The organism is Bradyrhizobium sp. AZCC 1578, from assembly GCF_036924675.1.
Classification (GTDB): domain Bacteria; phylum Pseudomonadota; class Alphaproteobacteria; order Rhizobiales; family Xanthobacteraceae; genus Bradyrhizobium.
Window position 1 is genome coordinate 618,640 of sequence record NZ_JAZHRZ010000001.1, and the last position, 113,681, is coordinate 732,320.

General features: G+C 62.9%; 109 protein-coding genes, 4 tRNA genes and 3 pseudogenes (1 of these 116 running past the window's edge). 37 read left to right on the plus strand and 79 right to left on the minus strand.

Features of this window, described 5'->3' with window-relative positions; all coding sequences use genetic code 11:
• Positions 1-80: 80 nt before the first annotated feature.
• The 23 genes from V1290_RS03170 to V1290_RS03280 form a co-directional block, all read right to left on the minus strand.
• Positions 81-563: a hypothetical protein gene (locus V1290_RS03170; RefSeq protein WP_334362974.1), complete on the minus strand. Its 483-nt coding sequence runs from the start codon at positions 561-563 to the stop codon at positions 81-83.
• 247 nt (positions 564-810) lie between these two features.
• Positions 811-2,121, minus strand: a complete 1,311-nt coding sequence (mtnK, locus tag V1290_RS03175) for an S-methyl-5-thioribose kinase (protein WP_334362975.1) — start codon at positions 2,119-2,121, stop codon at positions 811-813.
• A gap of 126 nt (positions 2,122-2,247) precedes the next feature.
• Positions 2,248-2,523 carry a DUF1467 family protein gene (locus V1290_RS03180; protein WP_028345796.1) on the minus strand — a complete coding sequence of 92 codons (276 nt, stop codon included), beginning with the start codon at positions 2,521-2,523 and terminating at the stop codon, positions 2,248-2,250.
• 6 nt (positions 2,524-2,529) lie between these two features.
• Complete coding sequence (mce, locus tag V1290_RS03185; protein ID WP_334362976.1) at positions 2,530-2,934, minus strand: methylmalonyl-CoA epimerase; 405 nt, start codon at positions 2,932-2,934, stop codon at positions 2,530-2,532.
• A 67-nt stretch (positions 2,935-3,001) separates the two neighbouring features.
• On the minus strand, positions 3,002-4,672 hold the full coding sequence (locus V1290_RS03190) for a ribonuclease J (protein WP_334362977.1): 1,671 nt from the start codon (positions 4,670-4,672) through the stop codon (positions 3,002-3,004).
• Complete coding sequence (locus V1290_RS03195; protein WP_334362978.1) at positions 4,672-5,484, minus strand: biotin--[acetyl-CoA-carboxylase] ligase; 813 nt, start codon at positions 5,482-5,484, stop codon at positions 4,672-4,674. The genes V1290_RS03190 and V1290_RS03195 overlap by 1 nt, the downstream gene beginning before the upstream one ends.
• Before the next feature lie 61 nt (positions 5,485-5,545).
• A complete protein-coding gene (gene nuoN / locus V1290_RS03200; RefSeq protein ID WP_334362980.1) occupies positions 5,546-6,982 on the minus strand; it encodes an NADH-quinone oxidoreductase subunit NuoN in 1,437 nt (478 codons plus the stop codon).
• Between the two features lie 66 nt (positions 6,983-7,048).
• Positions 7,049-8,560 carry an NADH-quinone oxidoreductase subunit M gene (locus V1290_RS03205; protein WP_334362981.1) on the minus strand — a complete coding sequence of 504 codons (1,512 nt, stop codon included), beginning with the start codon at positions 8,558-8,560 and terminating at the stop codon, positions 7,049-7,051.
• Positions 8,560-10,632: an NADH-quinone oxidoreductase subunit L gene (gene nuoL, locus V1290_RS03210; protein WP_334362982.1), complete on the minus strand. Its 2,073-nt coding sequence runs from the start codon at positions 10,630-10,632 to the stop codon at positions 8,560-8,562. Before nuoL ends, V1290_RS03205 begins: the two co-directional genes overlap by 1 nt.
• A gap of 9 nt (positions 10,633-10,641) precedes the next feature.
• Entirely contained in the window at positions 10,642-10,950 is a 309-nt protein-coding gene (gene nuoK, locus V1290_RS03215) for an NADH-quinone oxidoreductase subunit NuoK (protein WP_028345789.1), read from the minus strand.
• The gene (locus tag V1290_RS03220) at positions 10,947-11,585 is read right to left on the minus strand and encodes an NADH-quinone oxidoreductase subunit J (RefSeq protein ID WP_334362983.1); all 639 of its coding nucleotides are present in this window, start codon (positions 11,583-11,585) and stop codon (positions 10,947-10,949) included. The genes nuoK and V1290_RS03220 overlap by 4 nt, the downstream gene beginning before the upstream one ends.
• 9 nt (positions 11,586-11,594) lie before the next feature.
• Complete coding sequence (gene nuoI, locus V1290_RS03225; RefSeq protein ID WP_028345787.1) at positions 11,595-12,089, minus strand: NADH-quinone oxidoreductase subunit NuoI; 495 nt, start codon at positions 12,087-12,089, stop codon at positions 11,595-11,597.
• Positions 12,090-12,096: 7 nt separating this feature from the next.
• Complete coding sequence (nuoH, locus tag V1290_RS03230; protein ID WP_334362985.1) at positions 12,097-13,167, minus strand: NADH-quinone oxidoreductase subunit NuoH; 1,071 nt, start codon at positions 13,165-13,167, stop codon at positions 12,097-12,099.
• 10 nt (positions 13,168-13,177) lie between these two features.
• Positions 13,178-15,256 carry an NADH-quinone oxidoreductase subunit NuoG gene (gene nuoG / locus V1290_RS03235; RefSeq protein WP_334362986.1) on the minus strand — a complete coding sequence of 693 codons (2,079 nt, stop codon included), beginning with the start codon at positions 15,254-15,256 and terminating at the stop codon, positions 13,178-13,180.
• Positions 15,257-15,263: 7 nt separating this feature from the next.
• Positions 15,264-15,752 (minus strand): hypothetical protein, encoded by a 489-nt coding sequence (locus V1290_RS03240; RefSeq protein ID WP_334362987.1) that lies wholly within the window; start codon positions 15,750-15,752, stop codon positions 15,264-15,266.
• 5 nt (positions 15,753-15,757) lie between these two features.
• On the minus strand, positions 15,758-17,083 hold the full coding sequence (gene nuoF, locus V1290_RS03245) for an NADH-quinone oxidoreductase subunit NuoF (RefSeq protein WP_334362988.1): 1,326 nt from the start codon (positions 17,081-17,083) through the stop codon (positions 15,758-15,760).
• Between the two features lie 118 nt (positions 17,084-17,201).
• Positions 17,202-17,813, minus strand: a complete 612-nt coding sequence (nuoE, locus tag V1290_RS03250) for an NADH-quinone oxidoreductase subunit NuoE (RefSeq protein ID WP_334362989.1) — start codon at positions 17,811-17,813, stop codon at positions 17,202-17,204.
• Between the two features lie 11 nt (positions 17,814-17,824).
• Positions 17,825-18,784 carry an FkbM family methyltransferase gene (locus V1290_RS03255; RefSeq protein WP_028345782.1) on the minus strand — a complete coding sequence of 320 codons (960 nt, stop codon included), beginning with the start codon at positions 18,782-18,784 and terminating at the stop codon, positions 17,825-17,827.
• Positions 18,784-19,977 carry an NADH-quinone oxidoreductase subunit D gene (locus V1290_RS03260; RefSeq protein ID WP_334362990.1) on the minus strand — a complete coding sequence of 398 codons (1,194 nt, stop codon included), beginning with the start codon at positions 19,975-19,977 and terminating at the stop codon, positions 18,784-18,786. The genes V1290_RS03255 and V1290_RS03260 overlap by 1 nt, the downstream gene beginning before the upstream one ends.
• Positions 19,978-19,979: 2 nt before the next feature.
• Entirely contained in the window at positions 19,980-20,591 is a 612-nt protein-coding gene (locus tag V1290_RS03265; protein ID WP_334362992.1) for an NADH-quinone oxidoreductase subunit C, read from the minus strand.
• An 11-nt stretch (positions 20,592-20,602) separates the two neighbouring features.
• Positions 20,603-21,193: a NuoB/complex I 20 kDa subunit family protein gene (locus V1290_RS03270; protein ID WP_334362993.1), complete on the minus strand. Its 591-nt coding sequence runs from the start codon at positions 21,191-21,193 to the stop codon at positions 20,603-20,605.
• Positions 21,184-21,549 carry an NADH-quinone oxidoreductase subunit A gene (locus tag V1290_RS03275; protein WP_028345777.1) on the minus strand — a complete coding sequence of 122 codons (366 nt, stop codon included), beginning with the start codon at positions 21,547-21,549 and terminating at the stop codon, positions 21,184-21,186. Before V1290_RS03275 ends, V1290_RS03270 begins: the two co-directional genes overlap by 10 nt.
• A gap of 198 nt (positions 21,550-21,747) precedes the next feature.
• Complete coding sequence (locus V1290_RS03280; RefSeq protein WP_334362995.1) at positions 21,748-22,263, minus strand: MarR family winged helix-turn-helix transcriptional regulator; 516 nt, start codon at positions 22,261-22,263, stop codon at positions 21,748-21,750.
• 186 nt (positions 22,264-22,449) lie between these two features.
• On the opposite strand from V1290_RS03280, the gene V1290_RS03285 reads away from it, so the two are divergent.
• The 3 genes and pseudogenes from V1290_RS03285 to V1290_RS03295 all read left to right on the plus strand — a co-directional run bounded on the left by V1290_RS03285 (position 22,450) and on the right by V1290_RS03295 (position 25,248).
• Entirely contained in the window at positions 22,450-23,640 is a 1,191-nt protein-coding gene (locus tag V1290_RS03285) for an aromatic ring-hydroxylating dioxygenase subunit alpha (protein WP_334362996.1), read from the plus strand.
• Positions 23,641-23,678: 38 nt separating this feature from the next.
• A pseudogene (locus V1290_RS03290) lies at positions 23,679-24,813 on the plus strand (spinster family MFS transporter).
• Between the two features lie 240 nt (positions 24,814-25,053).
• Positions 25,054-25,248 carry a hypothetical protein gene (locus V1290_RS03295; RefSeq protein ID WP_028345774.1) on the plus strand — a complete coding sequence of 65 codons (195 nt, stop codon included), beginning with the start codon at positions 25,054-25,056 and terminating at the stop codon, positions 25,246-25,248.
• A gap of 94 nt (positions 25,249-25,342) precedes the next feature.
• Here the strand turns inward: V1290_RS03295 and V1290_RS03300 are convergent.
• Positions 25,343-25,419: transfer RNA gene (locus V1290_RS03300), tRNA-Asp, on the minus strand.
• Positions 25,420-25,741: 322 nt separating this feature from the next.
• Between V1290_RS03300 and V1290_RS03305 the strand changes: the two genes are divergently transcribed.
• Together V1290_RS03305 and pepT are read left to right on the plus strand one after the other, a co-directional pair.
• Complete coding sequence (locus tag V1290_RS03305; RefSeq protein WP_057844275.1) at positions 25,742-26,041, plus strand: HU family DNA-binding protein; 300 nt, start codon at positions 25,742-25,744, stop codon at positions 26,039-26,041.
• 108 nt (positions 26,042-26,149) lie between these two features.
• The gene (gene pepT, locus V1290_RS03310) at positions 26,150-27,406 is read left to right on the plus strand and encodes a peptidase T (RefSeq protein WP_334362997.1); all 1,257 of its coding nucleotides are present in this window, start codon (positions 26,150-26,152) and stop codon (positions 27,404-27,406) included.
• A 130-nt stretch (positions 27,407-27,536) separates the two neighbouring features.
• Here pepT and V1290_RS03315 read toward each other — a convergent pair whose 3' ends face one another.
• The gene (locus V1290_RS03315; RefSeq protein WP_334362998.1) at positions 27,537-28,397 is read right to left on the minus strand and encodes a class I SAM-dependent methyltransferase; all 861 of its coding nucleotides are present in this window, start codon (positions 28,395-28,397) and stop codon (positions 27,537-27,539) included.
• An 861-nt stretch (positions 28,398-29,258) separates the two neighbouring features.
• Here V1290_RS03315 and V1290_RS03320 point away from each other — a divergent pair.
• Complete coding sequence (locus V1290_RS03320) at positions 29,259-29,912, plus strand: hypothetical protein (RefSeq protein ID WP_334363000.1); 654 nt, start codon at positions 29,259-29,261, stop codon at positions 29,910-29,912.
• 275 nt (positions 29,913-30,187) lie between these two features.
• Here the strand turns inward: V1290_RS03320 and V1290_RS03325 are convergent.
• From V1290_RS03325 to V1290_RS03355, 7 genes are all read right to left on the minus strand, one after another.
• A tRNA-Val gene (locus V1290_RS03325) sits at positions 30,188-30,264 on the minus strand.
• Between the two features lie 65 nt (positions 30,265-30,329).
• Complete coding sequence (locus tag V1290_RS03330; RefSeq protein WP_334363002.1) at positions 30,330-30,731, minus strand: GFA family protein; 402 nt, start codon at positions 30,729-30,731, stop codon at positions 30,330-30,332.
• Between the two features lie 124 nt (positions 30,732-30,855).
• The gene (lon, locus tag V1290_RS03335) at positions 30,856-33,282 is read right to left on the minus strand and encodes an endopeptidase La (RefSeq protein WP_334363003.1); all 2,427 of its coding nucleotides are present in this window, start codon (positions 33,280-33,282) and stop codon (positions 30,856-30,858) included.
• 313 nt (positions 33,283-33,595) lie between these two features.
• Positions 33,596-34,870: an ATP-dependent Clp protease ATP-binding subunit ClpX gene (gene clpX / locus V1290_RS03340; protein WP_028345767.1), complete on the minus strand. Its 1,275-nt coding sequence runs from the start codon at positions 34,868-34,870 to the stop codon at positions 33,596-33,598.
• 428 nt (positions 34,871-35,298) lie between these two features.
• Positions 35,299-35,934 (minus strand): ATP-dependent Clp protease proteolytic subunit, encoded by a 636-nt coding sequence (locus tag V1290_RS03345; RefSeq protein WP_057844270.1) that lies wholly within the window; start codon positions 35,932-35,934, stop codon positions 35,299-35,301.
• Positions 35,935-36,201: 267 nt separating this feature from the next.
• Positions 36,202-37,566 carry a trigger factor gene (gene tig / locus V1290_RS03350; protein ID WP_334363005.1) on the minus strand — a complete coding sequence of 455 codons (1,365 nt, stop codon included), beginning with the start codon at positions 37,564-37,566 and terminating at the stop codon, positions 36,202-36,204.
• A 170-nt stretch (positions 37,567-37,736) separates the two neighbouring features.
• Positions 37,737-37,821 (minus strand) — tRNA-Leu (locus V1290_RS03355).
• A 137-nt stretch (positions 37,822-37,958) separates the two neighbouring features.
• Here V1290_RS03355 and V1290_RS03360 point away from each other — a divergent pair.
• A complete protein-coding gene (locus V1290_RS03360) occupies positions 37,959-39,287 on the plus strand; it encodes a multicopper oxidase family protein (protein WP_334363006.1) in 1,329 nt (442 codons plus the stop codon).
• A 10-nt stretch (positions 39,288-39,297) separates the two neighbouring features.
• Entirely contained in the window at positions 39,298-40,383 is a 1,086-nt protein-coding gene (locus V1290_RS03365; protein WP_334363007.1) for an enolase C-terminal domain-like protein, read from the plus strand.
• Positions 40,384-40,393: 10 nt separating this feature from the next.
• On the opposite strand, the gene V1290_RS03370 is transcribed toward V1290_RS03365, so the two are convergent.
• The 3 genes from V1290_RS03370 to V1290_RS03380 all read right to left on the minus strand — a co-directional run bounded on the left by V1290_RS03370 (position 40,394) and on the right by V1290_RS03380 (position 42,615).
• Positions 40,394-40,804: a GNAT family N-acetyltransferase gene (locus V1290_RS03370; RefSeq protein ID WP_334368918.1), complete on the minus strand. Its 411-nt coding sequence runs from the start codon at positions 40,802-40,804 to the stop codon at positions 40,394-40,396.
• A 19-nt stretch (positions 40,805-40,823) separates the two neighbouring features.
• Entirely contained in the window at positions 40,824-42,323 is a 1,500-nt protein-coding gene (locus tag V1290_RS03375) for an NAD(P)H-hydrate dehydratase (protein WP_334363008.1), read from the minus strand.
• Between the two features lie 115 nt (positions 42,324-42,438).
• Entirely contained in the window at positions 42,439-42,615 is a 177-nt protein-coding gene (locus V1290_RS03380) for a hypothetical protein (protein WP_334363009.1), read from the minus strand.
• A 119-nt stretch (positions 42,616-42,734) separates the two neighbouring features.
• Here V1290_RS03380 and V1290_RS03385 point away from each other — a divergent pair, with 119 nt between their 5' ends.
• Together V1290_RS03385 and glnA are read left to right on the plus strand one after the other, a co-directional pair.
• The gene (locus V1290_RS03385) at positions 42,735-43,073 is read left to right on the plus strand and encodes a P-II family nitrogen regulator (RefSeq protein ID WP_027537227.1); all 339 of its coding nucleotides are present in this window, start codon (positions 42,735-42,737) and stop codon (positions 43,071-43,073) included.
• A 134-nt stretch (positions 43,074-43,207) separates the two neighbouring features.
• Entirely contained in the window at positions 43,208-44,617 is a 1,410-nt protein-coding gene (glnA, locus tag V1290_RS03390; protein ID WP_028345760.1) for a type I glutamate--ammonia ligase, read from the plus strand.
• A 115-nt stretch (positions 44,618-44,732) separates the two neighbouring features.
• Here glnA and V1290_RS03395 read toward each other — a convergent pair whose 3' ends face one another.
• Entirely contained in the window at positions 44,733-45,398 is a 666-nt protein-coding gene (locus V1290_RS03395) for a class I SAM-dependent methyltransferase (protein WP_334363010.1), read from the minus strand.
• A 125-nt stretch (positions 45,399-45,523) separates the two neighbouring features.
• Between V1290_RS03395 and V1290_RS36425 the strand changes: the two are divergent.
• The 3 genes and pseudogenes from V1290_RS36425 to V1290_RS03410 form a co-directional block, all read left to right on the plus strand.
• Positions 45,524-45,640, plus strand: a pseudogene (locus tag V1290_RS36425) (hypothetical protein); the annotation flags it as partial.
• 255 nt (positions 45,641-45,895) lie between these two features.
• Positions 45,896-46,429 carry a DUF992 domain-containing protein gene (locus V1290_RS03405; RefSeq protein WP_334363012.1) on the plus strand — a complete coding sequence of 178 codons (534 nt, stop codon included), beginning with the start codon at positions 45,896-45,898 and terminating at the stop codon, positions 46,427-46,429.
• A 223-nt stretch (positions 46,430-46,652) separates the two neighbouring features.
• Complete coding sequence (locus tag V1290_RS03410) at positions 46,653-47,429, plus strand: hypothetical protein (RefSeq protein WP_334363013.1); 777 nt, start codon at positions 46,653-46,655, stop codon at positions 47,427-47,429.
• Positions 47,430-47,644: 215 nt separating this feature from the next.
• Here V1290_RS03410 and V1290_RS03415 read toward each other — a convergent pair whose 3' ends face one another.
• Entirely contained in the window at positions 47,645-48,868 is a 1,224-nt protein-coding gene (locus V1290_RS03415; RefSeq protein ID WP_334363015.1) for a glycosyltransferase family 87 protein, read from the minus strand.
• Positions 48,869-49,815: 947 nt separating this feature from the next.
• Here V1290_RS03415 and V1290_RS03420 point away from each other — a divergent pair.
• Positions 49,816-50,766, plus strand: a complete 951-nt coding sequence (locus V1290_RS03420; protein WP_334362844.1) for an IS110 family transposase — start codon at positions 49,816-49,818, stop codon at positions 50,764-50,766.
• Between the two features lie 214 nt (positions 50,767-50,980).
• Here the strand turns inward: V1290_RS03420 and V1290_RS03425 are convergent, their stop codons facing one another.
• From V1290_RS03425 to V1290_RS03435, 3 genes are all read right to left on the minus strand, one after another.
• Positions 50,981-52,873: a hybrid sensor histidine kinase/response regulator gene (locus tag V1290_RS03425; protein ID WP_334363016.1), complete on the minus strand. Its 1,893-nt coding sequence runs from the start codon at positions 52,871-52,873 to the stop codon at positions 50,981-50,983.
• Between the two features lie 117 nt (positions 52,874-52,990).
• A complete protein-coding gene (locus V1290_RS03430) occupies positions 52,991-53,761 on the minus strand; it encodes a gamma-glutamyl-gamma-aminobutyrate hydrolase family protein (protein WP_334363017.1) in 771 nt (256 codons plus the stop codon).
• Positions 53,762-53,884: 123 nt separating this feature from the next.
• Positions 53,885-54,580 (minus strand): hypothetical protein, encoded by a 696-nt coding sequence (locus V1290_RS03435; RefSeq protein ID WP_334363018.1) that lies wholly within the window; start codon positions 54,578-54,580, stop codon positions 53,885-53,887.
• Positions 54,581-54,726: 146 nt separating this feature from the next.
• Between V1290_RS03435 and V1290_RS03440 the strand changes: the two genes are divergently transcribed.
• Positions 54,727-55,854: an AI-2E family transporter gene (locus V1290_RS03440; RefSeq protein ID WP_334363019.1), complete on the plus strand. Its 1,128-nt coding sequence runs from the start codon at positions 54,727-54,729 to the stop codon at positions 55,852-55,854.
• Between the two features lie 5 nt (positions 55,855-55,859).
• On the opposite strand, the gene V1290_RS03445 is transcribed toward V1290_RS03440, so the two are convergent.
• Positions 55,860-56,162: an antibiotic biosynthesis monooxygenase family protein gene (locus V1290_RS03445; RefSeq protein WP_057839131.1), complete on the minus strand. Its 303-nt coding sequence runs from the start codon at positions 56,160-56,162 to the stop codon at positions 55,860-55,862.
• Between the two features lie 214 nt (positions 56,163-56,376).
• On the opposite strand from V1290_RS03445, the gene V1290_RS03450 reads away from it, so the two are divergent.
• Positions 56,377-58,530, plus strand: coding sequence for a carboxypeptidase regulatory-like domain-containing protein (locus tag V1290_RS03450; protein WP_334363021.1), 2,154 nt, complete (start codon positions 56,377-56,379; stop codon positions 58,528-58,530).
• Between the two features lie 10 nt (positions 58,531-58,540).
• Here V1290_RS03450 and V1290_RS03455 read toward each other — a convergent pair whose 3' ends face one another.
• The 7 genes from V1290_RS03455 to V1290_RS03485 form a co-directional block, all read right to left on the minus strand.
• The gene (locus V1290_RS03455) at positions 58,541-58,777 is read right to left on the minus strand and encodes a hypothetical protein (protein WP_334363022.1); all 237 of its coding nucleotides are present in this window, start codon (positions 58,775-58,777) and stop codon (positions 58,541-58,543) included.
• A 138-nt stretch (positions 58,778-58,915) separates the two neighbouring features.
• A complete protein-coding gene (locus V1290_RS03460) occupies positions 58,916-59,887 on the minus strand; it encodes a Bug family tripartite tricarboxylate transporter substrate binding protein (protein ID WP_334363023.1) in 972 nt (323 codons plus the stop codon).
• A gap of 60 nt (positions 59,888-59,947) precedes the next feature.
• Complete coding sequence (locus tag V1290_RS03465) at positions 59,948-61,078, minus strand: iron-containing alcohol dehydrogenase (protein ID WP_334363024.1); 1,131 nt, start codon at positions 61,076-61,078, stop codon at positions 59,948-59,950.
• Between the two features lie 13 nt (positions 61,079-61,091).
• Positions 61,092-62,129, minus strand: a complete 1,038-nt coding sequence (gene pdxA, locus V1290_RS03470; protein WP_334363025.1) for a 4-hydroxythreonine-4-phosphate dehydrogenase PdxA — start codon at positions 62,127-62,129, stop codon at positions 61,092-61,094.
• The gene (locus tag V1290_RS03475) at positions 62,126-63,238 is read right to left on the minus strand and encodes a four-carbon acid sugar kinase family protein (RefSeq protein ID WP_334368919.1); all 1,113 of its coding nucleotides are present in this window, start codon (positions 63,236-63,238) and stop codon (positions 62,126-62,128) included. Before V1290_RS03475 ends, pdxA begins: the two co-directional genes overlap by 4 nt.
• 2 nt (positions 63,239-63,240) lie before the next feature.
• Complete coding sequence (locus tag V1290_RS03480) at positions 63,241-64,704, minus strand: FAD-binding oxidoreductase (protein ID WP_334363026.1); 1,464 nt, start codon at positions 64,702-64,704, stop codon at positions 63,241-63,243.
• 25 nt (positions 64,705-64,729) lie between these two features.
• Positions 64,730-65,653 carry a dihydrodipicolinate synthase family protein gene (locus V1290_RS03485; RefSeq protein ID WP_334363027.1) on the minus strand — a complete coding sequence of 308 codons (924 nt, stop codon included), beginning with the start codon at positions 65,651-65,653 and terminating at the stop codon, positions 64,730-64,732.
• Between the two features lie 133 nt (positions 65,654-65,786).
• On the opposite strand from V1290_RS03485, the gene V1290_RS03490 reads away from it, so the two are divergent.
• The gene (locus V1290_RS03490) at positions 65,787-66,608 is read left to right on the plus strand and encodes an IclR family transcriptional regulator (RefSeq protein ID WP_334363029.1); all 822 of its coding nucleotides are present in this window, start codon (positions 65,787-65,789) and stop codon (positions 66,606-66,608) included.
• Positions 66,609-66,642: 34 nt separating this feature from the next.
• Here V1290_RS03490 and V1290_RS03495 read toward each other — a convergent pair whose 3' ends face one another.
• The 4 genes from V1290_RS03495 to V1290_RS03510 form a co-directional block, all read right to left on the minus strand.
• Positions 66,643-67,857 (minus strand): GGDEF domain-containing protein, encoded by a 1,215-nt coding sequence (locus V1290_RS03495; protein WP_334363030.1) that lies wholly within the window; start codon positions 67,855-67,857, stop codon positions 66,643-66,645.
• A 238-nt stretch (positions 67,858-68,095) separates the two neighbouring features.
• Positions 68,096-68,572, minus strand: coding sequence for a 30S ribosomal protein S9 (rpsI, locus tag V1290_RS03500; protein ID WP_283034519.1), 477 nt, complete (start codon positions 68,570-68,572; stop codon positions 68,096-68,098).
• Position 68,573: 1 nt separating this feature from the next.
• Positions 68,574-69,038: a 50S ribosomal protein L13 gene (gene rplM, locus V1290_RS03505; protein WP_028345742.1), complete on the minus strand. Its 465-nt coding sequence runs from the start codon at positions 69,036-69,038 to the stop codon at positions 68,574-68,576.
• Between the two features lie 154 nt (positions 69,039-69,192).
• Positions 69,193-69,621 carry a PaaI family thioesterase gene (locus tag V1290_RS03510; RefSeq protein ID WP_334363031.1) on the minus strand — a complete coding sequence of 143 codons (429 nt, stop codon included), beginning with the start codon at positions 69,619-69,621 and terminating at the stop codon, positions 69,193-69,195.
• 87 nt (positions 69,622-69,708) lie between these two features.
• On the opposite strand from V1290_RS03510, the gene V1290_RS03515 reads away from it, so the two are divergent.
• The 8 genes from V1290_RS03515 to nadC all read left to right on the plus strand — a co-directional run bounded on the left by V1290_RS03515 (position 69,709) and on the right by nadC (position 77,830).
• Entirely contained in the window at positions 69,709-70,533 is an 825-nt protein-coding gene (locus V1290_RS03515; RefSeq protein WP_334363032.1) for an enoyl-CoA hydratase, read from the plus strand.
• A 135-nt stretch (positions 70,534-70,668) separates the two neighbouring features.
• On the plus strand, positions 70,669-71,253 hold the full coding sequence (locus tag V1290_RS03520) for a CoA-binding protein (RefSeq protein WP_334363033.1): 585 nt from the start codon (positions 70,669-70,671) through the stop codon (positions 71,251-71,253).
• Positions 71,254-71,407: 154 nt separating this feature from the next.
• Positions 71,408-72,688, plus strand: coding sequence for an O-acetylhomoserine aminocarboxypropyltransferase (locus V1290_RS03525; protein ID WP_334363035.1), 1,281 nt, complete (start codon positions 71,408-71,410; stop codon positions 72,686-72,688).
• Between the two features lie 270 nt (positions 72,689-72,958).
• Complete coding sequence (locus V1290_RS03530) at positions 72,959-73,384, plus strand: hypothetical protein (RefSeq protein ID WP_334363036.1); 426 nt, start codon at positions 72,959-72,961, stop codon at positions 73,382-73,384.
• A gap of 44 nt (positions 73,385-73,428) precedes the next feature.
• Positions 73,429-74,373: an NUDIX hydrolase gene (locus V1290_RS03535; protein WP_442894962.1), complete on the plus strand. Its 945-nt coding sequence runs from the start codon at positions 73,429-73,431 to the stop codon at positions 74,371-74,373.
• A 54-nt stretch (positions 74,374-74,427) separates the two neighbouring features.
• Positions 74,428-75,414 carry a quinolinate synthase NadA gene (gene nadA / locus V1290_RS03540; RefSeq protein ID WP_334363038.1) on the plus strand — a complete coding sequence of 329 codons (987 nt, stop codon included), beginning with the start codon at positions 74,428-74,430 and terminating at the stop codon, positions 75,412-75,414.
• Positions 75,411-76,964 (plus strand): L-aspartate oxidase, encoded by a 1,554-nt coding sequence (locus tag V1290_RS03545; RefSeq protein WP_334363040.1) that lies wholly within the window; start codon positions 75,411-75,413, stop codon positions 76,962-76,964. The genes nadA and V1290_RS03545 overlap by 4 nt, the downstream gene beginning before the upstream one ends.
• Positions 76,961-77,830, plus strand: coding sequence for a carboxylating nicotinate-nucleotide diphosphorylase (gene nadC, locus V1290_RS03550; protein ID WP_334363042.1), 870 nt, complete (start codon positions 76,961-76,963; stop codon positions 77,828-77,830). The genes V1290_RS03545 and nadC overlap by 4 nt, the downstream gene beginning before the upstream one ends.
• Before the next feature lie 11 nt (positions 77,831-77,841).
• Here nadC and V1290_RS03555 read toward each other — a convergent pair.
• Positions 77,842-78,654, minus strand: a pseudogene (locus tag V1290_RS03555) (FTR1 family iron permease); the annotation flags it as partial.
• A 150-nt stretch (positions 78,655-78,804) separates the two neighbouring features.
• Positions 78,805-79,896, minus strand: coding sequence for a COX15/CtaA family protein (locus V1290_RS03560; protein ID WP_334363044.1), 1,092 nt, complete (start codon positions 79,894-79,896; stop codon positions 78,805-78,807).
• A gap of 121 nt (positions 79,897-80,017) precedes the next feature.
• Here V1290_RS03560 and V1290_RS03565 point away from each other — a divergent pair, with 121 nt between their 5' ends.
• Positions 80,018-80,230: a DUF2842 domain-containing protein gene (locus V1290_RS03565; protein ID WP_057844248.1), complete on the plus strand. Its 213-nt coding sequence runs from the start codon at positions 80,018-80,020 to the stop codon at positions 80,228-80,230.
• Between the two features lie 62 nt (positions 80,231-80,292).
• On the opposite strand, the gene V1290_RS03570 is transcribed toward V1290_RS03565, so the two are convergent.
• On the minus strand, positions 80,293-81,345 hold the full coding sequence (locus V1290_RS03570; protein WP_334368920.1) for a polysaccharide deacetylase family protein: 1,053 nt from the start codon (positions 81,343-81,345) through the stop codon (positions 80,293-80,295).
• A 131-nt stretch (positions 81,346-81,476) separates the two neighbouring features.
• On the opposite strand from V1290_RS03570, the gene V1290_RS03575 reads away from it, so the two are divergent.
• Positions 81,477-82,667: a GNAT family N-acetyltransferase gene (locus tag V1290_RS03575; protein ID WP_334363046.1), complete on the plus strand. Its 1,191-nt coding sequence runs from the start codon at positions 81,477-81,479 to the stop codon at positions 82,665-82,667.
• 120 nt (positions 82,668-82,787) lie between these two features.
• On the opposite strand, the gene V1290_RS03580 is transcribed toward V1290_RS03575, so the two are convergent.
• Positions 82,788-85,082 (minus strand): GumC family protein, encoded by a 2,295-nt coding sequence (locus tag V1290_RS03580; RefSeq protein ID WP_334363047.1) that lies wholly within the window; start codon positions 85,080-85,082, stop codon positions 82,788-82,790.
• Between the two features lie 285 nt (positions 85,083-85,367).
• Here V1290_RS03580 and V1290_RS03585 point away from each other — a divergent pair, with 285 nt between their 5' ends.
• The 3 genes from V1290_RS03585 to V1290_RS03595 all read left to right on the plus strand — a co-directional run bounded on the left by V1290_RS03585 (position 85,368) and on the right by V1290_RS03595 (position 89,513).
• Positions 85,368-86,501 (plus strand): glycosyltransferase family 4 protein, encoded by a 1,134-nt coding sequence (locus V1290_RS03585; RefSeq protein WP_334363048.1) that lies wholly within the window; start codon positions 85,368-85,370, stop codon positions 86,499-86,501.
• 139 nt (positions 86,502-86,640) lie between these two features.
• Positions 86,641-88,155 (plus strand): undecaprenyl-phosphate glucose phosphotransferase, encoded by a 1,515-nt coding sequence (locus V1290_RS03590; protein WP_334368921.1) that lies wholly within the window; start codon positions 86,641-86,643, stop codon positions 88,153-88,155.
• A gap of 110 nt (positions 88,156-88,265) precedes the next feature.
• The gene (locus V1290_RS03595; protein WP_334363049.1) at positions 88,266-89,513 is read left to right on the plus strand and encodes an O-antigen ligase family protein; all 1,248 of its coding nucleotides are present in this window, start codon (positions 88,266-88,268) and stop codon (positions 89,511-89,513) included.
• Between the two features lie 31 nt (positions 89,514-89,544).
• On the opposite strand, the gene V1290_RS03600 is transcribed toward V1290_RS03595, so the two are convergent.
• The 3 genes from V1290_RS03600 to V1290_RS03610 form a co-directional block, all read right to left on the minus strand.
• On the minus strand, positions 89,545-90,720 hold the full coding sequence (locus V1290_RS03600; RefSeq protein ID WP_334363050.1) for a saccharopine dehydrogenase family protein: 1,176 nt from the start codon (positions 90,718-90,720) through the stop codon (positions 89,545-89,547).
• Positions 90,721-90,855: 135 nt separating this feature from the next.
• Positions 90,856-91,638 (minus strand): DUF169 domain-containing protein, encoded by a 783-nt coding sequence (locus V1290_RS03605; protein ID WP_334363051.1) that lies wholly within the window; start codon positions 91,636-91,638, stop codon positions 90,856-90,858.
• A 72-nt stretch (positions 91,639-91,710) separates the two neighbouring features.
• A complete protein-coding gene (locus V1290_RS03610) occupies positions 91,711-92,511 on the minus strand; it encodes a YdcF family protein (RefSeq protein ID WP_334363052.1) in 801 nt (266 codons plus the stop codon).
• Between the two features lie 156 nt (positions 92,512-92,667).
• On the opposite strand from V1290_RS03610, the gene V1290_RS03615 reads away from it, so the two are divergent.
• On the plus strand, positions 92,668-93,609 hold the full coding sequence (locus V1290_RS03615) for an acetamidase/formamidase family protein (RefSeq protein WP_334363053.1): 942 nt from the start codon (positions 92,668-92,670) through the stop codon (positions 93,607-93,609).
• Positions 93,610-93,628: 19 nt separating this feature from the next.
• Here the strand turns inward: V1290_RS03615 and V1290_RS03620 are convergent, their stop codons facing one another.
• On the minus strand, positions 93,629-94,006 hold the full coding sequence (locus V1290_RS03620) for a GrlR family regulatory protein (RefSeq protein ID WP_334363055.1): 378 nt from the start codon (positions 94,004-94,006) through the stop codon (positions 93,629-93,631).
• 260 nt (positions 94,007-94,266) lie between these two features.
• Between V1290_RS03620 and V1290_RS03625 the strand changes: the two genes are divergently transcribed.
• Positions 94,267-94,467, plus strand: a complete 201-nt coding sequence (locus tag V1290_RS03625) for a hypothetical protein (protein ID WP_057845825.1) — start codon at positions 94,267-94,269, stop codon at positions 94,465-94,467.
• 43 nt (positions 94,468-94,510) lie between these two features.
• The gene (locus V1290_RS03630; protein WP_334363056.1) at positions 94,511-94,981 is read left to right on the plus strand and encodes a GcrA family cell cycle regulator; all 471 of its coding nucleotides are present in this window, start codon (positions 94,511-94,513) and stop codon (positions 94,979-94,981) included.
• A gap of 67 nt (positions 94,982-95,048) precedes the next feature.
• Here V1290_RS03630 and V1290_RS03635 read toward each other — a convergent pair whose 3' ends face one another.
• The 4 genes from V1290_RS03635 to V1290_RS03650 all read right to left on the minus strand — a co-directional run bounded on the left by V1290_RS03635 (position 95,049) and on the right by V1290_RS03650 (position 98,655).
• The gene (locus tag V1290_RS03635) at positions 95,049-96,017 is read right to left on the minus strand and encodes an SDR family oxidoreductase (protein ID WP_334363058.1); all 969 of its coding nucleotides are present in this window, start codon (positions 96,015-96,017) and stop codon (positions 95,049-95,051) included.
• A gap of 151 nt (positions 96,018-96,168) precedes the next feature.
• Positions 96,169-97,074, minus strand: coding sequence for a dihydrodipicolinate synthase family protein (locus V1290_RS03640; RefSeq protein WP_334363059.1), 906 nt, complete (start codon positions 97,072-97,074; stop codon positions 96,169-96,171).
• A gap of 316 nt (positions 97,075-97,390) precedes the next feature.
• Positions 97,391-98,056, minus strand: a complete 666-nt coding sequence (locus V1290_RS03645; protein ID WP_334363060.1) for a hypothetical protein — start codon at positions 98,054-98,056, stop codon at positions 97,391-97,393.
• 17 nt (positions 98,057-98,073) lie between these two features.
• Positions 98,074-98,655, minus strand: coding sequence for a hypothetical protein (locus V1290_RS03650; RefSeq protein WP_334363061.1), 582 nt, complete (start codon positions 98,653-98,655; stop codon positions 98,074-98,076).
• A gap of 293 nt (positions 98,656-98,948) precedes the next feature.
• On the opposite strand from V1290_RS03650, the gene V1290_RS03655 reads away from it, so the two are divergent.
• Positions 98,949-99,077: a hypothetical protein gene (locus tag V1290_RS03655; RefSeq protein WP_334363062.1), complete on the plus strand. Its 129-nt coding sequence runs from the start codon at positions 98,949-98,951 to the stop codon at positions 99,075-99,077.
• A 31-nt stretch (positions 99,078-99,108) separates the two neighbouring features.
• On the opposite strand, the gene V1290_RS03660 is transcribed toward V1290_RS03655, so the two are convergent.
• The 7 genes from V1290_RS03660 to V1290_RS03690 form a co-directional block, all read right to left on the minus strand.
• A tRNA-Pro gene (locus V1290_RS03660) sits at positions 99,109-99,186 on the minus strand.
• Positions 99,187-99,276: 90 nt separating this feature from the next.
• Positions 99,277-99,831, minus strand: coding sequence for a MerR family transcriptional regulator (locus V1290_RS03665; RefSeq protein ID WP_334363063.1), 555 nt, complete (start codon positions 99,829-99,831; stop codon positions 99,277-99,279).
• A 91-nt stretch (positions 99,832-99,922) separates the two neighbouring features.
• Entirely contained in the window at positions 99,923-100,252 is a 330-nt protein-coding gene (locus V1290_RS03670; protein ID WP_057845762.1) for an integration host factor subunit alpha, read from the minus strand.
• A 133-nt stretch (positions 100,253-100,385) separates the two neighbouring features.
• Positions 100,386-101,363 carry a beta-ketoacyl-ACP synthase III gene (locus tag V1290_RS03675; protein ID WP_334363064.1) on the minus strand — a complete coding sequence of 326 codons (978 nt, stop codon included), beginning with the start codon at positions 101,361-101,363 and terminating at the stop codon, positions 100,386-100,388.
• Entirely contained in the window at positions 101,360-102,406 is a 1,047-nt protein-coding gene (plsX, locus tag V1290_RS03680; RefSeq protein ID WP_334363065.1) for a phosphate acyltransferase PlsX, read from the minus strand. Before plsX ends, V1290_RS03675 begins: the two co-directional genes overlap by 4 nt.
• A 299-nt stretch (positions 102,407-102,705) precedes the next feature.
• Entirely contained in the window at positions 102,706-103,290 is a 585-nt protein-coding gene (locus V1290_RS03685) for a YceD family protein (protein ID WP_334363066.1), read from the minus strand.
• Positions 103,287-103,838, minus strand: a complete 552-nt coding sequence (locus tag V1290_RS03690) for a ubiquinol-cytochrome C chaperone family protein (RefSeq protein ID WP_334363067.1) — start codon at positions 103,836-103,838, stop codon at positions 103,287-103,289. Before V1290_RS03690 ends, V1290_RS03685 begins: the two co-directional genes overlap by 4 nt.
• An 80-nt stretch (positions 103,839-103,918) precedes the next feature.
• Between V1290_RS03690 and V1290_RS03695 the strand changes: the two genes are divergently transcribed.
• Together V1290_RS03695 and V1290_RS03700 are read left to right on the plus strand one after the other, a co-directional pair.
• Entirely contained in the window at positions 103,919-104,431 is a 513-nt protein-coding gene (locus V1290_RS03695; protein WP_442895044.1) for an outer membrane protein assembly factor BamE, read from the plus strand.
• A gap of 212 nt (positions 104,432-104,643) precedes the next feature.
• On the plus strand, positions 104,644-105,648 hold the full coding sequence (locus V1290_RS03700) for a Bug family tripartite tricarboxylate transporter substrate binding protein (RefSeq protein WP_334363068.1): 1,005 nt from the start codon (positions 104,644-104,646) through the stop codon (positions 105,646-105,648).
• Positions 105,649-105,848: 200 nt separating this feature from the next.
• On the opposite strand, the gene V1290_RS03705 is transcribed toward V1290_RS03700, so the two are convergent.
• On the minus strand, positions 105,849-106,286 hold the full coding sequence (locus V1290_RS03705) for a cupin domain-containing protein (RefSeq protein ID WP_334368923.1): 438 nt from the start codon (positions 106,284-106,286) through the stop codon (positions 105,849-105,851).
• Between the two features lie 213 nt (positions 106,287-106,499).
• Between V1290_RS03705 and V1290_RS03710 the strand changes: the two genes are divergently transcribed.
• On the plus strand, positions 106,500-107,621 hold the full coding sequence (locus V1290_RS03710) for a winged helix-turn-helix domain-containing protein (RefSeq protein WP_334363069.1): 1,122 nt from the start codon (positions 106,500-106,502) through the stop codon (positions 107,619-107,621).
• Positions 107,622-108,010: 389 nt separating this feature from the next.
• Here V1290_RS03710 and V1290_RS03715 read toward each other — a convergent pair whose 3' ends face one another.
• From V1290_RS03715 to ribD, 7 genes are all read right to left on the minus strand, one after another.
• On the minus strand, positions 108,011-110,131 hold the full coding sequence (locus tag V1290_RS03715) for a sodium-translocating pyrophosphatase (RefSeq protein WP_334363070.1): 2,121 nt from the start codon (positions 110,129-110,131) through the stop codon (positions 108,011-108,013).
• Positions 110,132-110,458: 327 nt separating this feature from the next.
• Complete coding sequence (locus V1290_RS03720) at positions 110,459-110,668, minus strand: cold-shock protein (protein WP_028345703.1); 210 nt, start codon at positions 110,666-110,668, stop codon at positions 110,459-110,461.
• A gap of 206 nt (positions 110,669-110,874) precedes the next feature.
• Positions 110,875-111,867 (minus strand): thiamine-phosphate kinase, encoded by a 993-nt coding sequence (gene thiL / locus V1290_RS03725; protein WP_334363071.1) that lies wholly within the window; start codon positions 111,865-111,867, stop codon positions 110,875-110,877.
• Positions 111,860-112,351 (minus strand): transcription antitermination factor NusB, encoded by a 492-nt coding sequence (gene nusB, locus V1290_RS03730; protein ID WP_334363072.1) that lies wholly within the window; start codon positions 112,349-112,351, stop codon positions 111,860-111,862. Before nusB ends, thiL begins: the two co-directional genes overlap by 8 nt.
• Before the next feature lie 3 nt (positions 112,352-112,354).
• Positions 112,355-112,846: a 6,7-dimethyl-8-ribityllumazine synthase gene (gene ribH, locus V1290_RS03735; protein ID WP_213255539.1), complete on the minus strand. Its 492-nt coding sequence runs from the start codon at positions 112,844-112,846 to the stop codon at positions 112,355-112,357.
• A gap of 163 nt (positions 112,847-113,009) precedes the next feature.
• Positions 113,010-113,618 (minus strand): riboflavin synthase, encoded by a 609-nt coding sequence (locus tag V1290_RS03740; protein ID WP_334363073.1) that lies wholly within the window; start codon positions 113,616-113,618, stop codon positions 113,010-113,012.
• A gap of 15 nt (positions 113,619-113,633) precedes the next feature.
• A protein-coding gene (ribD, locus tag V1290_RS03745; RefSeq protein ID WP_334363074.1) for a bifunctional diaminohydroxyphosphoribosylaminopyrimidine deaminase/5-amino-6-(5-phosphoribosylamino)uracil reductase RibD crosses the window boundary here: on the minus strand, positions 113,634-113,681 show its 3' portion. 1,107 nt of this gene lie beyond the right edge of the window; only the last 48 of its 1,155 coding nucleotides appear in the window; its start codon lies beyond the right edge, outside the window — the gene reads right to left on this strand; the stop codon is at positions 113,634-113,636.

Here is a 113,681-nt window from a genome sequence, read left to right on the forward strand (position 1 = left end):
TCGACGACATCAGCCGCCGGCCCCTGCAACGAGGCTAGCTAGGGCGCGCTAGCACCATCGGTACCTGGATGGCTCGGGCTTTACGCCCCGGCTTTAGTTTCGACCAGGGCTGGAGCTGCGATCTTGTCCTTCATTTCCTCGCAGATCTTGCGTACCTCCGCCGTCAACAACGAGCAGCTCTCAATTTGAAGGAAGACGCGTTTGGCTTCCGCGCGGTAGCGCGCCGCGGTTTCCTTCAGTTCTTCGGTCACTGCGAGCGCTTCGCGGGTCATTGCCTCGCACTGCCGGGCCTGCTCGATGAGCTCAACGCCCAGGGCCTCGATGTCCTTCGCGGCGGCTTCATATTCGCGGACAACAGCTTCCGCCGACAACTTGCCGATCTCCGTGGCGCCGTCGCTATGCTCCACATAATCCGGCATCCCCAACTCTGGAGCGCGTACGGAAGGCGGCGCGTAGTCGGTCGGCTGGGATTCGCGAATTGACGGCAGTTTGCGAAACTCTTCTTCGATCTCGCGCTCAAGATCGATCGTATCTAAAATCGGCGGCTTTGTTGAACGTGCCATGGCAGCGCTCCCTAAATGAAAAGAAATCTCTCGAAATGCGGCTTAGACGGTTAGCTCTCCCGTTGAGGCGAGCAACCGAATTGCTTGGGTAAGCTTGTTATTTAACCTTGATGTCGGCGCTGGCGGTTAATTCTGGAACTATCGAAGCTAAGGTCAACCCGACGGAAAGAACCAGATACCGGACTCCCGGTATCTGCCTAAGGCGGACATTGCCACCAGCCCCCTCCGTGCGCCGGCGGGACGGCTCTCACCTGGCGAAATCCGGCCACCAATCGCGCACGTCCCGGGCTGCCTTGGTCACGGCACCGATGGTCGGGAACGACGCCGTGTCCAACATCATCGCGCGCGCCAGTCGCAGGCTGCGCGCCTCGGAGATCGCCCGCCGCTTCGGGTCTTCGATCAATTCGAAATCGATGTTGTGCGCAAGCCCCAGAATGCGGCGAATGATTTTTGCCGCCGCGAATCCGATCGTGTCCTCAAACAGCCGCGTCATATAGGCCTGCCGCTCGGCCTCCAGCCGTGCGGCGCCGGCCTCGCCTTCGAACAGCGTCCGCGGATAGGCATCGCCTGCGGCTTGCGTTCGCCACAGCTCCAGGAACTTGCGAGCGAACTCCGTCCAGATACCCTCGACGGTCTCCAGCACCCACGCCTCGAAGGCGCGGCGCTCGACGGGCGAACGCTCGTGACCGGCGGACGCGAGATAGGCCATCAGCAGGTTGGCGATCACCGCGCCGATATCGAAGCCCATCGGACCATAGAACGCGAATTCGGGATCGATCACCTTGGTCTCACCTTCCGTCACCATGATCGATCCGGTGTGAAGGTCGCCGTGGATCAGGGCTTCCGGCGCGTTCAGGAATTTCAGTTTCAGCCGCGAGATCGCGACGTGGAGGTCGAGGTCTTCGCGAAAGGCCGCCGCGGTCGCATCGAGCCAAGGCTGCGTCCAGCGGTTCTGTTCGGCGACACGGTAGGGATCGGTGAAGATCAGGTCCTCGGTGATCTTGCAGAGCGCATGGTTGCCTGCGAACGCAACGATCCCCTCCTTCTTCTCGGCGGCTGATACCGCGAGGTCGGAGGACAGGAAGAGCGTCCGGGCCAGGAACGTCGTGACGTCCGCGACGAAGCGCGGATAGGTCGCGCCGGCCACCAGCCCCTTGCGCATGATGATGTGCGGCTCGAGCAGTTCCATGACGACAAGCGCGAGCGCCTCGTTATGGTGCAGCACATCAGGCACCAGGCCGGGCGCCAGCCGCGTCTGATGCGTCAACGCCAGATATTCGTAGTGCGAGCGCGACAGCGGCAGCGGCCAGCTCTCGCCGACAAGCCGCACGTAAGGCAGCGCCTGCTTGACGGCGACGCCGCCCGCCGTTCCCTTGACGATGAAGACGAGATTGAGGTTGCCGTCGCCGACTTCGCTGATCAACCAGGAAGCCGGATCGCCGCCAAGACGTGCCGCGACCTCGGGAATTCCTGCGAGGTAATCCCGCAGATCGGCTTCATGCAGAATTCGATATTCGTCCTGCCGCGGATCGGCCAATAATCGACGCTGTGAACTCATCCCCTGCCCCCTTGTCGGTGCGGGAGGCGCGCTCACTCCCGTTCCAGGAAATTCGATCCGAAATCGGCCTTCTTAATCAGATGATAATCGCAAAAGACACGTCGGCGAACGGGCCAGATTGAACTGTCAGAACGGCAGCCCCATCAGCTTCGACAGCCGTTCGATATTCAGATAGCCCTGGTGATACGCCCACATCCCGATGCCGAAAATCACGGCCGAAACAATCGTGGTCCACATCAGCTTCCAGCCCATCCGCGCCATGACCGGCGCGCCGGGATCGGTGCCGGGTGCGCCCTCGCCGTCCTCGTGCTGGCTGCGGACACCGAACGGCAGCGTCGTGAACAGAACGACCCACCACAGCACGAAGTAGATCGCAAGCGCGGTGGAGATGCTGTATGCCATCAGCGTTCAAGCCTGTTCGATTTCGACGAGCGCGCCGGAGAAGTCTTTCGGGTGGAAAAACAGCACTGGCTTGCCGTGCGCGCCGATCTTCGGCTCGCCGTCGCCCAGCACGCGCGCGCCCTGCGCAATCAAGGTATCGCGCGCGGCGATGATGTCGGGCACGTCATAGCAGATGTGGTGGATGCCGCCGTCGGCATTGCGCTCGACGAATTTGGCGATCGGCGAGGCCTCGCCAAGCGGCTGGATGAACTCGATCTTGGTGTTGGGCAGCGTCACGAACACGGTGATGACGCCATGCTCCGGCAGCGGCACCGCGCCGGAAATTTCTGCGCCGAACGCGCTGCCGTAGATCTTGGCGGCCTTTTCCGCGTCCTTGACTGCGATCGCGACATGATTGAGCCGGCCCAGCATGATTACTCCACTCCCTGCCTCTAGCGCTCCCGGCGAGGACTAGTGTCCGCCCGAAAGGTCTTTTACCTCAAACCGTTAGAACGTGAACAAGGCAAATCGGCTTCTTACCCCAATTCTCGGCAATGACCGCGCGGACCGCGCGCCGCACCGATTCCGCCGTGGCGTCCGCGTCGCGGCGCCGCGCCCGCGGCAGGCCTTCAACGGTCGAGACCACCAGGTCGAACACGATCTCGTCGATCAGCTCGCCGGCGGTATTCTTCTCGGGGATGCCGACGAGATCAACCTCGGGATCTTCGGCCAGCTCACCCTGTTCGGTCATGGCGATCGCGACAAAGGCGCAACCGGCAAAGCCCATCCGGCGCCGTTCGACCACAGCGCGGGATTTGGAGTCCTCCAGGATCACGCCGTCCTTGTAGAGCCGCCCCGACGGCAATTCGTCGATGATGCCGGGCTCGCCGGGCCCGAGCTTGACCAGATCGCCATTGCGGCAGGTCATTACCTTCGGCACGCCCGCCGCGCGGGCGAGCTTCGCGTGCTCCGACAGATGCAGCGCCTCACCATGGACGGGAATCAGTATCTGCGGGCGCACCCATGAGATCATGTCGCGCAGCTCGTCGCGGCGCGGATGGCCGGAGACATGGACGAGATCGTTGCGGTCGGTGATGACTTCGATGCCCTGAACTATCAGCCCGTTGATGATGGAGCCGACCGCCTTCTCGTTGCCGGGAATAGTGCGCGAGGAAAAGATCACGCTGTCGCCCTTGTTCAGCGTCACCTGCGGGTGGTCGTTGTTGGCAATGCGGGCCAGCGCGGCGCGCGGCTCGCCCTGGCTGCCGGTGCAGAGCGCCAGCACCTTGTCCGGCGGGAAATGGCCGTAATAGTCGGCGCCGCGAAAATTCTGCACGCCATCGAGATAGCCGGTCTCGCGGGCGACCTGCACCACGCGCTCCATGGCGCGGCCGACCACGACCACCTCGCGGTCGGCGGCCTTGGCGGCGTCGGCCACCGCCTTCACCCGCGCGACGTTGGAGGCAAAGGTGGTGACGGCGACCCGGCCCTTGGCCGCGCCGACCAGCTTCTTGATGGTGGCGGCGACCTCGGTTTCCGAGGGCGAGCGCCCGTCTCGCACCGCATTGGTGGAATCGCCAACCAGCGCCAGCACGCCCTCATCGCCAAGCTCGCGCAGGCGGCGTTCGTCGGTCGGCAGACCGATGATCGGGGTCGGATCGATCTTCCAGTCGCCGGTATGGAGCACGGTGCCGACGGAAGTGTGGATTGCCAGCGCATGCGATTCGGGAATCGAATGCGCGACCGGAATGAACTCGACGGTGAACGGTCCAAGCTCGATGCGGCCGCCCGACGGCACCACCGTCACCGGGATTTTCGGCGGGTTGCGCTCGGCGGCGCATTTGGCCTCGAACAGCGCAGCGCTGAATTTAGTCGCATAGACCTTGCATTGCAGCTTCGGCCAGAGGTCTATAATGGCGCCGAAATGGTCCTCGTGGGCGTGCGTCAGCACCAGGCCCATCAGGTTGTTGCGCTCTTTCTCCAGGAAACGGATATCGGGCATGATCAGGTCGATGCCCGGCAGATGCTCCTCGTCGCCGAACGAGACGCCGAGATCAACCGCGAGCCAGGACCGCTGGTGGCGGTTGCCGAGCCCGTAGATCGACAGGTTCATGCCGATCTCGCCGACACCGCCAAGCGGCGCAAAGGTCAGTTCATCCGGCCGCGCCATCAGGCAGCTCCCACCGACGCTGCCGCGCCGAAATAGACTTCGCCCGCCGTGACGGCCGCGCGCTTGCCCTCGGCGTTGCGAACGATCAGGCAGCCACTCTCGTCGATGGTGTCGAATGTGCCTTCGACGGTCGTGGTTCCCGTGTTGATCGCGACCTGCTCGCCGAGACCGAAGGCACGCTCCAGCCAGGCTTTCCGAATGTCGGTAAAGCCGCGGCCGTTGTCCCAGATGCCGCGAAACTCAACCCAGGCGTCCGACAGCGCCGTGAAAAGCTCCTCCGCGCCGACATGAACGCCGAGCGCGGCAAGCGAGGTCGCCGGCGTAGGCGTGCCCTCGGGCGCGGCAATGACGTTGGTGCCGATGCCGACCACCACGGCGAGACGGTTGCCCGCCACGGCTTCAGCCTCCAGCAGGATCCCCGCGAGCTTCTGCCGCTCCGCCAGCACGTCGTTCGGCCATTTCAAGGCGAAGTTCAGTGGATCCGCGCCGGCACGGCGCATATTGGCTTCGATGCTTAGTTTCTGCAGCGCGCGTTCCAGCGAAAGCCCGGCGGCAAAGCCAAGCGTCGCCGCCACGGCCGGCGAAACATCCATGACTTCCAGAATGCTGCTGGCGAGGTTGCCGCGCGGCGCGCTCCAGGCGCGCTGCCGGCGGCCGCGCCCCGCGGTCTGCTCTGTTGTCACGAACCACATCGGCCCAACTTCGCCATTCCGGGCGCGCGTCATGGCTTCGGCGTTGGTCGAACCGATCTGGTCGAAAGCGGCGAGACGGTAGCCCGCCGATGTGGCTTTGGGACCGAGCGAGAACGTCATTTCCTATTTCTGCGCATGATCTTCTCCGAAACCCGGGGCCCGCCTTCTGGGATCATGCACGCTAAAACAGCGACTTCGCCGCCGCCGTGGCTACGCTGACCAGCGGCCCCGGATAGACGAAGAAGAAGATGTTGAAGATACCGGCAACCGCCAGCACCGTGCGCAATTCGATGCGCATCGGCTCGACCTCGCCGGCCGGCTCGTCGAAATACATCAGCTTGATGATGGTGAGATAGTAGAACGCGCCCACCACGCTGGTCAGCACGCCGATGACGGCGAGCGTGAATAGGCCCGCCTTGATCGCGGCCACGAACACGTACCATTTGGCAAAGAAGCCCGCGAGCGGCGGAATGCCGGCCAGCGAGAACAGCAGCATCGCAAAGAAGAACGCCAGCATCGGATTGGTGCGCGACAGCCCTGCGAAATCGCTGATCTGCTCGACCGCCTGCCCGTTGCGCTTCATGGTCAGGATGACGGCGAAGGAGCCGAGCGTCATCGCGACGTAGATTGCGATGTAGACCAGCACGCCCTGCGCGCCCTCCACGGTGCCAGACGCAAGCCCGACCAGCGCAAAGCCCATATGGCCGATCGACGAATAGGCCATCAGGCGCTTGATGTTCTTCTGCCCGATCGCGGCGAACGAACCCAGCGCCATCGAGGCAATCGCGACGAACACGAGGATCTGCTGCCATTGCGGGACGATGCCGGGGAAAGCGGTCAGCGTCACGCGGGTGAACACCGCAAGGGCTGCGACCTTCGGCGCCGATGCAAAGAACGCCGTGACCGGCGTCGGCGCACCCTCATAGACGTCAGGCGTCCACATATGGAACGGCACGGCGGATACCTTGAAGCAGAGCCCGGCCAGCAGGAACACGAGGCCGAACACGATACCGACGCTGCCGGTCTTCACCGCCGCCGCAATGCCCGCAAAATCGACCGTGCCGGTGAACCCGTAGATCAGCGAAGCGCCGTAGAGCAGCATGCCCGAGGACAGCGCGCCAAGCACGAAATACTTCAACCCGGCCTCGGTGGACTTGGCGTTATCGCGGTTGCTTGCAGCGACCACGTAGAGCGCGAGCGACATCAGCTCAAGCCCGAGATAGAGCATGATCAGATCGGCGGCCGAGATCAGCACCATCATGCCGAGCGTGGAGAGCAGCACCAGGATCGAATATTCGAAAATGCGCCGCGACGGATCAGACAGAAATTCCGTCGACAGGATCAACGTCACCGCCGAGCCGATGATCGCAAGGATCTTCAGGAAGCGGGCAAAGTCGTCGACGACGAAGCTGCCGCCGAAGGTCGTGAGCTTGCCGGCCGGCAGCATCAGCTCCAGCGCGCCGGTGACGACGAGCAGCACGACCGCGAGGCTGGTGACGATTTTCGTGGTCCCCTCGCTGCGGTACGCGCCGAGCATCAACAGCGCCATGGCGCCGACGGCGAGCACCAGCTCCGGCAATACCGGCAGCAACTGATAACCTGCACTCGAAAAGCTCATGACGTTCTTATCCTTGGCGCGTCTTCTTCATGCGAACCGGCTTCCACTTCGCCTGAAAACGCTACGTTATTGCGCGACCAGCGCGGCTGCCTTCACGGCAGTCACGGCGGCGTTGTAGTTGTTGACGAGTTGCTGAACCGAGGCCGCCGACATGTCGAGCACCGGCTTCGGATAGACACCGAACAGGATGGTCAGCGCGACCAGCGGGAACAGCGTCAGGCTTTCGCGGGGCGTCAGGTCCTTGATGCTGGCGAGCGACGGCTTGGTCAGCGCGCCGAACACGACCTTGCGATAGAGCCACAGCGCATAGCCCGCCGACAGGATGACGCCGAGGGTGGCAAAGGTTGCGGTCGGGATCGAGACCTTAAAGGTGCCGAGCAGCGTCATGAACTCGCCGACGAAGCCGCTCGTGCCGGGCAGTCCGACATTGGCCATGGTGAACACCATGAACACCAGTGCGTAGAGCGGCATCCGGTTGACGAGGCCTCCATAGGCCACGATCTCGCGGGTATGCATGCGGTCGTAGACGATGCCGACGCACAGGAACAGCGCGCCGGAGACGATGCCGTGCGACACCATCTGGAACACGCCGCCGGCGACGCCTTGCGTGGTCGCGGCGAAGATGCCCATGGTGACGAAGCCCATATGGGCCACCGACGAATAGGCGATCAGCTTCTTGATGTCTTCCTGCATCAACGCCACCAGCGAGGTGTAGACGATGGCGATCACCGACAGCGAGAAGATCAGCGGCGCAAAATCATGCGACGCCAGGGGGAACATCGGCAGCGAGAAGCGCAGGAAGCCGTAGCCGCCCATCTTCAACAGGATCGCGGCCAGGATCACCGAGCCTGCCGTCGGTGCCTCGACGTGCGCGTCGGGCAACCAGGTGTGCACCGGCCACATCGGCATCTTCACCGCAAACGAGGCAAAGAATGCCAGCCACGCCCAGGTCTGCAAGCTACGCGGCACGGCGGTTTGCATCAGGGTCGGGATGTCGGTGGTGCCGGCATTCCAGTACAGCGCCATGATCGCGAGCAGCATCAGGACCGAGCCGAGCAGCGTGTAGAGGAAGAACTTGAACGACGCGTAGACCCGGCGCGGACCGCCCCAGACGCCGATGATCAGGAACATCGGGATCAGGCCGCCTTCGAAGAACAGATAGAACAGCACGAGGTCGAGCGCCGAAAAGGTGCCGACCATCAGCGTTTCCAGGAACAGGAACGCCATCATGTATTCGCGCACGCGATTGGTGACGGATTTCCAGCTCGCGATGATGCAGAGCGGCATCAGCGCCGTGGTCAGAATCACGAACGGCAGCGAGATGCCATCGACCCCCATGTGATAGCTAATGCCACTGGCGAGCCAGTTCGCTTTTTCGACGAACTGGAAGTCCGCACTTGCGGCATCGAAGCGCCAGACCAGAATCAGCGACACCGCGAAGGTGACCAGCGTGGTCCACAGCGCGATCCAGCGCGCGTTGCGCCGCGCGGCTTCGTCGTCGCCACGGCTAAGATAGACTACCAGCGCGCCGAGCACCGGCAGGAAGGTGACGACGGAAAGAATCGGCCAGGTTGTCATTACTGGCCTCCCAAGCCGAACATGAACCAGGTGATCAGCCCCGCGACACCGATCAGCATCGCAAAAGCATAGTGATAGAGGTAGCCGGTCTGGATCTTCACCACATTGCGGGTGACGTCGAGCACGCGCGCCGAGACACCATCCGGGCCGAAGCCGTCGATGACGAAACCGTCGCCCTTCTTCCACAGGAAGCGGCCGAGCCGCTTCGCCGGGCGAACGAAGGTGATTTCATAGAGCTCGTCGAAGTACCATTTGTTGAGGAGGAAGTGGTAGAGCATCTGGTGCTGACCGGCGAGTTCGACCGGCAGATACGGCCGCCGGATGTAGAACAGCCACGACACCAGGAAGCCCAGCACCATCATCACCGTCGGCAGGAAGGCGATGACCGGCGAAATGTGGTGCATCTCGTCGATGATGTGCGGGTGCATCTTGAGCGAATCGCGGAAGAACTCTTCCACGCCGTGGCCCGCAAACACTTCCTTGAACGGGAAGCCGGCCAGGATCGATCCGGCGGCGAGAAGGCCGATCGGGACCAGCATCCACAGCGGCGACTCGTGGGCGGCCTCGTAATGCTGCTGGTCGTGCGGCTCGCCGTGGAACGTCTTGAAGATCAGCCGCCACGAATAGAACGAGGTCAGGCCGGCCGCGACCACCGTCATCGCAAAGCCGTAGAACGCGAACGGATTATGCGCGACGTAGGCCGACTCGATGATCGCGTCCTTCGAGAAATAGCCGGCGGTGAGCGGGAAGCCGGTCAGCGCCAGCGTGCCGATCACCATCACGCTGTAGGTGTAGGGGATCTTGTCCTTCAGCCCGCCCATGTTGCGGATGTCCTGCTCGTGATGCATCGCGTAGATCACCGAGCCTGACCCCAGGAACAGCAGCGCCTTGAAGAAGGCGTGCGTGAACAGATGGAACATGCCGACCGAATAGGCCCCCGCCCCCATCGCCACGAACATGTAGCCAAGCTGCGAGCAGGTCGAATAGGCGACGATGCGCTTGATGTCGTTCTGGACGAGGCCGACGGTTGCAGCGAAGAACGCGGTGGTGGCGCCGAAGAACATCACCACGGCCTGCGCGTTGGGCGCGAGTTCGAACAGCGGCGACAGCCGCGCCACCATGAACACGCCCGCCGTCACCATGGTCGCGGCGTGGATCAGCGCCGAGACCGGGGTCGGGCCTTCCATCGCGTCCGGCAGCCAGGTGTGCAGCAGGAACTGGGCTGACTTGCCCATCGCGCCCATGAACAGCAACAAGCAGATCAACGTCAGCGCATCGGCATGCCAGCCGAAGAAGTCGATGGTCTTGCCCGAGAGTCCCTGCGCGCCGGCAAAGATGGTCTCGAAATCGGTGGTATTGAGCAGCATGAAGACGGCGAAGATGCCGAGCGCAAAGCCGAAGTCGCCGACACGGTTGACCACGAAGGCCTTGATCGCCGCCGCATTCGCCGACGGTTTTTGGTACCAGAAGCCGATCAGGAGGTAGCTCGCCAGACCGACGCCCTCCCAGCCGAAGAAAAGCTGGACCAGGTTGTCCGCGGTCACCAGCATCAGCATCGCGAAGGTGAACAGCGAGAGATAGGCGAAGAAGCGCGGCCGGTGCGGATCCTCGTCCATGTAGCCGATGGAATAGAGGTGCACGAGCGAGGAGACGGTGTTGACCACCACCAGCATCACGGCGGTCAGCGTGTCGACGCGCAGCGCCCACGACACCTGCAGATCGCCGGAATTAATCCAGGGAAACAGCGCGATCCGGGCGTCATGGTGCATGAAGCCGACATCGACCAGCGTCACCCAGGAGAGCGCGGCGGACACGAACAGAAGTCCCGTCGTGATCAGTTCGGCCGCGCGCGAGCCCTGAGCCGGCGGCTCGGAGACATGATGATCGTCGTGACCATGATCGTCATGGGCCTCCGCGGCGTGCGCGTGATCGCCGTGGCCGTGGTCGTGATGGCCGTGGTCGTGATGCTTGACTTCATCGCCGCTCGGGTTGCGTGCATGCGCCCCGAAGATCGCGATCAGGCCGGCCAGAATGGCGCCCAGCAGCGGCAGAAAGACGATTGCCTGAACCATAGCCGCGCCCTAGCCCTTCATCAGATTGACGTCTTCAACCGCGATGGAACCGCGGTTGCGGAAATAGACCACCAGCACCGCAAGACCGATCGCGGCTTCAGCGGCTGCAACCGTCAGCACCAGGAGCGCGAACACCTGGCCTACGATGTCGCCGAGGAAGGTCGAGAACGCCACCAGGTTGATGTTGACGGCGAGCAGGATCAGCTCGATCGACATCAGGATGACGATGATGTTCTTGCGGTTCAAGAAGATGCCAAGGATCCCGATCGTGAACAGGGTGGCGGCGACCGCGAGATAGTGGCCCAGACCGATCGTCATTTCACCCACTCCGCCGCGTCCGAATCCTGCAGCCCCTGCCCCGACGCCACCTTGCGCACGGCCATCGCGAGCTCCGGCGTCCGCGCGTTCTGCACGTTGATGTCCTGCCGCTTGACCTTCGCCTTGTGGCGCAGCGTCAGCACGATGGCGCCGATCATCGCGACCAGAAGCACCATGCCGGCGATCTGGAAGTAATGGATGTACTTCGTATAGAGCACCAGCCCGAGCGCCTCGGTGTTGCTGACATTGGCCGGAATCGCAGCCGTAATCGATTTCGTCGTGCCGGGACTCATGACCCAGCCGCCGGCAACCAAAAGCAATTCGGCGAGGAAGATGCCGCCGATCACCAGACCGATCGGCAGATATTCGATGAAGCCCTCACGCAGCTCGGTGAAATCGACGTCGAGCATCATGATCACGAACAGGAACAGCACCGCGACCGCGCCGACATAGACCACGATCAGCATCATGCCGAGGAATTCGGCGCCCATCAGCACGAACAGGCCGGACGCATTGACGAAGGCCAGGATCAGATACAGCACCGAGTGCACGGGATTGCGCGAGACAATCACCATCACAGCCGAGGCCACGCAGACGCCGGCGAAGAGGTAGAAGAACAGTGCGGGAAGGATCATATCCTCACCTCACCGGTACGGCGCGTCGAGTTCGATGGCTTTCGCAATCTCGCGCTCCCAGCGGTCGCCATTGGCGAGCAGTTTCGCCTTGTCATAGTAGAGTTCCTCGCGGGTCTCGGTCGCGAATTCGAAATTCGGTCCCTCGACGATGGCATCGACCGGGCAGGCTTCCTGGCACAGGCCGCAATAGATGCATTTCACCATGTCGATGTCGTAGCGCACGGTGCGCCGGGTGCCGTCGTTGCGGCGCGGGCCCGCCTCGATCGTGATCGCCTGCGCTGGGCAGATCGCCTCGCACAGCTTGCAAGCGATACAGCGCTCTTCGCCGTTCGGATAGCGGCGCAGCGCATGTTCGCCGCGGAAGCGCGGCGAGATCGGGTTCTTCTCGAACGGATAGTTGATCGTCGGCTTCGGCTTGAAGAAATAGCGCATGGCGAGAAAGAACGCCGATACGAATTCGCTCAAGAGAAGCGCGCGAGCTGTTGCGTTGACGTTGACACTCATGATGGCCTCACTTCGGCGCAATGCCGGCGAATTGCAGCACCGCGGCCACAATCACCACCATCGCCAGCGACAGCGGCAAAAACACCTTCCAGCCGAGCCGCATCAGTTGATCGTAGCGGTAGCGCGGCACGATCGCCTTCGCCATAGCGAACAGGAAGAACATGAAGAACAGTTTCAGCGCGAACCAGACTACACCCGGGATCCAGGTGAACGGCGGCAGCGCCACCGGCGGCAGCCAGCCGCCGAGGAACATGATCGTCGCCAGCGCGCACATCGTGGTGATCGCGACATATTCGCCGAGCATGAACAACAGATACGGCGTCGAGCCGTATTCGACCATGAAGCCGGCCACCAGTTCGGACTCCGCTTCCACCAGATCGAACGGCGGACGGTTGGTCTCGGCCAGCGCCGAGACGTAGAACACCACGAACATCGGAAACAGCGGCCACACGTACCAGTTCAGGATGGTGAGCTGCGGCAGCCCGATCAGGCTGGCGAAGCCACGGGCATTCTGCGCTTCCACCACCGCCGAAAGGTTGAGCGAGCCGGCGCACAACAAAACCGTGATGATGACGAAGCCGATCGAGACCTCGTAGGAGACCATCTGCGCCGCGGAGCGAAGCGCCGCCAGGAACGGGTATTTCGAGTTCGACGACCAGCCGGCCATGATGATGCCGTAGATCGACAGCGACGAGATCGCGAAGATGTAGAGAACGCCGACGTTGATATTGGCGATCACCCAGCCGGCATCCATCGGAATGACGGCCCAGGCGGCCAGCGCCAGCACGCAGGACACCAGCGGTGCCAGCAGAAACACACCCTTGTTGGAGCCGGACGGGATGATCGGCTCCTTCAGCACGAACTTCAAAAGGTCCGCGAAGGATTGCAGCAAGCCCCAGGGACCTACTACGTTGGGGCCGCGGCGGATTTGCACCGCCGCCCAGATCTTGCGGTCGGCGAGCAGGATGTAGGCGATCGCGATCAGCAGCACGACGAGCAGCAGCAGGCTCTGCGCGACCATGATGATCAGCGGCCAGAGGAAGCCGGTCCAGAACGAGCTTGCGAAGAATTCAGCCATCAGATCACGCTCACTCCGCTGCCGTCAGCATTTTCCCGGACGCCAGCCGGGAACATTCCGCCATCACCGCCGAGGCCCGCGCGATGGGGTTGGTCAGATAGAAATCCTCGACCGAACTCTTGAACGGGGTCTTGTCGACCTTGCCGCCCTTCTTGCCTGCGAGCGCCTTGACGTCACCTGCCTTGCCGGGCTCGATCTGGTCGATCCGCATCAGATGCGGGAAGGCCTTGAACAGCGTCTGGCGCAGCGCCTGCAGCGAGTCATAGGGCAGCTTCTTGCCGAGCACGTCCGACAACGCGCGGACGATCGCCCAGTCCTCGCGCGCCTCTCCGGGCGGAAACGCCGCGCGGCTGGCGATCTGCGCCCTGCCCTCGGTGTTGACGTAGAGGCCGGACTTTTCGGTATAGGCTGCGCCCGGCAGGATGACGTCGGCGCGGTGCGCGCCGCGGTCGCCATGGGTGCCGATATAGACCACGAACGTGCCGTCCGGCACCTTAACCTCATCCGCTCCCAACAGAAAGAGCACGTCGAGCGTGCCGAACGTCGTCATCTGCGCCAGGTTGAGGCCACCTGCGCCTGCCGCAAAGCCGATATCGAGCGCGCCCGCGCGCGAGGCGGTATCCTGCAAAACGGCAAAGCCGTTCCAGCCGTCCTTGAGCGCGCCCGTGCCTGCCGCGACCTTGGCCGCCAGCGAAAGCACCGCCGCCCCGTCATGGCGCGCCAGCGAACCGGCGCCGACCAGCACGATCGGGTTCTTGGCGCCCTTCAGCACCTCGACGAAGGAATGCTTGCCGCTGGCGAGTTCACCAAGCGTACCCGTGCCCGCGCCGAGATAGTCGTAGTCGTAGGTCAGATCGGCCTTGGCGCCGACGAGAGCGACCTTGAGCTGACCCGTGCGCCAGCGCTTGCGGATCCGCGCGTTGAGGACGGCAGCTTCCTTGCGCGGATTGGAGCCGATGATCAGGAGCGCGTCGGCCTGCTCGATGCCCACAATGGTCGGATTGAAGATGTAGGTTGCCCGTCCCGCCTTGGGGTCGAAGGCGTCGCCGCCCTGCACCGCCAGATTGCTGGAGCCGTATCGGCCCAACAGATCCTTGAACGCGAACATCTCCTCGACCGCAGCGAGGTCACCGGCGATGGCTCCCATCCGCTTGCCGTCGCTCATCCTGACCTTGGCAGCGACCGCCGCGAAGGCCTCCTGCCACGACGCGGCGCGAAGCTTGCCGTTCTCGCGGACGTAGGGCCGGTCGAGCCGCTGCGTACGCAGGCCGTCGACGACGTGACGGGTCTTGTCGGAAATCCATTCCTCGTTCACCGCCTCGTTGATGCGCGGCAGGATCCGCATCACCTCGCGGCCACGGGTATCGACGCGGATCGCGGAACCTACGCCATCCATGACGTCCACCGACTGCGTCTTGCCGAGCTCCCACGGACGCGCGGCGAAAGCATACGGCTTCGAGGTCAGCGCGCCCACGGGACAGATATCGACGAGGTTGCCCTGCAGCTCGGAAGTCAGCGCCTGCTCCAGATAGGTCGTGATCTCCATGTCCTCGCCGCGCCCGGTGGCACCCATTTCCGGCGTGCCGCAGACTTCGGCGGAGAAGCGGACACAGCGCGTGCACTGGATGCAGCGGTTCATCGAGGTCTTGACCAGCGCGCCCAGATATTTGTCCTCGACCGCGCGCTTGTTCTCGGCAAAGCGCGAGGTGTCGACGCCATAGCCCATCGCCTGGTCCTGCAGATCGCACTCACCACCCTGGTCGCAGATCGGGCAATCCAGCGGGTGGTTGATCAGCAAGAATTCCATCACGCCTTCGCGTGCCTTCCTGACCATCGGCGAACGCGTGGAAATCTCCGGCGGCTCGCCCTTGGGGCCGGGCCGGCAATCGCGCACGCCCCAGGCGCAGCTTGCGACCGGCTTCGGGCCGCCCTTTATCTCGACGAGGCACATTCGGCAATTGCCGGCGATCGACAGCCGCTCGTGGTAGCAGAAGCGCGGGATTTCGGCGCCCGCGGCCTCGCACGCCTGCAACAGGGTGTACTCCGCAGGCACATCGATCTCTTTGCCGTCGATGATGAGTTTGGTCATTGCTGTCTCAAGTCTTTCCCAGCTTGCAGTCTGGCGGTGTAACGCTGGCGGTCTTCAGCGCCGTCTTGATCCATTTCTGGGTCTCGGCGCCATAGGTGGCGAGATAGGCCGGCTGCGCCGCATTCTTCTCGCACAGGAACGGCAGATGCGGCTTCAGGTCGTAATCGCAGGACGCCAGCCACTCGCGCTTTCCGGAGAACGCGCCGATCGCTTCCTCGCAGGCATAGAGGAAGTACGTGATGAAGCTTTCATACTGAACCTGCTCATCGCCGCCGGCGGCCTTGATCTTCTCGTAGTCCGGCTGCGCAAATTTCGGATTCTTGAACGCCAGATCGGTGTAGCCCAGATATGCCTGCCGCGCACTCGCGGCGCGGTTGTTGGTGCGGATTTCGTTGATCTGGAACAGGATCGCAACAAAGCCGAGCAGCGCCACGGCCGCCTGCGCCATTTGCGCCAGCGTCCCGTATCTCTGCCACCAGAAGCTCGGTTGCGACATCGGCATCACTCCGCCGCGACCAGATTCTCGGGATCGCGCACGCCGGCATCGTCGATGTCGGCCTTATGCGAATACTGGTCGATGCGCGCCTCGATCTCGTGGCGGAAATGCGCGATCAGGCCCTGGATCGGCCAGGCGGCAGCGTCGCCGAGCGCGCAAATGGTATGGCCTTCGACCTGTTTTGTAACCTCCAGCAGCATGTCGATCTCGCGCTTATGGGCGCGGCCCTCGGCCATCCGCGTCAAGACGCGCCACATCCAGCCTGTGCCTTCGCGGCATGGCGTGCACTGGCCGCAGCTCTCGTGCTTGTAGAAATAGGAGATGCGCGCGATCGCCCGGATCAGGTCCGTCGACTTGTCCATCACGATCACGGCCGCGGTGCCGAGGCCGGAGCGCAGCTTGCTTAGGCTGTCAAAATCCATCGGCGTGTCGATGATCTGCTCGGCCGGCACCATGCGCACCGACGAGCCGCCGGGGATCACGGCTTTCAGATTGTCCCAGCCGCCGCGAATGCCGCCGCAATGGCGCTCGATCAGCTCACGGAACGGAATCCCCATCTCCTCTTCGACGTTGCAGGGCCGCTCGACATGACCGGAGACGCAGAACAGCTTTGTGCCGACATTGTTGGGCCGGCCGATGGCCGCGAACCACGCCGCGCCGCGCCTGAGGATGTCGGGCGCAACCGCGATGGACTCGACGTTGTTGACGGTGGTCGGGCAGCCATAGAGACCGACATTGGCCGGGAATGGCGGCTTCAGCCGCGGCTGGCCCTTCTTGCCCTCCAGGCTTTCCAGCAGCGCCGTCTCTTCGCCGCAGATATAGGCGCCGGCGCCATGCGCGACATAGACGTCGAACGGCCAGCCATTGATGTTGTCCTTGCCGACCAGTTTTGCGTCATAGGCCTGGTCGATCGCGGCCTGCAGGCGCTCCCGCTCGCGGATGAACTCGCCGCGCACATAGATGTAGCAGGCATGCGCGCCCATCGCGTAGCTCGCCAGCAGGCAGCCCTCGACCAGGAGATGCGGGTCGTGCCGCATGATCTCGCGGTCCTTGCAGGTGCCGGGCTCGGATTCGTCGGCGTTGACTACGAGATAGCTCGGCCGGCCGTCGGTCGATTCCTTCGGCATGAACGACCATTTCAGGCCGGTCGGAAAGCCCGCGCCGCCGCGCCCCCGCAGGCCGGAGGCCTTCATCTCGTTGATGATCCAGTCGCGGCCCTTGTCGACGATCGCCTTGGTGCCGTCCCACGCGCCGCGGCGGCGCGCGCCCTCCAGCCCCCAATCGTGGAGACCATAAAGGTTCTTGAAGATGCGATCCTTGTCGTCGAGCATGACTTGAAGCTTCCTCAGATCAGCGATTGGACTGCGCGCAGGCGAGCCCCGGCACAGCGTGACTTCTCCATCACGCGGCCCCTCTCCGTCCGGTTTACGGACAATGTAGCGTCACGCCTCATGTGGATTCCTTCAGCGTCGTCGGCCCGCCCACAGGCGCCGAGAACTGACGGTCGATCTGCGGTCCGGGCTTCGGCGGATTGCCCGAGGCAAAGCCGTCCAACACCTTGCCGAAACTTTCCTTGGTCAGGTCCTCGTAGGTGTCCTTCCAGATCTGCACCATCGGCGCGTTCACGCAGGCGCCCAGGCACTCGACCTCTTCCCAACTGAAATTGCCGTCCTTCGACAGGTGGAAGGGCTCGTGATGGATGCGGCTTTGGCACACCTCGATCAGGTCGCCGGCGCCGCGCAGGCGGCACGGCGTGGTGCCGCACACCTGCACATGGGCCTTCTTGCCGACCGGCTGCAACTGGAACATAGTGTAGAAGGTCGCCACTTCCAGCACGCGGATGTAGGGCATGTCGAGCAGGTCGGCGACCACGCGGATCGCGGCTTCCGAGACCCACCCCTCATGCTGCTCCTGCGCGCGCCACAGGATCGCGATCACAGCGGAGGCCTGACGGCCCGGCGGATACTTTGCGATCTGCGCCTTGGCCCAGGCGAGATTCTCGTCCGTGAACGCAAAGCTCGCGGGCTGCACTTCTTTGGGGGCGAGGCGGCGGACGGACATCGTTCAGTCTCTCATTGCACGCGGCGCGCAGCTTTCGCATTGAGCGCATCAATCCGGGCGAGCCAGAAGGCGCTTGCGGTGCCGAACACGTTGTAGCCGACATGGGTTGAAACCTTGATCCGATCCAGAATCGAAAGGTCGGTCACGGTTTCAAGGCGATGGCTGCGCGGATCGTAGACGATCAGCTTCAGCGGGGTCTGTTCGAGGATATAGCGCGACACGGTGTGCTCGGGATCGTTGCCGTGCTCCTCGCACAGCAAGACGCTGTCGATCTGCATCAGCCGCGCGCCGCCCTTCATGGCCTCGATCTCGACGCCTTCGACGTCGAGCTTGATCAGGTATTTTCCATCCGCGGCGACCTTGCCGTCATCGAGCAGATTGTCGAGCGCGATGACCGGCACTTCCTCGCCGTCTGACTGGTCGCCGGCGATGCTGAAGGCCTCATGCTTGGTGCCGGACAGGCGCGCGGTGCCGCGCGCGGCGCCGATCGCGCTTTTCATCACCTCGAAACGGTTGCCGTTGATTTTGGCGTTGTTGGCCAGCTTCGGGAAATTCTGCCCCGAGGGCTCGATCGCGATCGCCTTGTGCGAACCGAAGGGTTTGCTCGACACCAGGACCGACCAGTAGCCGTAATTGGCGCCGCAATCGAGCAGCGTGTAGTCGACGTCGGCGGAGTCCTTGAACAGCAGCTCCAGCTCGTCCTCGTAGCTATAGGTGCGGTTGAGCAGCTTGCTCCAGTAGCCGTCGCCATAGGGAAACTCGAAGACGGCGTCGGGATTGAGTTTGATCTGGATGCCGCGCTCAGGCAGGGTCGTGCGCAACAAGTTCGCGCACATATTGTAGCCACGGTGCGAAAAATTCGACGCCACCTTCGACCCTAGCGCCAGCGCCACCGCAGCCAAACGCTCCCACGCGTTCGCACCCTCGAGTACGCCCGAAGTCCGGTCAAACTGGATGGGCGCCTGCGCCATCACCGATCGACCTCTCCGAACACGATATCGAGGGAACCTAAAATGGCCGAGACGTCGGCGAGCAGATGACCGCGGCAGATGAAGTCCATCGCCTGCAGATGGGCAAAGCCCGGTGCGCGGATCTTGCACTTGTAAGGTTTGTTGGTGCCGTCAGAGACCAGGTAGACGCCGAACTCGCCTTTCGGCGCCTCGACCGCGGCATAGACCTCGCCGGCCGGCACGTGCACGCCTTCGGTGTAGAGCTTGAAGTGGTGGATCAGCGCTTCCATCGAGCGCTTCATCTCGCCGCGCCGCGGTGGCGCGATCTTGTTGTCCTCGACGACGACAGGCCCCTGCCCGTCCGGCGAGTTCAGTTTCGCGATGCACTGCCTCATGATGCGGACCGACTGTCGCATCTCTTCCATGCGGATCAGGTAGCGATCGTAGCAGTCGCCGTTCTTGCCGATCGGAACGTCGAAATCCATCTCGGCGTAGCACTCGTAGGGCTGCGCCTTGCGCAGGTCCCAGGCCGCGCCGGAGCCGCGCACCATCACGCCCGAAAAGCCCCACTCCCAGGCCTGCTGCAGCGACACCACGCCGATATCGACGTTGCGCTGCTTGAAGATGCGGTTGCCGGTCAGCAGCGTGTCGAGGTCGGCGACGACCTGCAGGAACGGATCGCACCAGGCGTCGATATCGTCGATCAACTTCTGCGGCAGATCCTGGTGCACGCCACCGACGCGGAAATACGCCGCATGCATGCGCGAGCCGGAGGCGCGCTCGTAAAATTGCATCAGCTTTTCGCGCTCTTCAAAACCCCACAGCGGCGGGGTAAGCGCGCCGACGTCCATCGCCTGCGTCGTGACGTTGAGCAGATGCGACAGGATGCGGCCGATTTCGCAGTAGAGGACGCGGATCAGTTGGCCGCGGCGCGGCACCGTGATGCCGAGCAGCCTTTCCGCCGCGAGACAGAACGCGTGCTCCTGGTTCATCGGCGCGACATAATCGAGGCGGTCGAAATACGGGATCGCCTGCAAGTAGGTCTTGTGCTCGATCAGCTTCTCGGTGCCGCGATGCAAGAGACCGATATGCGGATCGACGCGCTCGACAACCTCGCCGTCCAGCTCCAGCACAAGGCGCAGCACGCCGTGCGCGGCCGGATGTTGCGGCCCAAAATTGATCGTGAAGTTACGCAGGTTCTGCTGTTCGTTCATGGTCAGGCCTTCGGCTCAGCCTTCTCATCGCCCGGAAGCGGATAGTCCGCGCCTTCCCAAGGCGAGAGGAAATCGAATTTGCGGAATTCCTGGTTGAGGCGGACCGGCTCGTAGAGCACCCGCTTCTCCTGGTCGTCGTAGCGGACCTCGACGAAGCCGGTGAGCGGGAAATCCTTGCGCAGCGGATGGCCGTCGAAGCCGTAATCCGTCAGCAGCCGCCGCATGTCGGGGTGGCCGGTGAAGATCACGCCGTAGAGGTCGTAGGTTTCGCGCTCGAACCAGTCGGCACCGGGAAACACCTCGATGATCGACGGCACCTGCGTGGTCTCGTCGGCTTCCGCTCGCAGGCGGATGCGCTCGTTCAGCGTCGGCGAGAGCAAATGATAGACCACGTCGAAACGCTTCTCGCGGCTGGGATAGTCCACCGCGGTGACGTCGGTGAAGTTGACGAAGCGCAGCGCGGGATCATCGCGCAGGTATTTGACGACATCGACGATCTTGCTCGCCTCGACCGTGACGGTGAGCTGGTTGAACGCGACCGCATGGGCAGTGGCCGCGCCCGGAAGCGCGCTAACAATCGTCTGCCCAAGGGCGTCGAGCTTGCCGTCGTCCATTACCTAAAACCTTAGCGTTCGATGGTCCCGATGCGCCGGATCTTCTTCTGCAGCAGCAATATGCCGTAGAGCAGCGCCTCCGCCGTGGGCGGGCATCCTGGCACGTAGATGTCGATCGGCACGATGCGGTCGCAGCCGCGTACCACCGAGTACGAGTAATGATAGTAGCCGCCGCCATTGGCGCACGACCCCATCGAGATCACGTAGCGCGGCTCGGGCATCTGGTCGTAGACCTTGCGCAGCGCCGGCGCCATCTTGTTGGTCAGCGTGCCCGCCACGATCATCACGTCGGATTGGCGCGGCGAGGCCCGCGGCGCAAAGCCGAAGCGCTCGACGTCGTAGCGCGGCATCGACACCTGCATCATCTCGACCGCGCAGCAGGCGAGGCCGAACGTCATCCACATCAACGAACCGGTGCGCGCCCAGGTGATCAGATCGTCGGCGGCGGCAACGAAGAAACCCTTGTCGGAAAGCTCGTGATTGACCTCGAGGAAGAACGGGTCGTTGGCCCCGACCGGCTTGCCGGTCGAGGGGTCGAGAATGCCCTTCGGCGCCTGCGCGATATCAGGCGAAGAGCCTAAAGCTGTCGGGCTCAATCCCATTCGAGCGCGCCTTTCTTCCACTCATAAGCAAAGCCGACCGTGAGGACGGCGAGAAACACCATCATGGACCAGAAGCCGGTGGCCCCTAACTTGCCGAACGCAACCGCCCACGGGAACAGGAACGCCACTTCGAGATCGAAGATGATGAAGAGGATCGCTACCAGGTAGAAGCGAACGTCGAACTTCATGCGGGCGTCGTCGAATGCGTTGAATCCGCATTCATAAGCGGAGAGCTTTTCCGGGTCCGGCTGCTGGAACGCGACCAGGAACGGGGCGATCAGGAGCGCCAGACCGATCAGGCTCGCCACCCCGATAAACACGACAAGTGGCAGGTAATCTTGCAGGATGCCGTTCATCGGCGGTGCCTTTTCCTGCGGATTTGGCCGCAGATTCGTTGATTGGAATTATTCTTGGCTTAGCGCAGCGCAACAGAGGGCGCAAGACGAGCCGGTTTCACGTCTCCGTCCGCCGTTGACGTGTCGGCAGAACCCGAAAAAGTGTTGCGTTCCTGCCTCGCCGACCAACGCGGGCCAGGCCGCATGGTGCCCAAATTTTCACTTCAAATCCTTTTCGTCGGCGAGCATTTGGGCGGCCGTCTCCGTCAGGCGATCGATCTGGTCGAGCAGCGCCGCCAGCTCTTCCTTGCCGAGCTGTTCCATCAGCCGCCGGTTACGCTCCTGCGCCCCTGCCACAATTGTATCATGGGCAGCCAGCCCCGCCTTGGTCAGGCAAACCAGCGTCTCGCGGTTGTCGCGCGGGTTGACCGCCTTGGTGACCAGCTTGCGCGCGACCAGTTCCGCCAGCGCCCGGCTGATCTGGCCCTTGTCCATGCCGACCGCCTCCGCAAGCCGGATAACGCTCATCGGCGGCCGCCGCCCCAGCGAAGCCACCAGGCCGAACTCCACCGAGGACAAGCCCGCCAGCCGCTTATAGCGCAGGATCGCGCCGCGCTTGAGCAGATTGGCCAGCACCATCAGCCGCGACGACATCATCGCGGTGATCGGCGCCAATTCCGCGACATCGGCGGCCGCAGGCGATGCCGCGGTCTGCTTTTCCAGCTTCCGGCTCATTTGCAACCTCTGCCAACAAAGCGCGCCGGTGCCAAGGACCATCGAGAACGATCACCAGATAAGCCCATCGAATGGGGTCATCGAACAGTTCTATCGAGATCGTTGACATTGTCATCGATCTGCATTTTACTTCCTAAAACAAATCGAATGACCGCGGCATCAAAGCCGCGGCGGGAGGAAAACGGCATGACCATTACGCAGCGGGATCGCGATCTCGGGACTGGCTACGCCATGAAGCCGTCGACGACCCGGACCGAGCTGACCTCGGTCGGCCGCGGCACGCCGATGGGCGAATTGCTGCGGCGCTACTGGCACCCGATCGGGCTCGTGTCGGACGCCACCGATATCCCCAGAAAAGTGCGCGTGCTCGGCGAGGACCTGGTGCTGTTTCGCGACCGGCATGCCCGTGTCGGACTGCTGCACGCCCGCTGCTGCCATCGCGGCACCACGCTCTATTACGGCAAGGTCGAGGAAGACGGCATCCGCTGCTGCTATCACGGCTGGAAGTTCGACACCGAGGGCCATTGCCTCGAACAGCCCTGCGAGCCCGAGGGTGGCCTGTTCAAGGACAAGGTGCGGCAGCCCTGGTACCCGGTCGAGGAGCGTTACGGCCTGATCTTCGCCTATCTGGGCCCGGCCGAGAAAAAGCCGGTGCTGCCGCGCTACGAATGCCTGGAGAACATGGACGATGGCGAGTTCGTCGAGGCGGACGATTCATCGATCGGCGGCGGCGGTCCGGCCATCATCCCCTGCAACTGGCTGCAGCATTTCGAGAACGTCGTCGATCCCTACCATGTGCCGGTGCTGCACGGATCGTTCTCCGGCCCGCAATTCACTGAATTGATGGCCTCGATGCCGCAGGTGAAGTTCGAGATGTCGCCGCGCGGTGTCACCGTGCGCTCGATCCGGCATCAGGACGACGGCAAGGTGTTTTATCGGGTGACCGAAGCCGCCCTCCCCACGCTGCGCGTCGTGCCCAATCCGCGGGTCGCGCAATTCGCCCGCGTCGAGTCGATCGGCTGGACGCTGCCGATCGACGATACGTCCTTTCGCATCTACGTCGCAGGCCGGGTAAAGAATTCAGGCGATATCGGAAGGATGCGCTCCAAATTCAACGGAAAATTCTGGCAGGAGATGACCGAACAGGAGCACCAGCAATTCCCCGGCGACTACGAGGCGCAGGTCGGCCAGGGTAAGGTGACGCTGCATTCGGAAGAGCATTTCGGCCAGAGCGACCGCGGCATCCTGATGATCCGGCGGATGCTGAGCGATCAGCTCGCAGCGATCGCCGCCGGCCGCGATCCGATCGGCATCTCCTTCGATTCAACTGCGATGCCGGTCGAATTCGAGGCGGGCAATTTCATTCGCGAGGCGTGAGCGGCAGGTTCAGCAAAAAAGAACATTCAGGGGGAAGCATGGTTGATGTCGCGCCGGAGGCGGCCGCTCAAGTGGAAGCCACCGCAAGGCCCTCGCTCCAGCGATATTACGTCCTCGCGCTGTTGACCGTCATCTATGCGCTGAACTTCCTCGACCGCACCATCTTCAACGTCCTGATCGAGCCGATCAAAAAGGAATTCGCGCTCAGCGACACCACGATGGGGCTGCTGGCGGGCTTTGGCTTCGTGCTGTTCTATTCGCTGCTCGGCGTCCCGATCGCGCGCATCGCCGACCGCTTCAACCGTCGCAACATCGTTGCAATCGCGCTGGCGTTCTGGAGCGCGATGACGGTGTTTTGCGGCATGGCGCAAAGCGTGGCCACTCTGGCGCTCGCGCGGATCGGTGTCGGCATCGGCGAATCCGGCGGCACGCCAGCCTCGCAGTCGATCATCGCCGATCTCTTCAGCAAGAACGAAGGCCCGCGCGCGCTCGGCATCTATGCCATCGGTACCTATCTCGGCGTCTTTCTCGGCTATTTCATCGGCTTCCTCGCCTCGCAACGGACCTTTGTCATCGTGCTGATCGGGTTTTGCCTGACGAGCTACACCAATTACGCCACATCAGCCTGGATTCCGCCGTTCCTGGCACGCGTGCATCAACTCTCCAGCGCCGAGATCGGCACCTATGCCGGTACCTTCAAGGGCCTGAGCGGGATGGCGGGCACGCTGGTCGGCGGTCTGGTGGTGGCGCTGGTCAGCCGCCGAGACGACCGCTGGAAATTATGGGCGCCCGCGATCATGTCGGGGCTTGCGGGCCCGGTGTTTGCGCTGTGCATGCTGACGCCTGACTTCACCACCATGGTCGCGGCGCTGGCGCTGACCTCATTTCTGGTCGGCTTCCATCTCGGGCCGATCTTTGCGGTGGCGCAGACCGTCGCCAGGTCGAGCATGCGGGCGCTGGCGTCGGCGATCGTGCTGGTTGACCGCGACCTGCTTTGGCCAGGGCGTCGGTCCGCTCGCCGTCGGCATGCTCAACGACGCGCTCAAGAGCGATTTTGGCGCGGAGGCCGTGCGGTATTCGCTGCTGTCGGCCGCGGTCACGACCACCTTGGGCGCCCTGTTGTTCATCTGGGCGGCCGGATCGATTCGCGGCGATATCCAGCGGGCGAACTGATCCGACCTGCTCGCCGTCGGCTCTTCCCTTTGTTTTTACTGCTGTTTCGAACCCGGTGTGAGCCGCGTTTGATCCGGCACGCAGGCTGTATGTGACCTGCATCACGGATGCATGGGCAAAAAACCGGCCACAAACTGGCCGAATGAAACCATTTTGCCGAAACCGCGAAACGATCCTGAAACAGACAGGGCGTACGTCTCTTCCCAACACGGGACGCCAAAGGCGTCCGGGAGGCATCACATGAACCACTCCTTTCACTCGGCGGATCGCAGTACCCACCTGAAGATCGTGGTTGTCGCATTGGTGGCCGGTATCGCGGTTGCGGCCTTCGGCATTTCGGCTCGGACCGGTTCTGAGTACAGCCAGACTGCCCAGGTCGTAAAAGCGGGTAAGCCGGTGGTCGTCACCAGCTCGAACACCTCGACGGTCCGTTAAACGATAGCGATATTGTTGGAATAAAAATGGCCGCCCTCGGGCGGCCTTTTTGTTTGCGGCAGTCTCGGAGATCAACGTCAAGCCATCGAGAAAATGGCGCGAGAGACGGGACTCGAACCCGCGGCCTCCGCCGTGACAGGGCGGCGCTCTAACCAACTGAGCTACTCCCGCGGATGCCGTAATCAGATCCTGACCCGCGCAGAACCGAGGGCATAAAGGCCCGCTCCCGCTTAGTCAAGGACGTTGCGAATCCCCGCGCCAGAAGGGCGTTTCTGCGATTGTGATGCAAATAACGGCCTGTTTTCAGGTAAAACAGCGCAGCCGGCGATTATCCGAATCGTTTAAGGCCTGCTACGTCTGGGTTTCTTGAAATCCTCCCCGCTCCGGTTGTACCGGAACCGCGGGTTTCAAGTCACCACGAACGCATTTTTCCAGCGCGGACCGGTGCCAACGAACGCGCTCAAAGCCATTCAACCAACGAGGAGGGCCAGACATGGCGAAGAAAGCGGCGGCTCCGGCCACCATCACACTAAAGCATCTGGCAGCGGCTCTCGCCGAGGAACACGATCTGTCGAAAAAAGCCGCCGAGGCGATCCTGACCGACATGGTCGGCAAGATCACAAAACACCTGAAAAAGGGCGAGCGGATCCGGATCGTTGGTCTCGGCATCCTCCAGGTCCGCAAGCGCGCCGCCCGCACCGGGCGCAACCCCGCCACTGGCGAGCCGATCCAGATCAAGGCCAGCAAAAAGGTCGCGTTCCGCGCAGCCAAGGAACTGAAGGAAGCGGTCTGACCAAGGCTCCCCTAGACCGATCGCACCCGAAGCGCCATTCCGGCGAGGACCCGGAATGGCGCTTTTCTGTTATAGAGCGCTTTCCTCGCTCAACTTTTCCGGATCGTCATGCTGGCCTCGCCCCTCGCGTTCACCCACGATGTCACCGAGCGCCTCCTGCGCTATGTCGTGATCGACACCCAGTCCGATCCGGCCTCGCCGACCTGCCCTTCCACCGAGAAGCAGAAGAATTTGGGCCGCCTGCTGGCGTCAGAGCTGCAGGCGATGGGGGTCACCGACGCCCATCTCGATGAGCACGGCTATGTCTACGCGACGATCCCGGCCACTACCGAGAAGAAGGTCCCGGTGATCTGCTTCTGCTCGCATATGGACACTTCCCCGGATTGCACCGGGGCCAACGTCAAGCCGCAGATCGTGAAGAATTATCGCGGCGGCGACATCGTGCTGCCGGCTGATCCCACCCAGGTGATCCGCTTTGCCGACCATCCTGCCCTCGCCGGCCAGATCGGCCATGACATCATCACGACCGACGGCACCACGCTGCTTGGCGCCGACAACAAGGCCGGTCTCGCCGAGATCATGGATGCGGCGCGGTTCCTGATTCAAAATCCGCACATCAAGCACGGCACCATCAAGATCCTGTTCACGCCGGACGAAGAGATCGGCCGCGGCGTCGACAAGGTCGACCTGAAAAAGCTCGGCGCCGACTTCGCCTATACCATGGACGGCGAAAGCGCCGGGCATATCGAGGACGAAACCTTTTCAGCCGACGGCGCCACCATCACCATCGAAGGCGTCTCGACCCATCCCGGTTTTGCCAAGGGCAAGATGGAGCACGCCATCAAGATCGCAGCCGCCATCATCGACCGCCTGCCCAAGGATACCTGCTCGCCTGAGACGACTGAAGGCAAAGAAGGTTTTCTGCACCCGATCGGCATTTCGGGCGCGCTGGAGAAAGCCACCATCGGCTTCATCGTGCGTGACTTCACCGACGAGGGCCTGCAGCAAAAGGAGGCCCTGCTCGAAGACATCGTCAAAGACGTGATGAAGGACTATCCGCGCTCGACCTACCGGATGGAGGTCAAGCCGCAATACCGCAACATGAAACAGGTGATCGACCGCCACCCCGAGACGGTCGAGTACGCCATCGAGGCGATCAAGCGCGCCGGGCTGACACCGGTGCGAAGCTCGATCCGGGGCGGCACCGACGGCTCACGCCTGTCCTTCATGGGCCTGCCCTGCCCCAATATTTTTGCCGGCGAACACGCCTTCCATTCACGGCTGGAGTGGGTGAGCCGTCAAGATATGGAGAAGGCCGCCGAGACCATCGTGCATCTGGCGATGATCTGGGAAGAGCGGGCGTAGCAGTTTTCGCGCGGCTCTATCCCCGTCATTGCGAGCAAAGCGAAGCAATCCATCGATCGGCAAATGCGGAAGGATGGATTGCTTCGTCGCTGTCGCTCCTCGCAATGACGGGGAAAGAGCTGCGCGGCTATTACGACGCCCGCGCCGTCACGATCCAGACCGACGCCGGCAGCAGCACTGCGTCGCCCTTCGCGAACGGCGTGAGCGCTTCGCGAATGGAAGCGGCGACGGCAGCGCGAGCTTCTTCCGGCTGGCCGTCCAGCGCACGGCTCACCGGGCCGATCTCCAGCGCGCCCTGCACCGCGCCGTCGAGGCCGCGGCCGATCGCTGCATCCAGCAACAGCGGACACGCTTCCATTTCGACGCCGGTAAAGCCGGCCGCGTCGAGGATACGGCGCACGCGCGCCTCCGAGGCAAATGCAAACGGTCCCGGGTCCTCCGGCCCAAGCTGCGGCAGCTTTGGCACGTGCTTGTAGGCGGCCGCAAGCGGCGCCATGAAGAACGGATTTTCGCGCGGCTCGCGCCAGCAGGCGAACGCCACGCGCCCCGTCGGCCGCAGCGCTTTCCGCATGTTGGCGAACGACAGCGCGGGATCGGCAAAGAACATCACGCCGAACCGCGAGGCCAGGACATCGAAGCTGGCAAGCTCGAACGGATAGACGGTGGCGTCGGCAAGGATGAAATCGATCGGCAGATCCTTTGGTGCAGCCTGCCGCGCCCGCTCCAGCATCGGGCCGGATACGTCGATGCCGAGCACATGGCCCGATGGCGCGACCTTCCGCGCAAACGCAATCGCGGTGGCACCACTGCCGCAACCGATATCGATGACGCGGTCGCCCGGCTTCAGGCTGGCCCGGTCGATGACAAGGTCGGCGACCGGCTTGAGCAGCACGTCCTGTGCCGCCTGCCGCTCCGCCCAGCGCTGGCCGGCCGGCCCATTCCAGTAGGCGACCTGGTCGGCGTTTTGTTCGTGGCTTGCCGGTGTGTCCATTTGCGCGCTCCTTTTTCAATTTCGAACGTCCGTCGCACCTGTGCCAAGCCGTTGCCGTATCATTGCCGTGATGCCGCTTAGTTTGTTCATGTACCCCGAAATTTACAGTCATAACTACACTTTCGTGCATTTCCTTCGGAACGATATCCCGCCTTTCGCGTGATCTATTGCCGCAAGGCAACTGACCGGCACTAGCACCTGGAGGGATCAAGATGAACGGGATGCGCAAATATGCGTTCGGCGCCGCAGCGGCGGCCGCTCTTTTTATAATTCCGATTTCGGCCTTTTCTCAATCCAATGAGATTGGACCGGGAGGCGTTCGGGTAGATCGAGGAGGCGGGCGATGCGAGCAACTGAGGCTTGCCTGCGAAAACAAGGACGCGCTGGGAGAGCGGGGCGAAGGAAATTGCCGCAGATATCGGGAAGCCTGCGGGCGACCAGTTCGGAGAGATTTGTGCGCCGAACTAAGATATGCTTGCCTCAACAAGGATGAGTTGGGTGAGCGCGGCGAAGGAAATTGCCGTCGGTATCGCGAGACTTGTAGAGGTTACTAATTCTTAGTCGCGGGGTGGTCCGGCATCGCTCGGCACCGCCCCGCGCTGCACCTGTTAGCGTTTAGATTGCTGGTCATGGCGTCCTCCATTACGCATCGTGATCGGAAGCTCGGCTCGATGCCGATCAGGTCCGTCGTCGCTCAGCGAGCTTCGACGCTAGCCTGCGCCCTGGAGGCGCTAACGCCGAATTAATCTCATAGGCCTATTATTTCAGGCAGTTCTAGTTGGGTGTCGCGTAAGGGAGCCGTCGCGAAGGACGATCCAGCGACGGCTCCTTTTTCATTTCACTCATTTGAGGTTAGTACACGTGACCACGGCATCGGAAACGCAGAGCCAAACCGAACAACCCGAATCCACCGCACCGAGCAAGCAATCGAGCCGAAAATCGGTCTTGGCGCTAGCGGTGTTCGCTCTTGGAATAAACAGTGCGGCGGCAGTCTATACGCTGCCGCCGGATTTTACCCTGCCGGATATCAGCCGTTTGGCCGAACTGCTTCCACATCAGAAAGCTTCCGGTCCGATAGCAGATCCGGCTGTTGCCGCATTGAAGGATATCAAGTCGGCTCAGCAGCAACACGTTGTCGCGCTGCACGAGAACAATATCCTGTTGCAGCAAAACACAGCTCTTCTTCAGCAGGATTCAATTGCGCTTGCTTCTCTGAGACAGAGCGTCGTGGATGAGCAAATCAGTGTGAAGAAAATATCTGCTCAGATAGCGGATGAACATGAAGACGTGAAGAAGATATCTGCTCAGCTTTCCAAGCTTATGGCGAAGGTCGACTCGCTGCAAAATGCAATGAAGCCGGAAATAACTTCCTCCATTTCAGCAAGGCACGCTCAAAACCGGCTATCCCGAGTAGTGCGCAAGAAGATGGCCCCGCAGCCCAAATTTGAGGGACCTGTTTCGCTGGGAGGAACTCCCCTAAGTCTCCCGGCTGCCACGCCAACCCCAGAAAGTTGAATGAGAAGAGCGTAAGGCCAGTCCGCCTTCGCTCTTCAAGCTCCGCGCTACCAGCCTTCGCCCCTGCGGAGGAGCAAACGGTCGCGCCACTGCCACGAAGCTGGCATGCCGAGCCGAAGCCCCCGCAGGGGTTTTACGTTCCGGAATGTTCCGCACCGGTCCGCCTACGCTCTTCGAGCTTCGGCGCGACAGCCTTCACCCCTGCGGAGGAGCAAACGTTGCGTCACTGCCGCGAAGGGGCTGGCATGCCGAGCCGAAGCCCGCAGGGCGAAGGCTGGTAGGCGGCGAGAGATTCGAACTCCCGACCCTCTCGGTGTAAACGAGATGCTCTAACCAGCTGAGCTAGCCGCCCGTAAGCCGCCTGTTTAGCCTCTCGAACCCCTTTGGTGCAAGGTGGGATATCCGCGCTTGGTTGCACTAGTCGCCCGGCCGCCCCGGCAACGCCCCAATCCCGTGGATCCACGGCGCGGCGGAGCGGCACCAGATTTGCCGCGCCGGCTTGAGCCGATCGCGCTGGCGGATGCTGCCCCAGCGGATGCCCCAATCATCTGGTCCGCCGTCTCCGCTGGTGAACAATGGCGAGCCGCATGCTTCGCAAAAGTGCTGAAAGCGCGTCCGGCCGTTGTCGCCCTTCTTCGGATAGACCTTCGCCGGCGCGCCGGTCATGCGGACCTGCTCGGCCGAGCAGATCACCGTCACCCGATACGGCGAGCCCGTCAGGTTCTGGCAATCGGTGCAGTGACAGATCGACACTCTTTCAGGGTCGATATCCGCCCGATAGGTCACCCGCCCGCAATGGCATTGCCCGTCGATTTCCATCCCTCATCAACTCCGTCCGCCGGGCCGAGGTTCAAGCCGAGATCCCATCCGCACCAAACAAAAACGGCGCCCGAAGGCGCCGTTTTATCATTTCAGTTCGATGATCAGTGGTGACTGATCGAGCTCAGTGGGCCGTCAGGCCACCGGCCGCTTCGTCCGAGGCGTCCTGCTTGACCGGCACCTTGGTGTCCTCTTCCCAGACGATCGGCACTGGGGCGCGGACCAGCGCCTTGCCGACGACGTCATCGAGCCGAGCAACCGGGACGATATCCATACCGCCCTTGATCGCATCGGAAATCTCCGTGAGATCCTTGGCGTTGTCCTCGGGGATCAGCACCGTCTTGATGCCGCCGCGCGCGGCCGCGAGCAGCTTCTCCTTCAGGCCACCGATCGGCAGCACGCGACCACGCAGCGTGATTTCGCCGGTCATCGCGACATCGTGCCGGACCGGAATGCCGGTCATGACCGAGATGATCGCAGTGGCCATCGCGACACCCGCCGACGGTCCGTCCTTCGGGGTTGCACCCTCCGGCACGTGGACGTGGATGTCGCGCTTGTCGAACAGCGGCGGCTCGACGCCGTAGTTGATCGCCCGCGAGCGGACGTAGGACGCCGCCGCCGAGATCGACTCCTTCATCACGTCACGCAGGTTGCCCGTGACCGTCATCTTGCCCTTGCCGGGCATCATGACGCCTTCGATCGTCAAGAGCTCGCCGCCGACATCGGTCCAGGCCAGACCCGTAACGATACCGACCTGCGGCTCGCTCTCGATCTCGCCGAAGCGATACTTCGGCACGCCGAGGAAGTCTTCGAGAGTCTTCTCGGTGACCTTGACCGACTTCTTCTTGGAGATCATCAGCTCCTTCACCGCCTTGCGGGCGAGTGTGGAGAGCTCACGCTCCAGGTTACGCACGCCCGCTTCTCGGGTGTAGCGGCGGATCATCAACAGCAGAGCATCGTCGTCGATCGACCATTCCTTGGAATCGAGGCCATGCTTGGAGACGGCGTTCGGGATCAGGTGCTTGCGCGCGATCTCGACCTTCTCGTTCTCGGTGTAGCCGGCGATCCGGATGATCTCCATGCGGTCCATCAGCGGCCCCGGAATATTGAGCGTATTCGCGGTCGTGATGAACATGACGTTCGACAGATCGTAATCGACCTCCAGATAGTGGTCGTTGAAGGTCGAGTTCTGCTCGGGGTCGAGGACCTCGAGCAGCGCCGACGACGGATCGCCGCGGAAATCGGCGCCCATCTTGTCGATCTCGTCCAACAGGAACAGCGGATTCGAGGTCTTGGCCTTGCGCATCGACTGGATGATCTTGCCGGGCATCGAGCCGATGTAGGTGCGGCGGTGACCGCGGATTTCCGCTTCATCCCGCACGCCGCCGAGCGAGACGCGCACGAATTCGCGGCCCGTGGCTTTTGCGATCGACTTGCCGAGCGAAGTCTTGCCGACGCCGGGAGGCCCGACCAGACACAGGATCGGTCCGGTCAGCTTGTTGGCGCGCGACTGCACGGCGAGATACTCGACGATGCGGTCCTTGACCTTCTCGAGCCCGTAATGATCGGAGTCCAGCACGGCCTGGGCCTGCTCGAGATCCTTCTTGACCTTGGACTTCTTGTTCCACGGAATCGACAACAGCCAGTCGAGATAGTTGCGCACGACGGTAGCTTCCGCGGACATCGGCGACATCTGGCGCAGCTTCTTCAACTCGTGCTGCGCCTTCTCCCGCGCTTCCTTGGAAAGCTTGGTCTTGGCAATCTTCTCTTCCAGATCGGCCAGCTCATCGCGACCTTCGTCGTCGCCGAGCTCCTTCTGGATCGCCTTCATCTGTTCGTTCAGGTAGTACTCGCGCTGGGTCTTCTCCATCTGGCGCTTGACGCGCGAGCGGATGCGCTTCTCGACCTGCAGCACCGAGATTTCGCTCTCCATCAGGCCCAGCACCTTCTCCAGGCGCTGCGTGACGGACAACGTCTCCAGGATGCCCTGGCGATCGGCGATCTTGACGGCGAGATGCTGCGCCACCTGATCGCTGAGCTTGGCGAAATCAGTGATCGCCTGAACCACGCCGACGACTTCGGCGGAGATCTTCTTGTTCAGCTTCACATAGCTTTCGAAGTCGGACACGACCGAGCGCGCCAGAGCTTCGGCTTCGACCGAGTTGGCGTCGGTATCGGCGAGCGCGATCGCGGTCGCCTCGTAATATTCGGCGCGGTCGGAATACTTTTGCACACGCGCGCGCTCGAGCCCTTCGACCAGCACCTTCACGGTGCCGTCGGGAAGCTTCAGCAGTTGCAGCACGCTGGCGAGCGTACCGACTTCGTAGATGGAATCCGAGCTTGGATCGTCGTCGGACGCGTTCTTCTGCGTCGCGAGCAGGATCAGCGCGTCGTTCTTCATCACCTCTTCGAGGGCGCGGATCGATTTCTCGCGGCCGACGAACAGCGGCACGATCATGTGCGGAAATACGACGATGTCGCGGAGCGGCAGCACCGGATACGAATGGCTTTCGCCGAGAATGATGGTTGGCCGGGTTTTTGGAGTCGTCATGGCCTATTCCTTCTGTTTTGCCCCCTTGCACGCAGTTCGCATCGCTTGCGCAACCGCCACAAGGTGCTGGGAGTTCCGGGCCGGTCGGCCGCCTTCGCTGCCGCCTCTCACCGGATGATCTTTGCGACGAATCTCGAACGTGATTTCCGCCACCATGGGCATTAGGTGGCTATCGGGTATGGGGGTGTCAAGTCACGGAAAATGACTGCAAATTGCGGATCAGACGCGCGAAAAACGCTTACGCCACAGCGGCCGCCGAAACGCTCGGCAGCCGCGTTATTCAAAGGTATGAGTTCTGGCCGGCGCGACGGTATCAGGCGCTGGCGCTGCTCTCGACGGCCCGGTCCGAACGGTCCGCATAAATGTAGAGCGGACGGGCAGTTCCCTCGACAACTTCGCGCGAGATCACAACCTCTTCGACACCTTCCAGGCCCGGCAGATCGAACATCGTCTCGAGCAGGATGCTTTCGAGGATCGAGCGCAACCCGCGCGCGCCGGTCTTGCGCTCGATAGCCTTGCGGGCGACCGCGCCAAGCGCCTCGTCGGCGAAGGTGAGTTCGATGTTCTCCATTTCGAACAGCCGCTGGTATTGCTTCACCAGCGCGTTCTTCGGATCGGTCAGGATCTTCTTGAGCGAGGTCTCGTCGAGATCCTCCAACGTCGCGACCACCGGCAGGCGGCCGACGAATTCGGGGATCAGGCCGTACTTCAGCAAGTCTTCCGGCTCGACATGGCGGAAGATTTCGCCGGTGCGGCGGTCTTCGGGCGCCAGCACCTGGGCGGCGAAACCGATCGAGGTCGAACGACCGCGTGCGGAGATGATCTTCTCAAGGCCTGAGAACGCGCCGCCGCAGATGAACAGGATGTTGGTGGTGTCGACCTGCAGGAACTCCTGCTGCGGGTGCTTGCGGCCGCCCTGCGGAGGCACGGAGGCGACCGTGCCTTCCATGATCTTCAACAGCGCCTGCTGCACGCCCTCACCCGACACGTCGCGGGTGATCGACGGGTTGTCGGACTTGCGGCTGATCTTGTCGATTTCGTCGATATAGACGATGCCCCGCTGCGCGCGCTCGACATTGTAGTCGGCGGACTGCAACAGCTTCAGGATGATGTTCTCGACGTCCTCGCCGACGTAACCGGCTTCGGTCAGCGTCGTCGCGTCCGCCATGGTGAACGGCACGTCGAGAATGCGCGCCAGCGTCTGCGCCAGCAGCGTCTTGCCCGAACCGGTCGGACCGATCAGCAGGATGTTCGACTTCGCGAGTTCGACGTCGTTGTGCTTGGTCTGGTGATTGAGCCGCTTGTAGTGGTTGTGAACGGCGACCGAGAGCACCTTCTTGGCATGGCTCTGGCCGATCACGTAGTCGTCCAGCACCTTGCAGATTTCCTTCGGCGTCGGGATGCCGTCGCGCGACTTCACCAGCGAGGACTTGTTCTCCTCACGGATGATATCCATGCAGAGTTCGACGCATTCGTCGCAGATGAATACGGTGGGACCCGCGATGAGTTTGCGGACTTCGTGCTGGCTCTTTCCACAGAACGAGCAATACAGCGTGTTCTTGGAGTCGCTCGTGCCAACCTTACTCATTCCTGTCTCCGTCCGCCGTTCGATCCGTTACCCGATCGACCCATTCCGGCACTGTCACCGGACCTGAAGGTAGATAGAGCAAATTCCGTACCAAAAAAGACCCTAACTCAATTACGCACCGTGCGAATCACGGCGTCTCGATTCCCCCGCGATCTTAACCCAATCCACACAGCCAACCATGCTGGCACCCGACTATCAAGAATTCGCTAATCGGGCTCGGAATTGCTACCCGTGACAATACCGTGATTTGTGGCGTTCGCACGGGGAGAAGTTGACGAAATCGACCGAGCGTTGCGGTATTGCCACGCCGCAAAACCGGCACGAAAGCGGAACTTTCGGCCTACGCGGGGGCATAGGCGCGGCTTTCGGCCACATTTGCCGATTCAACCAACCGTTAAGGTCAACGCGGGGTGTCGCGATCCGTATCCTTACGGGACCCTGACCGGCGTCACTTCTTCGGGGCGCTTGTCGATCACCTTGTCGACGATCCCGAAGTCGTGGGCCATATCGGCGGTCAGGAATTTGTCGCGCTCCAGCGCGTCCTCGATCGCCTTGTAGGTCTGGCCGGTGTGCTTCACGTAGATCTCGTTGAGGCGCTTCTTGAGATTCAGGATCTCTTGCGCGTGCAGCATGATGTCGGTCGCCTGGCCCTGGAAGCCGCCGGACGGCTGATGCACCATGATGCGCGAATTGGGCAGCGAGAAACGCATGTCCTTTTCACCAGCCGCGAGCAACAGCGAACCCATCGAGGCCGCCTGCCCGGTGCACAGCGTCGACACCGGCGGACGGATGAATTGCATGGTGTCGTAGATCGCAAGCCCCGATGTCACCACGCCGCCGGGCGAGTTGATGTACATCGAGATTTCCTTCTTCGGATTCTCCGCCTCGAGGAACAGAAGCTGCGCGACGACGAGCGTCGACATGCCGTCTTCGACCGGACCGGTCAGGAAGATGATGCGCTCCTTCAGAAGCCGCGAGAAAATGTCGTAGGCGCGTTCGCCGCGGTTGGTCTGCTCGACCACCATCGGAACGAGGTTCATGTAGGTTTCAACGGGATCGCGCATGAATCACCCAAGGGTTCGGACAGAGAATAAGCGGGAACGAACATCTATCGGCAAGGCAGGCATGACTGCCGCGCACGGACGAACGTCCCGTGATGCAGGACTTCAACTCAGCTCACAGATATGAGCCAATTTCCTGGCGACAAGGCCGGGCAATTGCGGAGCCGAATGAGAGAAGTTCAAACTGATTCGCGGCCGATCTCATAGCGACGGGTGCCATCACCACGCCGCTATCGCCGTTCATCATTAATGCCGGCCTGACCAAATCGATCAGGCTGCACTCTTCTCGTCGGCCTCGTCGTCCTTGAACAGGTCCTCGCGCGAGACCTTCTTTTCGGTCACGCTGGCGAGTTCGAGGATGAAATCGACCACCTTGTCTTCATAAATCGGCGCACGAAGCTGGGCCAGCGCATTGGCATTGTTGCGATAGTAGTCCCAGACCTCCTTCTCGCGGCCGGGCATCGATCGCGCCCGCTCGATCACCGCGCGGCTGACTTCGTCATCGGTCACGGTGATCTTGTTCTTCTCGCCGATCTCCGACAGCACGAGGCCGAGCCGGACGCGGCGGTCGGCGATCTTCTTGTACTCTTCCTTGGCTGCCTCCTCGGTGGTGTTCTCGTCGGCAAAGGTCTTGCCGGAGGATTCCATCTCGGCCTTGATCGAGTTCCACATCAGGTTGAACTCTTCCTCGATCAGCGACGGCGGCGCCTCGAATTTGTGGCTGTCGTCGAGCCGGTCGAGCAGCGCGCGCTTGACGCGCTGGCGCGTGGCGCCGGCGAACTCGGCGACCAGCCGCTCGCGCGCGGCCTCCTTCAGCTTGTCGAGCGATTCCAGGCCGAGGGTTTTTGCAAACTCGTCGTTGATCTCAGTCTCGCCCGGGGCTTCGATCAGGGTTGCCGTGGTCTCGAACTCGGCCGGCTGGCCGGCGAGCTTCTCGCTGGCGTAATTCTTCGGGAACGACACTTTCAGCGTGCGGGTTTCACCGGCCCCGATGCCGACGAGTTGTTCCTCAAAACCCGGAATGAACTGCCCGGTGCCGATCACGACCTGGATGCCCTCGCCGGTGCCGCCGTCGAACGGGGTGCCGTCGATAGAACCCTTGAAGCTGATGGTGACGCGATCGCCGGTTTCGGCCTTGGTGCCCTCGGCCTTCGCGGCATAGGGACGGTTCTGGTCGGCGATGCGCTTGATCGCCTCGTCGACCTCGGCATCGGTCACTTCGACCACCGGCTTCTCCACCGAGAAGGTCTTGAAATCGGCGAGCTGGATCGTCGGCACCACCTCGATCGCCACCGTGTAGGTCAGGTCGCTCTTGCCGGCGAGCAGTTCCTCGACCTCTTTCTGCTCGGTCGGCAACGTGATCTTGGGCTCGGTCGCGAGGCGGAAACCGCGGTCGGTGAAGATCTGCGTGTTAGTGTCGCGGATGGTCTGGTCGATGGTCTCAGCCATCACCGAGCGGCCATACACCTTCTTCAGATGGCTCACCGGCACCTTGCCGGGGCGGAAGCCATTGAGCTTCACCTTGTCCTTGAGGTCGACCAGCTTGGCATCGGCCTTGGCATCGAGATCCGATGCGGGAACGCTGACCTTGAACTCGTGTTTCAATCCCTCGGCGAGGGTTTCGGTGACCTGCATGGTGTCAATCTTCTTCCGCTTGCGCCGGGCCAAACGGCCGCGGCAGTGTCTAATTTTGTTCGACGCGCAAGCCTTGCAGCCCTGCGTCGGTGGTTCGGCTGACCTTGGCTCCCCCAAAGGGGGAGGCAAGCCCTCCAGTATTCGTCATGCAAACGCTTGGATAGAGCGCTTGGTGCGGGCGGAGGGACTCGAACCCCCACAACTTTCGTCACTGGAACCTAAATCCAGCGCGTCTACCAGTTCCGCCACGCCCGCGTGAAAAGCATCCATACCCGGCCGCGATGCCGCGGGCGGCGGGCTTATAACATGAGCCTACACCTCCGCAGCAAAAAAATGGCCCTTTTTGACAGCCCCGGGGCAAGGCGTCACAGCTAGGACAGGCACATCAGAAAATGGTCCACATCGGTCCGATGGCAAGCCCCAAATCGACGCTAGATCGACGCAAGCTGCTGGCCGGGCTGAGCGCCGCCGCCCTCGCTCCGATATGGCCGGTTTCCGGCGCAGCCCAGGGACGTCCCCCGCTGACGTTACAGGCCACGCCGGAGACTCTCGCACTCCGGCCGGGCGGTACGGCCGCGCCGGTCTGGTCGCTGCAAGGACCCGACCTCACCTTCAAGCGCGGCGAGACGGCCGAGATCGCTTTTGCCAATGAACTGCCGGCGCCGGTCGTCCTCAACTGGCGGGGTATGGACGGCGTTCCGGTTCACGCCCCCCTCACGGCGCGCGCAGCCCTCGCAAGCGGTGGCAAGGCCGCCTTGCAGCTTCCGCTGCGCCACGCCGGGACCTTCCTCTGCGACTTCGGGCTGCTTGGTGATCGACAGGCACAACCAGCGCGGGCACGGCCGTTGATCGTTCGCGAAGCCGAGCCGGTCGCCGTCGACCGCGACGAGGTGCTCCTGATCGAGGACTGGCAGGCAAGGCCCGATGGAACAGCGATCGCGCCGGGAATCGATCCGAAGGACACTGCACGCCTCCATACGATTAACGGCCGGACTTCGCTCGAACTCTCAGGTCGGACCAACGAACGGATCAGGCTCCGCATTATCAGCGGCTGCCAACGCTCTGTTATGGCTATCAAACTGGAAGGGCTCGAGGTCCGGGTCATGGCCATCGACAGCCAGCCCTCGGAGCCGTTTCCGGCCCGCAATGGCGCGCTGGTACTGGCGCCGGGCGGGCGGGCCGACGCCTTCATCGATTTGACTGCTTCGGTAGGCACGACCCATGCGATCCTGCTGCATGATGGCAAGGAAGCCCGCCCGATCGGCAAGCTTGTCGTCTCCAGCGAACCGCCGGTCCGCGCGGCCCCGCTGCCACCCGCCCCGCCGCTGTCCTCCAACGGCCTGCCCGAGCGGCTCGACCTCAAGGGGGCGACCCGGATCGATGTTGTGCTGGGCGGACCTTCCGCTGACTGGATGACTCCAGCCAATTTTGCCGTGAGTGCCCCGCCCGCCTTCCGCGCCAGGAAAGGCCGCACCGTGGTGCTGGCGCTCACCAACCGCGCCGCGGTCGCCACCGTTTTCCACCTCCACGGCCATCACTTCCGCCTGCTCGACCGGCTCGACGACGGCTGGAAGCCGTTCTGGCTGGATACGCTGGCGATCGATCCCGGCCAGACCCAACGCATCGCCTTTGCCGCCGAACATGCCGGCCGCTGGCTGATCGAATCCGTCGCCACCGACTGGGCGGCACCGCGGCTGGTGCGGTGGTACGCAGTCGAATGAGGAGCAAGCCATGAGCAAGCCGGTTCCCGCTATCCGCAGCGTCAAAGCGCGAGCGCTCGTCGTGCCGCTCGCCCGCCCCGTGAAGAACGCCTTTGGCGTGATCGACGTGGGCCCGCTGGTCCTGATCGACGTCGAGACCGATCGAGGCGTTACCGGCCACTCCTACATTTTTGCCTACAGCAAGCTGACGCTGAAGCCACTGGTGCACCTGATCGAGAAGATCGGGCGCGAACTCACCGGCAGACCAGTTGCGCCCTACGATCTGATGGTGGCGATGGACGCAAAATTCCGCCTGCTCGGCTGGCAGGGCCTAGTCGGCATGGCGGTGTCGGGCCTCGACATGGCCTATTGGGACGCGCTCGGCCAGTTGGCCAATAAGCCGGTGGTTGAACTGCTCGGCGGGTCGCCAAAACCGATCCGGGCCTATGACAGCTATGGCGTGGTCGATCCGGTGGCGGACGAAAGAGCGCTGCGCCGCTCGCTCGAACAGGGATTTCGCGGCATCAAGATCAAGGGCGGCGACGGCGATGCCGCCAATGACGAGCGCGTGGTCAAGGGCGTGCGCGCCCTCATCGGCCCTGACATCGCGCTGATGATCGACTTCAACCAGTCGCTCGATCCCGCGGAAGCCGCGCGCCGGATCGCTCGCCTCGCGCCCTACGATCTGCACTGGATCGAAGAACCCGTGCCGCAGGAAAACCTCTCGGGACACGCAAAAGTGCGCGAGACTTCGGCCACGCCAATTCAGGCCGGCGAGAACTGGTGGTTCCCGCGCGGCTTTGCCGAAGCGATCGCGCTAGGTGCCAGCGATTTCATCATGCCTGATCTGATGAAGTGCGGCGGCGTCACCGGCTGGCTGCAGGTCGCCGCCCAGGCGCACGCCGCCAACATCCCGATGTCGAGCCATCTCTTCGCCGAAGCCAGCGCCCACCTGCTGGCGGTGACGCAGACCGCGCACTGGCTCGAATTTTTGGATTTCGCCAGCGTCATCCTCGCCCATCCCGCCGAGATCGTCGATGGCACGGTCACCGCGCGTGGACCGGGGCTGGGGCTGGAGTGGAATGAGACGGCGGTGGCGAAGTATCTAGTGACCTAACGGGCTGCAATTACGCGCGCATCCAGAGATAACGGGCGTCCGGCTCCTTCTCTTCATTGCGGGAACCATCGGTTTGCTCGACCAGCGCAAAGCCTCGCCCTTCGTAGAAGCGCCGCGCCCGCGCATTGCGCTGAAAGGTCCAGAGTTGCAGTCGCCCGGACCCGCGCTGCGCAACGTCGAGCAGTGCCGTGCCGACGCCCCGTCCTTGCGCCTCCGGAAGCACGTATAGTTGCTCGATCCAATCGTCATGAAAGGCGATGAGGCCGGTGAGCATATCGCGACCGAAAACGCCCCAGAGTGTACAGGTCCTGAACATGCGCTCGCGATAGAACCAGCGGTCTTCATCGGGCGTGTGCAGTCCGGCGAGCCAGGGCAAGGCGTGGTCAAATGCCATCCGGTGAACGCGCGCCGCAGCGTCCATGTCGTCGAGTTCGAGCAGCCTAGTATTCAATGCCGAACTCGTCATAGAGCCGCCGGAACACTGCCGGCAGCACTTCCGGCAAATCTTCTGCGATCAGGCCCGGCCCTGCCTCGCCCGCGGCTTCGCCGTGCATCCAGACGCCGATGCAGGCAGCTTCATAGGCCGCCACGCCTTGCGCCAGCAGCCCCGCGATCATGCCGGCCAGCACATCGCCGGCTCCCGCCGTCGCGAGCCAGGGCGGCGCGTTGGAGGCGATGCTGGCGCGCCCGTCGGGCGAAGCCACCACCGTGTCCGGTCCCTTCAGCAGCACCACCGCTCTGGAGCGCTGGGCGGCGTCGCGCACCCGCTCCAGCTTCGAACGGCCGGGGTGCTTGTTGCTGATATCGCTGAACAGGCGCGGAAACTCGCCCTCATGCGGGGTCAGCACGACCTGCGGATCCTCGCTCGCCCTGATCTGTTCAAACAGTCGCTCCGGCGCTTCGGCAAAACTCGTCAGCGCATCGGCGTCGAGCACGAGGCCGCGCTTGGTCGACAATGCGGTGTGCACGAGATCGCGCGTGCGTTCACTGATGCCGGCGCCCGGCCCGATCACGATGGAATTGAGCCGTCTGTCGCCCACAAGGTCGGCGAATTCGACGGCAGTATCGACCGGACGCACCATGACTGCCGTCAGCGCCGCGGCATTCACGGCGAGCGCATCGCGCGGCGAGGCCACCGTGACGAGGCCAGCCCCTGCCCGCAGCGCACCACGGGCGGCCAGCCGCGCCGCTCCCGTCGACGCCAGTTCCCCCGACAGCACGACGGCGTGGCCGCGGGCATATTTGTGGCCGTCGATAGAGGGCACCGGAAACGACTTTCGCCAGCTCTGCGGAACGTTCTCGAACGTCTGCGGCCGGATCTCCTCAAGCACATGCGCATCGATGCCGATCTCGGCGACGCGGACGCGGCCGCAATGCTTGCGCCCGGGCATCAACAGATGCGCCGGCTTGCGGCGGAAGAAGGTCACGGTTTCGGCAGCGTTGATTGCTGCACCCATCACCGCGCCCGTAGTGCCGTTGATGCCGCTCGGCAGGTCGACGGCCAGCACCGGCGCACCGTTGGCGTTGATCGCCTCGATCATCTCGAGCGGATCGCCCTTGACCGGACGATTGAGACCTGCGCCGAACAGCGCGTCGATGATCAAGGCTGGCTTGCCGATCGCCTGTGGGTTGAACGGCAGCACCGGATATTTCCAGCCGCGCGCGGCGAGCGCGGCATCCCCCTGCAGGCTGTCGCGCTCGCACAACAGGATGACGGAAACCTCGCGCCCGCGTGCGGCGAGTTCGGCGGCCGCCACAAAGCCGTCCCCGCCATTGTTGCCGCGGCCGGCGACCACGACGATCGGCCCCTCCTCGAGGAGATCCATCGCGACCTCCGCCACGGCCTGGCCGGCGCTCATCATCAACGCGAAGCCGGGCGTTCCGCCGGCGATCGTCAGCCGGTCGGCCCGCTCCATCTCGGTCGTGGTCAAGACTTCCATGCCAAATCCTCGATCCATCCGCCTTTTCTGAAGGCATATCCCCGTCGCGCCCGTGGCCCGCCTCGCCCCGCCTGCACACGAAATGATCGATTTGCCTATTTTGTAAGCTTCGCTATCATGCGAGCCGCCGGCGGACCTCTCTCACTTGCCTGTTAAAAGTCTGATAACGTTCCGAAATCAGCCGCATTAACAACTTGGCATAGACCCTGCTTTTGAGGAAGCCTGTTGGAAAGCCGAGCTCAGGATCGTCGCAGTCAGCGGCAATTATGAGCAGCTCCGGCTTTGCAATCATGAGCAGTTCCGGCTTTGCCGGATGCAAGGATCAAACCAGACGGCGCCAGGTAAGTTCACCAGGCTGCGACATCGAAACTATCTGCACGCTGCAATTTGGAAATGCCCGGGAGGCGCTCAGTGAAGAAGATTGAAGCCATCATCAAGCCATTCAAGCTCGACGAGGTGAAAGAGGCGCTTCAGGAAGTCGGACTGCAGGGTATCACCGTTACCGAGGCCAAGGGGTTCGGCCGGCAGAAGGGGCACGCCGAGCTCTATCGCGGTGCGGAATACATCGTGGATTTCCTGCCCAAGGTGAAAATCGAGATCGTGATTTCGGACGAGCTGGTCGAGAAGGCGATCGACGCGATCCGCCGCGCCGCCCAGACCGGGCGCATCGGCGACGGCAAGATCTTCGTCTCCAATATCGAGGAAGCGATCCGGATCAGAACCGGAGAATCCGGGCTGGACGCTATCTGAGCCGGGTGCTATCCGAAAACTTGCGACTGAAAAACAAGAAAAGGGCTGCTTCCGCGGCCTGATTTCGTTCGCGATGCCTCGATCGTCTGCGAATGTCGCGTTCTGGAAACCGTCCGTAGCCAAAAGGGGTATTCATGAAGACCGCTAAAGACGTCCTGAAGTCGATCAAGGACAACGACGTAAAATACGTCGATCTGCGCTTCACCGATCCGCGCGGCAAGTGGCAGCACGTGACCTTCGACGTCAGCATGATCGAAGAGGACACCTTTGCCGAAGGCCAGATGTTCGACGGCTCCTCGATCGCCGGCTGGAAGGCGATCAATGAATCCGACATGTGCCTGATGCCCGACCCGGTCACCGCGACGATCGACCCGTTCTTCGCCGAGACCACCATGGTCATCGTCTGCGACGTGCTCGAGCCGACCACCGGCGAGCCTTACAACCGCGATCCCCGCGGCATCGCCAAGAAGGCCGAGGCGATGGTGAAATCGTCTGGTGTCGGCGACACCGTGTTCTTCGGCCCCGAGGCCGAGTTCTTCGTGTTCGACGACGTGCGCTACCAGACCACCCCCTACAACACCGGCTTCAAGCTCGATTCCTCGGAACTGCCGATCAATTCGGACACCGAGTATGAGGGCGGCAATCTCGGCCACCGCATCCGCACCAAGGCCGGCTACTTCCCGGTCCCGCCGCAGGATTCGGTGCAGGACATGCGCTCGGAAATGCTCGGCGCGATGGCCAAGATGGGCGTCAAGGTCGAGAAGCATCACCACGAAGTCGCTTCCGCCCAGCACGAGCTCGGCATGAAGTTCGACACCATGACGCTGATGGCCGACCAGATGCAGATCTACAAATACTGCATCCACCAGGTCGCGCACATCTACGGCAAGACCGCCACCTTCATGCCGAAGCCGGTCTACGGCGACAACGGTTCGGGCATGCACTGCCACCAGTCGATCTGGAAGGACGGCAAGCCGGTGTTCGCCGGCAACAAATACGCCGACCTCTCGGAGACCTGCCTCCACTATATCGGCGGCATCATCAAGCATGCCAAGGCGATCAACGCCTTCACCAACCCGTCGACCAACTCCTACAAGCGCCTGGTCCCGGGCTATGAAGCCCCCGTGCTGCTCGCCTACTCCGCGCGCAACCGCTCGGCCTCCTGCCGCATCCCGTATACGGCAAACCCGAAGGCCAAGCGCGTCGAAGTCCGCTTCCCCGACCCGATGGCCAACCCCTATCTCGGCTTCGCCGCGATGCTGATGGCCGGCCTCGACGGCATCAAGAACAAGATCGATCCGGGTCCGGCGATGGACAAGGACCTCTATGACCTGCCGAAGGAAGAGCTGAAGCAGATCCCGACCGTGTGCGGCTCCTTGCGGGAGGCGCTGGAAAACCTCGACAAGGACCGCGCCTTCCTCAAGAACGGCGGCGTGTTCGACGATGACTTCATCGACAGCTTCATCGAGCTGAAGATGACCGAAGTCGAGCGCTTCGAAATGACCCCGCACCCGGTCGAGTTCGAGATGTATTATTCGCAGTAATCCCTTAAGGTCACGGAAAATGCGAAAGGCGCTCCACGGGGCGCCTTTTGTTTTTTGGCGCTCGCTGTGATGCTCACCATATGCGTATCGGGTGAAGACTGCGGAGAAATTGAGCTTAGCTAGGCGGCAGCCTCTTGCGCAGCCACAACTCAAACCCGCCCTCGGCGGGCTCGACACGCTGTTCAACAAGCAAGGCGAAGCCGTCGAGAGCTTTGAGTAGCTCGTCGCGTCCATAGTAGGCGTAGAAACGTCTACCATGCAGAAGAGCTCTGGCCTCGGTGCCTCCAGGGTAGCGAGGCCCCAGCACCTCCTCATAACGTTCCCCTTGTCCCTCTTTCATGCTCACGTACAGCACCCCGGCCTTTGACAACAAAGATCTGCACGTCGTTACGCACTGCGCGAACTCTGCTTTGGTGAGATGGTACAAGCAGCCACTGGCCCAAATGCCGTCGAACGGTCCGCGAAGGCTCGCCATATCGCGGAAATCGAGCTTGAGATAAGCCCCTGACGGATCTTGGTTTTGCGCAATCCGCAGCATCGCGTCGGATAGGTCGAAAGACGTGACCTGTAAGGCCAAGGATGCCACGAATCGGGAGTCGCGGCCATCTCCACAGCCTGGGACGACAACATGGGCTCCCGGCAGAAAGGCCGCGAAACGCCGCATTGACTCCTCCTTCCAGGCGCGAAGCTCAGGCGTCGCAGTCACGTGGTAGTGCTCAGCGATTTTGTTGTAAGTCTCCATGTTCTGCGTCACGTGGTCGACGCTGGCCTCTCTGCTCATATGGCTCGCCCACGGGATCGGATTTCGATTAGGCAGTCTAGTTGCTGCTTGGACAATTGTCGCGGCCCTCGTTCCGCTCCTGCACCACGGCGGAATCAGTTTCCAGCTTCAGGTCCGACAGTGGTGGCGGCGTGTTCGACGATGACTTCATCGACAGCTTCATCGAGCTGAAGATGACCGAAGTCGAGCGCTTCGAAATGACCCCGCACCCGGTCGAGTTCGAGATGTATTATTCGCAGTGATGGCGCGCGGCGCTCGCGCCGCCAGTATCACCGTCCGACATTGCAAAAGGCGCTCCCGAGGGGCGCCTTTTGTTTTTGCGAAGGAAAATCAGGCGCTTCGGCCGCCTCGTTCGTTTACTCATGCCGCCAACTGCTGCCGCGAATTCCGCTCATATGGCCGCAAGGCGCTCAAAGGCCGCTATGGGGGCAGGAACCTCGCAATGTCGCCGCGCGTTGAGGGGGTCCATCAGAATGCGTCGAAGGAGGACGCGGCCCATGAACAAAGCAACCCTGAATAGAACAGCCTTGAATAGTCTCGCAACCACATGCGTCGCTCTGGCGCTCGCCCTTGCCATGGCTCCGCCGGCCACGGCTCAGGACACCGGGCGGACGAGGGTCGGCACGCTCACCTGTAACATAGCGCCCGGTGTCGGCCTCGTTGTCGGGGGGCAACGGCAACTGAGCTGTGTCTATGCGTCATCGAGAGGCAGGGGCCGCGAGGCTTATGAGGGCACCGTTAGCACGCTTGGCCTAGACATCGGCGCCACGACCGGCGGCCAGTTGGCTTGGGCGATTTTTGCGCCGACCACGCTGCGCCGGGCGGCTTTGGCGGGAACCTATACGGGTGCGACCGCCGGCGGCACGGTCGGCGCCGGAGCGAGCGCCAACGTCCTGGTTGGAGGCTCGGACCGCACGGTAATGATGCAGCCGCTATCCGTGCAGGGGCAGACAGGCGTGAATATTGCGGCAGGCGTATCCACAATGGAGCTGCGGCCGGCCGCTGCGCCCGCGCGCCGCGCGCCCCAGTGACGACATCGTCGCTGGTGAACTAGTCGGCGGCTTGCCGCCGGGATCATTGTTGCAAGATGCGAAAGGCGCCTGCATTCGGGCGCCTTTTGTTTTCATTTCCGGTCTTGCTCAACGCTAACCGGGCTTCCGCGTGATCTTGCGGTTCCCAAATCCCATTGAAATCAAGACTTCTCCCAAATCGTGGCGGTGATTGTCGCTTTTAGACCTCGCTGGCAGCGTACTGGTGGACAAGAATAACAAGAGGCGACATCAGCCAATGGCGACAAAAGACGGTTTCCCGCCGGATCGTTCTCCTCTCTTTCTGTCCGAACATACCGAAAAAATCGCGCAGCCGGATATAGGGAAGGCTTTGAACAGAGCGGCTATCTCGTCGCGAATCCTTAAGGCGAGTATTTGGGCTGTAACGGCGACAGCGATCGGTATCGCGATCCTATCAGTGGGAGATCCAGTCGCGCTCGTTGAGAACGTCACGGCTACGTGGGTCGAAAAACCGGCGCTCCAGTCTGACGTCGATTCGTCGGCGCCAGCAGTTCAATCAATCGCCGGCACTCAGGACTCGCCGCCGAAGACAAGCGATGTGTCGGCGCGCGACGAAATTGCAGCAGCTTCTGAACCTGCCGATCAGAATCAAACCGTGACCGGTCAACCACCGGCCGAATCCTTGTTGAAGGAATTCGAAGCCTGGGCGGCCAGGGAAGATGCACGGGCACAGGAAGATACACGGGCACAGGTCGTGCCCGTACAGCTCGCGCAAGCTGCCCCAGTGCAGGTTGCGCAAGATGCCCCAGTTCAGGCCCAGCCAACGAAGAAACATCGACGGGCCCGGTCCGTGCACAATGCGCGAGCGGAGATCCGGTCCCAGCGACGTCCCCGAGCAAAGGTCCGGGAAGAGCAAAATGCACCGGTACAGATCGCGCCCGTGCCGGACCCCCGGGCACAGGAGCAGGCTGTGCAAAATGCCCAGACACCGTCGCTCCTGCAAAGCTTGGGTTTGCGTTAGACCAACGTCACCGCAATCGCGCTTCGCCACGACCTCCAATGCAGCAAGCGTAGCCCCGGGTGAGCGCAGCGACACCCGGGATTGCCGCCATCCCCGCATATCGTTGCGCCCATGCGGGCTACTTGCTAGTCGGCGGCTTGCCGCCGGGATCATTGTTGCAAGATACGAAAGGCGCCTGCATTCGGGCGCCTTTTGTTTTTGCGGTATGCCCGCCACTACGTTGCAACCCGCACCTCTGCTGATGACGCTCGCTCGGATGTATCATGGGCCAACCGCCACAGCAGACGAGCCGCGAACAGCGGCAGGATGATTAGCGCGCTGGGAATATGCGCAAAGCCCAATGGAAACATCAGAATGGGCAACATCCATAGCGCCAGCGAAAGGCATTGATCGACAAACGTTTCGTTTCCGCGCTGGCGCAAGAGCGCAACAATCCATCCGAACACGACCATGTCGTAGTTCATTATCCAAGGCAAAAACAGGAAAGTCGCGGTGACGAACAGCGCTTGTGAGAGCACCGGATCCCGCTTGCGCCAGACCGTCCAAACAACCGCGCCAAAAGCGCAGGCCGATACCACCGCTTGGACCACCCAGGCACAACTATCCGGCAGGCCGATAAGGCGAGCGTTGACAAAGGCTGAGGCAACGATCGGCCAGCCCTTGATACCGGCGACGTTCAGCAAGTAATGCTGTTGCGGTGTTACCTTCTGCCAATACTGTATCCAGATATCCGGCCCAAACCATATTGCAGTCGCGGCGACAAGCAACACCGTTGTAGCGACCGCTGAGCTAATGACGCGCCAGTGTCCGCCCAATAGCAACAATACCGGAAGCAGTAGCCCAAATTGCGGCTTGATAGTCAGGATACCGAACAGGATTCCGGCGATGATCGGTCGCCGATCGAGATTTGCCAGTCCGCCGATCAAAAGCGCAGCCGTCAAGAATCCATTTTGGCCCAGGAACACGTTCACGGTGACAGCAGGCGCGACCGCCAGAAATAACCAGTATTTTCGGTCGACGCCACTCGCGATCGCCGCCCACACATAGAGCGCGAGCCCGACTGCGCACCAAACTATGTAGGAAGGCAAAAAGCCCAGCAAACCAAAGGGCCAAATAAGGAGCACAATATGCGGAGGATACGACCAATACATTGGTGCCAAATCGGAGATACCGGTCGCCTTCACCAGTGCAGCCATGTAGACGTCGGAATCAAACCAGTCCGCAGGACCGCTCGAAAACACCGAGCGGCCGCCCATCCAAGTGTTAAGAAAATCCCGACCAACCGGAAAACCGCCCGGGTCGAGAATGAAAGTTGAAAACGACTGATCCGCCGCTAGCTTGAAGTCCAGTGCGACGATAAAGGCGAGGATAGCCGCAGCCGCCGCGGTGAATACCGCATAAACCTTCTCGGATACCGAAGCACGTGCTTGGTGGCCCAACGTTGTCATGCCCGACCAGTACAACGGTAAAGTAAAGGATCTATTCAAGGAAGTTAGCCAGCGACTAGCCATGATCGTCGCGCACGATCGCGTGGATGCCAATATTCGGCTGCTCGTCTTTCGACGGGCAAATCACTTCTGATTTTCAGAAATCGTGTCAAGTCCAGGAAACGAAAAGAATCAAAAATATTCCGCTTTCGTTCTCACCCAAATCACGCGCATAACTCCGTCCGTCTCACGGCGAGATGAGGGGCGGCTCGCGATCGTCACGAACGTGCGGTGAGATGCGATGGACGCGGAATGCGCAAGACGTAGGCGCAGGAAGCGTACGGCGAAGTCGTGTGGTTCGGGCGCCGCGGTGCTGGCGTTAAGTCGGCGGGAAGTGTCCCGCCGATGACGGAGGCAAAAGAGCCGTTCTCCGGGAAGAGCACGAAGTAAGCCGTAAAGCCATTGCGCAGGGAAGGCCGGGCTGCTCCCGCTGTACCTGTATGCTCGTGTGCGCTTTTGCTATGCGCAATGGCACACGAGACCGCGGGTGCAGCAAGCACCCGGTCTTCCCTGCGCCCTCTGTTTGGAGAGGGAGCAAACGAAGATGCAAACCTCGGGCGATCAGCGTCGCGAGATCGCGAACTCATACTCGGTTGTCGTTCACCCGCCAACGGGTCGCGCGAATGCGCGCCCGATGACAGGCTCAGGCGGGTGACCCAGTTCCCAGAGACGGCAGTGATTGAACCGATAAGCCGCGGCGTACTGGATTGCATGATGGCGTCGCCATCCTGTTGGATGGGGCGCCGGCGGCCCCTCGAGTACTGGTCAGGTCCTGCAAGACCGTGGGAATCTTAGGACCGCCGGCGTTACGGTCTGACACGCGCACGGTAGAGAGGGCCTGAGCCCGCATTGCAATCCGGCGTGCCGACCAGATGCATATTCTGTCGGAGAACAGCCACATGGACAAGATGGTGATCGGGGTGGACGTTGCCAAGGAGTGGATCGACATTGCGATCGCGGGTGACAGTCGGGTCAAGCGGATCGCGAACAGTGAGCGAGCGATTGACGCTTGGTTTATGCAGATCGGGGCCGGCTCGATCGGCCTGGTCGCGTTCGAGCCGACGGGCGGCTATGAGCGGCTTCTGCGACGGTGTCTCCGCCGCGCGAAGGTCGCCTTCAAGCAGGTGCACCCGAACGAAGTCGTCGCCTATCGCAGGCGGCGTGGCATCAAGGCCAAGACGGACCGCATCGACGCCAAATTGTTGGCCGACTTTGCCGCCGAGGAGCTCGCTCGCCGCGACATCGAGTCGGTTCCAGAGGCCGATGAGGTCTTACGTGAACTCGCATCGCGGCGCCGGCAGTTACAGGCTCTGCTGCATGCCGAGACCTGCCGCTGCGACGTGGCAGACAGCGCCATTGTGCGCAAGAGCCTGCGGGCGGTCATTGCCGCCCTTGAGCGTTCACTCGCTACGGTCGACAAGGCCATCGCCGAACGCATCGCAAGCTCCGCGCATGCCGAGACCAGCCGGCGGCTGCAAACCTTCTGCGGTGTCGGCCCCGCCATCGCGGAAACATTGATCGCGGACCTGCCGGAACTCGGACATCTGTCAGGCAAGAAAATCGCGGCCCTTTGCGGCCTTGCCCCGCACACGCGCGACAGCGGCAAGCAGCACGGGCATGCGTCCATTGGTCATGGCCGCTCCAGCGTGCGCAAAGTGCTCTTCAACGGCGCCCGCAGCGCGATCCAGCACAATCCGGTCATGAAGGCCTTCTACCGACATCTGGTCGATGACAATCATCGCCTGGGCAAGGTCGCGCTCACCGCCGTCATGCGCAAAATGCTGGTGACGCTCAACGCCATGATCCGTGACCGATCAGATTGGAGACACGCAGCCAGGCCTGCGGCATGAGCCTTCGATCATGGCAAGCCAACGCGGCAGCGAGCGCAGCCGGTCAAGGCCGGCATCGCCGCCGCGCAGCGGTCGCCTTGACCGGCGAGCACGATGCCGCATTCTCGCCCATGATCGACCTCTTGACGAACATCACGGTAGATCCCCGCCTTCGCGGGGATGACAGTCAAGTGTTGCGTCGCTATCTCCGCGTCATTGCGCGGAGAATCGCGCCCTACCCCTGCCTCGGCGGATTTTCCTTCAGGAAGCGATCTACGTCCTCCTGCACCGAATATGGCAGAGGGATCGGGTCGCCCATGTGGTCGATCGCGCGGTCGAGGCAGAGGCGCAGCATGCGCGCCAATTCAGCCTTGCGGTACGGCTTGGCGAGCAACAGCACGCCCTCGCCGAGACGCTCGCCCGAACCAAAGGCATCGAAGGTATGGCCGGACGTATAGAGCACTCGGAGCGGCCGGCGCAGCTTGGCGACCTCCTCCGCAAGCTGCCGGCCGTTGATCGCGCCGGGCATGACGATGTCGGTGAACAGCAGATCGAATGCTGCACCGGAGTTGACCAGCTCAAGCGCCTGCGCCGCGCTGGCGGCGGCAATGACCGTGTAGCCGAGGCTTTCGAGCCGGCCGACGACGTGCGCCCGCACCACGTCGTCATCCTCCACGCAGAGGATGGTGTCCGTTCCGCCCCGCAGTTCGCCGTCCGCCTCCGGCGGTGCATCGCTCGCGCCAAGCGCGTCCGAGGGCTCGGTATCGGCCTTGGGGAGAAGGATGCGGAAGCAGGCACCCTTGCCCTCCTCGCTCTCGACCACGACGCTGCCGCCGGATTGCTTTGCAAATCCGAACACCATGCTCAGCCCAAGTCCCGTGCCCACGCCGAACTGCTTGGTCGAAAAGAACGGCTCGAAAATCCTGTCGCGTATCGCGGGCGGAATGCCGACGCCGGTATCGATCACCTCGATCACGACATAGGCGCCCGCGCCGAGCCCACCCATGTCGGCGTCATGCTCACCGCGCGTGAGATTTTCCGTCCTGAACAGCAGCCTGCCGCCATCGGGCATGGCGTCACGGGCGTTGATCGCGAGATTGACGAGGGCGGAGGAGAGCTGGCTCCCGTCGACCCAAGCCGGCCAGACCTGATCGCTCAATGCGGTTTCGATTTGAATCTGTCGTCCGAGCGTCGGCGCCAGCAGTTGCACCACTTCCTCGACCAGCGCGTTGACGTCGGTCTCGCGCGGGCGCAGCGGCTGTTTGCGGGCGAAGGCCAAGAGGTTGGCCGTAAGCTGGCATGCGCGATCGGCGGCATCGCCGATCATTCGGGCGATCGAGGCGAGCGCCGGATCATGCTTGACGCCGTCGGCCAGGATTTCGATCGTGCCCGTGATCACGGTCAGCACGTTGTTGAAGTCGTGGGCGATGCCGCCGGTCAGTTGTCCGACCGATTCCATCTTCTGCGCCTGGAACAACTGCTCCTCCGCGGCGCGCTTGGCCGTGATGTCCCTGACGAAGGCGTTGATGATGTAGCCTTCGCCGCGGCGCAGTGCTGTGAGCGATATTTCGGCGAAGAATTCGCGGCCGTCCTTGTGCAGCAACGGCGCTTCGTATCGCCCGCCAACGGGGCTGGCTGCCGCCTCGCTCAGGAAGCGATCGACCCATTGCCGATGCACCGCGCGCTGCGATTCCGGAAACACCAGTTCGTCCATGCTCCGGCCGACGGCCTCAGTGCGCGTCCATCCCATCAGGGCCTCGGCATGCGGGCTCCAGCCGAGGATGACGCAGCGCTCATCGGTCTGGACAAAGGCGTCGAGCGAGCCTTCGATAATGGCTTGCGCCATGTCGCTGTCGATCAGCGTCTGGTCAGCGCGTCCCTCCTCCGCTCCGTTGCGTCCATCCGCAAGGCCCGCGACATCGGAAAGCCTGTGCCAAAGCCTCGCCGCAGCAAGAATCGTAAGCAGGCCGGTGATTGCAGCGCTCGCCAGCGCGGCGCCGACGATGATCGCCAGCGGCCCCAGCGAGGGGGCGCGCGTCGCCAGGAAATAGGTTACTGCGCTCACGACGCAGGACGTCACGAGGACCAGCAAGATCATCGCCGGCGCGAGACGTCCAGGTTGCGTCATGGCGGCTTTACCAGTGTCGAGTTGATGGGTGACTTAGCCGACTTCCCGGAGCCGATCCCATCTTTTCGGCCCCGTAGGATTACGGATGAGGTCGCTCCGGGACGCGCGTCTGTCCGGTCACCTCGCCCGCTCGTGCGCCTTGAGCGCCGCCCCGAACGCCTCGAACAGCTTGCGATTGATCGGATTGCGCTGCGGGTCATATTCGGCGTGCCACTGGACACCGAGCGCAAAGCTCGGGGCGTCCGCGATCCGGATCGCTTCGATGGTGCCGTCCTCGGCAATGCCTTCGATGACGACGCGCCTCCCCGGTTCAAGGATGCCCTGCCCGTGCAGCGAATTCACCCGGATGGTTTCGCAGCCGAGCAGGCTTGCAAAGGTGCCGCCGGGCGTGAGATGGACGTCGTGGCGGTCGGCGAACACGACCGTCGGGTCGGGATGGATTTCGCCGTTCTCCAGGCGCGGCATGCGGTGGTTCATGCGGCCGGGAATCTCGCGGATTTCCGGATGCAGCGAGCCGCCGAAGGCGACGTTCATTTCCTGCAGGCCGCGGCAGATGCCGAAGATTGGCACGCCAAGGGCAACGCAGGCCTCCGTCAGCGCCAGCGCGAGGTCGTCGCGGTGGATGTCGTAGGGCTCGTGCCTCTCATGCGGCTCGGTCTTGAAGCGGGTCGGATGGACATTGGCCCGTGCGCCGGTCAGCACGATGCCATCGACGACGTCGAGCAGCGCGCCGATGTCGGTAATCTCGGGCGACCCGGCAAACATCAGCGGCAGCGCCCCCGCCACGTCGGTGACCGCGCGCAGATTGCGCTCTCCGACCATCTGGGTCTGAAAACGATTTTCGACGCGATAAGCGTTCCCGATCACACCGACCACGGGTCGTCTCATCGCCGATTTTCCGCTGTCATCGTCCTGTGCAAGGACCTTCTGGGTTGGGCCGCCATTGCAGACGATAATGCCCGCGAGCCGGCGGCGGATCAATATCCGGCAGCGGCCTGCGGGCCTGCCCTGCTATTTTCGCGTGAAAGCCTCGCGGGCGTCGATGCTGTCGGCCCCGGGCAAACCGGCCGCCCGGAGCGCCGCGGCAGCCGAATTGCCGGCATCACCCAGCCATGGCAGTTTCGCCTGAATTCCACGCGTGACCGGCTCGCCCAGCGCGCCGCCGAAATCGACCGGCCAATATCCGTTCGGCACCACTTCAGCCGATATTCCCTGAAGGCGATAGCCCCTGCCGAGCACGGCCTCCGCATCGTCGGGTGCTACCCGCCGCGCGGTGCCGGGGTTGGCCGGATCGGTAAAGGTCACGAGCACCGGGATCAGCGCGTCCTTTACCGGCACGACGCCGGTCAACCGGCTCATCTCGTTAAACGAGACCCGCTGGCCGGCCGCCGCCGTATAGGCGCGCAGGGCCACGTAGTTCACGTCATCCAGCACGAGGTTGTTGTCGACATGCGCGAGCAGCGCGACAAGGTTCTTGCCCTGCCCGAGATCGACGAAAATGGCGTCGCCGACGGTGCGGGTCTGACCGCGGCGGGTGTAGCTCCGATCGGGATGAACGGCCACCACGCCGGATGCCGATCTGCGCCCAAGCGGCGTCTCGACATCGACCGACAGACGATATTTGTGGGCGGGATGGTTGATTCTGATCTGGTCGCCGATCACCAGCGCCGCCAACAGCGCAATCGGGCCGAACCATTTGAAATTCATCTCGTCCTCGCCGGCGCCATGTCGGATTCGTCTACCGCTTGGCATACCGGACGTGGCAGCGTCAAACCGGCGCGTGCGCTCCCGCTTGATCCCGGCGGCGTTTTTGGCGAAAGACTGCAGACGACATTCTGCGAAAAGGAATCAACGTGAAAGGTCCGGCTGACAATCGCCTTCAGGCCCGCAACGATCTGGCGTGGGCGATATCGGTCGGAGGCATCGGCGTCGTGCTGTTCGCCGCGCTGCTCGTGTTCACCTGGCACTTTGCCGCGACACTGTTTCTGATATTTACCGGCATGCTGCTTGGTGTCGCGCTCAACGCCATGAGCAATCTGCTTGGACGCGTGGTGCGGCTGCCGCATGCGCTGCGCCTGACGATGGTCTGCCTGGTAGTCGCGGGCATGCTGTCGGGCATCGTCTTCCTCGGCGGCACCACGATCGCCCAGCAGACGACGGCGTTGAGCAACACGCTCAAATCGCAGCTCGTCAACGTCAAGGGCTTCCTGGAGCGGAACGGCATCGACACCAGCTTTTTCGATTTCGGCACCCTGTCGTCGACGTCGGACGATGGCACGCCGGCGCCCGCCGCGACGCCGACGCCGCACACGCTTCCCAGCGCCGGCACGATTGCGGCCAGCGGCGGCGCCATCTTCAGCCAGAGCCTGAAACTGATTCTCGGCACCGCCAGCGCAGTCGGAAACTTCTTCATCGTGCTGTTTTTGGGGATTGCCTTCGCGACCCAGCCAGGCGTCTACCGCAACGGACTGCTGTTCGTGGCGCCCGTGAAGCATCGCGTGCGCGCAGTTGCGATCGTCGATCGGATCGGCGAGACGCTGGAGCGCTGGTTGATCGCGCAGATCATCACCATGGTGGCGGTGTTTTTGGTGACCTGGATCGGGCTATCGATCATCGGCATCCAGAGCTCGTTCATCCTGGGCATCCAGGCGGGGCTGCTCGCCTTCATCCCGACGGTCGGCGCGATCCTCGGCGGGCTGATCGTGGTGCTCGCAAGTCTCGCGTCGGGATGGGTCGCGGGGCTCTCCGCCTTCATCCTGTTCCTCGGCGTGCACGCGCTGGAAAGCTACGTGCTGACACCGATCATTCAGCGGCAGGCGCTGGACATTCCGCCTGCGACGCTATTTGCGTTCCAGATCCTGCTCGGCGTCGTCTTCGGCATCTGGGGGCTGGCGCTCGCGCTGCCGCTGATGGCGATCGCCAAGGTGATGATCGATCATTTCAAGGCGGAAGCGGTGCCGGCCGCGATAGCGGCCGGCTGATGGCTTCAGTCCGCCGTGGTCAGCACCGTCTCGGTATGCTCGACCTCGGGCGGCGAAGCAAAGTACGGGCCGACCAGCGCGCGCCAGGCGGTGAAATCTTCCGAGCCGCGAAAGTCAACGGTGTGGTTTTCCAGCGTCTCCCATTTCGCCACCAGCCGATATCGCTGCGGCTTCTCGATCGATTTGTGCAGTTCAAACCCCTTGCCGCCCTTGGCGCGCAGAAACAGCGGGCGCGCCTTGGCGACGGCCGCTTCAAAATCCTTCTCAGTGCCCGGTTTGACGTCGATTTGCGCGATTTCGGTGATCATTGGTTACGCCCTCTCGTGAGAATTGGCGTGTCTAACCCAGCCGCCTCAAAAGCAAAAGGCGGATGCATAGGTGTTGCTGCGATGCACGGTGGCTCTCAATGCCGCAAGCGTGAGGAAACCGCGCCAGTGACATGCTCCCGCCGCAACCCTGGTCTGGTGTAGGCTTGCACCAGCAACGAGCGACAACAAGCTCGTGGTCACGGGGAGAGAAGCGATGAATCTCGGTCGGATCCTGTTCTCCTTCACCCTGGCTGCGGCGGCAAGTGGACTGAGCTTGATGGCGGCGCCATCGCATGCGCAGCAGCCAGCGGCAGTCGCCATCGACAATGACGATATCGGCGGCGTGGTGCGTGGACCGAACGGCCCGGAGGCCGGCGTCTGGGTCATCGCTGAGACCACCGAACTGCCGACGAAATTCGCCAAGATCGTCGTCACCGACGACCAGGGCCGCTACGTGATCCCGGACCTGCCGCCGAACGTCAACTACGCGATCTGGGTTCGCGGCTATGGCCTCGTGGATTCACCCAAGCTGCGCGCCAAGCCCGGCCAACAGGTCAATCTCACGGCGGTCCCGGCGCCGAACGAGACGGCGGCCGCTCATTATTACTCGGCAATCTACTGGTACACGATGATGAAGATCCCGCCGGCAAAAGATTTCGGCGGCTCCACCGAGATCCCGAAGGAGATCACGCAGGAGATCTGGCGCCAGCGGATGAACAATGTCGACTGTATCGGCTGTCATCAGCTCGGCCAGGAATCCACTCGCACGATCCCGGCCGCGTTCGGCGAATTCAAATCGGGCGAGGAAGCCTGGATGCGCCGCGTTGCCGCAGGGCAAACCGGCGAATGGATGGTGAACCGGCTCGCCGGGCAAATGGGCGGCGTGCCGTTCAAATATTTCGGCGACTGGACGGACCGGGTGGCCAAGGGCGAGCTGCCGAAAGAAAAACCGCCGCGGCCGGCCGGCATCGAGCGCAACGTCGTGATCTCGTCCTGGGAATGGGCGACCGAAAAGCACTTCGTCCACGACCTGATCTCCTCGGACCGGCGTTATCCGACCGTCAACGCCTACGGCCCGCTGTTCGGGGCGAACGAATATTCTTCCGACGACATGCCGATCCTCGATCCCAAAACGCACAAGGTGACGTTCTCGAAGATGCCGGTCGCCGATCCCAACGCGCCGGAATCGTTCGGCCCTCCCCTGCATGGCACGGCCCTCCTCAATCCGGTCAGCCCTTCGGCCTATTGGGGCGACGAGAAGATCTGGAGCCAGCGGACCAATAATCACAACAGCATGTTGGACAAGAAGGGCCGCCTGTGGCTGGCGGCGGCCGTGCGCGGCATCGAAAATCCGGCGTATTGCAAGAAGGGATCTGATCACCCGTCGGCCAAGGCGTTTCCGCTCGAACGCTCAGGCCGGCAAGTGTCGGTATTCGATCCCAAGACTCAGAAGTACAGCTTCGTCGATACCTGCTTCGGCACCCATCATCCGCAATTCGGCTACGACGCCGACGATACGCTGTGGCTCTCGGGGACCGGCCCGGTCGCCGGATGGGTGAACACCAGGCTATGGGACGAGACCGGCGATGCCGTCAAAGCGCAGGGATGGGCACCATTCGTGCTCGATACCAACGGCAACGGCAAGGTCGACGAATATACCGACCCGGGCAAGCCGGCGGAGGCCGGCAAGGATATGCGCATTGCGGGCTCCGGCCCCTACGCGGTGATGCCGCATCCGACCGACGGCTCGGTCTGGTACACCGTCAACGTGTTCGTCGGTCCACCCGGCTTCATGCGGTTCGATCCCAAGACCAAGCTCTCGGAATTTTACGCGATTCCGAAGGAAGGCATCGGCATCCGCGGCGGCGATATCGACAAGAACGGCGTGCTCTGGGGCTCGGGCTCGAACGGCAGCCTGATCCGCTTCGATCGCAGCAAGTGCAAGGCGCCGCTGAACGGGCCGGGCGCGACCGGCAATCACTGCCCGGAAGGCTTCGCCTACTTCAAATATCCTGGCCCCGGCTTCGAAGGGTTCGAGAACTCCAGCGCCGAGGCGAGCTATTACACCTGGGTCGATCACCACAACACGGGCGGCCTCGGCGAGAACATCCCGATCTCCACCGCCAACCTCAACGACGGCTTCGTCGCCTTTAAGGACGGGCAGATGATGATGTTGCGCATCCCCTATCCGCTCGGCTTTTTCGCCAAGGGCCTCGATGGCCGCATTGACGATCCAAACGCAGGCTGGAAAGGCCGTGGTCTCTGGAGTTCGAGCGGCGACCGCACACCCTGGCTGATGGAGGGCGGCAAGGGCTCAAAGCCGCGGGCGGTGCATATTCAGGTACGCCCCGACCCACTGGCGAAGTGAGGAATAGCGGCTAGCCGAACAGCAGCGCCGTGCCGGCGACCATCAGCGCAAGGCCGATGAACAGGATGGCAGGCCAGCGCATTCTGCGCTGAACGTAACGCCCTTGCGCACGGCGCTCGGTGATGAGCGCCATCTCGAATTCTTCCGAGGTCGAGAACATGCAACCAAACCCGCCGCGGGCGGAGGCTGCGGCCGCTTCGAGCGACGTCAGGGCAGCCTGTGGGTTTCGTCGGCGGGGTGAATCCATACGCAGATGATATGGATGGAATGGTAAACGGGAGGTTACCGCACCAACTTCATCCGGAGACTCATTCAAAAGTGTTGAATAGCCTCCGGACGTATCGCGTTGTTCACGCGTAATGTTTTCAGTCAGCGCTGAGAAGCGCTACTCCAGCTTGATGTTGGCGGCTTCGATGACCTTCTTCCATCGCGCCGTCTCCGATGCGATGTAGGCCGCAAACGGTTGAGCATCGAGCGCCACGGCGTCGGCGCCGAGTTCGGCCATCTTCTGCACCGTCTCCGGCTGTTGCATGAAGGCCCTAATCTCCGCCGACAGCTTTTCAACAATCGGCTTCGGCGTGGCGGCCGGGACAAAGAAGCCGTGCCAGGCGACCGCCTCGAAACCGGGTAGATGCTCGGCGACGGTGGGAAGATTCGGATCGAACGACGCGCGCTTGGGCGTTGCGCTTGCGATCAGCGCGAGCTTGCCGGTCTTCGCCTGCGGCAGAAGCAGTGGCACGTTGTCGAACGCAAGGTCGATCTGGCCGCTGAGGAGATCGGTCAGCATCGTGCTCGAGCCCTTGTAGGGCACATGCACCATCTTGGTGCCGGTCATCTGCTGGAACAACTCACCCGCCAGGTGCTGCGAAGTGCCGACACCCGCCGAACCGAACGAGACCTTGTCCGGATTGGCCTTCAGATAAGCGATCAGGTCCGGCAGGGTCCGCGCCTTGATCTTGTCGGGATTGACGACCAGCACGTTGGGCACGACGCTGATCTGGACGATCGGCTGCAGATCCTTATCGGGCTGATAGCTGAGCTTCGGACCATACAGCGACGGGTTGATCGCAAGCGCGGACGTGCTTGCCAGGCCCAAGGTCAGGCCGTCCGGCGCCGACCGCGCCAGCCGCGTCACGCCGACGATGCTGCCGGCACCACCGACATTTTCGACCACAAACGGCTTGCCCAGCTTCGCCTGCAGGTGATTGGCGACCATGCGCGCGAAGATATCCGCCGTACCGCCGGCGGCGAAGGGAACGATCACCGTCACCTGCCTGGGAGGATATGCGTCCTCCGCTTTGGTGTGCGCTGCCGCCAGCAGCATCGCCGACGCAACAATAAGCCTCATCAATCTCATCGAAGTTTCCTCTGCTTCCTGCTTGTTATTGGTTGGTGCCGTGCGCCGCAGCCGGCCGGGCTAGAACGCCGTCTCGTACATCTTCAAAATCTCGTCACGGCTCAAATCACGCGGGTTGTTGTCGAGCAGACGACGGATTGCATGCGCCTCGTCCGCCATGACGCTGAGATCATCTTTGGGAACACCGAGCGCGGACAACCGCATCTCGATGCCAAGATCGGCGCAGAAACCATAAGCGGCGTCGAACGCAGCCGCTGGAACGTTACGTTCTGACAAGCCGAGCGCGTGCAGCACGGCGATCGTCTTCGTCGAGATTGCCGGCATATTGAACGCCAGCGTATGCGGGAAGATCACCGCGCAGGCGAGGCCATGCGCCACATGATGCCGCGTGCCGAGCGGATAGGCGACCGCGTGGCCTGCCGTCGTATTCACCGGGCCGAGGCAATAGCCGCCATAAAGCGAGGCCAGCGCAAGGCCGGCACGCGCTTCACGGTCGCTGCCATCGGCAACCGCACGCCGCAGATAGCGTCCGACCAGCCGCGCCCCCTCAATCGCGTAGAGGTCGATCGCAGGATGCGCCTTGCGGTTGGTGTAAGCCTCGACGCAATGCGCCAGCGCGTCGACGCCGGTTGTCGCGGTGACATCCTTCGGCACCGTCATCGTGAGGTCGGGATCGACGATCGCAATGTCAGCCAGCATGAAGCGACTCTGAACCGCAAGCTTGTTGCGGCTGGCCGGATCGGTCACCAGCGCGCGGGTGCCGGCTTCGCTGCCGGTCCCCGAGGTGGTCGGAATCTGCATCAGCGCTACACTGCGGGCTGTAACCTTCTCGGCGCCCACGATGTCGGCAAAGGCGGTATCACCAGTGCAGAGCACGGCGACCAGCTTGGCGAGATCCATCACGCTACCGCCGCCGAAACCGACGATGAGGTCGGGCGCGGCTTCACGCGCCATCGCCACCGCCTTTTCGAGGTTGGGCAGATCCGGCTCGGGCTTCACCTCGCCGAACAACTTGACGGCACCGGGCAGCGCCAACTGATCGACGCGCCGTGCGTTGAAGGGATATGAAATCACCAAGGGCCGCCGCGCGCCAATCCGCTTGGCGAAGTGAGCCGCAGCGGTGACTGTCCCACAGCCGAACTCGACGGCATTAGGACGAAGGATCTCGATCGCCGTGAAGGAATTGGTCATCTGGACGTTCATCTCATTGTTGGGTTGACGACATGCCGGCGGCCAGGCGCTCGGCGTAGTCGATGGCCTCGATCAGGCTGTGCTCGTTGGCGATACCCTTGCCTGCGATGTCGAAGGCCGTGCCGTGATCGACGGAGGTGCGGATGATCGGAAGCCCGAGCGTGATGTTGACGCCGGATAGCTCCTGCCAGCGGCCGGTCGCGGGATCGACCTGGAAGCCGAGCAGCTTTACCGGAATGTGCCCCTGGTCGTGATACATCGCGACCGCAGCGTCGAACTGGCCAGCACGCAGCTTGACGAAGATGGTGTCGCCGGGCACCGGGCCGACGACGTCGAGTCCATCGGCAACCGCCCTGGCGATGGTCGGCGCCGAGACGTCGATATCCTGCCGGCCGAACAACCCGCCCTCGCCGGCATGCGGATTGAGCGCCGCAATGGCGATCTTCGGATGCGCGATACCGAGCCGGAGCAGCGCGTCGTTGGTGAGATCAATCACCTGGCGAAGCCGCTCCGGGGTCAATCGCTTCGGCACGTCCTCGAGCGCCACGTGCGTCGAGACATGGCTGACGCGCATGTTGCCATGGGCGAGCAGCATCACAGAACCGCGCACGCCGGTGAGATGCGCCAGCATCTCGGTGTGGCCGGGATAGTGATAGCCTGCCTTGTTGAGTGCCTCCTTGTTCAAGGGCGCCGTGACGATAGCCGCGGTTCGGCCGGCCTGCGTCAGCCGCACGCCCTGCTCGACCGCTTTGAACGCAAAGCGGCCGCCATCGGCACTCAGCACGCCCGGATGGATCGGCGCGCCCTCAGCGTCGGCCTGCAGAAAGCTGAGATTGGGCCAATCGCCGTCTTCGGCGCTCACCTGCGGTATCGCGACGTCGGTACCGAGCGTGGCCTTTGCTCCCTCCAACGCAGCTCCGCTGCCGATGATTAGAAGGCGCAGATCGCCCCTCGCGATCCTGTCCTGCAATCCGATGCAAGCCTTGACGATGATTTCCGGCCCGATCCCGGCCGGATCGCCCATGGTAATCGCGAGATGGCGAGAGGTCATGTCGGTTTCCCTGTGCTGAGCAACTGATTGGCATGGAGCAGATCGCGCCATAGCTCCCTTGTACCAAACGCTCCGGATTTGGAGATCACGTCAACGCCAGCCCAACGGCCGCCCTGCAGGGTCGAGCGCGGCAGGCCCGGCACGAGGCGGCCTGCGACCCGCAACGCCTGCGCACCGAGAGCGATGCAAACCGCTTTCAAGGTCTCGCCGCCGGCCACAACCAGCGTGCCGGGAGGATCAAGCGCTGCAATCAATGCGGTCATTTCACGCGCGATCCGCCGGGCCGCCTCCGCGCGCGAAAGGCCCTCGGAAAGCGAGAACTTCACCAGCGCCACGCCGTCATCGGCAAGCTTGCGGTGTACCCGCACCGCACCGCCGGCCGCGGCTTCGGCAAGGGTGACGGTGGCTTCTCCGCATGCCTCAAGCTGGGATGCGGTGACGATCTGATCGGAGCCAAACAATCCGAGCACTGGCTTCTTCAAGCGCCGAGATGCACCAGCGTGGCTGCCGCGCGCCAACGCACCGGCCAGTCCGCCGCTCCCGCACCACAGGACGGGCGCAGCAAGCTGGCGGCCCATTTCGACCACACGATCGAGATCCTGGTCGCTCTCGGCATCGAAGACCTGAACGCCGCCATGCGACAGCGCCTCGAACCGGCCTCGCCGGGCGTGGATGTTCTCCGCTTGGAGTTGTGCCAGAAGATTCGCGCCGACCGGATGCCAGTCGCCCTGCGACGTGCGGGCGAGTTGCTGACCGTCGCAAGTGCGGCGTCCCTGGTACTCAAAGGCCGGTGCAACGACGCAGGAGGCCCAATGGCCGGTGCGCAAGCAGGCGCCGAGTTCGGCAGCCCACGCTCCGCGCAACAGGCTGTCGACCTTCTTGTAGGCAATCGTGCCGTCACAAAGCAGCAGCGCCAGCCGTCCCACGATCTCGACGCTTTCCGTCCGTGCCAGCTCGCGGGTGCCGCTGTCGATCGCAAGGCTTGGCGAGTTGTTTGTCGAGAGCGCGTCCGGCCAAGTCACGTCGAACGGTCCGCATAGTCCGACGAACTCGGCTGCGGTATCGAGCGCACCGGTGAGGTCGTCGGCAAGAAGGCGGACGCTCGTCATCGTCATGCTGCTCCCGAATTGCCAGCCGTGCGGCGCTCGGCCGCGAAGATCTTGCCGGGATTCATCAGGCCGTTTGGGTCGAGCAGTTGCTTGATGCCGAGCATCAGGTCGATCTCGAGCGGGTCGGCCACGCGCGCGAGCCGGCCGCGATTGGTAATGCCGATGCCGTGCTCGGCGCTGATCGCGCCGCCCTGCGCCGCGGTTTCGTCGTCGACGATCTCGTTGATCTCTGTCACCAGCGCGGCCGTCGCGGCGGGGTCACGGCAGCGATCGCGGTCGATCAGGGCGATCACGTGAATATTGCCGTCGCCGATATGGCCATGCATCACCACCCGTGCATGGGGAACGGCCGCCATGATCCTGGCCTCGACATTGGCGACGAACGCAGCCTGCCGCTCCAGCGGAACCACGCTGTCGTGCGAGACTACATATCCGCTCCGCTTGTTGCCTTCGGACACGCCGTGCCGCACCGCCCAAATCGCCTTCGCCTGGGCAAGGCTGGAGGCTAGCACGGCGTCCTCGGCCAGTCCCGCCTCCATCGCATCAGAAAGCACGGCGGCTAATGGCTCGTTGAGATCGATCCCGGCCAGCGTGTCGGTCAGTTCGACGATTAGGTACCACGGCGTCGTGAGTTCGAAGGGAATGGTGACATGGGGCACGGTCGCGGCGATCGCCTCGATCTGGCTGCGCGACATGATTTCGAGGCTGCCGAGCCGGTCGCCAACGGCGCCGCGCAGGCGCTGCATGATCTGCAGGGCCTGGTCGACACTGTGCAATTTGAGCAGCGCCAGGGCAGAGCTGCGTGGCAGTGCAAACAGCTTCAGCACCGCCGCGGTGACGATGCCGAGTGTCCCCTCCGCGCCGATGAAGAGCTGCTTGAGCGCGTAGCCGGTGTTGTCCTTGCGCAGCGCGCGCAGGCCGTTGAAGATGCGTCCGTCCGGCAGCACCACTTCCAATCCAAGCACGAGATCGCGCGTCGGTCCGTAGCGAAGCACGGCCGTCCCGCCCGCATTGGTCGAGATGTTGCCGCCGATCTGGCACGAGCCTTCGGCCCCGAGGCTCAAGGGAAAATGGCGGTCCACCGCCGTGGCCGCGGCCTGCACCTCGGCGAGGATGCATCCGGCCTCCACGGTGATGGTATTGGCGAGCGGGCTGACGTCGCGCACGCGCCGCATGCGGTCGAGCCGGATCACGACATTGGACGCGCCGTCATCCGGCGTGGCGGCGCCGCACATCCCGGTGTTGCCGCCTTGCGGGACGATCGAGAGCCGCTTGTCGGCACAATAGCGGACAACCGTCGCGACCTCGGCGGTCGAGCCGGGCTTGACGACTGCAACGGCACGGCCGCGGTAGCGTCCGCGCCAATCCACCACATAGGGCTCCTGATCAGGTGCGGAATCGATGACATAATTGTCGCCGACGATCGCCGCCAATCCAGCAAGCACATTTTGGAAGGATCCGGTCATCCGATCGTCTCGTCGCCCACTCGCGCTAGACGCTGGCGGCGGCAAACGCGCCGGCGTCGGCAAGCAACTCTTTCAACTGCGGAGCCGGCAGCAACTCCAGCGGCGGCCGCAGGCGTTGCCACCCGGCATGGCCGGTCTGCTGCGCAACCAATGCCTTCAGCGATGCCATCTGCGCAAAACGTGAGACGAGCTCGCGCGCCTTCACGATTCGCGCCTGCGCCACCGCAAGCCCGGCGTCATCGTCGCTATCGCGGAAGTGCCGATAGACATAGGCAAGATCGCGCGCGACGAGGTTGGAGGTAGCGGTGATGCAGCCCGCGCCACCCTTGCGCAACAGCGGCAGGAGCAGCGGATCCGCGCCGGCCAGCACCGCAAAACCCGGAAAGCGCTCGACCATTGCGGTCATGTTGGCGAAGTCGCCGGAGGAATCCTTGATGCCGACAAAGGTCGTCGGATAGGCCGCACGCAGCCGCCCGATCAGCGCATGCGAGATCGGCTGCATCGACATCTGGGGAATATGATAGAGCACGATCCTGAGCCGCGCATCGCCAAGCCGCTGCACGACTTCGCTGTAGGATGCATAGACACCGTCATCGGTGACGCCCTTGTAATAGAATGGCGGCAGCATCACCACCGTATCGACGCCGACCGAGAGCGCATGGCGCGTCAGCGCAATCGTGTCGCTGAGCGCCGCGACTCCGGTTCCGGGCAGCAGCCGGTTCGGCGCGATGCCGTCCCGCACGACCGCCTCAAGCAGCGCGGTACGCTCGGCAACGGAAAAGGAGTTGGCCTCGCCGGTGGTGCCAAGCAACGCAACACCGTCGCAGCCCTCGCTCAGGAGATAGCGGCAATGCGCAACGAACCGTGCGTGGTCGGGTGCGAGCTCAGTGTCGAGCGGCGTCAGCGACGCGCAGAACACGCCATGAGGATGCAGGGATGCTGTCGACAAAGATCCTCCGATCGCCCGAATCCCGTTGTTCGGAATGCGAACATTTGTTATGTAACTTGCACTCTCCTAGAATCGGACCGCCGCCGCCGTCAAGGGCCGGCGGCCGTCGTTCTTGCAAGCGGGTATTGACGAGATGGCCAAGACATCCAAGCGCGCGCCGACCACCGCGCCGAAAAATCCAAAGAACCACGTCGCATCCGTCGGCAAGGCCTTCGCTGTTCTGCAGAGTTTTTCGAGCGACGCCTTCGAGCTGACGCTCAGCGAGATTGCCGCGCGGGCCGATCTCGATCGCGGCACCGCGTTCCGTCTGATCCAGACGCTGAGGGAGCTTGGTTATCTCCATCCCGTTCCGCAGAGCCGTCGGTTCAGGCTCGGCGTCGCCTGTCTCGATCTCGGCTACACGGTGCTGTCAGGGGGAACGCTGCGCGCTTTGGCCGAGCCGTTGCTGCGCGACCTCGTGCCATCAGTGAGCGACGCAGCGTCGCTCGGCGCGTTGGACGGGGGGGACGTGATCTATCTCGCTCGCGTCGGCACGGGCCTCGACCGGCACAAGATGGACCGTCGGCCCGGCACGCGAATTCCGGCTTACAGCGCCGCGCTCGGCCACGTCATGCTGGCGCATCTGCCGCGGGACGAGCAGATCCGCCGGCTGGAATTGCGGCCACGCATCAAATTGTCGGAAAAAACCCTGACGGATATCGATGCCCTGCTCGACCGGCTTGACCTGGTCAGGCAGCAGGGCCACGCGATCTCCGACGGCGAAAACGCTTACGGTCTTCGCACGCTGGCAGCGCCGATCTTCGACGAGCGAGGTTCGGTGACTGCCGGCTTGAGCGTCACGGTCGATGCGACGCGCATGGACATGACCGCCTTCCGCGACCAAGCCCTGCCCCAACTGATGCGTGTCGCGGCGGTCGTGCAGGACCTCGCGATCAAATCCGGCCTATCGAACTAGTGCTTCAGCCCGCCTTGCGCAGCCGCGCTCTTCGCTAGGTCGCCGGCACCTGGCGTTGCGAAGCTGCGCGCCCCGCGGTCTTGCGCCGCCACTTCTCGAGCGACAGCGGCAGCTCTTCCGCCGCCTCGACCCGGTTACGGCCGCCGCGCTTGGCCTGATAGAGCGCGGTATCGGCTGCCGCCAGCAACACATCGAGTTCCGTCCCCGCCGGCCCGCCGGCGACGCCGATGCTGACGGTGGTGTCGACCGGCCCCTCCTCGCAGACGATGTTGGATGCCTCGAACGCCTCGCGCACGCGCTCGGCCACGATCACGCCCTCTTCCAGCGGACACGCCAACAATGCCGCGAACTCCTCGCCGCCGATGCGCCCCGACAGATCGCTGATGCGCAAATTGCTGGCCACGACAGTGGAGAACAATTTGAGAATCTCGTCGCCCGCGGGATGGCCGAAGCGGTCGTTGATGCTTTTGAAATGGTCGATGTCGGAAATCATCACCGTCACCGGCCGCCCCGCGGCGGCCTCGCGTTCGATCACGCGGTTGCAGGCTTCCGAAAAGCCGCGGCGGTTCAACATTCCGCTCAAGGGATCGACCGAGGCTGCGGTCTTGTGCACCGTCACGGCGCGGTCGGACACCAGCATGAAGATCACGAACACGGTGCCGATCGCATACAAGATCAGTTCGATGGAGAACGCCGTCACCCAGATGCTGCTGGCGAAAGTTTCGTCATGCGGGCGCAGCAAGCTGCCGAGCAGGATCGGCAACGCCAGCACGCAACCATGCATGACGGGTACGGCAATGGTCGGCCAGCGCCTTTGCATGGTCCGCCGTCGTTCGCTCCACAATTCGGAAGCCGTCAGTCCCGCATAGATCGCGACGATCACCGCACCGACGATCAGCCGCATGGCGGGATTCAAGGACGGCACCGCCAGCACCACGCCGACCCAGACGACCGCGCCCAGCAAAAGCCCCGTTAGATTGGGCTTGCGGCCATGGAATACGCGCGCCGCGTTCCAGACCATGCCACAAGCCGCGAAGCCGACCGCATGCAACGCGAGCAATAGCGGCTCGCCGAGTTTGGCGCCGCCAATGGTCCAGATCGCCACCGAGGCCGCACCAAGCAGATAGGCCGTTCCCCACCACTTCAAAGCCGGGATGTTTTCCTGCTTGCCGAACAGCACCAGCATGGCCCCGAGCATGCCTGCAACCATCGTGGCAAATAAATATAGCGTGGAAGTATCGAACGACATGGGCTCACCCGAACGCGTGTGATGCAACTTGTTCGGCGCACACTGAAAATGCAATTTCGCGCCATCGCGTCAGGGAACACTAGGAGGGCCGTGTTCCAATTTCGTTTGTGCAGGTAAGCAACTTTTCACGAAAATCCGTGGTAACCCATCACTAAATAGTAAGCAAAAGGGGCGCCGATCAGCGCCCTCTTTTTCGTCCGGTGAATGCAGCAATCCGCTGCAAATTTTAGCGAAGCAATTAGCGCTTCGAGAACTGGAACGACTTGCGCGCTTTGGCCCGGCCGTACTTCTTGCGCTCCACGGTGCGGGAGTCGCGGGTCAGGAAGCCGCCCTTCTTCAGCACGCCGCGCAGATCGGGCTCGAAGTTGGTCAGCGCCTTCGAAATGCCGTGACGCACGGCACCCGCCTGGCCCGACAGACCGCCGCCGGCGACCGTGCAGATGACGTCGTACTGGCCGGCACGCGCGGCCGCGACCAGCGGCTGCTGGATCAGCATGCGCAGCACCGGACGGGCGAAATAGACTTCGACCTCGCGGGTGTTGACCGTGATCTTGCCGGCGCCCGGCTTGATCCAGACGCGGGCGACCGCATCCTTGCGTTTGCCGGTGGCGTAGGCGCGGCCGTATTTGTCGACCTTCTTGACGTATTTCGGCGCTTCCGGAGCGGCCGTCTTCAACGACGCCAACTGGTCGAGCGACTGCATGGTATCCGACATCTTATGCGGCCCTCATGTTCTTGCGGTTCATCGAAGCGATATCAACCTTCTCGGGCTGCTGGGCTTCATGCGGATGTTCAGCGCCGGGGTAGACGCGCAGATTGCCCATCTGCACGCGTCCGAGCGGACCGCGCGGGATCATGCGCTCGATGGCCTTCTCGACCACGCGCTCGGGGAAACGGCCCTCGAGGACCTGTTTCGCGGTGCGTTCCTTGATGCCGCCGATGAAGCCGGTGTGCTTGTAGTAGACCTTGTTGTCGCGCTTGCGGCCGGTCAGCACCACATGCGCCGCGTTGATGATGATGACGTTGTCGCCGCAATCGACATGCGGGGTATAGGTGGGCAGATGTTTGCCGCGCAGGCGCATCGCGACGAGCGTGGCGAGACGGCCGACCACCAGACCTTTGGCGTCGATCAAGACCCACTTCTTCGTCACCTCGGCGGGCTTTGCCGAATAGGTTTTCATGTGAGGAAATCCGTGAAAATGGAAATCGGCGCCAGATGCGCCGAACTGGCGGGTTTCTAGAGAACGGCGCGTTGTCAGTCAACGCCAATGTTTGCAAATTACCACAATAAAAACAATAGTTTAAAAATATGGTGTAATATTACCTTTCAAAAGCCTATGTGTTTGGAATGGAATAGGTCGCCGTCACATGGGCGATCGGATCGGGCGACGAGCCTGACAGCAGGTTGACCTCGCCAACCGCCAGCCGCTTACCGAGTTTCAGCAGGCGCGCTGCGGCCAGCACGTCCTCTCCCGGCTGGCCCTTGCGCAGGAAATTGATGTTGAGATTGGTCGTTACCGCCAATCCCACCGGGCCGATCGCCGAGAGCAGCACCACATACATCGCGAAATCGGCCATCGCCATCAGGGTCGGCCCCGACACGGTGCCGCCGGGTCGCAGCATGCGCTCATCATAGCGCCGCCGCAGCAGGCAAGTCTCGCCGTCGGCGCTCTCGATGGTGATATCGCCATCGCTGAAGGCTTGCGGAAATTCCTCGCGGAGGAACTTCTCCAGCTCAGCCACGCTCATTTTCGCTGCCGCCATGCCACCCCTGCCCCTCGATTATGACTGCCTGTTACATTACGTTGTCATCAAAGCCAAAATGAAAATCTTGGAGTGGAAACCTCAGAGATGACCGCCCAAACTGCTCGCGCACCCACGCCGCAACCTCCGATCCTGCTGCAGGAAAATATCGGCAGCATCCGGGTGCTCACGCTCAACCGGCCGGCGGCGCGCAACAGCCTGTCGGAGGGGCTGATCGCCGAGCTGCACGGCGCGCTGAAGGAAGTCCACGACGACAACAGCGTGCGCGCCGTCGTCATCGCCGCCAACGGTCCCGCGTTCTCCGCGGGCCACGACATGAAGGAATTGACTGCGCGCCGTACCGATGCCGATCGCGGCCGCGCCTATTTCGCGCAGATCATGAACGCCTGCAGCGCGATGATGCAGGCTGTCGTGCACCTGCCGAAGCCCGTCGTCGCCGCCGTGCAGGGCATCGCGACCGCCGCTGGCTGCCAATTGGTGGCGAGCTGCGATCTCGCGGTCGCCTCCGAGGCGGCAGGCTTCGCGACCCCCGGCGTCGATATCGGCCTGTTCTGCTCGACCCCCATGGTGGCGCTGTCGCGCAACGTCCCGCGCAAGCAGGCGATGGAGATGCTGCTCACAGGTGAACCGATCTCGGCGACGACGGCGAAGAATATCGGCCTCATCAACCGCGTCGTTGCCGCCGGCACCGAGCGCGATGCGGCGATCGCGCTGGCGCAGAAAGTCGCGCTCAAATCCGCCTATACCGTCAAGCTCGGCAAGGAGGCTTTCTATCGTCAGGCCGAAATGAGCCTCGCTGAGGCCTATCGCTATGCGGCCGAAGTGATGACCGAGAACATGATGGCGCGCGACGCCGAGGAAGGCATCGGCGCCTTCATCGAGAAGCGTGAGCCGAAGTGGCAGGATAAGTGAGCCGTCATTGCGAGGAGCGAAGCGACGAAGCAATCCATCGCGCGGCATAGCGGATAGATGGATTGCTTCGCAGAGCCTGTCATCGGGCGGCGCTTCGCGCCGACCCGTTGGCTCGCAATGACGCAAGAGGATAGAATGAACCACGACACTTACGACGACAATTACATCCGCAGCATCCTCAACTCCGTGAAATCGATCGCGATGGTCGGTGCCTCGCCGGTCAATGTGCGGCCGAGCTACTTCGCGTTCAAATATCTGGCGCAGCGTGGCTACGACATGATTCCGGTTAACCCCGGCCATGTCGGAAAAAACCTGCTCGACAAGCCTTTTGTCGCCTCGCTGTCCGATATCGGCCGTCCCGTCGACATGATCGACATCTTTCGCAGCTCCAGCCACATCATGCCTGTCGTCGACGAGGCCCTGACATTGTCGCCGTTGCCAAAAGTGATCTGGATGCAGCTCGGCGCGCGCGACGACGCGGCTGCCGCAAAAGCCGAGGCCGCCGGCATCAAGGTGGTGATGAACCGCTGCCCGAAGATCGAGTATGGTCGGCTGTCGTCGGAGATTTCATGGATGGGCGTCAATTCGCGCACGCTGAGCTCGAAGCGCGCGCCGATCCCGACGCAGGGCATGCGGCTGTCGCTGAACCGGATGAGCGTCGGCGGCGGGGCAACGGCAGCATCGGATCGCGCCGCAAAGAACAAAGGCGAGCCGACGTGAAGCAATGAGAAACAATTATTTCGAAGACGCGGCCTGACGACGCAGACCCGTTTCCAATCCGCCGCATGTGAACGCTTCGCCTTGACGGCGGACGCGGCTGCGATCAGCATCGTCAACGCATTTTCAAGCAAGCCAGAGAACAGGACGAAGAAGAATGACCGACCGTCTCCCGGGATTTTCGACCCTTGCCGTGCATGCCGGCGCGCAGCCCGATCCCACCACCGGCGCGCGGGTGACGCCGATCTATCAAACCACGTCCTTCGTATTCAATGATGCCGACCATGCCGCCTCGCTGTTCGGGCTGCAGGCGTTCGGCAACATCTATACCCGCATCGGCAATCCCACGACCGCCGTGCTGGAAGAGCGCATTGCGGCGCTGGAAGGCGGCACCGCAGCGCTTGCGGTTGCCTCGGGACACGCGGCGCAAGTCGTCGTGCTGCAGCAATTGCTGATGCCGGGCGACGAATTCATCGCCGCGCGAAAACTCTATGGCGGCTCGATCAACCAGTTCACGCATGCGTTCAAGAGCTTTGGCTGGAACGTGGCGTGGGCCGACCCCGACGATATCGGCAGTTTCGAGCGCGCGGTGACGCCGCGCACCAAGGCGATCTTCATAGAATCGATCGCCAACCCCGCCGGCAGCATCACCGACATCGAGGCGATCGCGGAAGTGGCCCGCAAGGCCGGCGTGCCGCTGATCGTCGATAACACGCTGGCAACGCCATATTTGATCCGCCCGATCGATCACGGCGCCGACATCGTCGTGCACTCGCTGACGAAATTCTTGGGCGGCCACGGCAATTCGCTCGGCGGCGTCATCGTCGATGCCGGCACCTTCGACTGGTCGAAGGACAACAAGTATCCGATGCTCAACGAGCCGCGGCCGGAATATCACGGCATCAGGATACAGGAGACGTTTGGCAATTTCGCCTTCGCGATCGCCTGCCGCGTGTTGGGTCTGCGCGATCTCGGCCCCGCGCTGTCGCCGTTCAACGCCTTCATGATCCTGACCGGCATCGAGACGCTGCCGCTGCGCATGCAGAAGCATTGCGAGAATGCCAAGGCGGTCGCGGAATTTCTGGCCGGCCATCCCGCGGTGGCCGCGGTGAACTATGCGGGCCTCGCCAGCGACAGGTACAACAAGCTCGCGCGCAAATACGCGCCGAAAGGCGCCGGTGCCGTATTCACCTTCAGCCTCAGGGGCGGCTACGACGCCGGCGTCAGCCTGGTGTCGAACCTGAAATTGTTCTCGCATCTGGCCAATGTCGGCGACACCCGCTCGCTGGTGATTCACCCGGCCTCGACCACGCACAGCCAGCTCGACGACGACGCCAAGGTGAGAAGCGGCGCGGGGCCCGATGTCGTGCGCCTGTCGATCGGCATCGAGGACAAGGAGGATCTGATCGCGGATCTGGAGCAGGCGCTGAGCGCCTGATGCCGCCGTCATTGCGAGGAGCTCGCGACAAAATTGCAAAGCAATTTTGCGCTGAAGCGACGAAGCAATCCATTCTATCCCCGAGCGGAGAGCTGGATTGCTTCGCGGAGCCTGTCATCCGGCGGCGCTCTGCGCCGACCGGGTGGCTCGCAATGACGGAGCGGGCAGTCGCCCGATCGTCTACCCCAACCCGCCGTAACAAGCCTCTCATTAACGGTCATTCCGGCATAAAGTGACCGTGATCCGCCCCCGCGTGATTCGGAGCCAACCATGCTGCGCTGGACGATGTCATTGCTGATTGCAACGTTCGCGATCGGAACCGCTATCGCCGCCGACGGCCCCGCCGCCACCAAGCGCGCCACGGTTCGTGCCGCCAGCAATTTGCCGCCGGGCCTACCCCGGGCGCATTACAATTACCGAACCACGGTCGCCCCCGCCGCACCGCTCTACGTGCGGCGCGGCCGCCAACTGGTGGTCGTCGCCGAAGACGAGCCCGAAGTGCTGATCAAGCCGGTGGGCGTGATGCCCTACGTGCCGCTGGTCAGGGGTACGCCATTGCTGCCCGGGTCGTCGACGCTGCCCGGATATTACGGAACGAGCCATTCCTACAGCTATGACGGCCCTTATTATGGCGGCTCCTATACACCCTACTGGGCTCGCCTGCCCTACGCCTGCGGCGTGTACGGATATTGCTAACGGCCCATCAGCGACGGAGACGGACAACAGAGGTGGCAGGGGCATTGAAGAAAGACAGGGCAACAGGTTCTGCCAACGCGGTCACTGCGGATCTGGTCGCCGTCCTCGTCGCCGTCACCGAGGGCGAGCCCAAGATCATGACCATCGCCAACGACGGCGCGCTGCCGAGCGGCCCATTCGAATTCGCGCACCGTTCGCTGCAGACGGGATTGCGGGCTTGGGTCGAGGCACAGACCGGCCATCCGCTCGGCTATGTCGAGCAGCTCTACACGTTTGCCGATCGTGGGCGCGCTGGAGATGCCAAGTCACCGCATTCGATTTCGATCAGCTATCTGGGCCTGACACGCGAAGACAAGGTCGGCCAGGGTTTTGAGGCGCACTGGTCCGGCTGGTACGAGTATTTCCCATGGGAGGATCGCCGAGCCGGTCTCCCCGCTTCGCTGGCCAAGACATTGGCGTCGCGGCTGCGGGGTTGGGCGAAATCCGCTGAGACCACCGGCCTGCAGCGCCAACGCTGGCAGCGCGCCGCCATCACGTTTGGCCTCGACGATCGCGAATGGAACGAGGAGCTGGTGCTCCAGCGCTATGAGCTGCTCTATGAAGCCGGCTTGATTCCGGAAGCGGTGCGTGACGGCGCGGCCGCCACGACCGTCATCCCGGGTAAGCCAATGACCGGAGATCATCGCCGCATTCTTGCCACCGGGATCGCGCGCCTGCGCGCCAAGATCAAATACCGCCCCGTGGTGTTCGAACTGATGCCGGCGGAATTCACCCTGCTGCAACTGCAACGCAGCGTTGAGGCGCTTGCAGGCCGGCTGGTGCACAAACAGAATTTTCGACGCCTGATCGAGCAGCAGCAACTCGTTGAGGAAACTGGCGCAATCGCCGCCGACACCGTCGGCCGCCCCGCCAAATTGTTCAGGTTCCGCCACGGCGTGCTGGCCGAACGGGCGATCGCCGGAACCAAACTTCCCTTATCGCGCACTTGACTTCGATTATGCTCAGGATAAGTATAAGCCAAGATATACTCACGGAGAGTATAAATGGCCAACCTCAGCTCCTCAGCGCTCGCCCGCACCGCGCCGCTTTACGATCGGGTCAAACGGGTCATCCCGCCGCCTGAATGGGCCGTCTTTGCCGACGATGTCGACGCCATTCTGGCGCTCAAGCGCGAGCGCAACGCCGTCGTCCTGGCGCATAACTATCAGACACCTGAAATCTTCCACGGTGTCGCCGACATCGTCGGCGACAGCCTGCTGCTGGCGCGCGAAGCCACCAAGGTTAATGCCGACATCATCGTGCTGGCCGGCGTGCACTTCATGGCCGAGACGGCCAAGCTGTTGAATCCGGAAAAGACCGTGCTGATCCCCGATCTTGCGGCGGGCTGTTCGCTGGCAGATTCCATCACCGCGCAGGATGTCCGGCTGATGCGCCAGCGCTATCCCGGCGTTCCCGTCGTCACCTATGTCAACACTTCGGTCGCGGTGAAGGCGGAATCCGACATCTGCTGCACCTCCGGCAACGCGCTCAAGGTCGTGGAGTCGCTGGGCGTGGAGCGGGTGATCATGCTGCCGGATGAATATCTGGCGCAGAACATCGCCGCGCAGACGGACGTGAAGATCATCGCATGGAAAGGCCATTGCGAGGTGCACGAGCTGTTCACGGCGTCCGACGTCCGGCAACTGCGCGAAAATCATCCTGATGTGACCATCCTGGCGCATCCGGAGTGCCCGCCCGAAGTGGTGGCGGAAGCCGATTTCTCCGGCTCCACGGCCGCGATGTCGGATTACGTCGGCAAGCAGCGGCCGCCCCGCGTCGTGCTGCTGACGGAATGCTCGATGAGCGACAACGTTTCCGTGCTCCATCCCGAAGTCGAGTTCATCCGGCCCTGCAATCTCTGTCCGCACATGAAGCGGATCACACTGAAGAACATCCGCCATGCGCTGGAAACCGGCCGGCATGAGGTGACGATCGATCCTGCGATCGCTGCGCCCGCCCGTCGCGCCGTCGAAAGGATGCTGGCGCTATGAGCACGGAGATTTCAGCGCTTAACAACCGTCCCGTCATCATCGGCGGCGGCGCTGCCGGACTGATGACGGCGCTTCAATTGGCGCCCGAGCCGGTCGTGCTGCTGTCGAAGGCACCGCTCGGCGCGGAAGCCTCGAGCCTGTGGGCACAAGGCGGATTGGCCGCAGCGATGGGCGAGGATGACGACCCTGCCCTGCACCTGGCCGATACGCTGGCCGCTGGAGCGGGCCTGTGCGACGAGGCCATTGCGAGCCGGGTCGTTCAGGCCGCGCCTGCCGCCGTCGAGCATCTCGCCAGGCTTGGGGTTGCCTTCGACCGGTGGCTCGACGGTGGGTGGCGGCTTGGCCTCGAAGCCGCCCACGGCCGCAACCGGATCGTGCACGCCACCGGCGACGGCACGGGTCGCGAGATCATGCGCGCGCTGATTGCAGCGGTACGCCGCTGTCCGTCGGTCACGCTGCTGGAGGGCGTCGAGGCGCGCAGCCTGATCGTCGAGGATAACGCCATCAGGGGCGTGCTCGCGGTGAACGCGCAGGGGCCGCTGGTGATCGATACCGGTCGCGTCGTGATCGCGACGGGCGGCATCGGCGGACTGTTCCTCGACAGCACTAATCCTGCCGGCTGCTATGGCCAAGGGCTGGCGCTGGCGGCGCGCGCGGGCGCGCTGCTCGCCGATCTCGAATTCATCCAGTTTCACCCGACCGCCTTCGACGGGCCGTCGCGCCCGATGCCGCTGGTGACCGAGGCCGTGCGCGGCGATGGCGCCGTCCTGATCGACGATACCGGGCAGCGCTTCATGGCGGATCAGCTAGGTGCCGAGCTCGCGCCCCGCGACATCGTCGCGCGCGCGGTCTGGCGCCGTCGCGCGGAAGGGCATCGCGTTTTCCTCGACGCGCGCAAACATCCGGGAGCGGAATTTGCAAAACGCTATCCCGTGATCTCCGCCTTCTGCAAAATGGCCGGGATCGATCCCGCGGCCGATCCGATTCCGGTGAGGCCGGCGGTGCACTACCACATGGGCGGTATCGCCGTTGATGGCGAAGGCCGCAGCAGCGTGGACGGCCTCTGGGCCTGCGGCGAGGTCAGCCGCACCGGGCTGCATGGCGCCAACCGGCTCGCCAGCAATTCGCTGATGGAAGCCATCGTCTGTGCGCAATGGGTTGCAGAGAGCGTCACCGGCGCGAGCCACGGCCCGCTGAAAGCGCGCGTGGCCAACGCACCTGCGCCCGCGTCCGATCCTTCGGCCATACGGCCGATCCTGTCGCAAGGCCTTGGCGTGCTCCGCGACCGGCACGGCATAGAGCGCGCGATCCGCAGCCTCCATCCGCTCGCCAACGGCAGAAGTGCGGCAGCCGATCCCGCGCTGGTGGGATTGATGATCGCGGTCGCCGCCTGGCGGCGCGAGGAAAGCCGCGGCGGGCATTTTCGCACCGACTTCCCCGATGCCCTGCCTTCGGCCGTATCCTCATCCATCTCGCTTGCGGACGCGCTCGATACCGCGCGCGACATCGTTGAAACCGGATCGCTGTTTGCCGGGAGTGCCCAGCCTTGACACTAACCCCGCTTCTGCCTGTCGTGTACGAGCCGGCGGTTCGAACCGCCCTGCTGGAAGACTTGGGCCGCGCCGGCGATATCACCGCAGACGCGATCGTTCCGGCGGACAAGCGCGCCTCGCTGGTGCTGCGCACGCGCCAGCCCGGCGTCGTGGCCGGGCTCGACATCGCGTGCTGTGCATTTCAGCTCGTCAATCCTGCCATCCAACTCGAAGCGGAGCGCCCTGACGGCAGCGTGGTGGCGCCGGGAGACGTGATCGCCGCGATCGAGGGGCCGGCACGCGGACTATTGACCGGCGAACGGACGGCGCTGAATTTTCTCTGCCACCTCAGCGGCGTCGCGACCGCAACGGCCTCGCTGGTATCGGCCGCGCAAGGCACCAAGGCGCGCATCGTCTGTACCCGCAAGACGACGCCCGGGCTGCGCGCGCTGGAAAAATATGCGGTCCGCGCCGGCGGTGGCAGCAATCACCGCTTTGGGCTCGACGACGCCATTCTGATCAAGGACAACCATATCGCACTGGCCGGCGATATCAGGACCGCGATCGAACGCGCAAAGGCGCATGCCGGCCACCTCGTCAAGATCGAGGTCGAGGTGGATACGCTAGCCCAGCTTGAACAGGCGCTCGCGATCGGCGTCGATGCCGTCCTGCTCGACAACATGACGGTCGAGGAGTTGCGGCAGGCGGTGGCGATGACCGGCGGTCGGGCGATCACCGAAGCCTCCGGCCGCATTACGGCCGAGACGGCCAAAGCGATCGCGGCAACTGGCGTCGATCTGATTTCCGCCGGCTGGCTGACTCACAGCTCCTTCGCGCTCGATATCGGCCTCGACTATCTCGGACTCAATCGGCAGGCAGCGTAGCTCTCGGCGGACTACTCAGCCGCACGCATTGCCTTGTCCTCGCGCATCAGGCGGTTGTTGCGCTGGACCACCGAATAGCTCGCCAGCGCAAACAGGATCACCAGGCCCTGGATCGACAGCGCTTCCATGGAAGGATTCAGGCCGATCGCGGTCAGAAACGCCGAGCCCTTCACCTCGGTGACCGTGATGATCGCCTGTTCCTGGAACTCCTGCACCGCTTCCCCGATGAACTTGATCGCCATCACGAACAGGAACGCCGAGGTGACGATGAACAGTGGCCGCAGCGGAAGCTTCCGCGCAATCAGGTTGATGAAATAGAACAGCACGGCGAGGCCCACCGTCGCCACCGCAAGCCCGGCGAACAGGCCCGCGCTCCAGCCGCCCTCGGTCTTCGCCAGCGCATGGATGAACAGCACGGTCTCGGCACCCTCCCGGAACACCGCGAGGAAAGCCAGTGCGCCGACCGCCCACACCGTGTCCTGCGACAGCGCGCGGTCGGCTTTATGCGCGAGGTAATCCTGCCAGCCGCGCGGGTCCTGCTTCACCATCAGCCAGCCGCTGACATAGAGCATCAGGGCGGCGGCGATGAGAATGATGACGCCCTCGAGGATATCGCTGTGGTCGCCGGAGTTCAGCACCGCAAACAGCCAGGCGGCGACGAAGCTGGCGCCGACCGCGGCCAGCGCGCCGCCGTACACCGCCTGAATGCGGTGGGCGGCACCGGCCTTGGTCAGGTAGCCCGCGAGTGCCGCGATCACCAGCATGGCTTCGAGCCCCTCACGAAGCAGTATGATGGCGGCCTGGATGAAAGCTGACGACATGAAACTGAACCTTTGTTTTGGCTCGTTTTATCGTCCAAACGATTCAAGTAAAGCGGTCGCACGCCACCCAAATGCGTCAAGGCCGTAGCGCAGCAAGAAACCCCCGCAAATCGGGCACTTCCCGCAATGACAGCAGATTAGAATTGCTCAATTTCAGCCGGGCTGTCCGAGCGGCATCGCCAGCTTCTGCCTATCGTGCTCGGTACGCCGCGCAACCAGGCGCTCGGTCTGCAGAACCGCCAGCGTCAGGACCACGATGGCTGTGGCCTGATGCGCCAGCGCGAGATCGATCGGCACCTGATGCAGTAGCGTCAGAATGCCGAGCCCGGCCTGCAGCGCGATCGCCGTCACCAAAGACCAGGCGCCGCCGACCACGGCAACACCGGCCCGTGACCTCACGCTATCGACCGCATGAAAGACCGCCAGCGCCAGCAGTGCGTAGGCAGTCATGCGGTGTTCGAACTGCACAGTGAGCGTGTTGTCGAACAGATTGCGCCACCACGGCTCTTCGAAGAACAGCCGCGCCGCTGATGGAATGAAGGCGCCATCGATCTCGGGCCAGGTGTTGTACACCCGGCCTGCGCGCAGGCCCGCGACCAGCGCGCCGAAATAGAGCTGTAAGAAGGTCAATCCCAGCAAGGCCACGGCGGTTATCTTCAGTCGTGGCGCCGCCGCAGGTTGCGGACGCGCACGCATCCGCCGCAGCGTCCAGATGATCGACGCAAAAATGATCAGCGCCAGCACCAGATGCGTCGCCAGCCGATATTGAGATACCTCGGTCCGTTGGGACAGGCCGGAGGCGACCATCCACCAGCCGACCGCCCCCTGCAGCGCGCCGAGGCCGAAGATCAGCCACAACCGCTTCTTCAATTCGGCGCTGAACGCGCCACGCCACAGAAAGTACAGGAACGGCAGCAGGTAGACCGCGCCGATCACGCGTCCGAGCAGCCGATGGCTCCATTCCCACCAGAAGATGGTCTTGAACTCGGCAAGGCTCATGCCGGCGTTGAGTTCGCGGTATTGTGGAATGGCCTTGTAGCCCTCGAACGCCTGCGCCCATTGCGCCTTGTTGAGCGGCGGCAGCGTGCCGGTAACCGGCTTCCACTCCACGATCGACAATCCGGATTCCGTCAGGCGCGTAGCGCCGCCGACCAAGACCATGACCGCAATCAGCGCGGCAACCACGATCAGCCACCATCTGACGGCGCTGGCATGCGGGGCCTGCTGTGCGGAACTAGCGGTCATAAAACCCGTCTGAAAATCCATCCTGGCTCGCCCCGAAAGGCGCGCTTGATTGAATTGGCGCGCTCCTTATAGTCCGCCCCTTCCCGCGCGCAACCCGCCACGAGCCTCTGATATATCCGACATGACGATACGCACCCGCAAATTCTTTGGAACCCTCGCTTTGCTGGTGCTGGTCGTGGTGTGGTCGCTGTTGGGCATGACCATCGCCCAGACGCCGTGGTTGGCCAGCTCAGGCCTGCTGCAAGCGATCTTCTATGTCGTGGCAGGGCTTGGATGGGTGCTGCCGGCGATGCCGATCGTGAGCTGGATGTCGCGGCCCGATCGCGCCGCTTAGGAGATTCCTGTTTTGACACGTTTTCTTCACGCTAACCGGTATCCACTTCGCTTGAAAACGCTCTAAACCCAATTGTCCCGGGTCGGCCTGACCGCGGGAAACATCATCCCTGACAGCAACACCCGCATCGTGCGCAGCGAATCCTGCCGGCCGTCCCAGGCGATTCGGGGCAGCGCGTGCAGGTTGGTGAATCCCCTGGCCTCGACGACGCCAGGGATCGTCGATACCGCGCTGGCGAAACCTGCCTCCTGCGCCATGACGACGTGCTCCGGGCGCCAGGATTGCCGGTCGCCGAACGGATAGGCGAAATGCCTGACGGGCTGGCGCAAGGCCGTCTCCGCAACCGCCTTGCCCATCGTCATTTCGCGCTGCGCGTCCGCCCCTTTCAGGTTGGACAGTGCGGAATAGTTCACCGTTGCGCTGCCGATCGTCACCAGCGGATCGGCGGCGAGCTTGGCCAGATCGTCCCAATCCATCGAGGCGGCGCGCGACAGCGCCGCGAGATCGACGGAGTAGCGCGTGCAGAGGTCGTGGATCGCGAACGAAAGATCCGGCGGCGCCAGCGTCCGCATCCAGTTCGCCAGAAATTCGAACGTGTCGTGCTTCTCGGACGTGCTGCCCGTTGCGAAACGCCGTTCCTTGCGGTCGATCACCAGGCTGATCCGATCCTCTCGCGCGATCATCTCTTCCAGCGCGAGCCACCAGGCTTCGCCGAGCCCATCCGGAAACGCGGTGGGCAGGTAGATGGTGAAGGGCACGCCCTGCTTCGACAACACCGGATAGGCGTGCGAGATGACATCCTTGCAGCCGCCGTCGAAGGTCAGGCAGGCAAACCGATTGGCCCTTGGCAGCGTGACCGCCCGCCGGCACACCTCGTCCATCGTGATCAGGTCGAAGTTCCAGCGCTTCAGCGCACGGATCGTCCGGTCGAGAAATTCCGGCGTGATTTCACGCCACCGGTTGGGCTGAAACGGCCGGGAATCCCGCGGACGCACGCGCTCGAACCGCAAAATGACGCCGGCGCCACCGCGCTGCCGCTGCTTCAGCCTGAAATAGCCGCTGAAATAGGCGAGCTCCATCCCGGCCCGCCGCAAAATTCCGAAATCCGACGCCAAACGTACCGCCCTCACCATGCGGTCGCGCTGCCCCCGCCGCGCCCGCATCGTATTACCCTTTGTTGACATTTCCCTGCGAAGGTCGGCCAAAGCCGAAATCGTAAACAAATTCATATAACACGGGCTCTGCGATGACCATGGCTGCCGCGATTGAAGGCCGGACGGCGGATGCAGATGGGTGGTCGAAGGCGAGCCGCATCGCTGGCATCGACATCGTCCACGACCTCGCCGCGGCCGAAGCCGTCTGGCGCAACCTGGAAGGTGGGCAAACCTTCTTCACGCCGTATCAACGGTTCGACTTCCTCAGCTCCTGGCAGCGGCAGGTCGGCGCACGCGAAGGCCTCGTTCCCTTCATCGTGATTGCCTACGACGCGGAACGCCGTCCGCTGGCGCTGCTTCCGCTCGCGCTCAGGCACGCTTATGGCGCGCGCTGCGCCAGTTTCATGGGCGGCAAGCATTCCACCTTCAACATGGCGCTGTTCGATCGCGATTTCGCCGCAAGCACAACGCAAGCTGATCTCGAAGGCCTGATATCGGCGATATCGCGGCGGTCGGAAGCCGACGTCCTAGCGCTGCACCAGCAGCCGGTTCGCTGGCGCGACCTGCCCAATCCGCTTGCCTTGCTGCCGCATCAGCCCTCCGCCAATGATTGCCCGCTATTGGTGATGGAGCCTGGCGCCGCGCCCGCGGCGCTTGTTAGCAACTCGTTCCGGCGTCGCCTCAAGGGCAAGGAACGCAAGCTCCAGTCCTTGCCCGGCTATCGCAGTCATATTGCGTCGTCAGAGGCCGACATCACCCGGCTGCTTGACTGGTTCTTCCGCGTCAAGCCGCTGCGGATGGCCGAGCAGAAGCTGCCGAATGTGTTCGCCGATCCCGGCATCGAGGAATTCGTCCGCAGCGCCTGCACCGCGCCGCTCGCCGGCGGCAGGCACGCCATCGACATCCACGCGCTGGAATGCGACGAGGAAGTGATCGCGATCTTTGCCGGCGTCGCCGACGGGCATCGGTTCTCGATGATGTTCAACACCTACACGATGTCGGCGAATTCAAAGTACAGCCCCGGCCTGATCCTGATGCGCGACATCATCGACCACTATGCCGCACAGGGTTACCGCGCGCTCGACCTCGGAATCGGATCGGACGACTACAAGCGGCTGTTCTGCAAGAGCGACGAGCCGATCTTCGACAGCTTCATCCCGCTCAGCCAGCGCGGCAAGCTTGCCGCCAGCGTCATGTCGGGCCTCAACCGCACCAAGCGGCTTGTGAAGCACAATCCGGCGCTGCTGGAGATGGCGCAAAAGCTGCGCAGCGCGTTTGGCTAGTCCAGGCAAACGCTCTCACCCCGTCATTGCGAGCGCAGCGAAGCAATCCATTTCGCCGCTTGCGGAGGCATGGATTGCTTCGTCGCTGCGCTCCTCGCAATGACGTGGCTACATCACCCCTCACGCCGCGACCACGCGTGGACCCGGCTCGACGGCATCGGAAGGCTGACACGGTCCGCTCAGCATCGTCACCTCAAAGAAGCCGACCGCCTTGAGCTGATCGCACATCAGCGCGCGCGCGTCCTGCGCCATCGACGCTTCGGGCACCACGACCGCGCGCGCCTGCGACGTCAGGAGTTCGGCCGGCAGATCGGACGCGGTGCCGGCATCCAGCAACACATGATCGTAGACCCGCAGCAGCGCGTCGATCGCAAGCGTCAGCCGCGGTGACTGAAGCTGCGCACGGTCGAAGCTCGGGCGTCCCGCGCTCACGAGATGAACGCGCGACAGCCGGTCCTTGGTGATGATCTGCGCAAACGAGGCCTCGCCCTGCATCAGTTCGGCAAGCCCCGGCGCCACCGGATCGACCGACGCCGCCGTCATCGTCGGCGAGGACGCCACGAGATCGACGACCACGATCTTTGCCTGCTGCGCCATCAGCCGCGCCAGCGTCAGTGCGGTCTGTGTGATGCTCTCGCTCGATGCCGTGCCGAGCACGGTGACCTTGCGCGCCGCGGGGCCTGCGCCAACCAGATCATCAGCCAGTTGCTCGATCTCGCTGTCCCCTGCCGCAGCATCCATGTGAGGGGCGTCGGCATGCGGCTCATTCAACGTTGGCTCTGAAACGTGATCCGCTTCAGCGAGGTTCGCCACGGGAAGCTCGGGCGCGATCGCCGCCGCACGTACCGGTTCCGGCGCAGAAGCCAAGACGACTTCGGGCACGACTTCGGGTACGATTTCGGGTGCAATTTCACGCACAACGTCCGGCGGAGCAGCACCGGGCGTCCGCGGCGCGGTCATGCGTAGCAATTCACCGGTCGCGATCGCGCCCGAAGTGAGCAGCAGGGTCGCCAGTGTCGCGATCAAGATGATCGGCAGCTTCTTCGGATAGGCCGGGGTGTTGGAAACGGTGGCACGGGAGATGATGCGACCGTCGGCCGGCGCCGCCTCGATATTCTCGCGGGTGTTCGCCTCGCGGTACTTGGCGAGATAGGATTCCAAGAGGTCCCGCTGGGCCTTGGCCTCGCGCTCGAGCGCGCGGAGCTGCACGTCCTGGCCGTTGGTCGAAGAAGCCTGTTTTTTCAACTGATCGAGGCTCGCCGTCAGGCCTTCAACCCGGCCGCCGGCGATGCGGGCGTCGTTCTCCAGCGAGCGAGACACCTTGCCCGCCTCCTCGCGCAACTGCCGATCGAGATCGGCAAGCTGGGCCTTCAATTCCTTGATGCGGGGATGACCGCCGAGCAGCGTCGAGGATTGCTCGGCGAGCTGCGCACGCAGCGTCACGCGCTGCTCGGACAGCCGGCGCATCAGTTCGGAATTGAGCACCTCGGAAGCCTCGATCGGCTTGCCGCTCTGAAGCATCTCCTTGATCAGCCGCGCCTTGGATTCGGCGTCCGACTTCAGCGCGCGGGCGTTGTTCAACTGCGTGTTGATCTCGCCCATCTGCTGGTTGGACAGCGTGGTGTTGTTGGTGCCCACGAACAGGCTCGACTTGGAGCGAAAATCCTCGACCCGCGATTCGGCTTCGGCCACGCGCTTGCGCAAGTGTTCTATTTCGCCCGAGAGCCACTGGCTGGCGGACTTCGCTTGCTGCTGCCGCGCGTCCTGCTGCAGCACCAGGTAACCTTCCGCGATCGAGTTGGCGACACGCGCGGCGAGTTCGGGATCGCGCGACTGGAATTCAATGACAATGACCCGCGACTTGTCGACCGCATAGGCCGTGAAGCGCTCATAATAGGCTTCCAGCACGCGCTCTTCCGGCGTCAACGAAAACGGATCGCGCCCGATGCCGACCAGCGCCAGCAGCGACTTCAGCGGCGACAACCCCTGCAGCACCGGATCGAATTCCGGACGCTCGGCAAGCTTGTTCTTTTTGATGATCTCGCGGGCCAGATCGCGCGATTGCACCAACTGCACCTGGCTGGTGACGGCCTCGGCGTCGAGCGCACTGCGCTCCTCGTTGCGCTCGCCGTTCGGCCGCAGGAAAACGTTCTCGCGCCCGTCGACCAGGATGCGTGCTTCCGACTTGTAGCGCGGCGTGATCATGTTGACCGCGGCCAGCGACAGCACCAGCGCCAGCAATGTCGGAACGATGATCCAGCTCCGCCTGCGCATCAACGCCTGACCAAGCGCATGCAGATCGAGATCGCCGGAATCAGATGCGGCGACGGGCTTCGGCGCCGAAGCCACAGGCCTTGCCATTGCCCGCTGCACCACCGGCTTGTCCTTGCCTGCGCGCCAGAACGCCAAACGCATCGCACACTCCCGTGGACGCAACTATCGGTCCACTCGACAGGGGTCGATTACACTTCATTATGGTTGCCGCTGGGTTAATTTGCCTTGTCTGCGCGCCCGAGCAGCACCTCGCGCGCGTAGTCATTTTTTGTTAACCATCAAAGCCCTTAATCGCGGCATACTTTTCCAGGATACCTGTAATGCGAGGCATGCTCGCCCCTATTCCATATCTGATTGCTGCGCTGACGCTTGCGGGCTGCCTGACCCCGACCGCGCAGGTTCCGGTCGCATCTGAAGGCGGTCTCGATGCCTGTCGTTGACGGTCAGCCGCTTCGTATCCTGCACGCGACGCGCGCGCCGGTCGGCGGCATCTTCCGCCATATCCTCGATCTCGCCAACGGCCAGGTCGACCGCGGCCATCACGTCGGCATCATCGCCGATAGCCTCACCGGCGGCGAACGCGCCGAGCAGGCGCTGGCGGAAATCGCCCCGCGCCTCAAGCTCGGCGTTCACCGCACCGCCATTCGCCGCGAGCCGCTGCCGTCCGACTTTCTGGTGTGGGCCCGGTTCCAGCGCATGATCCGCCAATTGAAGCCGGACGTGCTGCACGGTCACGGCGCCAAGGCCGGCACCTTCATGCGCCTAAAGACCGCTTCCCGCGACAGGATCAGGGTCTACACTCCGCACGGCGGCTCGCTGCACTATCCGCTGTCGACGCTGAAGGGCAACATCTATGCCCGTGTCGAACGCGCCCTGATGAACGATACCGACCTGTTCCTGTTTGAAAGCGCGTTTGCTCGCAACACCTACCAGCGCACCATCGGCACGCCGAAGGGACTGGTGCGATGCGTGTTCAATGGCGTCACCGCCAGTGAATTCGATCCCGTCGTCAAGGCGGAGGACGCCACCGACCTGATCTATGTCGGCGAGTTCCGGCACATCAAGGGCGCCGACCTTCTGATCGATGCGGTAGCGCGGCTGCGCGTCAACGGCCGTCCGGTGACGCTCACGCTCGCAGGCGACGGAGAGGAAAGCGAAGGCCTCAAAGCCCAGGTCGCGCGGCTCGGCCTCGGTGAGGCCGTGCGCTTTATCGGCCACGTCAAGGCGCGTTACGGCTTCTCCAAGGGCTCGCTGCTGGTGGTTCCCTCCCGCGGAGACTCGATGCCCTACGTCGTGATCGAGGCGGCGGCCGCCGGCATTCCGATGGTCGCCGCCAATGTCGGCGGCATCCCCGAAATTTTCGGCCCCCATGGCGATGCCTTGTTCGCGCCGAGCAACGCCACCGCCATGGCCGATGCCATCGAAGCCGCGCTGAAGGATCCGGCCGCGACGATGGAGCGGGCCAAATCGCTGCGCGAACGAATCTTCGAGCATTTTTCGCAGAAGGCGATGGTCGAGGGCGTTGTTGCCGGCTACCGCGAGGCGTTTGCCAATCGTTAACCGAAAATTACCAACGTAACTGTTTCTTCCGATTTGTCCCGTAAGTCCGTGGTGTGGGGAATTCCGCACCGGCGGGCACGTTGCTGTGTGCCCGCTCAAGAACGGACGTGGACCAGTGGAACCGATTAACGCACGCTCGATGCTCGATGCCGCGGCGAACGCCAGCGCCGATCATCCGCAGATCGAACGGCGCCGCAGGCTGTCTCCGGCGGCGCTCGCCGTCACCAATCAGAAAGTTGGCCGCGCCTATTCGCCAATCGTGATCGCAGGCGTGGTTCGCGTGATCGATTTCGCGATGTTGAGCGCGATCGGCACCGCGCTCTATTTTGGTTACGTCGTGCCTCTCGGAGGCCTTTCCTGGGAATTTCTCGCGGCGATTTTCGGCATGGCGGCAACGGCCGTGATCTGCTTCCAGGCGGCCGATATCTACCAGGTGCAGTTATTCCGTGGCCTTCTTCGCCAGATGACGCGGATGATTTCATCCTGGGCATTCGTGTTCCTGCTGTTCATCGGCGCATCCTTCATCGTGAAGCTCGGCAGCGAGATTTCGCGGCTGTGGCTTGCGGCGTTTTTCGTGAGCGGCCTCGCGGCGCTGGTCACGGAGCGTGTGTTCCTACGCTCGCTGGTGCGCCGCTGGGCCCGCCAGGGCCGGCTCGATCGCCGCACCATCATCGTGGGCGCGGACCAGAATGGCGAAGAACTCGTCCAAGCGCTCAAGACGCAGGACGATTCCGACATCCATGTGCTCGGCGTGTTCGACGACCGCAACGACGACCGCGCGATGGACACCTGCGCCGGCAGTCCCAAGCTCGGCAAGGTCGACGACATCGTCGAGTTTGCGCGCCGCACCCGCATCGACCTCGTGCTGTTCGCACTGCCGATTTCGGCCGAGACGCGCATTCTCGATATGTTGAAGAAGCTGTGGGTGCTTCCAGTCGATATCCGCCTTTCGGCCCATACCAACAAGCTGCGCTTCCGTCCCCGCTCCTATTCCTATCTCGGCAAGGTGCCTACCCTCGACGTGTTCGAGGCACCGATCACCGACTGGGATCTGGTGATGAAGTGGCTGTTCGACCACGTCGTCGGCTTCGTGATCCTCGTGCTGGGGCTGCCGGTGATGGGGCTGGTCGCGCTTGCGGTGACGCTCGATAGCCCGGGGCCGATACTGTTCCGCCAGAAGCGTTTCGGCTTCAACAATGAGCGCATCGATGTCTTCAAGTTCCGTTCGATGTACCACCATCAGGCCGATCCGACCGCCGCCAAGGTCGTGACCAAGAATGACCCGCGCGTCACCCGCGTCGGGCGCTTCATCCGCAAGACCAGCCTCGACGAACTGCCTCAGCTCTTTAACGTCGTGTTCAAGAGCAATTTGTCGCTGGTAGGGCCCCGCCCGCACGCCGTGCAAGGCAAGTTGCAAAGCCGCCTGTTCGACGAAGCCGTCGACGGCTATTTCGCGCGCCACCGCGTCAAGCCCGGCATCACCGGCTGGGCGCAGATCAACGGCTGGCGCGGCGAAGTCGACACCGACGAGAAGATCCAGAAGCGCGTCGAGTTCGACCTGTATTACATCGAGAACTGGTCGGTGCTGCTCGATCTCTACATCCTGCTCAAGACGCCGATCGCACTGATGACCAAGAGCGAGAACGCGTATTGAAGGATCGCCAGCCGTCATTGCGAGCCAACGGGCGGCGCTTTGCGCCGACCGTTGGCTCGCTGTGACGAAAGCAGCGGTTCGATTGTTCTGTTGAGTTGCGTGAGTATGTAATGTCGTATGCGGCGACAGCCGGGGGATCGCTCCCATCGATAACGGCCGCGCCCGGCGTGCTCGCGCTGCAGCGCGCGCTGGTTTGGCTGGTGGGTGCATCCATCGCCATCGTCTTCATCGAGCCGAGCCCCTATGAGCTGGCGACGCTTGCCGCCTCGGTGATCTTCTTCGCAACGGGCGCGCGGATGCGGCTGGTGTTCATGCCGCTGCTGTTGCTCTTGTTCCTGCTCAACCTCGGCTACAGCATCAGTGCGGTCGCCGTCATGGATCGGCCCAATGTGCCGAGCTGGATTGCGACCTCCTGGTATATGGCGATCACGGTCCTCTTCTTCGCGATGGTGATTTCCGAGGATACTGCGGCGCGGCTCGACATGCTCCGGCGCGGCCTCATCGTCGGCGCGATGATTGCGGCGCTCGCAGGCATCGCGGGTTACTTCAATCTCGTCCCCGGCGGGCGCGACCTGCTGACGCTGTATGACCGCGCCCGCGGCACCTTCAAGGACCCGAACGTGTTTGGCGCGTTCCTGGTCCTGCCGGCGCTGCTCGTGCTGCAAAGCGTGGTCACGGACAAATTCGGCAAGGCGTTCCGCAGCGCGATCGTGTTTGGCATCATATCGTTGGCCATTCTCCTGGCGTTCTCACGCGCTGCGTGGGGCATGCTTGTCATCACCTCGGGCTTCGTGCTGGCATTGATGGTGCTGACCAGCCGCTCGCAGTCGCAGCGCTCGCGCATCATCGTGATGGCGCTCGTTACCGTAGTGCTGGCGGCCGCCCTGGTTGCGGTGCTGCTGTCGTTCGATTCGATTGCGCAGCTATTCAAGGAGCGCGCCAGCCTGGACCAGAGCTACGACGAAGGCCGCTTCGGCCGGTTCGGCCGGCACATCCTCGGCGCAGAAATGGCGCTGGGTCTGCCATTCGGCATCGGACCGCTACAGTTCACCCGCTACTTCCCGGAAGACACCCACAATTCGTACCTGAACGCGTTCATGTCGGGCGGTTGGCTCTCCGGCGTCTGCTATCCGGCGCTGGTCTTCGTCACGGTTCTGACGGGCTTCCGGTATGTCTTCGTCCGCGTGCCCTGGCAGCCGGCCTATCTGGCAATCTTCGCAGCCTTCCTCGGCACGGTCGGCGAGAGCTTCATCATCGATACCGACCATTGGCGGCACTTCTGGATGATGCTAGGAACGATGTGGGGCATGTTCGTCGCCGCCGAACGCTGGAAGGCGGGTGCCGATCCGCGCTCATAGTGCCGACGACCCGTGCGACTACAATCCGAGGCTATTGCTCCACCGTGAACGTCAACCCAGCGTGATCAACCAATCGCTTGATCAGCTTGTGCTGCATCGCTGCACCCGGCGTCCAGATGCCGGCCGGGACATCGGGCGCGTCGCGCAGCAGGCAGATCGCGCATTCGGAGATCATCTTCGAGGTCGAACCGTAGGGATCGCGGTCGCCTTTCACGGATGCACGGACTTGGCCTCCATCAGGCGCGATCGCGACATAGAGCAAATCGTAAAGGCCATTTTCCCGCTCTTCCTTCGACGGCCCCTCGCCCGGCTTGCGTGCATTGGGGCCGGTCTTTTCGTTGTTCGCAGCCATCACAAGCTTCGCGTTCGCTTCTCCCTGATCGCCGGGACCGGTCAATACCATCTCGTCGTAGACGAACTCGCGGCCGTACGGGAATCCCATAAGCATGTTAGAGCGATGAACGTTGCGCGTGTTGATCAAGGCCATCATGAAAGGCGCGGCCCAGGATTGAAGATCTTCTTCGTAAACCGGCTTGTTACCGCGCGGCTGTCGCACGCCGCTGAATCCCGGTGTGAGCGCAAAGGGATCGTTCAGGATGGAGATGAGGCTGAGATCCTTGGCGACAGCATCGAACGTCGCCTTGGCGCTTGCGGCAGTACCGCCAGAGAGCGTGCCGCGCATATCGCGCACCCGACCTTTGACGCGAGAGGCGGGCACACCCAACACGCGCTTGGCCTCCGTCTGGACGAAGAACGCGCCAAGTTCAAACGGTAGCGAGTCGAAGCCGCATGAGAACATGACGCGCGCCCCGCTTGCTTTCGCCTGCGCCTCGTGCGCGTCGATCATTTGACGCATCCAGATCGGCTCGCCGCAATAGTCGAGATAATCGGTGCCAGTTGCAGCGCAGGTGGCGACTAGATCGCTTCCGTAAAGCTGATATGGACCGACACCCGCAATCACCGATTTCGTCTGCTCCACCATCGCCTTCACCGACGCAGGATCGGCCGCATCGGCCACGATCAACGGTGTATCCTTGGGCGCGCCGATCGCGTCACGGACGGCAGCGAGCTTGTCCTTGCTGCGACCGGCCATCGCCCATTTCAGGCTCCCGTCACCTTTGTAATGCTCGGCGAGATATTCGGCGACGAGCTGGCCGGTGAAGCCGGTGGCGCCGTAGACGACGATGTCGAATTTCGAAGAGTTCATTCTGGATTCCCTGCTGGTCGATAATTATCGCCGTCATTGCGAGGAGCGAAGCGACGAAACAATCCACTCCCGCCTTGCCGCACCATGGATGCTTCGCTGCGCTCGCAATGACGGCTTCGGCTGCATTTCGCAAGCCTATTTCTTTCCGTAGGACACGCCCATCCCGGCGCGCACGTCGGCCTGAATGCCATAGGGCGCGATCGGATAGCGCAGGCCGTTCTTCGCGAGCTGCTTCATGCCTACGATGGCCTTGGCAAGATGCACCGGCTTGAGCGCGATCAGCATCTCCTCATCAGGCACGCCGCCGTAACGCCGTTCCGCAAAGCACGGCAGCGAGAGCGACGGCTCGCCAGTCTTCAGCGCCCTGCCCCAGGAATCCGCGCAGGCGGTCTCGCCGACCACGCCCCATTCGAATTTCTTGTACCCGGTATATTGCAGGCCGTTGATCAGAATGATCATCTGACCGGGCGTGGCGTAGACCAGACAAATATCCGGCGGATTGAGCCGCCCGCTGGAGAGCGGGCTCACTGCCATTGCTTCATACTGGCCGAAGGGCACAACGTCGAGCGCTTCCTGACGCTTGCGTGCGTCTTCGGCGGTGCCATGCCAGACGCCGACGTAGTTTTCCCCCGCGAGCCACTTCTCGTCCTGCGGAGCAAGCCCGATCACCGCACGGCATTGCGCGCCGACCAGATCGTCGCCGGTGATGCCGACGGTCCAGCCGAGCCGCGAAGCCATGCTGACGATCTGATCGGTGGTATGCACCGCCGAGGGACGCCGGATTTTTGGAATTGCCGTCATCTCCTCGACGCTGGCAAACATCTTGATACCGATCACAGTCGTCTTTAGCCGTAGCAGGCTGTTCAGGTCGGCCACCATGCCGGCCAAATCGAACGGTTCCGGCATCTGCTGTTGCATGGCGTCAACTCCCAAATCGGCGCGCTTAGCCGGCGCCTGTCCTTCGATTGTAGCCCGGCTGGCTGCCCGCTGCTACTTTGCCGGACCCGGCAACAACTCGTCGATCTTGCCGGTTGCGCGGTAAGCGATCAGGCCCATCCATTCGCGCACCGCCACGTCGGTCCGTCCCAGTCCATCGATCGCGATATTGGTGAAGTCAAATACGTCGTCACGTCCGCCGACCCGCCAGTCGACGGGATAAGGTTCGACCGCAAATCCCGCCTTCCGGAACAGGCCGATCGATCGCGGCATATGGAAGGCCGAGGTCACCAACAGCCAACGCTCGCCTTCCTTGGGCGCAAGCAGCGCCTTGGAGAATTCCGCATTCTCCTGCGTGTTGCGGGAACCCCGTTCCATGATCATCCGCGACTTGTCGATGCCGAGGCTTTCGAAAATGGCGCCAGCGAAATCGGCTTCCCTGGCGTCGTTCCAAATCAGATTCGCGCTGCCGCCGGAGAAAACAATGCGCGCCTTTGGGTAGCGGTGTGCCAGCGCGGCCGCCGCGATCAGGCGATCCGGCGAGCTGCGCACCACCGGCCTGCCGTGCGCAGTGGAAAGATCGGCTTCGATCGACGCGCCGAGCACGATGATGCCATCAGGCGCGCCGCGCGCCCCGTCCCATGGCGGAAAGCGCTGCTCCAGCGGATAGAGCAGCAGGTTCCCGAGCGGCGACAATCCGCAAATGACGAGCAGCAGAACGGCTGCGATCACCAGTTTGCGGCCGAGCGATGCAAAGCGGGTGAACATCAGGATGGCGCCGACGAAGCCTACGCCGATCAGCAGATTCGTCGGTAACAGCAGAAAGCCGAGTGTCTTGGAGAGGACAAAAAACAAGGCAAGCCTCACGGATAAGCAAACTCGTCATACGCGGGCTTGACCCGCGTATCCATCCTTCTTCGCAAAATGCCCCATTTGGAAAATGATCGATAGCCGGATCAAGTCCGGCAATGACAAATTGAACATGACATTCCCGGCAAGAAAGCCTTTCGCATGCCCCATCATCACCTGCATTCCAGCCCCGAAACCTGCCACTGGGGCTTCTTCGAAGCCAAATTGAAGCCCGTCCTGACCATCGCCAGCGGCGACGAAGTCACCATCGACACCGTGACCGGCGGCCCGGACGTTGTGCCTGATCGCAGCAAGTTTCACGTACCTCCCGAGCTTGCCGACATTCACGCGCGAAGCGAGCGGATGCTGCCGGGCCACATTCTCACCGGCCCGGTCGCCGTGGAAGGGGCTGAGCCCGGCGACGTGCTGGAGGTCGACATTCTCGACGTCCAGCTCCGGCAGGATTGGGGCTACAATCTGATCCGTCCGCTGGCGGGGACGCTACCCGACGATTTTCACGAAACGCGGATCCTGAACATTCCGCTCGACCGCGAGCGGATGGTGGGACGGATGCCGTGGGGGCTCGATCTGCCGCTCAAGCCGTTTTTCGGCGTGATGGGCGTGGCGCCGCCACCCGCCTGGGGCCGCATCACCTCGCTGATCCCGCGCGCGATGGGCGGCAATCTCGACAACAAGGAGCTGGGCGCCGGCGCCAAGCTGTATCTGCCGGTGTTCGTGCCGGGCGCGCTGTTCTCCTGCGGCGACGGCCACGGCGTGCAGGGCGATGGTGAAGTCTGCGTCACCGCGATCGAGACCGCGCTGCAGGGCCGCTTCCGTCTGACGCTGCGCAAGGGCCTGCGGCTCGCCTATCCCCGCGCGGAAACGCCTGACCATTACATGACAATGGCGATGGACCCCGATCTCGATCAATGCGTGGTGCGGGCGTTGCGCGACATGATCGTGCTGCTCGGCGAGAAGCGCAATCTGTCGCGCGAGGATGCCTACACGCTCTGCAGCCTCGCCGCCGATTTGCGCGTGACGCAAACCGTAAACGGCTCCAAGGGCATTCACTGCATGATCGCGAAGGCGGTCGTGCACGGCTGATCGGACGACCTGCGCCTCTTCAAAAAGGAGAGCGCAGCTTCAACCGCGCGTAGAACAATACGCTGGTCTTTCCGACCAACGCAGTCCCCTGCACTTGCGCGCCATCGGCGGCATATGACCCACTGAAGCCGCAAGTGACTTCGCGCCCGCCGAACAGCGGCAGCGCGCCAACCGATTTCGTGTGCTCGTTGGTGATCAGTTCACCGCGCCACTTGCCGCGATCTGCGGTGTAAGAGCCCGTGTAATAGAAATACGAGTCACCGCCAGCGATCTTGCCGTCGCGCAGCACAATCACGCCGTGCGCGCGGCCATGCCCGCCGTCCGTCATCTCGATATGAATGGTGTAGAGACCGTTCGTTACCGTCATTGCGCCCTTGCCGCCGTCCCAGGACATCATCGGCATTCCCTGCAGCGCGAAGCAATGGGGAAATGGCCCGCACGGCTGGATCGTTTCGCCGCGCCTGTAACCGCCGTTAAGACTGCCGCGCGCTGCGCGTCACGGGCGCTTTGGTTAATCCACAAACCCGGCTTTGACTTTTAATATGTTTTTTCAAATGGATAGAGAGCTATCCACAAGTCGTTTGACTCATGTGTGTAAAACTAAATAGAGTCGAAATAGTAACTTTTCAGTACAGCGTTTAAAAGTTAGCGTTCCCCATGGCTACAGAAAAAGCCGAAACCGACCGCGTTCCCGTGACCTTGGCGCTCTCGACCATCGCTTATATGGAAAGATTGGTGAGACAGGGCACCCACGGCACAAGTGTTCCCGGCGTTGCAAGGACCCTGATCGAGGAAGGCATTCGGCTCGCCATCAAGGATGGGCTGCTTGCAATCCGCGACAACGGCAAGACGTCCTGACGGGAGCAGCGCGGCGGTTTTCACAGAATGTGGAACCGAGAAAATGCTTACGAATGTACCGACCTGGACCACCGATCGCGTCGAACTCCTGAAAAGCCATTTTGAAGCCGGCCTCACCTGCCGCGAGATCGCGGCCAGCATCGGCGTCAGCCGTAACGCCGTGATCGGCAAACTCTCGCGCCTGCAACTGACGCGCGGCCCCGCCCCCGCCGAACCGCGTCCGACCAAGGCTGCCAGGGAGCGTTCGCGGAAATCCATTCCCCGGTTGCAATATCAAATACTGCAGGCCGTTTACGAAAACGCGCAGCCGCTGCAAGAAGAGCCAATCGCCAGCAACCAGCGCTGCTCGCTGCTCGAACTCAGCAACGAGCGGTGCCGCTGGCCGATCAGCACGCCAGGCGCAGAGGACTTCTGCTTTTGCGGCAATACGCCGGTGGAAGGCATGCCCTATTGCTCGGGCCACACCCGCCTCGCCTACCGCCCGGGTTCGCGTCAGCGCGTCTCGCGCGCGTGAGCAGCGTCAGTTGCCGTGACGACGCGTCCAGAGCTTCGGTTCTGATTCGATCAGAACCGATCGTCCGCTACCCGAGGCGCCAGCCGACCTCTTCCGTAAAGCTCTTGTAGAACTCCGGCGTGTAGGCCTTCTCCGGGGCCTGCCGCACCCGCTCGTCGAGCTTGTGCGCATCGTCGCCGACGAGAATCCGCCAGCGCTCGGCCTTGACGCCGTCGAGGATGATTTTTGCTGCAGCCGCCGCCGTGGTCGGCGCCTCCTCACGGAAAGTGCGGGCGCGGTCGAGCGCGATCTTCTGGATGTCGTCATCCGACATCGGCGCGGTGTCGATGCCCATGCCCTTCAGGCGCTGCCGCGTCGCCAAAATTTCGTTCGGGCTGAGTTCATCGGATTCCGATCCGCTCTGGATCTTGCGCGAATTGGCAACGATCGAAGTGCCGATATGCCCGGGCATCACGACAGAGCATTTGATGTGCGGGGCGTTGAGCCGCAGATCCGTCATCAACGCTTCGGTAAAGCCTTTCACTGCGAACTTGGCGGCGCTGTAGGCCGTGTGCGAGGCACCCAAGCCCACGGATGCCCAGAAGCCGTTGACACTCGATGTGTTGATGATGTGGGCCTCGTCGGCCTTCATCATAAGCGGCAGAAAAGTGCGGACACCGAGATAGACGCCGCCCCAGCAGATGTTGAAGGTGCGCTCCCATTGCTCGCGCGTGTTGGTGAACAGGCTGCCACCGCCGCCGATGCCGGCATTGTTGAACAACAGATGGATCTTGTCGGTCGCCTGCTGCTCGATCAGTTCGTCACGGAAGCGCTGCAGATGCGCCTCGATGGAAACGTCGGCGACATGGGTGGTGACGCGCAGGCCCTGCGGCAGCCTTTCCGCCTCGCACAGCCGCTTGGTCTCGGCCGTCGCTTCCGGCGAGACGTCGCACATCGCGACATTGCAGCCTTCGGCCACGAGCTGACGCGCGAGCTCGCGGCCCATGCCCGTGCCGCCCCCGGTGATCACGGCGAACTTTCCGGCAAAATCCTTCATTGAGACGCTTACCTCGGTTTTCAATTTTTGAGTTGGGGCCCTCATGGCATGGAGCCCGTGCGGAACGACAGTAACAGGTGGGAGCTGCCGGTAAAGCGGTCCGCGAGACGGGCGGCTCGATTGTGTTACAGGCGTTTTCGTGCAGCGGAATTTACTCCGCCGCCTCGCGCGAGCCGCCGAGCGCGCCCAATCCCTCCAGGGCCTTCCGGATCGCGGCCTGCTGCGCGGGCGATGCTTCCGGCATCGGCGCGCGGGAGAATGTCGTCGGCAGCCCCTGCAACGACTGCGCATAGCGCGTGCATGCCGGCAGATTGTCCGAGACGATCACGTTCCACAGCGTCAGCAGTTTCTTGTGCAGCTCTAGTGCGCGAGCGTGGTTGCCTGCCTTGACCACATTCCAGAGCTCGACGGAAGCATGCGGCGCGGCGCTCAGGATCGCCGCGATCGAACCATGCGCGCCGAGCGTATAGGACGGGTACATCAGCGCATCGACCGCGCTGTAGATCAGTTTGTCCGGCGCCATCATCATGAGGTCGGCAAACAGTTTCAGATCACCCGCACTCTGCTTGACGCCGACGATGAGCGGCACCTCGTTCATGATCCGCGTCAGCAGCGCTGGCGACAGATAGGACCAGGGCACGACGTTGTAGATGATGATCGGCATACCGGTTTCGTCGGCCATGCGGCGGAAATGGTCGACCATCGCCTGCTCGTCCGGCTTGAACAAATAATGCACCGGCGTCACCTGCAGCGCTGCAACATCCATGTCGCGCACCAGCTTGCCGCGCCGGATCGCATCACGGGTGGAATCGACGATGATGCCGGCGATCACGGGCGCGCGCCCTTTCGCGGCCTCCACCGTTGCCGCCACCAGATCACGATATTCCTCGTGATCTAGCGTATGCCCCTCCCCGGTCGAACCGCCGGCCGCCATGCCGTGGCTACCGGCCGCGATCAACCAGTCGACCTGGGGAGCAACGAGTTTGAAATCAATCTCGCCGTCCTTTCGGAACGGCGTCGTCATTGGCGGTATCACGCCGGTGGGGCGCATTTTCATGGCCTGCCCTCGCTGTTTCCATCCGGTACGTGCGGGCGTATCTCCCGCTTTCGCAAACCAAGCCTACCGAAGGTCGGAGCGGCGATCCAGTTGCGGAATCGACACGGCAGAGTAGCGGAAACGCCGCGTCTGCATTTGCGCGTGGTCTCGACCCGCGGGGACCACATGCCGCGTTCCCGGCGGTCGGCCGGCTGAGGCAAGCCTATCGAATGTCGAAGCAGCGTTTCCAACGTCAACGCTGACGGTCAGATCGGCGATAATGCATTGCGAGCCGATGCAGGGCGCACTTCACACATTTCGAGCTGATCGTCTCGGGTCAGTGCTTGCAGATGTCGCGGGTTGCTTGCTCGCCGCGCATGACCTGCATTATTTCGGCCGGGGCAAAACTGCCGAAATCGCCGCCCACAAGCGTACCGTAACGACGGTGGTTCTTGAGCATGAGCAATAAGCGATCGCTGACATTTTCGATGTCGCGTGCGTCGCTGGCTGATATCGCCGGCTTGCCCGCGGAAGCGCTGGTCTGCTTCGCGTAGGCAAAGAACTTTATGGTGGCTTCTACTGCCGCTGCGCGGTTATCAGGATCGCAGAGTTCGCGATCATCCAGCGCGTAAATGCAGCTCGCCAATTGTCCCCATGTGTTGGCCAGATTGAGTGTCTGATTTTCGGACCAGCGGTCTGACTTGCCAAGCATAGAGGAAACGTTTGCCTGCATACTGCCGGCCTTCAGGACGAAGTACGCCGCGCTCGGCTCCATCTTGTTGGCGTCCGGACCGAGGTCCATCACTTTGAAGATACAGCTTCGCACCACCGGCGCGGTTTCCGGCCGCCCGATACGACTGGTGTCGGCGAACAACGAAACACTGGGCCCGACCGAGACGAAACTTGACATCGCACTCGTTACTTTCGGGGCCCAGATCCACCCGCCGACCACGAGGAAACCTCCGATGAAGGCCAGCATGAGGGTGAGAGCCTGACGGATCAATTTTCAAGCTCCCGCTGCTAAGCCCTGGGGCAGTTGTCGGTCGCGCCCTTGTAGCGATCGAGCATCGGCTTTATTGGCGCCGGGACGGTCCAGCCGAAATCCGCGGTGATCAGGCGGCCATTGCTGGCGTCCTGCATCAAGGCCGCGTTGATCGCGCGATTGCGTGGACTGTCCCAGAGATCTCTGACCGTCGACATTTCGGATTCGCCATATCGCTTGGCGGTATTCATCATCTCATCGAATTTCGCAAAATAGCGACCGATGTAATCGACGATGTAGGCGCGATTGTCCCGCTCGCAGACCGCGTTCGGGTGCGTGACGAGATAGCAGTTCAGCGCCGCCGTCATCTCTTTCGCGCTGGTGAGGTCTCGCCAATCGACGCGATGCTTGTCGGTCGAAAGCTTCGGGAGCTGCCCGTCCCTTTCGAGATGTTCAAGCGCGGGGTAACACGCCTCGCGTATTTTGGCCGCTTTCCACTCGCCCATGCGTTCGCCGCCCGGCAGGTAATCCCCGGAATGGCCCAGGACGAAGTAGTTGATCAGGTTCACACCTAGAAATATGCCGCCTAGAACAAAGGCTGCACGCATCAAGAAATTCATGGCCTCACGCACCTGCAGAGGTTGCAATCGGCTCTATATAGCGGCGTCCGGATGTGCCGGGAAGGTTGGCATCAGTTCGATCTGCCGGTTGGGTTAAGCCGGACTTACTACCTGCCGGCATGCCCCAAGATGCCGCGCGTCTCCGGCCCGTTGGGGATGCGCAGGTATCGAGCTTGGTTGGGTCATGAGAGCCGTGGGGGACTATTTCGCGGTCAGCGTCGCTTGAACCTTGAGCGCGCGGCAGCGACCTACATACCGGAGGCAGTATCAATAAAAACGAACAGGAGGCCGCCATGACCCAGTGGCGCGATACCATGGTTGATCGACCGGAAACGAATGGTGCGGCCTATTTGACGGGCTGGACAGTCAGCGGAATAGCTGTGTTGGGGACCATTGTTGCCGTCTGGGTTCTCGGCATCTAGCAGCGATCACAATCGCCACCCGTGAAAGAATTGGTCGGAGCGAAAGGATTTGAACCTTCGACCCCTAGTCTCCCAGACTAGTGCGCTAACCGGGCTGCGCCACGCTCCGATGCCGTTCCATTAGCTGCGATCCGCGCCCGGCGCAAGGCAGGAGAGCGGCCTCATTGCGGCCGGTTGACCGCCAGTTCCGACCGCCCGCTCAGCCGTCCTTCAGCGCGTTATCCAGCAATTGCTTGCAGGCGATCAGGTCCTGCAGCACCCGCTCCAGGCGCTCGCGGTCCGCGTCCGACGGGCCCGGCTTGGCCCTCGCAAACGGCAGCAAAATGCCGTCGTCGTCGGTGTCGACGAAGCGGTAGTCGATTTCCTTCTCTTCGGTCTCGTAGTCCTCATCGTCGGCTGCGACGGTCGGAATCTCGCCCTCATCGGGCTCCTGCAAGCTGAGGCCGATCGCTTCCTCGACTGCACCGAAGGTGACCGCCGAGCTCTGGTCGGCGAGGCCCTGCACCGATTTGATGCCGTGCTCTTTGAGGATCCGCTGCACGCCGCGGATCGTATAGCCCTCGCCGTACAGCAGACGGCGGATGCCCTTCAGCAAGTCGACGTCGTCGGGGCGGTAGTACCGCCGCCCGCCGCTTCGCTTCATCGGCTTGATCTGGGCGAACCGCGTCTCCCAGAACCGCAACACGTGCTGGGGAATGTCGAGCTCTTCAGCGACTTCGCTGATGGTGCGGAACGCATCCGGCGCCTTGTCCAAGTGCCAGCTCCTCTCAACTTATCTCGTTGGTGAAGACGCGGTACTCGCCTTGCTACGCAGCCGTTCTACTCGATCTCGCTAGTCGGTCTTGTTAGTCGGTCTTGCTTTCGCCGTTGCCGGGCGCGTGACCGTTGATCCGCTGCTTCAGAATAGCTGATGGTTTGAACACCATCACGCGACGCGGCGAGATCGGCACTTCAGTACCGGTCTTCGGATTACGTCCGATACGCTGACCCTTCTTGCGCACCATGAAGGAGCCGAACGACGACAGCTTCACTGTCTCGCCCTTCTCCAGGCAATCGGTAATTTCTTTCAGAACGAGTTCGACAAACGCTGAAGATTCCGTCCGCGACAGGCCCACCTTCTGGTAGACCGCCTCGCACAAATCGACACGTGTGACTGTTTTTCCGGTCCCGGTCATCGCCTGCCCCGCACTCTCGGCGAACAAAATTTATTCCCTGAAATTATGAGGTTAGCACGCAATGGTCAACAGCGACCATCATGCAGAAGCATGGAACCGCACTACAATTTTAGACAGTACTTTTGCGCTACGTCTACCAGCGCACCAGCGCGGAACCCCAGGTGAAGCCGCCGCCCATGGCTTCGAACAGCACCAGATCGCCTTTCTTCACCCGCCCGTCCTTGACGGCAACCGCAAGCGCCAGCGGGATCGACGCAGCCGACGTGTTGCCGTGCAAATCGACGGTCAGCACCACCTTCTGCGGCGCAATATGAAGCTTATGCGCCGAAGCATCGATGATTCGCTTGTTGGCCTGATGCGGGATGAACCAATCGATGTCCTCGGCCGTCGTCCCGGTCGCATCGAAGGCGTCCACAATCACGTCCGTGATCATGCCGACCGCGTGCTTGAACACTTCGCGGCCCTCCATCCGGAGATGGCCGACGGTCTGCGTCGTGGACGGACCACCGTCCACGAACAGCTTCGACTGGTGCCGGCCGTCCGAGCGCAGATGGGTCGTGAGCACGCCGCGATCCGACGGCAAACCCGGCTGGTCCTGCGCCTCCAATACGACCGCGCCGGCGCCGTCGCCGAATAGCACGCAGGTGCCGCGGTCGTTCCAGTCGAGAATGCGCGAAAACGTCTCCGCACCGATCACCAGCGCGCGCTTGTAGGCGCCGGAGCGCAGGAAATTGTCGGCGGTGGCGAGCGCGAAGACGAAGCCGGAACACACCGCCTGCAGATCGAAGGCGGCGCCATGATGGATACCGAGCCCGCTCTGGACTGCAACCGCGGTGGCCGGAAAGGTGTTGTCCGGCGTCGAGGTCGCGAGCACGATCAGATCGATCGCCTGGGCGTCGAGACCGGCATGTTCCAGCGCCGCGCGCGCGGCGTTGATCGCCAGGTGCGAGGTGAACTCGCCTTCGGCCGCGATGTGGCGCTCCCGAATGCCGGTACGCTGCACGATCCACTCGTCCGAAGTATCGATTCGGGCCGCCAGTTCGGCATTGGTCAGCACCTTCTGCGGCAGGTAAGAGCCGCAGCCCAGCACCACCGAACGTTTCGCAGTCACGAGACAGCCTCCTGCGCGGTCGGTGCCAGCGCACTGCCGTCGCTATTCATCATCTGATTGATCTTGGTGAGGAGATCGCAGCGGACCATCTCATAGCCAACATCGACTGCGTAGGCAAAGCCTTCGGCGCTGATTCCGCCGTGGCTTTTGACGACCACGCCCTTCAAGCCGAGCAAAACACCGCCATTGGATTTATTCGGGTCGAGCTTGTCCCGCAGCGCCTTGAACGCGCTCCGGGCGAATAGGTAGCCGATCCGGGACAGCCAACTGCTCGTCATGGCCTGGCGCAGGAAGTCCGCCATCTGGCGCGCGGTTCCCTCCGCAGCCTTCAGCGCGATGTTGCCGCTAAAGCCTTCCGACACGATCACGTCAGCCGCGCCCGCGCCGATCCCGTCGCCTTCGACGAAGCCGATATAATTGAGCTGCGACGCGCGCAGCAGCTCGGCGGCCTCGCGGATCTCCTCATGGCCCTTGATCTCCTCGACCCCGATGTTGAGGAGGCCGACAGTCGGCCGTTCTCGGTTCAGCAGCACGCTCGCCATTGCGCTGCCCATCACCGCCAGCGCCACGAGATGGTGCGCGTCGCCGCCGATCGTGGCGCCGAGGTCGAGCACGACGGAATCGCCGCGCGCCGTCGGCCACACGCCGGCAATGGCCGGACGATCGATCCCTTGCATGGTGTGCAGGTGGAAACGCGCCATCGCCATCAGCGCGCCCGTATTGCCCGCGGAGACCGCGACGTCGGCCTCGCCTCGCTTCACCGCATCAATCGCAAGCCACATCGACGACGTCTTGCGGCCGCGACGCAGCGCCTGGCTCGGCTTGTCGTGCATGCTCACAGTGACGTCGGTGTGGATCACGCGCGACGCCTTTTGCAGCGCCGGGTACTTGGCGAGTTGTTCGTCGATCTGCTTGCTGTCGCCGTAGAGCAGGAATTCGCTGTCGGGATGCCGCTTCAAAGAAATTGCAGCGCCGGGAATGACGACCGATGCGCCGACATCGCCACCCATGGCGTCAAGCGCGATGCGAACCTTTTGCGGCATGAACGTCCCGGAAACCTGATCTCTGGCGGCCCTCGTAGAGGCCGGCGGCGCACTGGAATGGCACCGCTACGCGGCGCCTGGCGAAACGCAACCCGCGCCCCCGCCGGGCCGCGACAATAGCGTGTCCCCGCCCCGACACAACCTCTTGACCACGCTCTTTTGGCGAAAGGGAAGCTGTGTGGCCCGAAATCACGGATGGCAGATATTTCTATACAATTCAACACCTTACGGGATATTTTTGGCGTGATTTCAGAATTGCCTCACTCGACGGCAGCTTCGCCGGCCATTTTAACTCCCGCCTACTTGCCCTTGGGCTTCCTGGCCCGCGGCTTTTTCGGCACTGCCTTCAGCGCCTTGAGCGCCGCGAACGGATGATCCTCGGGATCGGCGGCTTCAACCATCGGCTCGAATACGGCGCCGGGTTTGCGCGGATATCGATCGACCGCGAGATACAATGCATCGGTGGCAACCCTGCCGAGATCGATCATGCCGTTCTCGATCGGCTCGGGCGGATCGGGCGTTTCCTCGTCGCTTTCTTCAGCGTCATCGACCAGCGCGGCCATCTGCGGGATCTGCTCAGGCGGAGCGAAAATCAGATCGATCGGCTCGTCGATGTCGTTCTCGATATCTTCCAGCGTCACCACGCAGGTCTGCCCGATCCGCGCCCGCACATGGCCGGCCACATGGAAGCGGCCGCCACTCTTCGGCGTCACGTCGAAGGAAGCCTCCGCCGATAGCACCTCGCGCAAGCCGCCCGTGTCGGCCACGGCTTTGCGGATGGCCTGATCGGCCTCGATATCGCGATGGAGGCCCGTCTCGGGGATCTGCGCCACCGCAACGGGAACACGCCACGGGTCGGGCTTCTCTGTGCCAGTCTTGCTCATTGCTGCGCGCCTGCTTTCTCCGGCGAGGGAAACCTGCCCCGGCCGCTCACCAGCGTCGCCTCGTCGAGGCTGTCGAGGCCCGCCATTGCCGCCTCGGCGTAGGCGGCAAGCAGTCGGGCCTTTTCGATGTTCCCGCCGTTCAGGATATTCTTGCACATCGCCTGCGCCAGTGCCTCTCGGCCCTCGGTCAGCGCAAGATCATAGGCCGCGGTCCGGCCATAGAAGGCTTCGCCGAAGGCCTGCATGCGCTTCGGCACCGCGAGGTCTCCAACCCCCATCTCACGCAGATTATCGTCCATATCGTTGCAAAAATGGTCGAATAGCCCCTGCGACAGCGTCGTGCCACCCTCCACCGACTTCAGCCGCCGCAGGACCAGCCACAAGTGCAGGAGAAGCAGGTCAAAACGGCCGTTAACCGTGTCCGGAACCCCAAAGTCCCGATAAAACAACGGTTCTCGCGCCTGCGTCACGATCATGCCATAGATGGCCTCGATGGTGCCGCGCAGCGGCGTCCGGGGTTTCCTGAAGTGATTGAACGGCCAAAGCATTGTGGGTTCCGCAAGCGAGCCCTCCCGGGCCGCGCATGTTGCAATCAAGCGTGCTGCCCGGTACGTCAACGCACCGCGCGATGCAAGAGGACGGGCGAATTCCTGAGATGACTGAAATGAGCCACCTGAGCGCCCGCGTGTCCACGCCGCGCCGCCTGAGCGCGCGCCGGCGCGGTTTTCGCGCCGCCGCAGCCGTCGCACTGGTCTGCGCTGCGCTCGCCGGATGCACCGGCGAGCAGTTCCAGAAAGGCTACATCCTGCCGCCCAACGCGCTTGAGCAGATTCCGATCGGCGCCAGCCAAGACCAGGTGCTGATCGTGATGGGAACGCCATCGACGGTCGCGACTTTGAACGGCGAGGTGTTTTATTACATCTCGCAGCGCTCCGAGCGCAAAGTCGCGTTCATGAATCAGCAGGTCGTGGACCAGCGCGTGATCGCGATCTATTTCGACAAGAACCGCCAGGTGACGCGCCTCGCCAATTACGGATTGCAGGACGGCAAGATCTTCGACTTCATCAGCCGCACCACGCCAACGTCCGGCCAGGAACTCAGCTACCTGACGCCGCTGTTCAAGCTGCTCAGCTTTAACTAGCGCCAATCGGTTCTGATTGAATCAGAACCAAGCTCCGCACTTTGTCTTTGCGTTGTCGTTAAGCGAACCGCATCCACTTCGCTCGAAAACGTCACGGCGACTTCGCCTGTTCCGCGAGGCGGAAAACCTGTGCCAAGTCGCCGGCTTGCCCTGCATGCGCGCGTTGCCTAGGCTTCCTGCCAATCAATAATGATTCAGCAGGGAGTTAACTTGTGACGATTAAAACTTTTTCTCGCCGCCGTGTGTTGACCGGAGCCGCGGGCATTTCCGCTGCGGCGATCTTGCCGCGCGCGAGTTATGGCACCGACTGGCGCCCGACCGAGACCGTCCGTCTCATTGTGCCAGCGGCAGCCGGCGGCAGCACCGACGTGATGGGACGACTGTTGGCCGCACATCTGCAGACCGCCTGGGGTCAGTCCGCGGTCGTGGAAAACCGTTCCGGGGGCGGCGGCACCATCGGCACCGCCGAAGTCGTGCGGGGCAAGGCGGACGGCCACGTCATCCTGGTCGGTAATCCCGGTCCGAATGCGATTGCCTACAGCATCTTCCGCAACATGACCTACAAGGCCGACCAGTTGCAGCCGGTCAGCAACATGATCCGGATTCCGAATATCGTGTCGGCGCATCCGTCGACCGGCATCAAATCGATCGGCGAATTGATCGCCTACATCAAGGCCAATCCGGACAAGCTCACCTATGCCTCCTCAGGCGTAGGCCAGAGCCCTCACCTCACCGGCGCCTGGTTCCTGCAGCTCACCGGATTGAAGATGGTGCACGTGCCGTTCCGCGGCGCAGGCCCCGCGCTGCAGGCGGCGCTGGCCGGCGATATCCAGATCCTGTTCGACAATCTCTACCCGACGCTGCCGCAGACCCAGGAAGGCAAACTCACCGCGCTCGCCGTCACCACGCCCGAGCGCAGCACACTCGCCCCGAACGTTCCGACCATGCGCGAAAGCGCGCCGGAGCTTTCGAAGTTCGACGTCTCCTCCTGGTTCGGCATCTTCCTGCCGAAGGCCACGCCCGCTCCCGCCGTTGAATCGCTCAACAAGGAGATCAAGGCGATGCTGGCGCGGGAGGACGTCCAGAAGACGATCGGGAAGATGGGCGCGACCGCCGACTGGGGAACGCCACAACAGTTCTCCGATTTCGTGCAGGCCGAGACGGCGAAGTTCGGCGAGATCATCAAGCGCGAAGGCCTGCAGATGGATGTGAATTAAAGTCCTGTCCCGGACGCGGTGCAGCGCGCTTCGCGCTGCTCCGCAGAGCCGGGACCCACGCTTTCTACCACAGCGATGGCCCCCGGATCAGCAGCACTCCGGGAAACCCCCGGTTGAGCTATCCGAAAGACAAGAACCCCGCGGCTTTCACCGCGGGATTCTTTCGATCAGCTTGTCGCCGCTCAGTGCGTCAGGATCACTCACGGGACACGCGCATCCATCTCCGGCCGCATCACCACGCTCTCCTGGGCAGTCGCTTCGCTGCGCGATCCCACGAAGACCGACGGCGAGGCAGCGCGATTAACCGCAACGTGCAGGACGCCCGCCGGAATATAGATGTAGTCACCGGGGTGTACCTTTTCGCAGTGCTGAAGCTGGTCGCCGGTCCAGATCTCCAGCTCGTCCCCGCTCATCATGTAGAGCGCCGTCTCATGATGCTCGTGGAAATGGGCTTTGGTGCGTCGGCCGGCCGGCAGCGTAATGATGCCGAGCCAGATCATTTTCGAACCGACAGTCTCCGCACTGATCCCCGGCTGATAGTCGGAGCCCTGCTCGGCGCGGTAGCCTTTGCTCCCCTTCACGACAAAGCCCTTCCCGCCACCGCCCGATTCCACGCCGTGCCGTTCCCGTACGATCATGTTGCTCATTGCCGTCTCTCCGGTTCGGATTGTCTTACCCAACATGCGCAGGATCACTTGTCTGGAGGGCCGGAGTCTCAAAGATTGGTCCGAAAAATTCCAAATTCTTCCAAAGCTCGGTAAGCTCGCCGCATGCCCAGCGAGCCCTTCACCTTTGGCCCGTTCATGCTTGATATGGATCGCGGAATGCTGTCACGGGACGGCCGACCGGTCGTGGTCGGCCACAAGGGCCTCCTGCTGTTGCGCGCGTTCCTGGAGTCGCCCGGCAGAATCTTCGACAAAGCGAGCCTGATGGACGTTGCCTGGCCTGGCGTCGCCGTGGAGGAAAGCAACCTGTCAGTCCAGATCGCGGCGCTACGTAAGCTGCTCGGCACCGCCCATGACGGCTCCGAATGGATCACGACGGTCCCGCGTGTCGGCTACCGGTTTGCTGGGCCGGTCGCTTCTCGGGCGCAGAGCGCCACGCCGCAGCGCGCTGAGAGCAATGCCCAGTCGCGCCCGATTATCGCGGTTCTGCCTTTCGACATCATTGGCGAGGTCGACAAAGAATATCTCGCCGATGGGCTGACCGAAGATATCATCACGGCGCTATCCCGGTTTCGCTGGTTCCGGGTCATCGGGCGCGGTTCTGCCTTTATTTTCAAGGGCAAGCAGATCGATGTGCTGCAAGCCGCTCGCGAGCTTGGCGCGCGTTACGTGTTGCAGGGAAGCGTTCGCCAATCCGCCCTTCGACTGCGCATTACGGCTCAGTTCATCGACGCGAGCGACGGCAGCAATGTATGGGCGGAGCGCTACGATCTGGAGATGGCTGATGTCTTTGCGATCCAGGACGAGATCGCCGAGCGGGTCGCGGGTGCGATCGAGCCCGAGCTTCTCAAGACAGAATCCCATTTTGCAGCGTTGCGTCATACCGGCAATATGACCGCCTGGGACCTCGTGCGTCAGGGAATGTGGCATTTTCACAAGGTCACCCGCGAGGGCCATCTGGCTGCGCGGACGCTATTTCGTCGCGCATGCGCAATCGATCCGGATCTGCCGGAATCGCACATCTGGCTTGGGCGCGTCAGCGCCGGGATAATCGCCTACGGCTGGAGCGACACGCCCGCCGTGGACAGCAAGGAGGGCGTGGATGCCGCGGCGCATGCAATCACCCTCGATCCGAGAGACCCCTACGCGCACTATGCCTTCGCCATCGCGAACGCTTACAACAACGCACCGCTCGTAGCCGTATCGGCAGCCGAGAAGGCGATCGCATTGAGCTCAAGCTTCGCGTTAGGGCATCTGATTCTCGGCCTGGCCCGCTTGTTCACGGGTCTGGCGCGAGAGGCAATCTAACCGCTTGAACATGGCCTGACGCTAAATCCGAACGATCCCCAGAACCTCGCTTGGTACAATCTGCTTGCCCATGCTCAGCTTCTCGCCGGAGACGCCGAGAGCGCACTTGCGACCGCCAACAAAGCGCTCGCTATTCGCCCGACATTCCGTCCGACGTTTGAAACGCTTACATGCTGCCATATCGCACTTGGCAACCTGGACGACGCACGCCAATGCGCAAGCCGTATGAACGAGTTGAGAGAGCCTCAGAGTCATTTCCTCGCACCGCTAAAGCAGCTGCATCCAGAATGGGACAAACGGATATCGCAATTGCTAGATTAGGCTCGGGCATGAAAAAACCCCGCGGCTCGCACCGCGGGGTTTTCGTTTTGATCAGCCTCTCGGCCGGCTCAGTGCGCCAGGATCGCCAGCAGCAACAGCGCCACGATGTTGGTGATCTTGATCATCGGGTTGACCGCGGGACCGGCCGTATCCTTGTAGGGATCGCCGACGGTATCACCGGTCACGGCTGCCTTGTGGGCGTCCGATCCCTTGCCGCCGAAATGGCCGTCCTCAATGTACTTCTTGGCGTTGTCCCAGGCGCCGCCGCCTGAGGTCATCGAGATCGCAACGAACAAGCCGGTCACGATCACGCCGAGCAGCATGGCGCCGACCGCGGAGAACGCCGCCGACTTGCCGGCCGCGCCGCCGCCCGCGATCGCGTAGATCGCGAAGTAGACGAAGATCGGCGACAGCACCGGCAGCAGCGACGGAATGATCATTTCCTTGATCGCCGCCTTGGTCAGCAGGTCGACCGCCTTGCCATAGTCCGGCTTGTCAGTGCCCTGCATGATGCCGGGCTTCTCGCGGAACTGGCGCCGCACTTCCTCGACGATCGCGCCGGCCGCACGGCCGACCGCGGTCATGCCCATTGCGCCGAACAGATACGGCAGCAGACCGCCGAACAGGAGGCCGACCACGACGTAAGGGTTGTTGAGCGAGAAGTCGGGCAGCACACCCTGGAAGTACGGATGCTTCGCAGGATTGGCGATGAAGAACTTGAGGTCTTCATTGTAGGCCGCGAACAGCACCAGCGCGCCGAGACCGGCCGAGCCGATCGCATAGCCCTTGGTGACCGCCTTGGTGGTGTTGCCGACCGCATCGAGCGCGTCGGTCGACTTGCGGACCTCCTTCGGAAGGCCCGCCATTTCGGCAATGCCGCCGGCGTTGTCGGTAACCGGACCGAAAGCGTCGAGCGCGACGATCATGCCGGCCAGCGCCAGCATCGTCGTGGTCGCAATCGCGATGCCGAACAGGCCGGCAAGGCTGTAGGTGATGAGGATGCCGGCGATGATGACGATTGCGGGCATCGCAGTCGCTTCCATCGAGATCGCCAGACCCTGGATCACGTTGGTGCCGTGGCCCGTAACCGAGGACGAGGCGATCGACTTCACCGGGCGAAAATCGGTACCGGTATAGTATTCGGTGATCCAGATGATCAGGCCGGTGACGGCGAGACCGACGACGCCGCATTGGAACAGCGCCATGCCGGTGTACTTCACGCCCGCCAGCTCGCCGAAACCGATCAGCCAGTGGATGACGGCTGCGACGCCGAGCAGCGACAGCACGCCGGTCGCGATCAGGCCCTTGTACAAGGCCCCCATGATCGACTGGCTGGCGCCGAGCTTGACGAAGAAGGTGCCGATGATCGAGGTGATGATGCAGATGCCGCCGATGGCGAGCGGCAGGGTCATCATGTTCACCAGCAGCGGCGAGGTCGCGAAGAAGATCGCGGCGAGCACCATGGTGGCGACCGCGGTCACCGCATAGGTCTCGAACAGGTCGGCCGCCATGCCAGCGCAGTCGCCGACGTTGTCGCCGACGTTGTCGGCGATGGTCGCCGGGTTGCGCGGATCGTCTTCGGGAATACCGGCTTCGACCTTGCCGACGAGGTCGCCGCCGACGTCGGCGCCCTTGGTGAAGATGCCGCCGCCGAGACGGGCGAAGATCGAGATCAGCGACGCGCCGAAGCCGAGCGCTACCAGCGCGTCGACGACGACGCGATCGTTGGCCTTCAGCCCCATTATCTGGGTGAGATACGCGAAGTAGATGGTGACGCCGAGCAGCGCAAGACCGGCCACGAGGAGGCCGGTGATCGCACCCGCCTTGAAGGCCAGTTCGAGGCCGCCGCCCAGCGAAGTAGTCGCCGCCTGCGCGGTGCGCACGTTGGCGCGAACCGAGACGTTCATGCCGATGAAGCCGGCAGCGCCCGACAGCACCGCGCCGATCAGGAAGCCGATCGCAACCAGCATGCCGAGGAAGTAAGCCAGCAGCGCGAAGATCACGACGCCGACCATGGCGATCGTCATGTATTGGCGGCGTAGATAGGCCTGCGCGCCTTCAGCGACAGCCGCCGCGATTTCCTGCATGCGCGGATTGCCGGCGTCCGATTTCAGAACGGAAGACGTGGCCCAGATGGCGTAGACAATCGAAAGCGCTCCGCAGAGCACAATCACCCACAATGCTGTCATTGAATTTGCCTCAGTTTTTTGTTCGTTCCACCCCCGCGCCGTCACCGCGGGTAGCGGCGGACGCATAAAAAGGAGGCCTTCCCTGCCCAGAAGGGCGGCCTCAAATCGGGCGGGACCATGCCAAAATCGCCCCTCCGGCGCAATGTCACGAAGGGCGAAAACCGTCGATTTTTGAAAGGTGTCACCCGGAATACGTCCAGCCAACTGGCGCCCGGGGGCATCGGGTATTCGGCCCGGCCAAAATACAAGAGCCCGCTCAACCCCGGGAGGGATCGAGCGGGCTCACGAGCCATTCCAGTACATCCGTGAAACGACCGTTTCGAGGCCTTAGACCAGCGACAGGTTTTCCGCGCTTACCTTGCCCCGCATCTTGTCAGTCTTGAGTTCGAACTGAACCTTCTGACCTTCGGCCAGCCCGCCAAGGCCGGCGCGCTCGACGGCGGAGATGTGCACGAACACATCCTTGCTGCCATCGCTCGGCTCAATGAAACCGAAACCCTTTTGACCGTTGAACCACTTCACTGTTCCCGTAGCCATTTTCTCTTCTCCAAAGCACATAGGCTTTTCATTCCGCGCGGCGATCGCACGGATTCAAATCCAATCTCGACGATGTCTCTGGAAAGAAGCCCCGTGGGGCGCGTTCAAAAAGGCACGGCGGTAATCGAATGCGCTACAACCTATAGGTTTTCAGCGAAATTGCAATGGCTGGCACGAAATAAAGCCGACGGCATTATACGCCGCCTTCAAAAATGGCTGTAGGACAGCCGTTCCAGCGCGATTTCCTTGCCCTCTTTGTCGACGAACTTTGGAACTGAACTCCCCGCGACGATCGTTCCGATGGAACTAAGCGCAACCCCTGCGCGCTCCGCGGCAGCTTCGAAGGCTTCAACACGCTCTTCCGGAATCGTGCAGAGGATTTCGTAATCGTCGCCACCGGCGATCAATGTCTCCAGTCCGACAATGCCGCGCGACACCAAACCCCGCGCCGCGTCGGACAGCGGCACCTGCTCCAGATCGACCACGGCGGACACGCCGGACACGCCGCAGAGCTTTGTCAGATCGCCTGCCAACCCATCCGAGACATCCATCGAAGCACTGGCGTATTCGCGAACGATTTCGGCCATTGCCACGCGCGGCTGCGGGACGCGATAGCGCCCGACCAGCATCGCCCGCGCGGCCGTATCGGCGGCGGCATGCACCTTCCCCCCGCGGAGGATAGCCAGCCCCAGCCCGGCGTCTCCGATCGTGCCCGTGACCATCACGCGCTCGCCGGGTTTGGCGCCGCTGCGATGGACCATTCCGCCCGGCGGCACGTGGCCGAATGCAGTCACCGAAACCATCAGCGGCCCCGGCGTCGACACCGTATCGCCGCCGAGCAGCGGACATACGAACTGCCTGATGTCCTCGCCCAGCGCCGCCGCGAACGGTTTTAGCCAGGCCTCATCCGCGGTGCGGAGCGCCAACGTCAGCACAAACCCGGCCGGCGTTGCGCCCTTCGCGGCGAGATCGCTGAGGTTCACCCGCAGCGCCTTGCGTGCGACCGCATCGGGCGGATCATCGGGCAGGAAATGCACGCCCTCGACGAGCGCATCCGTCGTCACCACGAGGTCATCGCCGGACGGCTTCAGCGCCGCAGCGTCGTCGTCGAGACCGAAGGCACCGGGATCAGTCGCAAGCGGCCGGAAATAGCGCGCGATCAGCCAGTCTTCGCCGGACACTGGTTTGCCGCTAGCCACGCGTGAACTCGTCGGCGCGGAACTGGCGCGCGATCTGGTCGAGCACGGCATTGACCATGCCGGTCTCGTCCCTTTCGACAAAGGCATGCGCGACGTCGACATATTCGGATACGACCACGCGGCCCGGCACGTCCTTGCGATGCTCGAGCTCGTAGGAGCCGGCCCGCAGCACCGCGCGCAAAATCGCGTCGATCCGCTTCAAGGGCCAGCCCTTCTGCAGCGCGTCGTCGATCAGAGGATCGAGCCTCGCCTGGTCGCGGACCACGCCCGATACGACGTCGCGGAAGAATGCGGCTTCCGCCGGCAGGTATTTCTCGCCCTCGACCTCGTTGCCGAGCCAGTGGCTTTCAAACTCGGCGAAAATGTCGTTGATCCCGGCCCCCGCGATGTCCATCTGGTACAGCGCCTGCACGGCGGCGAGCCGCGCCGCGCCACGGCGGTTGGCTTTCTTGTCGGGAGTTTTGGCGGGCTTCTTCTCTGCCATCGCCTAAGCCTTTGCCAGCCGGCGTTTGATCCGCAGCATCGCCAGCGCCGCGCGCGCGGCGTCGCCGCCCTTGTTCAACTCGCTGGCGCGCGCCCTCGCCCAGGCCTGCGCCTCGGTATTGACGGTAATGATGCCGTTGCCGAGCGGCACCTTTCGCGCGACCGCAAGGTCCATCAGGGCGCGGGAGGATTCGATCGAGACGATCTCGAAATGGATGGTGTCGCCGCGCACCACACAGCCGAGCGCAATCGCCGCATCATACGGCTTGCCGTTCCGGTCGGCGGCATCGAGCGCGATGGCGATGGCAGCCGGAATCTCCAGCGCGCCGGGCACGGTGATGACGTCGTGCGTCACGCCGGCGGCCTTCAGTTCGGCGACGGCGCCTTCCAGCAGCGCGTCCTGGATGTCGTCATAAAACCGCGCCTCCACGATGAGCGCGCGCGCGCCTGTGATGTCGGTCTGGTCTTTCAGCGGTGCGCGCCGTGCGTCTGCCATCAACTATCTTCCGTCTTGCTAGGTCCTCATCCTGAAGGAGCGGCCTCTTGGCCGCGTCTCGAAGGATGGAGTTACTTCCGGGCCTCATGGTTCGAGACGGCGCAAGTGCGCCTCCTCACCATGAGGGGTTGGGCCGGCGTTTTAAGCGCCGTATGTTACCCTGTCACTTCATTTCCGACAGCCGCGCCGCGTAGCGGGCCATCAGGTCGACCTCGATATTGACCTCGCTGCCTGCTGCCCAGCCGCCAAGCGTGGTGACGCTGAGCGTGTGCGGGATAATCAACACCGAAAATGTGACATCCTCGACCGTATTCACGGTCAGGGACACACCATCCAGCGTCACCGAACCTTTGGCGGCGATGAAACGCGCCAGCTCTCGCGTCGTGCGCAGTTCGAACCGGGCCATATCGGGCAGATCGTCGCGCCCGGCGATGGTGGCCACGCCGTCGGCATGGCCTGCAACGATATGACCACCGAGTTCGTCGCCGATCTTCAGCGCACGCTCGAGATTGAGCTTTGTTCCCTTGGCCCAATGCTTGGCCGTGGTCATGCCGAGCGTTTCCGCGGCGGCATCGACGTCGAACCAGGTCTTGCCGCCTTCGACGCCGGAAGCGACTACCGTCAGGCAGACGCCGTTGCAGGCAATCGAGGCCCCGTCGGCGATGGTCGTCTGGTCGTAGCGGCAGGCGATCCGCATGCGATGCAACTGCCCCTGCGCCGTTGGCGTGAGGGCGACGATTTCGCCGATGTCGGTGACAATTCCGGTAAACATTTTTCCACCACGAACTTAGGCAGTGCGCTCGTAAATCGTAAGCGTGTCGTTATCCAGTGTTTC

Coding starts and splice junctions, on each gene's coding strand:
- V1290_RS03305 (WP_057844275.1), top strand. CDS start 25,742: ATGGCGAAGAAAGCGGCGGCTCCGGCCACCATCACACTAAAGCATCTG.
- V1290_RS03205 (WP_334362981.1), bottom strand. CDS start 8,560: ATGACAACCTGGCCGATTCTTTCCGTCGTCACCTTCCTGCCGGTGCTC.
- V1290_RS03490 (WP_334363029.1), top strand. CDS start 65,787: ATGGCCAAGACATCCAAGCGCGCGCCGACCACCGCGCCGAAAAATCCA.
- V1290_RS03460 (WP_334363023.1), bottom strand. CDS start 59,887: ATGAGATTGATGAGGCTTATTGTTGCGTCGGCGATGCTGCTGGCGGCA.
- V1290_RS03475 (WP_334368919.1), bottom strand. CDS start 63,238: ATGACGAGCGTCCGCCTTCTTGCCGACGACCTCACCGGTGCGCTCGAT.
- V1290_RS03690 (WP_334363067.1), bottom strand. CDS start 103,838: ATGCTTTGGCCGTTCAATCACTTCAGGAAACCCCGGACGCCGCTGCGC.
- V1290_RS03640 (WP_334363059.1), bottom strand. CDS start 97,074: ATGAAAATGCGCCCCACCGGCGTGATACCGCCAATGACGACGCCGTTC.
- V1290_RS03695 (WP_442895044.1), top strand. CDS start 103,919: ATGCAAGAGGACGGGCGAATTCCTGAGATGACTGAAATGAGCCACCTG.
- plsX (WP_334363065.1), bottom strand. CDS start 102,406: ATGCCGCAAAAGGTTCGCATCGCGCTTGACGCCATGGGTGGCGATGTC.
- V1290_RS03465 (WP_334363024.1), bottom strand. CDS start 61,078: ATGACCAATTCCTTCACGGCGATCGAGATCCTTCGTCCTAATGCCGTC.
- V1290_RS03565 (WP_057844248.1), top strand. CDS start 80,018: ATGACGATACGCACCCGCAAATTCTTTGGAACCCTCGCTTTGCTGGTG.
- V1290_RS03265 (WP_334362992.1), bottom strand. CDS start 20,591: ATGGACGACGGCAAGCTCGACGCCCTTGGGCAGACGATTGTTAGCGCG.
- V1290_RS03280 (WP_334362995.1), bottom strand. CDS start 22,263: ATGAGCCGGAAGCTGGAAAAGCAGACCGCGGCATCGCCTGCGGCCGCC.
- V1290_RS03455 (WP_334363022.1), bottom strand. CDS start 58,777: ATGGATTCACCCCGCCGACGAAACCCACAGGCTGCCCTGACGTCGCTC.
- V1290_RS03435 (WP_334363018.1), bottom strand. CDS start 54,580: ATGAATTTCAAATGGTTCGGCCCGATTGCGCTGTTGGCGGCGCTGGTG.
- V1290_RS03450 (WP_334363021.1), top strand. CDS start 56,377: ATGAATCTCGGTCGGATCCTGTTCTCCTTCACCCTGGCTGCGGCGGCA.
- V1290_RS03600 (WP_334363050.1), bottom strand. CDS start 90,720: ATGAACTCTTCGAAATTCGACATCGTCGTCTACGGCGCCACCGGCTTC.
- nusB (WP_334363072.1), bottom strand. CDS start 112,351: ATGGCAGAGAAGAAGCCCGCCAAAACTCCCGACAAGAAAGCCAACCGC.
- V1290_RS03180 (WP_028345796.1), bottom strand. CDS start 2,523: ATGGCATACAGCATCTCCACCGCGCTTGCGATCTACTTCGTGCTGTGG.
- V1290_RS03545 (WP_334363040.1), top strand. CDS start 75,411: ATGAGCACGGAGATTTCAGCGCTTAACAACCGTCCCGTCATCATCGGC.
- V1290_RS03740 (WP_334363073.1), bottom strand. CDS start 113,618: ATGTTTACCGGAATTGTCACCGACATCGGCGAAATCGTCGCCCTCACG.
- V1290_RS03595 (WP_334363049.1), top strand. CDS start 88,266: ATGTCGTATGCGGCGACAGCCGGGGGATCGCTCCCATCGATAACGGCC.
- V1290_RS03590 (WP_334368921.1), top strand. CDS start 86,641: ATGCTCGATGCCGCGGCGAACGCCAGCGCCGATCATCCGCAGATCGAA.
- nuoN (WP_334362980.1), bottom strand. CDS start 6,982: ATGAGCTTTTCGAGTGCAGGTTATCAGTTGCTGCCGGTATTGCCGGAG.
- V1290_RS03315 (WP_334362998.1), bottom strand. CDS start 28,397: ATGGACACACCGGCAAGCCACGAACAAAACGCCGACCAGGTCGCCTAC.
- V1290_RS03495 (WP_334363030.1), bottom strand. CDS start 67,857: ATGTCGTTCGATACTTCCACGCTATATTTATTTGCCACGATGGTTGCA.
- V1290_RS03370 (WP_334368918.1), bottom strand. CDS start 40,804: ATGGACGCTGCGGCGCGCGTTCACCGGATGGCATTTGACCACGCCTTG.
- V1290_RS03650 (WP_334363061.1), bottom strand. CDS start 98,655: ATGAATTTCTTGATGCGTGCAGCCTTTGTTCTAGGCGGCATATTTCTA.
- ribH (WP_213255539.1), bottom strand. CDS start 112,846: ATGGCAGACGCACGGCGCGCACCGCTGAAAGACCAGACCGACATCACA.
- V1290_RS03275 (WP_028345777.1), bottom strand. CDS start 21,549: ATGAACGGCATCCTGCAAGATTACCTGCCACTTGTCGTGTTTATCGGG.
- pepT (WP_334362997.1), top strand. CDS start 26,150: ATGCTGGCCTCGCCCCTCGCGTTCACCCACGATGTCACCGAGCGCCTC.
- mtnK (WP_334362975.1), bottom strand. CDS start 2,121: ATGAGTTCACAGCGTCGATTATTGGCCGATCCGCGGCAGGACGAATAT.
- V1290_RS03635 (WP_334363058.1), bottom strand. CDS start 96,017: ATGAAGGATTTTGCCGGAAAGTTCGCCGTGATCACCGGGGGCGGCACG.
- V1290_RS03345 (WP_057844270.1), bottom strand. CDS start 35,934: ATGCGCGATCCCGTTGAAACCTACATGAACCTCGTTCCGATGGTGGTC.
- nuoH (WP_334362985.1), bottom strand. CDS start 13,167: ATGGCTGAATTCTTCGCAAGCTCGTTCTGGACCGGCTTCCTCTGGCCG.
- tig (WP_334363005.1), bottom strand. CDS start 37,566: ATGCAGGTCACCGAAACCCTCGCCGAGGGATTGAAACACGAGTTCAAG.
- nuoK (WP_028345789.1), bottom strand. CDS start 10,950: ATGACGATCGGTCTGGGCCACTATCTCGCGGTCGCCGCCACCCTGTTC.
- V1290_RS03220 (WP_334362983.1), bottom strand. CDS start 11,585: ATGATCCTTCCCGCACTGTTCTTCTACCTCTTCGCCGGCGTCTGCGTG.
- V1290_RS03190 (WP_334362977.1), bottom strand. CDS start 4,672: ATGGCGCGGCCGGATGAACTGACCTTTGCGCCGCTTGGCGGTGTCGGC.
- nuoG (WP_334362986.1), bottom strand. CDS start 15,256: ATGACCAAACTCATCATCGACGGCAAAGAGATCGATGTGCCTGCGGAG.
- V1290_RS03515 (WP_334363032.1), top strand. CDS start 69,709: ATGACCGCCCAAACTGCTCGCGCACCCACGCCGCAACCTCCGATCCTG.
- V1290_RS03170 (WP_334362974.1), bottom strand. CDS start 563: ATGGCACGTTCAACAAAGCCGCCGATTTTAGATACGATCGATCTTGAG.
- V1290_RS03295 (WP_028345774.1), top strand. CDS start 25,054: ATGAACCACTCCTTTCACTCGGCGGATCGCAGTACCCACCTGAAGATC.
- V1290_RS03585 (WP_334363048.1), top strand. CDS start 85,368: ATGCCTGTCGTTGACGGTCAGCCGCTTCGTATCCTGCACGCGACGCGC.
- rpsI (WP_283034519.1), bottom strand. CDS start 68,572: ATGTCGGATACCATGCAGTCGCTCGACCAGTTGGCGTCGTTGAAGACG.
- V1290_RS03525 (WP_334363035.1), top strand. CDS start 71,408: ATGACCGACCGTCTCCCGGGATTTTCGACCCTTGCCGTGCATGCCGGC.
- nuoL (WP_334362982.1), bottom strand. CDS start 10,632: ATGGTTCAGGCAATCGTCTTTCTGCCGCTGCTGGGCGCCATTCTGGCC.
- V1290_RS03655 (WP_334363062.1), top strand. CDS start 98,949: ATGACCCAGTGGCGCGATACCATGGTTGATCGACCGGAAACGAATGGT.
- V1290_RS03360 (WP_334363006.1), top strand. CDS start 37,959: ATGGTCCACATCGGTCCGATGGCAAGCCCCAAATCGACGCTAGATCGA.
- V1290_RS03520 (WP_334363033.1), top strand. CDS start 70,669: ATGAACCACGACACTTACGACGACAATTACATCCGCAGCATCCTCAAC.
- nuoI (WP_028345787.1), bottom strand. CDS start 12,089: ATGAGTGTCAACGTCAACGCAACAGCTCGCGCGCTTCTCTTGAGCGAA.
- V1290_RS03420 (WP_334362844.1), top strand. CDS start 49,816: ATGGACAAGATGGTGATCGGGGTGGACGTTGCCAAGGAGTGGATCGAC.
- V1290_RS03575 (WP_334363046.1), top strand. CDS start 81,477: ATGACCATGGCTGCCGCGATTGAAGGCCGGACGGCGGATGCAGATGGG.
- V1290_RS03425 (WP_334363016.1), bottom strand. CDS start 52,873: ATGACGCAACCTGGACGTCTCGCGCCGGCGATGATCTTGCTGGTCCTC.
- V1290_RS03630 (WP_334363056.1), top strand. CDS start 94,511: ATGCTTACGAATGTACCGACCTGGACCACCGATCGCGTCGAACTCCTG.
- V1290_RS03530 (WP_334363036.1), top strand. CDS start 72,959: ATGCTGCGCTGGACGATGTCATTGCTGATTGCAACGTTCGCGATCGGA.
- V1290_RS03670 (WP_057845762.1), bottom strand. CDS start 100,252: ATGACCGGGACCGGAAAAACAGTCACACGTGTCGATTTGTGCGAGGCG.
- nadA (WP_334363038.1), top strand. CDS start 74,428: ATGGCCAACCTCAGCTCCTCAGCGCTCGCCCGCACCGCGCCGCTTTAC.
- V1290_RS03605 (WP_334363051.1), bottom strand. CDS start 91,638: ATGCAACAGCAGATGCCGGAACCGTTCGATTTGGCCGGCATGGTGGCC.
- mce (WP_334362976.1), bottom strand. CDS start 2,934: ATGCTGGGCCGGCTCAATCATGTCGCGATCGCAGTCAAGGACGCGGAA.
- V1290_RS03715 (WP_334363070.1), bottom strand. CDS start 110,131: ATGACAGCATTGTGGGTGATTGTGCTCTGCGGAGCGCTTTCGATTGTC.
- V1290_RS03405 (WP_334363012.1), top strand. CDS start 45,896: ATGAACAAAGCAACCCTGAATAGAACAGCCTTGAATAGTCTCGCAACC.
- V1290_RS03510 (WP_334363031.1), bottom strand. CDS start 69,621: ATGGCGGCAGCGAAAATGAGCGTGGCTGAGCTGGAGAAGTTCCTCCGC.
- V1290_RS03580 (WP_334363047.1), bottom strand. CDS start 85,082: ATGCGTTTGGCGTTCTGGCGCGCAGGCAAGGACAAGCCGGTGGTGCAG.
- V1290_RS03285 (WP_334362996.1), top strand. CDS start 22,450: ATGACCATTACGCAGCGGGATCGCGATCTCGGGACTGGCTACGCCATG.
- V1290_RS03395 (WP_334363010.1), bottom strand. CDS start 45,398: ATGAGCAGAGAGGCCAGCGTCGACCACGTGACGCAGAACATGGAGACT.
- V1290_RS03445 (WP_057839131.1), bottom strand. CDS start 56,162: ATGATCACCGAAATCGCGCAAATCGACGTCAAACCGGGCACTGAGAAG.
- V1290_RS03625 (WP_057845825.1), top strand. CDS start 94,267: ATGGCTACAGAAAAAGCCGAAACCGACCGCGTTCCCGTGACCTTGGCG.
- V1290_RS03380 (WP_334363009.1), bottom strand. CDS start 42,615: ATGATTGCAAAGCCGGAGCTGCTCATAATTGCCGCTGACTGCGACGAT.
- glnA (WP_028345760.1), top strand. CDS start 43,208: ATGAAGACCGCTAAAGACGTCCTGAAGTCGATCAAGGACAACGACGTA.
- rplM (WP_028345742.1), bottom strand. CDS start 69,038: ATGAAAACCTATTCGGCAAAGCCCGCCGAGGTGACGAAGAAGTGGGTC.
- V1290_RS03720 (WP_028345703.1), bottom strand. CDS start 110,668: ATGGCTACGGGAACAGTGAAGTGGTTCAACGGTCAAAAGGGTTTCGGT.
- V1290_RS03260 (WP_334362990.1), bottom strand. CDS start 19,977: ATGAACGAACAGCAGAACCTGCGTAACTTCACGATCAATTTTGGGCCG.
- nuoF (WP_334362988.1), bottom strand. CDS start 17,083: ATGCTCGACGACAAGGATCGCATCTTCAAGAACCTTTATGGTCTCCAC.
- V1290_RS03705 (WP_334368923.1), bottom strand. CDS start 106,286: ATGATCGTACGGGAACGGCACGGCGTGGAATCGGGCGGTGGCGGGAAG.
- nuoE (WP_334362989.1), bottom strand. CDS start 17,813: ATGTCCGTCCGCCGCCTCGCCCCCAAAGAAGTGCAGCCCGCGAGCTTT.
- V1290_RS03560 (WP_334363044.1), bottom strand. CDS start 79,896: ATGACCGCTAGTTCCGCACAGCAGGCCCCGCATGCCAGCGCCGTCAGA.
- V1290_RS03195 (WP_334362978.1), bottom strand. CDS start 5,484: ATGACGTTCTCGCTCGGTCCCAAAGCCACATCGGCGGGCTACCGTCTC.
- V1290_RS03255 (WP_028345782.1), bottom strand. CDS start 18,784: ATGGCGCAGGCGCCCATCCAGTTTGACCGGACTTCGGGCGTACTCGAG.
- V1290_RS03685 (WP_334363066.1), bottom strand. CDS start 103,290: ATGAGCAAGACTGGCACAGAGAAGCCCGACCCGTGGCGTGTTCCCGTT.
- clpX (WP_028345767.1), bottom strand. CDS start 34,870: ATGAGTAAGGTTGGCACGAGCGACTCCAAGAACACGCTGTATTGCTCG.
- V1290_RS03430 (WP_334363017.1), bottom strand. CDS start 53,761: ATGAGACGACCCGTGGTCGGTGTGATCGGGAACGCTTATCGCGTCGAA.
- V1290_RS03375 (WP_334363008.1), bottom strand. CDS start 42,323: ATGGAAGTCTTGACCACGACCGAGATGGAGCGGGCCGACCGGCTGACG.
- lon (WP_334363003.1), bottom strand. CDS start 33,282: ATGACGACTCCAAAAACCCGGCCAACCATCATTCTCGGCGAAAGCCAT.
- V1290_RS03620 (WP_334363055.1), bottom strand. CDS start 94,006: ATGATGTCCTGGGACGGCGGCAAGGGCGCAATGACGGTAACGAACGGT.
- V1290_RS03330 (WP_334363002.1), bottom strand. CDS start 30,731: ATGGAAATCGACGGGCAATGCCATTGCGGGCGGGTGACCTATCGGGCG.
- V1290_RS03270 (WP_334362993.1), bottom strand. CDS start 21,193: ATGGGATTGAGCCCGACAGCTTTAGGCTCTTCGCCTGATATCGCGCAG.
- V1290_RS03480 (WP_334363026.1), bottom strand. CDS start 64,704: ATGACCGGATCCTTCCAAAATGTGCTTGCTGGATTGGCGGCGATCGTC.
- V1290_RS03365 (WP_334363007.1), top strand. CDS start 39,298: ATGAGCAAGCCGGTTCCCGCTATCCGCAGCGTCAAAGCGCGAGCGCTC.
- V1290_RS03615 (WP_334363053.1), top strand. CDS start 92,668: ATGCCCCATCATCACCTGCATTCCAGCCCCGAAACCTGCCACTGGGGC.
- pdxA (WP_334363025.1), bottom strand. CDS start 62,129: ATGACCTCTCGCCATCTCGCGATTACCATGGGCGATCCGGCCGGGATC.
- V1290_RS03240 (WP_334362987.1), bottom strand. CDS start 15,752: ATGTCGCAACCGAGCTTCTGGTGGCAGAGATACGGGACGCTGGCGCAA.